The organism is Tissierella pigra (genome assembly GCF_018917845.1).
Classification (GTDB): Bacteria; Bacillota; Clostridia; order Tissierellales; family Tissierellaceae; genus Tissierella; species Tissierella pigra.
Map to the genome: position 1 here is coordinate 2,938,563 of NZ_JAHLPJ010000001.1, position 115,343 is coordinate 3,053,905.

Consider the following 115,343-nt stretch of genomic DNA (forward strand, 5'->3'; position numbering starts at 1 on the left):
TTTTTATATTATAAGATGCTATGGATTTAATAAAGTTGTCAATATCTCCTTTATAAATAAATTTATATTGGTTATCATCAATGGAAAGAGTTTTATGTGAAATCCTATCTATAAAATCTTTAGGAATATCTCCTTCCAATTCAATTATTCTTCCAAAATCAATTACTGTAGATTTTAGCTCCAGAGTATCTATTATTCTTCCTTCTTTAATAATGGCTACTCTATCACAGAGATTTTCAACTTCTATTAAATTATGTGAAGACAAAAAAACTGTTTTTCCTTCATTCTTCATTTTTATTAGAATATCAAAAAGTCTTTTTTGCATCAGTGGGTCAAGTCCATTGGTAGGTTCATCTAAAATTAACAACTGGGGATTGCCAATAAGAGATTGAAGTATGGCGACTTTCTTCTTATTTCCAAGACTTAGTTCATTCATACGTTTGTTTACATCTATTTCTAAATCATATATTAAAGAGTCTATTTCTTTAGAGCTATAATCTTTTCTAAATCCCTTAGTATAATTTATAATATCCTTTACATAAACTTTACTATAATATTTAACTTCACTGGGAACATATCCTACTAATTCCTTTATAGAACTACTTTCCCTTGAAATATCTTTATTAAAAATCTTGCCACTACCTGAGGTCGGATAAATAAAATTGAGAAGTGTTCTGATTAAAGTGGATTTTCCTGCTCCATTTGGCCCTATAAATCCAAATATTTCCCCTTCATTGACATTAATATTTATATCTATTATGCCTCTATTTTTTCCATAGTTTTTGGATAAATTATCTGTTTCAATAATATTCATATATTCACCTCTCATCTTGCCAAGGAAGCTCTTCTAAAATATTATTAGCCTTTTCAAATGATGATTTTTCTACTAATATATCTGTTCCATACAAAGGTAAACCGCCTATTATTCGCATATGTTGTCCAATTCCTGGCTCCCTTATTATATATGGAATATTATTTTCCTCCAGTAAACTTTTAATTAAATCCAATTCATAATTATTGTTTGTACTTCGCAAAAGAACTATTTCTAAATCATCTTTATTCTTAGTCATGGAATTCACCTATCCTTTCTATATTTATTATATATCCCTCTATATGTTGAAACTAACATAATTAATCCTACTGTGCAAAGTATTATTAGAAATATCCCACCTATATTTGTCCCAAATATTAAAGAAATTAGTCCTGATAAAGCCATTAAAATACCATAACTTATCCACATAATTCCATTTGCCCTATTATAGGCTTTTATATCTGAAATCTCTTCTACTTTCACTGTTGTTCCTGACCAAAAGTGCATCGGTGTCTTTCTCTTTATTGCATATATTCCAATTATCATAAATATCAATCCACAATATAACGTGATTATTAAAAAAGGTATAGATTCATCCATTGTTACACCTCCCAGTATCTCCATTATGTGGTAGTGCAACTATTTAAATATTCAAGATTATATATATGTTTCTTTAGCACATCTTCTTCTTTGAAATTCATATTCTCATTTGCTTTTAATTTTACAATATAATCTATATTGCTTCTTATTATTTTATTGTCCATAATATCTCCATGGCTTTGTACAATTATATCTGCCCCTATAGAATTATATTTGTCCAATGTATCTTTATATTTATCTAAATTGTTCCAGCACATATATGAAGGAATGGGATTATCCACATTGTCTCCGACAAAAAGTACATTATCAATTAAATCATAACAGGAAGCTGAATCCTCTGAGTGACCAGGACTATAGAAAAATTCAACTCCTTCATCATTGAATGTAATCTTACTTTCAAATGTAATATTAGGTAAAACTATATCTATATCTTCTTTTGCAAATTCAGTAGCATGTGATGCCAATTCCTCTATTCCATAATCAGCAATAAAATCTCTACATATCTTATGAGATACTATTATAGAATTTCTAAATTCACTATTGCCCCAAATATGATCCCAATGACTATGTGAATTAAATATTATATAATCCTTTTTACCATAATTAGTCTCAAGATATTCTTTTACTTCTCTCATATAATAAGGTCCTAAGTATGTATCACAAACGATAAAATTCTTTCTGCCATTAATTACATATACATTAGTTACACAATCAAAAGATTTTTCTAGCTCCATAAAAGTAAATAAAATTCCCCTATTTCCTACTCTGCTAATTTTCATACTAACCTCCATTTTTTTGAAATCGCTTAATTCTTCCCCTACTCTATATACTACACATCTACATATACCAATCTATAATCCAATTGCAGATTTTTCTCCCATGTAATTACCTGCATTAGGAAATCCCCTTTTAATAATATCTTGAAATAGTTCAGAAAAACCATAGTTAGTCAAATCATCTATATCAATAAACCTTACATCATGAATAGGGTTTTTATCATACTCATTTGTAGGAAGTTTGATTTCTCCATAAACTCTTTCAAGCATAAAAGTAATATGTAGTAATGGAGGTGTTGAGTCAGCTTTTTCACAAATATATAACAATTTAATTATTTTTACATTTAATCCTGTTTCTTCATATAATTCTCTAACTATACCTTCTTCAATTGTTTCTCCTTGCTCAAGTCTTCCTCCTGGCAAAGACCATGACCTAGTAGATGATACTTTTTGATTAACCAATAATATCTTTCCATCTTCTATTAACACGCCTGTAACTCTTATCTGAAATAAATTATTATCCATTACATAAACCTCCATGAAAACTTAGATATAATACATATTTAATAATCACATACTCCTTTACTCATTATATATCTGCTATCAGCAATATTTTTTACAACTTTATATCCATTTCCGCGATATAAGTTAATAGCGCCTTGGTTATTTATAAATACATATAAAAATATATCTTTATTTTTTCCCTTTGCAATCAAATCAATATGTTTCAAAACCTTTGTTCCAATGCCGTTTCCTTGAAATTCATCAAAGATAAAAAAATCGTCAAGTTCGAGCTTCCCTTCTTCATCATGTAAATAATAATAACCTACTTTAATATCTTCAAAGTAAATACATTGATAATTTTCTATATTCTTTTCTATCTTGTTTCTAACCCAAGTATAGATTTTTTCAAAATCAAGGTTCAAATTAGTTTCATGTTTTTTAATAAGATTTTTATTTAACTCAAATACTTTATCAATATCAACAGCTGTCGCATTTTTAAATCTTATGTTCATATCTTACCTCCATATCTAATACAAATATATATTATTTCTTCACCTTTGCTACCCAATATTTATATTTTTATGCTGAGCTTATTTTACAACCTCGTTCATCATCTCTTAACTCTCTTAAAAAAAGTGAATAGGATAAGAATAGAATCCTTACTATTAGTCATTTTGTACTAGGGGTTTAGTCATACACACCATTCCTGGATTATATCCAAGTTTTTGATTTAATGCTAACATGTTGCTATTGTTATAATGCACCGTTGTTTGTATTGCTTTAATGCCTTCAACTCTACACCATTTTTCTAACAGCGTTTTTAGATTTGTGGCTACTCCATGTCCTCTATAATTTTCTGTAACATACAAGGATAAAATCATAACAGTATCTTTAGGCTCTTCTTGTTTATATGCCCATATAAATCCCTGTACTTTATCATTATGGTCTTCTGCAATGGCAAGGAATAAATCTTCTTTTTTTGTATCTAAAATTCTTTGTATAGTTTCTTCTATATCTGTCGCCGACGCTTTATGATCTGGTCTCCATAACTTTGGTGTTAGGTTATGCCATTTTGCAACTTGTATTAAAAGTGACTCTAATTTTTTATCAGTATAATCTCCATCAATTTCAATTTTTCTATAGTTCATCATCGAATCCTCCTATCAATATTATTTATATGATTTATAAGTCAATCCAATATCTCTGAATAACCTCAGAAAAAGTTTCACTAAACATTTCATTCTCTAACATTCCATTATTATTTTGAATAACTTTAGCTGATGCAATATTAATTTTATCACATGTAATTAATACTCTATCTAGATTTAACTCTCTACATTTCTGTAAAGCTAATTTTAACATTATAGTTCCATATCCCTTTTTTCTTTCTGTAGGTCTAATAGAATAACCTATATGACCTCCTTCATTTAAAAGAAACTCATTTAATTTATGTCGTATATTAATCATTCCAATAATTTTATTGTCTGATTCTCTAATAAGAAAATAAGTACTTGCAGGTACTTTTTCTTCTGGGATATTTGGTAAATCCAAATCTTCTTCAAGTTTTAGCAACCATTCACCATAATTATCATATCTATATAATCCACCTGTTCCATAGGTTTTCGAATTATATTCTGAGAATTCTTTCATAAATTCAAATGCTTCTTTTTCATGTTCCTGTGAGGGAATTATCAGTTTTATATCGATCATTTTATCACCTCTCCAATTTATATATAGTCTATTGCTTAATAATTTGTTGTTTTCTCTTAAATAGTTAATCTAAATAGAGTTAATCCTTATTTATTAATCTATTGTAGGCATCTAACACTTCAATCATTTTCTCGCTACTGCCCCCATGGTCTGGATGATGTTTTTTAGCTAACTCTCTGAACTTCTTCTTTATATCATCAACAGAAGCTCCTGGAGATAATCCAAAATAATCTAAGACGCTGGGATCTTGAATTTCATCAAAGTCTAGTCCCATATCTTTGTACTTTCGAAAATATACGCTGTAAAAGTATTCTTCAAAAACTTCCTTCAATTCTTGCTTATCAAAATTAAGTAGTTTAGAAATAGGATACTTAACCGTCACATCATCAACTGATTTTGTTGAAAAATATTCATCCCATACATATTTTTTAGAAAACTCCTTCCCAACGTACTCAAAACGAATTTTATCTTCAATCTTTTTCAATTGTCTTAGCTTACGTTTCAACTTCCCCACATCCATATAAACCACTTCCCTATTTAGCTTTTAAATAATACTACTAAAACCTCATCTCCCTTCATAAAAAACATTAATCTTCACTTATAATCTAATTCTAAAATTAGAGTTAAAATTATATATAATACTATTCTCCATAACATCTAGTATCAAATTTATATATATTTCTTTATCTGAATCCAATAGCATTATAGCAACTCGACATAGGTTACTTCAATTCTATTGCCATCTCTATTATTGAATCCTGATTCTCATCCATAATCTCTATGGTAACTTTATCTACAATAGTCTCAAAAGTATGATTTATATCCTTTACCTTAAGAATCGCTACTTCATAATCGTCCCCACTGTTGATTTTTCCTACTGTCATATGAGGATGATATCCCCCACTTCTCAACCACTGTGGTAAATAAGGCTCCAATATACCTGTATAAAGTTTTTTTATGATAGTAAAAATATAATACATAATTCTTTACCAATTTATCTGCCCTCATATATCAAATCAATATATCCTACTTAAATGCAACAATATCAAACACCCTTGAACAATATTCTTTACCATTTAACATATCAATGATATACTCATTTTTATAAGTGTTCATTTCATTAAATCTTCTAAACAGCTTTTCTAACTCTTTTAAATCAGTATAATGGTGAAGAACCCCTTCTTCTCCCTCTCTAGATCCAATAAAAGTATTTTCTTCTATAAATTCTCCTAAACCATATGATAAATCATCCTTTGATAACATATCACAGATTAAACAACCATCTGGTTTTAACACTCTATATATTTCCGATACTCCCCTTTCAATATCCTTAAACTTCCCATGATGTAATACTGATGTACAAATAACTACATCAAACAAATTATCTTCAAATAAAATATCTTTAAAACTAAAATTATAAATATGTACATTGGATATATTCTTACTATGCAGCTTGTTTTTTAATATGTATGTTGACTCAGTGGCAATATCTGAGGAAAATATTTCAAATCCATACTGAGCAAAAAATAGAGAGTTCCTTCCAGTTCCACAACCTAAATCAAGTATTTTCTTATATTTCTTTTTATTAAATATACTTATAGAATCCTTAATTATATTTGATAAAGATATTTGATACTCTCCAGCTATATTTTCTATAGCAAGTCTTTCACTATTCCATTTATCTTTTATAATATTCAAAATAATCACCTCATATCAAATTTCTTAAAATTAATTATAACTCCAATTTAACTTTTAAAATTAAATTTTCTTAGCCATTAATTATTCTATAAATATTTCAATATTCCTTCTTTTTATAAATCATGACCACCCGTAAAACGGGTGGTTTGCTCTAGCCCTATAAGGGCATGGTACTTGCTGTGTCTCAAGACACATTGAAAGGTCTGCCAACCGCTTTGTTTTCTCAAGCAACCCCTAAAGGGGTTTTTCTTGTATCTAGTTTTTTATTTTTTCCCCAGTGAATGGGTCTACAAACTCTTTCATGCTTAATTGGTCATATGCTATATCCTCTTGTAATTGTTTCTTTATATACTCTTCTATTACCTTTTTATTTCTACCTACTGTACTCACATAATATCCTTTACACCAGAAATGTCTATTTCCATATTTATATTTTAAATTGGCATGTCTATCAAATATCATTAAACTACTTTTTCCTTTCAAATATCCCATAAAACTTGATACACTAAGTTTTGGTGGAATAGTTACTAGCATGTGTATATGGTCTTTACATGCCTCTGCTTCTATTATTTCTACTCCTTTATATTCACATAACTGTCTTAATATCTTTCCGATATCTGTTTTTATTTTCCCATAGATTATTTGTCTTCTATACTTTGGTGCAAAAACTATGTGATATTTACAATCCCATTTGGTATGTGATAAACTATTATTATCCATTATGGATGCCTCCTTTGATTAAGTTTGGTTGGTCAGACCTAACTTTATTATATCAAAGGAGGTTTATTATTTTCTGTTCACCGCTAAAAGCTCTTTGGAACCACCCGCTTAGCGGGTGGTATTCAGAAACAAATAAAGCATCTGATTTTTTCAATCTAATGCTTTATTTCATATATTAGATATGATTCTATTCGCCAATTCCTTGTATTCCAATGTATATATCCTAATGATTTCATCAATATTCCGTTGTTCATAACTCTAATCATATTCAATCCTCCTTATTTCATTACAAGTAGCTTTCTAGCAAATGCTCTAGCTCCATTTATTGCATCTCTAGTCTGAAATGATACTATATCATCCTCATCCCTTACTGAATACATACCTATGTAATTTAAATTGGAATGTTCACATAATCTTTTAATTCCAGTTTCAAAAGGACCTGCACCATATTCTACATCATATCCATGTGTTGTAATTATGGCTAACTTTTTACCTTCCCATAAAGAACCCTTGGCACTTCTATAAAATTTATTAAGTCCAAAATGACGATCTAGTAAAGCTTTCATTGGTGCTGTGCAATACCATGAATATATTGGTGTGGCCAATACAATGCAATCAGAAGAAATTATTTCCTCCATGATTTCTAATACATCATCATTCTGCACACATCCATAGCTACCATTGACCTCTTGACAAGCATAACACCCTATACATGGCAAAATGTTTTTTTCTGCCAAAGGTATATACGAAACATCAACTGTATATTCTTTTAACTCTTCTAAAAATGGTTTTAATAATTCAACTGTATTTCCATTTTGTCTAGGACTTCCCATTAACACACAAAATTTCATCTTCATTATCTCCTTTTATCTAACCATTGTCTTTAAGGTAATTGTTACTTAAGATATTATTTGATTTTATATGATGTTCTAAAATTGTTACAATAACTCTATCAAGTCTTCTAACTTAAGTATTTCATTATCGGGTTTAATATAAGTATTATTTATAGTCAAATCCCTATTGAACCATATTCCAGTTAAACCTACTTTCTGTGCTGGTTCAATATCATTTTTAAGATTATCTCCTATCATTATGGCTTCTTCTGGACTAACTTTCATCCTATCCATGGCAATTTCAAATATTTGTTCTTTAGGTTTGCATATTTTCAAATAATAACTAAAGGTAAATATATCTATATATTTTGCTAATTGAACCTTCTCAAAGCAATTAATCATAACTTCATCATAAAGGCTTGAATTTGAAATAACTCCAATTCTATATCCCTTTTCTTTAATGCTTTCTAATGTTCTATGAATATTTTCTTCAATCCATATATTATTTCGATATTCTGTATAAAATGTATCCATTGCTTTTATACATATATCTAAATCCAAATATACATTATACTTTTTTAAAAAACTATTTAAATAGTATTCTACTTCATATTCTGTATGATTAATTTTTCTTAAGGGCATAACTTTCTTCCATACATCAAAGAAATTCTTTTTTACATCATCAAACTCAATTTTACAATTATATTGCTTAAGGAATTCTGTAAGATACTTTATTCCAATAGTATCCTTTTCATCATCAGTTTTTCCAAAATGAAAATGTAATAATGTATTACCCATATCAAAGAAAACTACCTTTGAATTCTTTATCATAATTAATTCCCTCCAAAATGGTACTATTCAATCTGATTTCCCTTGATTTACATACTTAATTTGTTGAAAAATTCATTGACTTCTTTAATTTTTATATCTTTTATCTAGCATGATACTAATACTTCTTAAAATTAAATCCTAGTATTTCTATATCTTCATCTTTGTCCAAATTTTTATCATAATTCTTTCTCAGCTGGATTAAATTTAAATGATCGAAGCCAAAATCACTATATAGCTTTATTGCTCCTGTATTTCTTGGTATAACATCTACAAATAAAGCTACTACTTTCTTTTCAACCATTAATTCGTCTAATTTTTGCATGGCATATTTTCCAATTCCTTTATTTCTATATTGTTCTATTATAAATAAATCCTGTAACCATGCCACATCTTGTCCACCAAATTTAATATAAAAGAAACCTACAGGCTCATTGTCTAAAAATATATTGTACACTATACCCTCTTCTATCCAATATCTAAGAGTTTCTTGTGACTGTTCATCAGTTTGCCAATATTCCCTTGGTGCATTATTCAGTTCTCTATGGTAATTCATTAGGTCCGTAATCATCTTTGAAGTAATTAAAAATAAATCATTGGATATTTCTTTAATATAAATATTCATACTTTCTATCTCCTATCCTCTTACTATTCTTTATCATTATTGTCCTTTAGTTCCATAAGAAATTAATAAGCAAAGTGTCCTTAATGCTAAAGCATTCTCAAGATTATCCATAAAATAGTTTCTGATTCCCAGCTCTGATTGAATGTATATTTCTGCTTCTGATCTTGTTAGCCCCCTATTCATAAATAATTTAATGATATTCTCTTTCCTATCATCAGATAATTCTATATCCCAATTATTTGCTTTGATTAAAGAATCAATTAATTTGTTATATCTATCTTTATTTCCATATGGATTAATAAAATTGACCTTATCATTTAATCGAACATCTATATTTTTCAAACCATATTCCTGCATATAGAAGGGTATTTTCATGCCTATTGAATAATCCCTTCCTTCTAATTCAAGTTCAGTTTTCCATAACTTTTGCATGGTGGAGGTTTTATTGCCTAAGCTATAATCCATTCCATGAATATACAACCCTGTATTTTCAAATTCCCTATTCACTTCAATACATACTACTAGTCCACCACATGAAACAGAATCGATCATTTTCTTTAAAATATCTTTTGGATTAGGTAAATGTCTTAGTAATGCTTGGCAAATTGCCATATCATACTTTTCTTTAACATCAAATGTATTTATATCGCTTTTAATAAACTCCACTGAATAATCACTATCTTTAAAAAATAGCTTTGCTTCATCTATAAGTTCATCACTTATATCAATACCTGTATATACACTTCCAGTTGGCAAGATTGGAAGCAACATCATTCCCAAATATCCATAACCACATCCAAAATCTATAATCTTTATAGGTTTAGTTATATTCCATACATTTTTTACTAGAAACTCCAGATAATCATAATTCCAAAACTCTACTCTAGAATTTTTTAAATAATTAAGTTGCTTATTCCAATGTTCTTTACTATCAGTTCTTCTTGACTTGTATTCTCTATTTTTTAGTGGCTTTAATCCGAGAATTTCATCAATCGATACCTTAAAATACTCTGAAATCTTTGGTAACAATAATATATCAGGCATAGTTATACCATTCTCCCATTTACTTATTGATTGAAATGATACCCCTAGAAAATCTGCTAACTCAGATTGAGTTACTCCTTTATTTTTTCTTAGTTCAGCTATTGTTAACTTAACAGTATTCATATAAAATCCCTCAATTCATATTTTATAGTCAAGCTTCTATTTATATTTTATAAGCTTAGCTAATTAAGAACAATAACTTCATTGTGGAATAAATTCTCCTCCAGGTTGAAATATCATCTTGAAATTATCTGGTATTGTCTCTAATTTTCTAACTTAATTTTCTTCTCCCCTACAATCCCGTCTTACCTATAACTATCTTTTCACTACTTAAATCCTTCTTTCCATAACTTTAATTTTCCAATTTCTTTCAGGATGGATTGTACTAGTAACCTCTTTTACAACCTTAAACCCCAAACTTATCCAAAACTCGAATGCTTTTCTATTTTCATTTAAAACACCTAATCTGATTCTATTAAATCCTTGGTTTTCTATATTTGTTATAAATTCTTCTATAAACTCTCTTCCATATCCATTTCTATGAAAATTTCCGTCAACCATAAATAATCCTATATATATTGTATCTTCGTCTGGATAATTGACTATATAGTCTATCACACCAATATCCACACCATTTAATTTTATTAGTTTATAGCTTTTATTCTCCAAACATGAGTCCGGAGGTGTCCCATTTTTATCCTCAATAACAGATTCCATTGAAGGTTTATTATTCATGGAAATCTGGAAGTATTCTTGATTTGTATTATAAATTTTAAGCACTTTTTCAAATAAGTCCTCCTTAACTGTTTCTAATATGAATTTATTCATCATGCTTACCATAATCCTTCCCTCTTTCTCCTTTGCTATATCTTAGATTCTTTTGTTCTAAATCTTTAATAATTATAGAACTGGTTTCCTCTATATAAATTCTAATATCATCATAATCAAATAATAATAAATCTAAGTCATCATATCTTGTATTAAAATCATACTCCAACTCGGATTTAAGCTCTGATATTTTTTTAGAATGGATTTCTAATATTTCAACGTCTTCAAATACAACATTCATTTTTAGGTTATACTTGTCTCTTATTATTTGATTTAATCTACTATAATCATGATAGTAATTATCTTGCTGATATATTCTTTTTTTCCTATTCTCATCACGCATATATTTGATGTATATATTCTGTATCCACAATTCATCTGCAATTAAGTGACAATAATATCCAAGATACAAATCATCATATATTTTATCTTTATACTTCTGTAAGAACTTATTATAATCATAATACTGATAATTAAAGTCCTCGGAATCCTCATAAGGTTCTCTTTCAATTCTAAAATGAGAGATATCCTTTGCCTCTTTAGTATTTTCATGTAAATCTGGCAATAGGTTACCTAAATTAAATCTCATAAAATCTAAACTAAAATGCTCTGATACTATTTCTGAGATAGCTAAGTGTATAATTCTTGATGCCATTTGTTTTATACCTCCTTATCACTAGGATAAAGAATTATTAGTTGTATCTACAATATTAAGGAACTAATTACTTTAATTTCCACTATATTAAATATTCGATAAATTATCCTATATTCCTCTATTTCTTATAAATCTTTTCTAAAAAATTGTAAATCAAATACAAATCTAATGAAAAAAGAGATTTCAATATCTATATTAAAATCTCTCTTGAAAGTTTATATAATTATAAATTTCAGTTAGTAAGACCAGTCAATTTATATTGTATACTTAAATATAAGTTCACCATTTATATCTTTTTCATTTATATATTCAAATCCAATACTTTTATATAATTCATATGCTATTCTATTTTCTTCAATTATACTTAAATATACAGTATTTACTCCGTATTTTTTTGAAACTATTTCTATAAGATTTAACATCGCTGTTTTTCCATACCCCTTACCTTGATACTTTCTATCTATCATTATCCTATCAATCCAAGTATCTCTATTAGGCCCAAAAGATCCATACATGGCAAATCCAATAACCTCATCATCATTGTAAATAGCCACTGGACACCATTCCTTATATTCATTAGCTTCTCTCAAACATTCTTCTACAGTTTCAATAAATCCCTCTTGATTAGGATTTAATTTTATATTTCTGACCATATCTTCATTAGTTTTGTTAATATCTTTGAAAAGTATATTCATTACTTTATTTCATCTCCATATTATCTACAAGTTCTATAGCTTCTAACTCAATATTGAATTTATCATTTCCCATTATTTCATCTGCTATTTCCTCTGCATCTAGTAAAGTTGTATCAAGATAGTATGTCCTAGTATAATTCATTTCCTTAAACTCATTTAATAATACAATAGAACGTTCTCCCATTTGGCAATCTAATTTCCGCATTTTATCACGTCTCATTAAAGTTTCTTCATTAGCCATTAAAACAGATAATTTTATCTTTGTGTTTTGAAATTTATCTTTTATATACTCTATATCTTTAGGAGTACATATATAGTTAAAAACTACATCATATTTTCTGTCTAAAAAATTCTCAATTAAGTCTATACAATTCTCCCAAAATATTTCTAAATGATTGCCTTCAAGCCATGGCTTCACATAGCCACCACATACTAAATGATAAATATCATCTCCTTCTATTAACGCTGATTTTTCTTTTCTTTTGGCTATGATTCTAGAAATTGTTGATTTTCCTACACCTGCTGGACCAGTTATAATATATAGATTATTCATTTTTCCTCCTTCGCCATTACATAATCTAGGTTAACTATAGACTAAGACCTAATTCTTTAAATAAAATATTCAACCTATCCTTCTCTGTTTCAATAATTGGAAGATTAGTATTATATAAATAATGCTGAAGTACATCAGCATCTTTAAGTAACTCACAATAATCATTATCTATATCTTGTTTATTACTATGTGTAAATATCGAACTACAAATAATATCAATTTCTTCTTCACTAAATATATTAATATCATTTAAAATTTTTCTTGCTTCAATAGAGCCTAATTTTCCATGGTCTATACTACATCCGGTTTTATAAGTCCAAATGTCATGAAGCATTCCTGCCACTGAACATAATTCAACATCCAAGCCTCTTTTTAATGCAAGTAAACTGCAAATATCAGCTACACCATATAAATGAACATAACCACAACGCCTTTCCTCTAAATCCAATTGTTCCATTAATATTTTATCTACAACTTTACGAACTTCTTCTAATCTATTCATAAGCTCCTCCTTCGATTATTGGCTTTATTTAATTTCAATAATAATCTATCTTAACTATATTCTACAAAACTTTCTTAGTACCTCTCTTTTAGTATATATTTTAAAAAATAAAATGAGAATGGTTAATATCTATATCCATTCTCATTTTAGATTTTAAGTTGGAATTCTAAACTCTCCTAAACTTAAAATACAGAACTTTTATATATTTTTAATAAAATCCATATTTATTTTATCTATATTAACTTTTGGAATACCTAAAACCCTATTATTAAATTCACCATGACAGTCTGAACCTGCTGAAATCATCAAATTATTTTCTTCACAAAACTTTATATAATAATTTGCATCTTCTATGTTTTTTAAATATGGAGAATAGCATTCAATACCTGAAATTCCATAGTCCTTCCATTCCTCCAAAACTTCTAAAGATAGCTTTTCTCCTCCTTGATATGCACTAGGATGAGCCAAGAATGAATGTCCTCCTGCCTCCTTAATTATTTTGATTATTTCTTTTGGGTTCTTAAAATATAATTTTTCATTACTTGATTTTATTATTTCAAAATAATCTTTAAAATTACTAACTATATTCTTATCTAATAGATAATTTAATGATTCCCACCCACCTCTATTCCTATTGTATTCATAGGAGTAGTAGTCTTTAATATCTTTTATTTTATTTGTCTTTTTTGCATATTGAATAACTTTAGTATTAAATTCTTTCCTTTGTATTTGATTAAACTCCAGTAACTCATTTAATTTTCTATCTTCATAGTCAAAATCGTATGCAGTTATATGATATTCTTCTCCATTATATGTACATGAAATTTCTACACCAATAACATAATAAATATCTTTTGGAATACTATATAATATCTCTACACTGTTCTGGATAGTGTCATGATCTGTAATGGAAAATAATTTTATATTGTTCTTTATAATAAGTTCTAATAATTCCTCAACAGTCCATGTTCCATCTGAGGCTGTAGTATGAATGTGCATATCAACCTGATAATCCCTTTCAATCATATATTCATCTCCTTTTCTATTTATATTTTACTGGCTGAATAACATTTACTATGAAAACTCAGATCTATAAATTTTCCTAAACAATAAATTCCTTCCTACTCAATATAAATATTTAAAAGTTTTACTTCATTCGTTTGGCAATTGGATGATCTTCGTTTAGCTCTAACAAATCCCATAAGTTACCGTATAGATCTTTAAAAACAGCAACGGTTCCATATGGAGCTTCTTTAGGTTCTCTTACAAATTCAATCCCTTTTGCCATCATTTCATTATAATCTCTCCAAAAATCATCTGTATTCAAAAACAAAAATACTCTTCCTCCTGTCTGATTTCCAACAAACAACTCTTGTTAAGGTTTTGATGCTTTTGCCAGTAATATTGTTGTCCCAACTGAACCTGGAGGAGACACAACTACCCATCTCTTATCTTGTTCTGGCTGATAAGTATCTTCAACCAATGTAAAGTTTAACTTCTTAGTATAAAACTCTATTGCCTCATCATAATCTCTAACAACTAAGGCTATATGCACTATTGATTGGATCATGTTATTAACGCCTCCTATTTATTTTAATTGCATTATATAAAAATACATTCATCCTGTAACGTTATCTCTCTGACCTAGTAGAGCAATGGATTCTCACAACTATACTAGTTATCCCTTAATATCTTGACCTCCTCTACTAAATTTCATCATTTAACCACTTTTCTAATTCAGGCATCATATCTGCATAATATCTAATAGCCTTAATTGTTCCCATTACTTGGTCAGTCCCTATCTGCTGTTCTTCCATATCTGTACATTCAATCCATAAGGACCGCCTTAAATTATATTCCAACCATCCAAGTTTTCCTAAAAATCCATTTATCAAAACCGTTTTCCAATTTGCTTTTAATATTCCATATCTCTTTTTATATCCGTCTATAAATACCATAAACTTTTCCTTGTGAATATTTCCTATTTCATCTTCAGCCCAATAGATGGCCGTTTCAACCAATTCCTGCATAGGGTTTATATATCCTGCTGCTTCCCAGTCAATAACAATAGGATTATCTTGACTCCACATAACATTCTTGGGGTCTAAATCCCTATGGCTAATAACCATATCTGCCGAAAGTAACATTGCTGATTTGTTTGCCAAGTCATTCCAGTCATAGAGATTATCAGAAATTTCTTGCAGTTGACTAGCCCATTCTGTGTTATTCTCTTGCCCCCCTTTCAAATAATAATTCTAATCTACTAACTCTCCATTACCTGACCAATCATTAGCTATTCCCAATTCAGAAAAATTCGTCATATGTATGTCAGCAAGAATAGTACCTATTTTTTTACAATGAACTATTCTGATTTCATTAGGTTTCAAACTTTTCCCTTCTATCCAATCGAAAACAAGATAGAATTGATTATCTATTTCCTGCATAGAAATACCATTAATTTTTTTGGCTGGAAGAGCGGGTATATTATTTGATGCCATAGTGGCTATTTGCTCTGAATTAATAAAGTTTTTCGTTGCCGTAGGTCTAAGCATTATTTGAGGATTTAGTGCTTTAACTACATATTTTCCTTGTGTGGTTTCAATAAAATACATTCTGTGTAGAAGTCCACCTGTTATTGCTTTAGGAGAACCAATTATATGGCCCAAACCTAATATATTGCATAACTTTTCAAATTGTATATTATACTGTGCATTCATTCCCTTGTCCTCCAGTTTATTCCTTGTATAGCTTTTTTAAGTACATAAACTCTATCTGAGACGCTATATTATGCTCATTTTACTTTCTTATATATATCTTTTTATTATCAGCAAATGGAATTAACATATTATCCCATTGTACTATATCTAATTCAGGCCATTTTTGAATCCATTTCTTAACTTTTTTATCATAAATCTCTTTTGTTATTTGTCTATTATTAGCAACAATCTTCATATGAAAAATATCCTTCAGTCCAAAAGGTGCATAAACTTCCCAGTCTTTTTCAGATAACTTTCTTACTCCCAAGGAGGTAGCTGTTGTTGGCCAAGTATCTATTGCATCCTCTATGGATTTATATGGTTCAATATTATATCCAAATTTATCCCTATACCATAAATGAACCCTAGCCTGATTCTTAACATCTAACCAAAAAGGAAATCCATCTAATTCTTGATTTAAGTATTCCATAACTTCTCTCTCATATTTTTCTTCTATATTTTTAGGATTATAATAAACTATATCAATATCATCTATACCATAATCAACTGGTCGATTAGTTAGTATATTCCACACAGTTTGAGTAATAGCTCCTGCACCAATATAAAAATCTTCAGCCTTAAGTTCAGATAAAACTGAAATTATTTTTTGCAAATATAAATTATTTTCAATTATATCTATTAATTTTTCAGCGTCCTTTAATAAAGTCATTAAAACAAACTCCTTCTTTATTTAATAATAGTAATTAATATCTTTTTCGTTCAATGGTATCTTTAAAGTAATTTTCTATAATAGTATTTGTTATCCTCATCCATATCCTCTGATTTCTCAAATCCAACACTGCTCCAAAATCTTTCATTTGCCTCATTTGTCGGTGTAAGTTCAATATATAAAGCACCTTCATCGTTAATATGGTTTTGGGCCTTTAAATAAGCTAACTTTCCATAACCTAAATTTCGGTAATTTGGCTGGATATAGCATTCCATTAAAAAACATTTTCCCTCTTCATCAAAATAGGTAACATACATTAAAAAACCAATGATAATTTCTTCTTTATTTATAAAAAGTATTCTCAATGGATTTTTATCTCTTATTCTAAGTTTCTCAATTGCATTTCTATATTCATCTGAATAAAAATAATCTAAATCCAAGTCATCTCCTAACGAAGCATTTACAGATAATTCATCAATATAACTATCAAATAATTTCCAAAATGTCGTTACATCAGCTTTATTTTTTACTATAGATAATTCTAAACTATTACTCATTATGAACCTCCTAGTATAATTTTAGATATTCTTATATTAAACATCCTTGATATTTCTATTTCTTATTTTCATTTCCTTTTGATAAAGCTTCTAACATAATTAAAAAGTTCAAGTCCAATTTCAATATTTGGTGATTCCCACGTAGCAAGAGTTTCAGTAAAGTTACCCTTCCATGGAAATATTTCTGTCGGCTCAAAATAGTATTCCTCTGTCAACTCCATAGAAAAATAGCAGGGTTCACTAATTGAAACTATATCTTTTTGATCTATAGATTTTATTGCTTCAATTACACCATTTTTTATGATTCCGTAAGTTTCCTGTGGTAGTGGTTCCCATCCTGTTGCCTTGTTCTTTACTGTGATACAAGTAACATTTTTAGAAATTTCCCTTGCTTCTTTATGTGACGCATTACATCCAATATTGGCAATGTATTTTGTTCCACAAAAACTCAGTGCAGCCTGTCCAATTTCAGCTATGTGTATTCCATTAACAAGTAATGCTTTTATCGGTGGAGTTTGAATTGTATGGGGAAAATATGCCTCTAATTCTCCAAAGCCCTGAACCATGACGTATTGCTTCAACATTATTTTCAAAAATCCCACTTGCACCTTCCATGTCTGCTATTAAAATAAGTTGTCTTTTCATTTCATACCTCCTATCATATATTTTCTTTCTTCATGTAAATTGGAATTAAGAAAATTCAAATTAACCCACTAATGATATTAGCCCTAATCTTCCATTCAGGTATTATTACTTCTACAATTTTTTATAGGTGTTAAAAAACTCCCTTAACTCTTCCTTAGAAACTTCTGAAAGATCATGCCATCGAATTCCTTGTATTGCACCTTCTAAAGCATATAACCTATTTATACAGGCAGAGTCATCGATTTCCTTTATTCTCAGCCAAGCTTGCCTACTACCAGTTTCAATCAATTGATTAATGGTTCCTATGCCAACTTCATTTAATTGTTGCTCAACTTTGTTTCCAATGTTTATTAATGTTGATAGCTCTCCCATGGATAATTCCTCCTATTCAAATTTAATAAGTTTCTATAAAGTATCAGTTCAATTGCATTATCCAATCTTGTCAATGTAGTCATTAAGCCATTATTATTACTACTTACCATCCTCACCATAAAGCCATCTTATTCCTCCTGGCCAGCCTTTATCACTCATTTCTAGGATACCTTTATAGTACTGATTAATGCCACTTACTGAGTAATCATAGTTTATGTGGTCATTTATATAATAATTTGAAATTGCGATCCCACTAAATTGATTAAAATCAATATCTGAAGTATGTCCGCTACTATCTTTTGCTAAAATATCTCCATTTTTATTCATAACATCCCATGCTGAAGCAGGAGTACCATCTATATGACTATAGGCAATATCATTTGTTGGATCTACAACTCCCCATGTATTATTTCTAAAGACTTCAACTACTACATGTCCACTATATGCGTAATGAATATTAAATAGTTGTATTATACGTGATGGTAATCCAATTAATTGATATAGAATACAAGCTACTCTTGAAATATCTGTACACCAATTAGAACCACGTTTTATAATATGTTCTTCTGTTCCTCCAAATATCATATCATCTAAATCATCACTTTCAATTATTTCATATAATCTTGAACAAAATGATACAATCTTTATAATCTTATCTTCCACTGAGGTAACTTCAGAAATAAGTTTATATACAAGACTTTCCAAATCAGCTCTTGAACCTAGAATATATTCAATTTCTTTTTTAGTATAATCTTCATATAAATATTCTTTAGTATCGTCACATAATCTAATCATATTTTCAAAAATAACTATATCTACAGAATTTTTTCCATGAATATCATTTTCCAACATAATTTCATAGGCTCTACCAAACTGATTTATACCTTTATAAGCTGATAAATTGTCCATGTCTATTCCTCCTAAGCTATAAAACATTTTATAATTTCACTTGTATTTAAAAATTATAACAATATTTAAAATGTTGCTATCATTACCATTTTGAGTTCAATATTTCAGCTTTCTTGATTTCATATTCTTCCTTTGAAATAATCCCATCTTGATATAATTTATCAAGCTTTCGGAGTTTAGCATCAAAATCCTCTTGCTGCTCATGTATATCAATTTCATATACTCCAGCTCCTTTTGAACTAAATAGATTATATAAATGATACCCCGTAACTCCAGTAGCACCTAATGTCCAAACTACTCCAAATATCCCCATGACTGAAATTTGAGTAATACCAAATATTACAAAAATAATTCCTATTACTCCTGCTATGGCAGAACTAAATTTTGAAGGTTTAACTCTAACTTTCTTCAAGTAATTCACATCCTATCTAAAATTTTATTCTAATACATATATACTAATAAATACTATTCATTAAAAAAACTTTAGTCATCACTATTTTTATATAGGTGATTCGCTAACACCTTGATATTCTTAACAAGAATTCCCTAAACTCTGTCCCATGATTCTATTTTATTTTGATTTTTCAAATAGCCATTTATATAATTCGTCTCTTTCAAATACTGTAGTACATAATTCATGTCCAGCATCTTCTACATAAGTTCAAATAATGGATTTATTTTCCACTTGACATACTATCCTAATTCAAATTTAACCTTAATTTATATAAAAACTACAACTCTAAACAAATGGTCATGGATAAGTCCACTAGATTAATTCTAAGATCTTCTCTCCTTACCCAATTTCTGGAATCCCATTGAATTCCACTTAAATCATCACCACCATGAAGTATCTGTCCTAAGACAACATTTCTAAATTTAGATACTGCAAAAAATGCAGCTGCTTCCATTTCAACAGTTACGCATCCCTCTGAAACACGCAATGCTATTTTCTCTTCTGTTTCTCGATAAAATGAATCTGTAGTCCATGTTTTAGCTTTGATAAATGGTATCTGATTATTTTCAAGATAATCTGTAATACATTTTAAAGCCTGTTCGTTGCATTCTACTTCTCTAGATGGTTCTAAATAGTGATATGATAATCCTTCATCTCTAACTGCTGAATAGGGAACAACCAAATGTCCTACTTGGATATTCTTCTTCAATACGCCTGCTGCTCCACATACAATGAACTTCTTAAATCCCATTGCTATTAGTTCTTCCAGTTGTGCACCAGAACCCGCTGATCCCAAGTAACCTTGAACTATTCCTATTGGTTTGCCATTAAATTCTGTTTCATATATAGGCAATACAACTGTTGCTGTATAAAATTTAGCAATTTCCTTTAATTTTCCTTCATCTAACATTTTCTTAATAACATCACCAAAAAATGTAATCACACAATACTCAGGAACATCTTGTCTTTTTATAACTTCAGACGGCTCAATTTTAGCCCTTGGACTAGAATCAAACTCCAGTATAGGAAAATCTCTTTTTAGCATGATTTTTCCTCCCTTTTACTATTATTTCTTTTCTCAAATACTCCATTATATTCATTTACCTCAGTTCTCATTACTATTTTGATTATTCATGGACTTGCTATAATCCTAAACATATCTAGGTGATTTGCTCCACATACCTATATATATAACATTAAAAATCATAATACAGGATCAATATCAAATGGAAACTGTTTTGCTTCTTTTGTTTTAAAGTTTACTTTATATCCTACTCCATCCTTATAGAAAAATCCTTCATTAAGTTCAATTCTTACATAACACATATCTTCATCATTCTCATTATTATGTGCGAAATACCAAGGCTCAAATACCTTTATCAATTTTTCTCTAATCTCTTTATTTTCCGTTAGCAATGGATATCCAATATTATAGCCATTTCCACTAAATCGGTAGAACTCATTACATAGTGCAACTGGGCTATTATTCTTTAATTCCTGAACCTTTTGGGTTTTTGAATATGTGACTACATAAAATGAGTTATCTTCATAGAAAGTATCCACAACTCGAACTGATGGCACATTATCTTTTACTGTTGCCATTGAAAACTGACAATCCTTTGCAAATAATTCCTTCATGACCTCTATAGCTTTTTCATGAGTATTCATTTTCAAGTTCCCCTAAAATTTTTATTCATACAGCAAATTCTTATAACATATTTAATTCTGCATAAATTCCCAAATTCCTTCTTTTTTCAACTAATATTTTCATCTAAATTAAAACAAGGCAGATGATGAGGTATCATATCATCATCTGCCTTGTTCTTTATCCTAAAGACTGACATTATTCCTGTTGTCCATAAATACCTTTACAGCTCTATTAAGTATTCCAGTCAAATATGCCAATAATATTCCATAATTGGTAATAGGTACTCCTTTGTCACTACATATCTTTATCCTATTCTCCATGGTCCTCTTATTTAACATACAAGATCCACAGTGTATTACCAAATCATAGGTTTCTAAATCCTTTGGAAAATCCTCTCCCATTCTAAAATTAAAGTCTATTTTTTTACCTAGATGTTTAGTTAGCAGTGTGGGAATCTTTACCTTTCCTATATCCTCATGAGAGGTATTATGGGAACAACTTTCCATAATTAGAATTTTAGGGATTTCTTTTTCTCTTAACCCTTCAACAGTTCTTATTCCATTTAAGAAAGTATTTAAATCTCCTTTTTGCCTAGCCATTATAATAGAAAAGCTAGTGAGATTTATACTTTTCGGTACTATTTTATCTACCTCTTTAAATATTTTAGAATCTGTGATCACAAGGTCTATATCCTTTAAATCCTCTATTGCTGAAGCCAATTCTGTATCTCTTACTACATAGGATTTTATTCCATGGTCTAAACAATCTCTTATTAGTTGAACTTGAGGTAAAATTAGTCTTCCCTTTGGTGCTTCTCCATCTATTGGGACTACCATTATTACCTTTCCACCATAGGAAATAATATCTCCTATTAAAGTTTCCTCTTCCTTTTCTACATCAAGTCTTTTTATTAATTCATCCTTTAAAATAGATATTGTGGCATTGTCCTTTATAGATATAAATACAGCACTATTCCACTTTCTCTTAATTTCTTCCAATCTTTCCTCTAAAACTATATCTATTTTATTGATAACTATAATATAGGGAATATCTCTCTTTTTGAATTCCTCTATAAATTTTTCATGATACTTATTATCTATATCATCTATCTCTATTACATATATAGCAAAATCTATTTTTTCTAGGGTTTTTATGGTTTTTTCTACTCTCAGTTCTCCAAGACAACCTTCATCATCTATTCCCCCTGTATCTATAAAAACCACAGGTCCAAATGGAATTAACTCCACTGCCTTAGATACTGGATCTGTTGTAGTACCTTTAATTTCCGATACTAAGGATATTTCCTGCCCTATAATAGCATTCATAATAGATGATTTTCCTGCATTTCTTTTTCCATAGAATCCTATATGTTTTCTATTAGCCTTTGGTGTTTTCATAATCTTTCACCTATTTATAAATATAAATCCCTTTCTCCTTTTTTTATCCTATCTATCTTATTTAAAAGAAGATTTCTTATATCTTCCCTTTCTATATTCTCTATTTCTCTATTGATCATATTATCTACGGTGTTTTGAAGTTCTTCGTCACCATAGTCTAAGGAATATTCTAAAAGAGTCATCATAGCATTCGGTCCACATATATTTTGTATTTGTCCAGATTTTGCAAGACTCATGAATCTGTCTCCAGTTCTTCCCATTCTATAGCAAGCTGTACAATAAGAGGGAACATGTCCCTCTTCTATTAGCTCTCTTATTACTTCAAAGGGTTTTCTATTATCTGATACTTCAAACTGCAATTTATTTCCTTCTTCACTTTCCTTATATCCTCCTACACCTGTACAAGAACCTGCACTTATTTGAGAAACCCCATATTCTATTACTTCTTTTCTTATCTTATGGGTTTCTCTTGTAGATAAAATAATTCCTGTAAAGGGAACTGCCAGTCTTATAATAGCGACAATTTTTTTAAATTCCTCATCAGTTAATAAATAAGGAAATTCTTCTAAGTTCATTCCCTGTGCTTTTTTAAGTCTTGGTACAGAAATAGTATGAAATCCTACTCCATATTCTTTTTCTAAATATTCATTGTGAAGCATTAAAGCCAATATCTCAAACTTATAATCGTAAAGTCCAAATAATACTCCTGCTCCCACATCATCTATGCCAGCTTCCATAGCTCTGTTAAAGGCAGTTAAATGATAATCATAGTTTGCCTTAGGTCCATTTAGATGTGCCTTTTCATAGGTTGGTTTATGATAAGTTTCCTGGAATAATATGTAAGTTCCTATTCCAGCTTCTTTAAGTTTTTTATAGTTTTCTACTGTAGTAGATGCTATGTTTACATTAATCCTTCTAATAACTCCATTATCATTTTGAGTCTCATATATGGATTTTATTGCATCTAGTATATAATCTATATCACAATTTACTGGATCTTCTCCTGCTTCTAAGGCTAATCTTTTGTGTCCCATTTTTTCCAATAATTTTACTTCTTCTTGTATTTCCTCTTTCGTTAATTTTCTTCTGTTAAATTCATTGTTGTACTTATATCCACAATAACTACAATTATTCACACAATAATCACTTACATAAAGGGGAGCAAAAATCACAATTCTATTACCATAAATACTTCTTTTAACTTCTCCTGCAATTTTATAGATTTCCTTTAATTCATTTTCATCTTCTACTTGAAGTAAAATGGCTATATCTTTAAAAGAAAGATTTTCTTTATTTCTAGCTTTATTTAGCACTCTTTTAATATCTTCTTTTGCCACATTTTTAGTTTCTTCCAATAATTTATATATAAATTCATGGTTAATCATTATTCTGCCTCCATTTTATATTGTCTCCTCTAGACATGTCTATGGAAAATCCTGATGATACTATTCTTTTTTCTATACAATTTCTACACTCTGCTGCTTCATCTCCAGTACAAATCTTTCCATCATATAGAGAATATTTTTCTCTTACAGTAGTAGGTGATAGATTTGGCATAACTACATTTGCTCCTGCCTTTATTCCTTTTTCCCTTCCAAGGGGATCAATGGTTCCTAGTGCTGTTGTTGCTGGTAATAATCCATGGGGTAAAAATAATCTAGTTAAAGCAATCATAGTAATAGTGTCTTCCAAAGTACCACCCTGTTGATTTTTATAAATAGTATCTTTATGTGGAATAAATGGTCCTATACCTACCATTTCTGGGTCTAATTCTTTTAAAAATAATAAATCCTTGGCTAAATCTTCCTTAGTCTGTGTTGGTATACCAACCATAAATCCTGCTCCTACTTGGTATCCTATTTTCTTTAGATTCCACAAGGATTCTATTCTGTTATTATAATCTGTATTTATATGTATCTTTTCAAATAATTCTTTACTGGCTGTTTCATGTCTTAAAAGGTATCTATCTGCTCCAGCATTATAATATTTCTCATAGGATTCATAAGGCTTTTCTCCTAGGGAAAGGGTAACTGCCACATCTTTATATTTATTTTTTATTTCCTTTATTATTTCCACTATCATATCATCTGAATAGTAATTATCTTCTCCACCTTGAAGTACGAAAGTTCTATATCCTAGACTATAGCCTAATTCTGAACACTCCTGAATTTCCTCTAAATTTAATCTATATCTTTCCACATTCTTGTTGAAAGAGTTTATACCACAATATTTACATCCCTTTGTACAATAATTACTAAATTCAATTAAACCTCTCATATAAACCTTATTTCCATAGGTTTTCATTCGGGTTTCATGAGCTTTTTCTATAAGGTAGTCTTTTCCTTGATTTTCAATATGATTAAGTATATATACTATTTCATCAAAATCTAAATAATTATTTTTATATAATTTATCTATTAAATTCTTTGTCTTCATTGGTTTCCCTCTCTTTAAGTTTCTTAGAGATACTATAATTGGCAATATGGATATTATCCATACTGCCAATTATTAATTCACAATTAAGCGTCAGCCTCTGACTTCTTGTGTACATGTAATAATTCATGATTATCCTTTAATAAATCTTCAAACAAGGACATCACCAAAGGATTTTTTTCTGAACTCTTAATATGGGATGTTCTGTCAAGTTTATAAAGCCCTTTAGCTCTTTCCTTTCTCATAGCTGTATCCATAGGAACTGGCTGTCCTCCACCTGCTATACAGCCGCCTGGACAGGCCATTACTTCAACAAAATCGTAATACCTTTCTCCTGCTTTTATTTGATTTATTAAATCATTTGCAACTTTCAGGCCATGAACTATGGCAACTTTAACCTCTTTTCCATCTACATCAAAACTTGCTTCCTTTAAATTCTCCATTCCTCTAACATCGCTAAATAACAAATCCTTTGCAAAGTGGTCAGGTTTATCTTTCAATAGTCTAGTAACTACAGCTTCAGTTACTCCACCAGTAGCACCAAATATTATACCAGACCCACTGGCTAAACCAAAAGGCATATCAAAGGATTCTTCCTCTAATTGTTCAAATATAATTCCTGCTTCTTTAATAAGAAGTGCCAATTCTTGAGTAGTGATTACTATGTCTACATCTTTAACACCGTTATATTCAAATTCTTCCCTAGCTGCCTCCGCTTTTTTTGCAGTACAAGGCATTACTGAAATTAATATAGTTTCTTTATCTTCTTCTTTATCTATTTTCTTATAATATTCCTTTATAACTGCCCCAAACATTTGCTGAGGAGATTTACACGTGGAAATATTATCTACCATATCTGGGAATTTGTTTTCTGCAAATTTAACCCATCCTGGACAACAGGAAGTAAATAGTGGTAGGTTTTCTCCTTTAGTTAGTCTTTCTACAAATTCTTTGCTTTCTTCTATTACTGTCATATCTGCAGCAAATGCCGTATCATAAACTTCATGGATTCCAAGGGTTTTAAGAGCTGCAACTATTTTACCTATAGTAATTTCTCCAGGCTCCAATCCAAATTCTTCACCTAAGGCTACTCTTACTGCTGGTGCTACTTGAGCTATTACTCTCTTTCTCTTGTTATGAATTGCTTCCCACACTTTATGATTTTCCTTCTTAATTATAATGGCTCCTGTAGGACAAACTGCTCTACATTGTCCACAATTTATACAGTTTACTTCAGCAATATCCCTATCAAAAGCAGCAGATACTGTCATACTTGAACCTCTATGAGCAAAACTTAGAGCACCTACTCCTTGAACTTCTTCACATACTCTTACACAGTCTCCACATAATATACATTTATTTGGATTTCTTACTATACTTAAACTAGACTTATCTATTGGCAGACTTTTCTCTATTTCATCAAATCTAATATCCTTTATACCAAATCTAACAGCTAATTCTTGAAGTTGACATTTACCAGTTCTATCACAGGCAGTACAATCTCTATCATGGTTTGCCAGTATCATTTCAAGTATATTTTTTCTATATTTTTGTACCTTTGGAGTATTTGTAAATACTTCCATACCATCCTTTGGTAATTGAGAACATGATGCAAAAGTATTTCCCCATTTATCTTCCACCATACACATTCTACAAGCACCATAAATACTTAATTCTGAATGGTAACAAAATGTAGGTAAACTTATACCAGCTTTTCTAACTACTTCTAATATATTTTTCTCTCCATCAAAATCTATTTTTCTACCATCTATAATCATTGTACCTTTCATGCCTAAGCCTCCCTTATAGCTGCGAATGCACAGGATTCTATACAAGCACCGCATTTAATACATTTATTTTGATCAATTTCAAATGGTTCCTTTATTTTTCCACTAATTGCACCTACAGGACAAATTCTGCTACACTTACTACATCCTTTGCAAAGCTCAGAGCTAATTTCTATTACCTTTAATCCTTGGCAAGTCTTTGTAGAACATCTCTTATTTTCTACATGGTCTAAATATTCGTCTTTAAAATATTTTAAGGAACTGACTACAGGATTTGCCGCAGTTTTACCTAATCCACAAAGAGCAGTATTGGTTATGGTATCTGCCATCTCCTCAAGTAAGTCTAAATCTTCTACTGTTCCTTGTCCAGATACTATTTTTTCTAAAATATTTAACATAATCTTAGTTCCTTCTCTACAAGGAACACATTTTCCACAGGATTCATTTTGGGTAAAGTTCATAAAGAATCTGGCTACTTCTACCATACAAGTATCTTCATCCATTATTACCATTCCACCAGAGCCAATCATAGCACCAGCATCTGTTAAGGAGTCAAAATCCAGGGACATATCTAAATGTTCTTCCGTTAAACATCCACCTGATGGTCCTCCTATTTGAACTGCCTTAAATCCTTTATTATCTTTAATTCCTCCACCTATATTGAATATAATCTCCCTAAGAGTTGTTCCCATAGGCACTTCTATTAATCCAGTATTATTCACATTTCCAGTCAGTGCAAACGCCTTTGTTCCTGGACTTCCCTTTGTTCCATAGGATTTATACCATTCTGCGCCATTCATAATTATATGTCTAACATTGGCAAAAGTCTCCACATTATTAAGGACAGTAGGTTTTCTCCAAAGTCCCTCTTCTACAGTTCTCTTTGCCTTTACTCTAGGCATTCCTCTTTCCCCTTCAATAGATGCAATAAGGGCACTACCTTCACCACATACAAAGGCTCCAGCTCCTTGATTTACATGAAGTTCAAAGTTTAAACTTGTACCTAAAATGTTTTTTCCTAGTAATCCGATTTTTCTTGCTTGTTCTATAGCTTTGTTCAGCCTAGCAACTGCCAAAGGATATTCTGCTCTAACATAAATATATCCTTCTGATGCTCCAGTAGCATAGGCAGCAATAGCCATACCTTCAATAATATTGTGAGGATCCCCTTCCATTAAAGACCTATCCATAAACGCACCTGGATCTCCTTCATCACCGTTACATACTACATACTTCATATCACTATCATAGGATAAAACTTGCAGCCACTTCTTTCCAGCAGGATAGCCTCCGCCCCCTCTTCCACGTAAGTTTGCATCAGATATTTCTTTACAAACTTCCTCTGGCGTCATAGTATCTAAAGCTTTAGCTAATGCTTGGTATCCACCATAAGCAATATATTCTTCAATAGACTCTGCATCTATATGTCCGCAATGTTCCAATACAACTCTAGTTTGGGATTTATAGAAAGGTATTTCTTCCTGTTGGTGATAGACTTTATTATCTTTACTGTACATAAGTCTTTCAATCGGTTTTCCCTCTACTAAAGTAGTATTTACAATTTCCTCACAATCCTCTAATCCAACCTTTAAATATAGAAATTTATCTGGTTCAATTCTAACTAATGGACCTGCCTCACAAAACCCATGACATCCAGACTTTTTTATTCCTACGCCCTCATTTTCTTCATATAATTCCACATCTGCCAATATACCTTTTTCTTCTATTAGTCTTTTTATCTCAGCATAAATCTCTAATGAACCACCTGCTACACAGCCTGTCCCTCCACAAACTAGGACTTGCTTATATTGTTTATCTAAAGAATTCTTAAATGCCTTAGATACATCCATAAGTTCTTGAATACTAGCTATTGTCATCTATATTTCCTCCCTTAATTTATTTAAGAGTTCCACTGTAGATTCAGGAGTCATTTTGCCATAAACCTTTTCATTGATATTTAGTACTGGTGCTAAACCACAAGCTCCAAGACATGATACTGTTTCAACAGTGAACATCAAATCATCTGTAGTTTGTTTATCTTTACTAAGACCTAGCTCCTTGTGCAACGCATTAAGTATAGGTATAGACTTTCTAACATGACATGCTGTACCATCACAAATCTTAATAACATATTTTCCTTTTGGTTCCAATGAAAAGTTCTCATAAAATGTGGCAATACCATAAATTTTAGAGGGAGTAATATCCATCTTATTTGCTATGTACTCCAACACTTCTTCAGGCAAGTACCTATAATTTCCTTGAATTTCTTGTAAAATAGTAATTATTGAAGATTGGTTACTTCCATGTTTCATTACAACTTCATCAATGGTATCTTTCATCTCCAAAGTAAGCATAATTTAACCTCCTAATTATTTTTATATATTTTGTTAATTATTTAACCTTGATTTTTAGAAATCCCTTATAAAAGTGTTCTTATTTACATTGGATATTTACTCCGATCATCAATTATAATCTTGATTAGAATGCTAGAATTTTCAAAAAGAATAGAATTATCAAACCTGCTTGTTTCAATATATTGAAGAATTTATTAAATCTTAATAATGTAATTTTATCAAAATTATTATTTTAGTCAATACATATTATTATAATTTTTTCGACTATTTTAACTCTTTTAATAAAATACTTTTTATATATAATTAATTAATATTAAATATTTTTATACTAATATTGTTTATTTCTTAACATTGCTTTTACTTTGATTTTACTAAAGTTAAAGGGTAAAAGTTTTTATCAATCTTTTACCCTTTTTAAGTTAAACTTTATTTATTCTATAAATGGATTTTCAAAAACATTATCATATGGTGATTTCTTAGCAAAATCTTTTGCTTCTTTTTCAGCTTTCTCTATTGGCAACATTGTTCCTGGTCCTCCTACACAACCTCCTGGGCATGCCATTCCCTCCAATAGGTAGCCATTGAATTTTCCTGCCTTTGCCATGGCTAACATCTTACGGCATTCTGATAGTCCGTTGGCATTATGAGTTAGGGCATTTACATCTGGATGTGCTTTTTCTATACTTGCCTTCACTGATGCTGCAACTCCTGATGCAAAAGCAAAGTTTCTTCCTTTTGTTGATGCATCTGCAACAATTTCATCTTCTTCAATTTCAGCAACGTCAATATTGGCTGCTACAAATATTGCTGCAAGTTCTTCATAGGTAAGTACAAAATCAACATATGGTCGAACCTCATCCTCCATTGCTTCAATTTTCTTTGAGATACATGGGCCTATAAATACTATCTTGCCACTTGGACTTCTTCTCTTAATCGCCTTAGCAGTCTCTACCATAGGTGTATTAGATGAAGATATATATTGGTATAAATCAGGGAAAAATTTCTTAGCCGTCATAGTCCAAGACGGACAGCAAGATGTCCCTAAAAATGGTTGTTTTTCTGGTACAAGTTGTGGAAACATTTCAGCCTCATGTTTAGCAGCAACGTCTGCTCCTAATGCCACCTCTATAATTTCTGTAAACCCTAAGTTCTTTGCTGCTTTTACTATTTTACCAGGCGTTGCAAAAGGTCCAAATTGACCTACAAAAGAAGGTGCTATTATTGCGTGAACTTCTTCTCCCCTTTTAATAGCAAGAACCAATTGAAATATATCTGTTTTATCTGTAATTGCCGCAAAAGGACAATTTACTATACACATACCACAACTTACACATTTATCATAATTTATCTTTGCTCTGCCCAATTCATCAGATTCTATGGCATCTACTCCACATGCAGCTTTACAAGGTCTTTCTAATTTCATAATAGCATGATATTGACAAGCCTTAGCACATTTTCCACAATCTATACATTTATCTTTATCTATTATAGCTCTATCCTTTCCCATGGAAATAGCATTCACAGGACATACTATTATACAAGGATGGGCAATACACTTTCTGCAATTATCAGTAACAAAATGTTTAGAGCTTTCGCATGCAGTACAAGCAAATGGAATCACATTAACTAATGGTTCTTTGATTATACTATGGGTCACTACTGCTTCATCTACTACCTTAGATAGACGACCATTATCCACATTTACTTTTCTATCTAAACCTAGTCCAAGCCTAGTTCTAGCTGCAACAATAGCTCTTTCATGAAAAATACTTCCCCTGTATAAAGGTACTTCACCACTAATTACCTTATATGGTATATCGTCTACTTCTAATGGATCTCTTCCTTCCCAAGCTATCTTTGCGATTTCTGTAAATACTTGTCTTCTTATATATGTAATGGGAGTAAAGATGCCTCTCATCATTTTACCACCTCAAGAATTTCTGACATAACTATTTCTGCACTGGCATTTGTAATTATCTTGCCATTTAGTTCAACTACAGGTGCTTTATTATTCTCACAATACTTTAAACATTTTACTGCTTCAATTTCAATTTGATCTGGATATTCTGATTGTAATCTTTCAAGATTTTCTTCTAAATTTAAATTCCCCATCATTGTACAATGAGTCCCCATACAAATCTTTACCTTGACTTCCATTTTACCACTTCCTTCCTATGTATTTGCTATGACTTTAGCATGTTCAAAATACAGAATAATATTAAATATCTTATATATTCTCAGCATCATTTTGAAAATATAACTTATTTATTATTATGATTAGATAATACCATTCTTTAAATCCTTCATCAATAGTTTTAATAATTATATATTATTTTTGTAACTTGTTTGTTACCTAAAGCCTATTGTTCAAGTGTATAATATAAATATTGAAAGGAGAATATTGTATGTGGAAAAAGTCTATAAAATTCATAATATCCATCCTATGTCTAACTATTTTTACTATAGCTTGTTCTAAAAATGAAAGTTTTCCAACTACATTAAATTTAGAGCAGTCAATTAAGGAAATTATCATATCCAAAGGCTCTAATTATGACTTTTTAAAGGATGCGTCCTATATAGAACATATGTATAAATTTAGTTCTGAACTTACTGAAAGTAAATCTCCCATTTATGCACTAGGCAATCTTAGTGAAGATAATATTCCTGAACTGGCTATATTTAATAAAAGAGATCCTAATAATGTAAATGATGAAGGAAGTTTAGAAATTTACAAATTTAATGGTGAAAAATATGTTTCCATAGATAAGGTTTCAATGAATTATGATAATGATAACTATCAAATTGTAATAGGAAAAATATCTGAAAATCAAAATGGATTACTTTTAAACAATCAAGTTGGTGCTCATTCAGGATTAACCTATGGGTTTGTATTAGAAGATGAAAAATTAAAAAACATACTTAATGATAAAAAATTATCTTTAATATCTATATATACTAATAACCAGATTAAAGACATAGATAACGATGGTATACTTGAATTTAGCATATATACTGTGGATCCGGAAACAGAAGATTCCTCCTCTGTTGACTCTGATAAAATGACTCTCTGGTATAAATGGGATGGTAGCGACAGTGCTGATTTAGTTAAAATAGAAAGAAAAGATTATTCTAAGGACGACTCCAATATAGAAGTATTTAATGAAGCCAAAACTTTAATAGAAAATGATTTTTCTGAAAGCTTAAAATATATGGATGAGCATAAAAGTCAACTATCTAAATTTCACAATACTGAGCTTTTAATAAATTATATTGAACATCTAGAAGAAATGTCCTACGATGCAGGAATTGAAATAGAAAATCTATTTATCAAATATCAAAATAATGAAAACTTTGATTATTTATTTAAAAAATATGGTTTATCCATGGAAAAACTAAATAGTCTAGAATACTTGAATCGTGAAAAAGTACTAAAAGACGAAGAAGAATTAAAAAAGCATCTAGTGGAGCATATTAATTTAGGATATAAATTAGTGACTTCTGAAGGGATATATTATTATCAAGTTGATAACCAAAAACTTGTAACTATATTTGAAGAAAATATAACTAATGAATATAGTGATTATCTAAAGATATTAGCATTAGAAACTAATGAACCTTTTATGAATGATGGAAGTCTAGTAATAACCATGGATAAATTAGCAGAAAGAATACTTTTAGTTGAAAGTTTTAAAATGATCTATCCTTATTCAAATTTTTTACCAAAGATAAATGAAATCTATAATTGGTATATGCAAACTTATTTTTTTGGAGATAATCATGATCCAAACTTCGATATAGGAACATTTGTAATGAAAGAAAAAGTCATAAATGAATTTGAAAAGACCATAGAAAAATACGAATATACTAATTTTGCAAATATAATACAAGGTTTTGTAAATGATTTGAAAGCAAATAATAATATAATTAATGATGAAATCAGAAACAAATTAAATGACAGGTTAAATTAGTAACAAAACTCCTCTCTCATAATAGTATGTATTAATTCATATAATTATTGAGGGGGGATTTTTTTGCTGGCAAGAAAAGAATTTATTCAAGCTTCATTAGAAACAAATTTGTTTTTCCAAAGAATCATGAAGGAACATTTAGCTTTAATAGAAGTAAATCTTCCATCTGTCAATGCTTCTTATATTACTGAATCCAACTTACTTAAATCTTCTTTTGAAGACCTTTTATGAGAAACAATTATATTTGGAAACTGTGCCATAAGAGAAAGCGTATTAAAATCAAATGAATTAGTCACCAACTATACACTTAGAGCAGAAGAAATAACGTCTACACTAACTGGATTAAAAATAAATACTAATATTACTGAAGCTGAATTAGATTTAAGGTCAGATCCCGATTTTGACTATACAGAATGGTTAGAAGAAAAGGTGCAAAATATTAATTGCAGATCCTTAAATCTTCTAGAAGAAGTAATAAAATTTAAAGAAAAACTCTTAGATTTATTTTTAAATTGCAAAATATTTATGACAATGTATCCCCATATGTTACATCATCTTATTGATGAAGCAAAGCTCTATAAAGACCTACTATTATGCCTAATAGAAAAAACATTGCCTAATAAACCCATATGCGATGAACTTAGATTTTGGAATCATATAATGGAAGACCACGGAGAATTCATAGATGGAATGTTGGACCCTACTGAAAAAGATTTAAAACGTAGAGCTGAAGAATTTGTTAAAAAGTTTGAAGAATTAGTAAAGGAATCTATTAAATGTCATGAAAAACAATTAGCTGAAAAGAGTTTAATTACTACTAAAGAATTTAGAGATTTTAAAGTATCTGCTGTAGAAGGATTGTTGAATTGTAAGATAAAATCAATTATTCCACCATTATTAGGTGACCATATTTTAAGAGAAGCAAATCACTATATTAGAATATTGAAGGAAATGAAAATCTGATGTAATCCATCAGATTTTCTTATGATTATTCTATCTTTCTATAAAGAGTAGCCATACTTATACCTAGCTGTTTAGCCACCTCTGTCTTTCCCTCTAAACTATTTCCATAGCGATTTAGATAATTTTCTATAATAGTTTTTTCATAAATCTTAGTCATTTCAGCCAATGTTTTACTATCCTGTTTGTCTTTAGAATCTATTTTCTTTCTTATATTTTTTACACCTACAATACTATCTTCTTCAAAAATAGTAGCATATTCTATAAGATTTTTTAGCTCCCTAATATTCCCTGGATAGGAGTATCCTAATAGATACTTTTCACATTCTGCCGAAAACCCAAGTAAATCCTTTTTATATATTTTAGAAAAATGATTTAGAAAGTATCTGGAGAGCATTATAATATCATATCCTCGTTCCCTCAAGGGTGGTATATAAATAGGAACTACATTTAATCTATATAATAAATCCTCTCTAAAACACCCTTCTCTTACCATCTTATGCAAATCTCTATGAGTGGCAGAAATAACTCTAGGGTTAACTTTAATAGACTTATGTCCTCCTACTTTGGTTATTTCCTTTTCTTCAAGAGCACGTAGGATTTTTACCTGCATAGAATATGGTAAATCTCCTATTTCATCTAAAAATAATGTTCCTTCTTTTGCTATTTCAAACTTACCTATTTTCCCAGTAGTATTTGCACCAGTAAAAGATCCTTTCTCATATCCAAACAATTCAGATTCTATTAGATTTTCTGGAATTGCTCCGCAATTAATAGCCATAAAAACATCTTCCCTACGATGACTAGCTGTATGTATTGCCCTTGCAAATATTTCTTTACCAGTACCTGTTTCTCCTATTAATAACACAGATACATCCTTTTCAGCAACCTGAATAGCTTGTCGCTTGGCATTTATAAGAAGTTCACTTTCTCCGATTATATTATCAAAGGTAGTTATATGTTTGTTTAAATCAGACTTTAAAACAGATTCCTTCATCTTATTAAAATCAGAAAACACTAAAATTATCCCTTGCTTACTTCCCCCAATTTTTATTATATTTGAGTTAATAATAAATTCATATTCCCCGATTTTAACAGGTCCAACTTCTCCATAGAAATGTTTTTTATCTAATTCTTCTAAACTCTTTTTTGGTATTATCTCCTCAATATCTAAAATAAGATTTATATCTAAATCAAGTCTTTCATTGATATAGTTATTTTTTGTCATTATTTTCATATTATTATCCAATATAATTATCCCCTCATTTAAGGAATTAATCAATGTAACCAACTCAGTTGAACGATACTCTAATAATTCTCCAAATCGCTTCTCACTTAAAATAGTACAAATAATATTACTTAGTTGATTTTCAAATTTTATATAACTATCCTTATTGTTTATAATATTATCTCTTGCCTTTTCATTGAAAGCACACATCCCAAGTACCCCTATGATTTTTCCATTAAAATGTATAGGAATACATAGTTCTGCCAATTCATTACAGCTGTCTTTGTTAAAGCAGTTTAAACAGAGAGGATCATTTATAGTATCAGTAATCAGGTATTGTTTTCCCGTCATTAAACTTTTGTGAAAAACTGAATTCACAGGGGCTTTATTTCTAAAAACCTTATTTATATTATTTGTAGCCACAATTCGATTTAGATTTTCATCTACTATTGTAATATCTATATTGGTTACAGAATACATAGCATCAATAATATGCTTGAGCTCAGGAGCTATACTTTTTAAAAGATTCATTTTATCATCCTTTATTTAAAACTTTGATTACAAATAAGTTTATCATATAAATATATCATAATCAATAAATATACCCACTTTTATTATCATTTTTGAGAATAATTATTCAAAATTGATAAATTCATATATACCATGAAATATCAATGAAAAATTAATTGTTACTTCAATAGGTTTATCATATTTGAGAAAGATTTATTTATTTATATGGACTTAATATATATCTAATATTTGAATTTAACCATTTTGTTTAATATTTAACTATTTTTCCTTTATTGGCATAGTACTTGCTTAATTAATAGTCGAAAGGAGAAGGATGTTATGATAAATAATAATCTTTTAATTGAAATATTAAAGGATCAAGTAAAACCAGCTCTTGGGTGTACAGAGCCTGGAGCTGTGGCATATGCCGTTGCTCGTGCTAAAGAAATACTTGATTCCAATGTTGAAAATCTAATTATTGGCGTTAATAGTAATATATTAAAAAATGGATTAGGTGTGGGCATACCCGGCACTAATGAGCGTGGAATTATATTTGCTGCTGCCCTTTCCTTAGTTATAGGGAAATCTGAATATGGCTTGGAAGTTCTTAAAGATGTAAAAAAAGAAAGTATAAAAGAAGCCTTAGACATTGTAAACTCTAAGATTATTACTTTAGAATTAAACAAAGAGGCAGAAGGACTTTATATTTCTGTAGAAGCTTTTAGTAAAAATAATACATCAAAAGTTATAATTAAAAATTCCCATACAAATATAGTATTTGAAAGTAAAAATGATGAAGTTTTACTTAACAAGGATAATTTAAATAAAGAACAGAGTATTTCTAGTACAAGCTCAAATTATGAAATAAAATATGAAATTCAGAACTTTAATATCAAAAAGCTTATAGACTTTTCAATAAATGGAAATATTGAAGATTTATCCTTTATTCAAGATGGAATAGATATGAACCTATGCCTTGCAAAAATAGGTATTTCTGAAGATTTAGGAATGGGACTAGGTAAATACCTATATGATAATGTAATGGACGTATATACTAAAGCCAAGGCATATACCTCTGGTGCTTCAGAAGCAAGAATGTCTGGATACCCACTTCCTGTAATGAGTAGTGCTGGTTCTGGAAACCATGGACTTGTAGCAATTATTCCTTTGAGTATAATTGGAAAAGAGAAAAATATTTCAGAGGAAAAAATCATTCGTTCCATTACTCTTAGTCATTTAGTAACTATTTATGTTAAGTCCTATATAGGCTCTCTATCTCCTGTATGTGGATGTGGTGTTGCTGCTGGAGTTGGTTGTGCCGCTGGACTTACCTTCATGGGTGGTGGAAACCATGTACAAATTCAAGGTTCTATTAATAATATGATTGCTGGTATTACTGGAATGATATGTGATGGTGCAAAACTAGGCTGTTCTTATAAATTATCAATATCTGTAGATGCAGCTATTGATGCTTCTAATATGGCATTAAAGAATATCTTTATACCTATAGATAATGGAATATTAGGCGAGACAACAGAACAAACCATTAAAAATCTAGCTCATGTATCAAATACTGGTATGAATAATACTGATAATATTATATTAGATGTAATGTTAAATAAATGTTAATAAATATCCTCTAGGAAAATTCTAGAGGATATTTATTAACATACCATATAATAAAAAGTACACATTCCTGATGCTCATCTATATTATCAAGTAAAATCATATTTATATAGTTTCACTTAATTTGAATTTCTTCATTTCATTTTGCAATAACTCTGCTACATCATTTAAGCCCTTAGCCTTTTCAGAAACCATCTCTATGCTTCCTAATTGTTCATATGCCGAAGCTGAAACTTGTTCAGTACCAGCAGATGTTTCTTCGGCAGAAGCTGAAATATTTTCTATTGCAATGATTATTTGCTCTTTACGTCCATTCATCTCTCTAGAAAGGGTTTCTACATTTTTAGCAACTCCTATTATTTTATCCAAAGCTTCTTTAATAGTATTGAAAATTTCACTAGTATCTTCAGAAGATTTCACATTTTCTTTAACTATATCTAAGCTTGTTTCAATTTCGCTTACTGCATTTTTAGATATATCTTGAATAGCATCTATTTTATTCTTAATATCTCCTGTTGCCTTAGAAGTTTGTTCTGATAATTTCCTAATTTCCTCTGCCACAACTGCAAACCCTTTTCCAGCCTCCCCTGCCCTTGCAGATTCAATAGATGCGTTAAGAGCCAATAAATTTGTCTGAGTAGCAATCTCTGTAATAATGCTTACTATACTTGAAATATCGGAAGAAGTTTTATCTACTTCTTTAACAATTGTACTTACTTGCTGAGAAGACAATTTGTTTTTTTCAGACCATTCAGAAAGCTGACTAACAATAGAAACTCCTTCACTACTAAGTTTATCTATATCCTTTGTCATATTTGCAATGCTCAATGTACTATCAATTATATAGTCAATGTTCTTAGACAATTGACCTATTTGTTCAGCACCTTTTTCAGTATCGTGAGCTTGTTCTTCGGTAGCCTTTGCTATTTCACTAATTGCTGAATTAATCTCATCTGTAGTTCTAACTGTATCACCAGAAATAACTGTCAATACCCTTGCTGATTCTGTTAACTCCTCGCTGGTATCTAATATAGCATATATTACATTTTTCAAGGAGTCACGCATACTAATAATCTTCTGTGCCATTGATCCGATTTCATCACGTCTATTAGATAAAACCTCTAAATCAGGGTTTTCAGTAAAATCAAGTATAGCAGTTTGGTGAATAACTCCCTCTAATAATGTTATGGCTACAATAATACGATCAATTATAAACCACATTAAAACCCCTATTACAATAAAACTTCCACACCCTATTATAATTTGATAAAACAACACAGCAGTTGAAATAGACTTTATGCCACTTTCTGGAACACCAATATCTAAAACTCCATATAACTCTCCATTTTTATAAATAGGCTCCATTATATCATAAGTCCATATTCCTTGTGTTTCTGCATACCATCTAGTAAATTGATTTTTTCCATGTTTAGCTCCATCAATAGTGTACTCATCTTCATAAACCTTATTAAGTTTCTGTATATCACTATGAGCCACTGCTTGAACATCTTTGTCGATTACAATAGCATAGGTGACATTGTCTTGAGTTGACTTTAATTCAACAAATTTTTGTAATTCTGGAATTGGATTAGTTTCATTATTCAAAATTTCTTCTACTTGTTTTGCCATTTCAAAAACTTGTTCTTTAGCCTTTTCAATTAGTACATTTTTACTTTTTTCTTTTAGAACTAAGTTTGTAAAAACTGCACTTACGACAAAGGCTAAAAGTAGTAAACTCAGTATTACAGTAGTTAAAAGTCTTCTTATACTCTTACTCTTCATTTATTTCCCTCCTAAATATTGGTGTATAAAAATAACCTTAATGACTTTCAATTACATTATATATATCAATATATTAACAATTCACTTACTGAAATAATTAATATATTAATTTAAAATTTCAACTCATTTCAACTAAATAGTCATAGTGAGATATACTAATTTTAATTTATTAATACTAAATGGTTTCTCTTTAATATAAATTTATTGATTGTAAAAATATTTTTATAATTCAAACAACTTATTATTTTGTATATACCCAAATTTAATATATAACTTAAATTATACTAAAATATTTTTTTGTAATATTTCTAGAATATTGTATCTTAGCATATAGATTTAATTTAAAATTGAATTTTTTATGAGAGAAGCCTCTTGAAGAACTCCTTTTAATAAGTCCGATACAATAAACGCCTTAGGTCCTTCCAATTTTTCCCCTACCTTCAATAAAATACCCACCATTTTTATAAATGGTGGGTAGTCTTTTCTTCCCATTTACTTCCTCTATATCGATGAATAAAAAATGCTGCTCTCACATACCAGTCACAAATCATAGCAATCCAAACTCCAAACATTCCAAAACCTAAATATTTGGCAAATAATATACCAAGTCCAATCCTTGTAATCCACATAGAACCTACACTTATTATCATGGCATATTGTACATCATTTGCGGCTCTTAAAGTGTTTGGGAGAGTAAAGCCCAATGGCCACACTAAGGAAGCATGTATTCCATAGAATATTATTATCTTTCTTGCCAATGCAGTAGTTTCAGGTGATAAATTATACATCTTCAGTATAAACGGCGATGCCAGTATTATAATTCCGTTTACCAGAGCTAAAGCCATATAGGCATACTTATGAAGTACCTTTGTATAATATCTAGCCTGATCATAATCTCCAGCTCCAACACACTGGCTGACTACAGTAACAAGACCTAATCCTATGGCCGCACCAGGAAGAAACTGAAAAGCGGTAACCGTATTCGCAACTGCATTTGCTGTAATAGCTGCAGTCCCAAATCCAGATACGACACTTAATAGTAATATCTTACCTAGCTGAAACATACTGTTTTCTATTCCATTTGGTATTCCTATTTGAAGAATATTTTTAACCATTTTACCATCAAATTTATATTTAAATGGCTTACTTATATGGATAGCAAGACTTTCATCCCTAAGCAACAAAACTATAATCACAGCAGCTACTGCCCTAGATATTAAGGTTGGAATAGCAGCTCCCTCAACCCCCATTCCAAATCCATATATCAATATTGCATTTCCCACAATGTTGATGGTATTCATTATCAAGGAGGTCTTCATAGTAATTTTAGAATTTCCCATAGCTCTGAATAAGGCTGCCCCACTGTTATATACTGCTATAAACGGAATACTGGCAAATACTATATTCATATAGGTATTGGCGTGTGTTGCAACAGTAGCCTCAATGGAACCGAATACCACATTTAATATAAACCCTCTGCCAACATATACTACTACCATTATGACCAGTGAAATAAGTGTTGCAAATACCATAAGCTGCTCCCCTGCTTTTGAAGCCTTTTCCTTCTGATTTCTTCCTATGTACTGTCCTGCAACTACAGCTCCACCTGTTGCCAATGCCGCAAATAAATTTATAAGTAAAATATTTACTGAATCCACTAGAGATACGGCTGATACTCCACTTTCCCCAACGCTGGCAACCATTACTGTGTCTGCCATACCCACAGCCACAGCCAGTAACTGCTCAAATATAAGAGGCATAATGAGATAAATAAGATTTTTTCTGGAAAAAATATAGTTTTCTTTTATATGGTTTTTCAATATTTCAGATCCCTTCAAAATAAAAAAATCCATCTAAGCATTAAAAGATAGATTTTTTTATTTTATTTATATAATTCGAGATAATTATATTAAAAAAGATTCAATAAGTCAAACACTTGTATTGCCGAAATATGCCCCTCAGAATGTTTATACATTATATTCATAAAAAATTCAAAACTTTTATTGAGATTTATATTGTCTAGTAGCTTATTTATTCTATATATAATATATCTCCAGTATTATTATCAATAAAACTTCCTTCCAATCCTTGACTAAGCATAGTTTCTCCTTGTTTTCCTGTACAATGACAGGCACCTATTAATTCAATATTCTTTTCCTTTAGATATTCTATTATTTTATTTATCTTTTCATCATTTTCTTCAACTAAGTGAGTTCCACCTATTACACCATATATATTCATATCTATTCTCTCTTTTATAGTATCTAATATATTTACAATTCCTGCATGAGAACATCCTACTATTACTACTAGCCCTCTATTAGTCTTAATTCCTAAGGACACTTCTTCTAGGAACATATCTTTTTTATATTCTTCATCTTCTTTTAAATACATATTTTGATTTGTATTTTCAAATTCTTGGTTTCTATTGAAGTTTGTAAAGACAATTAGATTTTCTGTAATATTTAATATATCTTCATTTATGTATTTTACCTGTATATTATTTTCACTTAAAAACTGTTCCTCAAAGGGATTTCCTACATATTCATATTCTCCACTTTCCATTAAATTATATTTCTTATTAAAGAATCCATTTCCTAAATATAAATTAATACTAGGATTTATTTCTTTTATAAGTCTTTCGAACCCACCACTATGATCATAATGCCCATGACTAATTATCACATAGTCTAAATCCTTCAAATCAATACCTAGATCCTTTGCATTGTCTATAAAGTCTCCACTTTGCCCTGTATCAAATAATATCTTCTTTCCATCCGCCTCTATATATATTGATAATCCATATTCTGTATATAACTCTTCTCTATCTCCAGGTTTATTTTCAATTAATGTAGCTATTTTCATCATATTCACCTCTTATATGATTATTACCCTTAGATATAAATTTAATCTTCAATTTAATTACACCCTTATAAACTATCTATCATAAAGACAAAATAGGGCATTTCATAACTGATTAATCAGTTATGAAATGCTCTTATATTAGTTTTCTATGGTCTTGGATAATTTACTTCAGCCTGCGCTGCTGCTAATTTTGCTATTGGTATTCTAAAAGGCGAACAGCTTACATAGTGAAGTCCTATTTGGTGACAGAATTCAACTGAATTTGGTTCTCCACCGTGTTCCCCACAGATTCCTAGTTTTAAATTTGGATTAGTTTTTCTACCATATTCTATGGCAATCTCCATTAACTTTCCTACACCAGCTCTATCAATTTCTTGAAATGGATCTTTTTCAAAGATTCCCTTTTCTACATATTCATTTAAGAATTTACCAGCATCATCCCTTGAGAATCCAAAGCCCATTTGAGTAAGGTCATTTGTTCCAAAACTAAAGAATTCAGCCTCAGTAGCTATTTCATCAGCAGTTATGGCTGCCCTTGGAACTTCAAGCATTGTACCTATCATATATTTTACTGTATTGTTTCTTTCTTCAAATACAAGATTTATTTCCTTTAATACTTCATCCTTTACATATTTCAATTCATTTATATGTCCGATTAAAGGAATCATAATCTCTGGATAAATATCTTCATACCCTTTTTCTTTAATATCTATTGCCGCCTCTATTATTGCTCTTATTTGCATTCTATATATTTCAGGATATGTTACTGCCAATCTACAACCTCTATGACCTAACATTGGGTTAAACTCTGCTAATCCTTCTACCCTATCCTTTAAATCATCAAAACTTACATTCATAGCTTCAGCTAATTCTTTTATGTCTTCATCCTTTACAGGTAAAAATTCATGTAGTGGAGGATCTAAAAGTCTTACTGTAACAGGTTTTCCTTCCATTGCTTCATAAAGTTCATAGAAATCTTGTCTTTGTACTGGAAGAAGTTCATCTAATGCAGATTTTCTTTCCTCTAAGGTAGTTGCAAGTATCATCTTTCTCACAGACATAACTCTAGTTTCCTCGAAAAACATATGCTCAGTTCTACAAAGTCCAATACCTTCTGCTCCAAATTCTAGGGCCTGTGCTGCATCCTTTGGATTATCTGCATTGGCTCTAACTCCCATTGCCCTTACTTCATCTACCCAGCCCATAAATTCTCCAAAACTTCCACCTAATGTTGGTTGTACCTTCTCTATATCTCCCTTATATACAGTTCCTGTACTACCATCTAAGGAAATAAAGTCTCCTTCATTAAAAGTTTGATCTTTGGTTCTCATTACCTTTGTTTCTTCACTGACTCTTATATCACTACATCCTGCAACACAACATTTACCCATACCTCTTGCAACTACTGCAGCATGAGATGTCATACCTCCACGAGCTGTAAGAATACCTTCTGCTGCTACCATACCTTCTATATCCTCTGGAGAAGTTTCCTGTCTAACAAGTATTGCTCTTTCTCCCCTTTCCTTAGCTTCTACTACATCATCTGCATGGAAATAAATCTTACCTGATGCGGCTCCTGGAGATGCAGCTAATCCCTTAGCTATTATTATAGCTTCCTTTAGAGTTGATTCTGCAAAGGTAGGATGTAATAGCTGATTTAATTGATTTGGTTCAATTCTCATAATTGCTTCTTCTTTATTTATTAAACCTTCATGTACTAAATCAACAGCTACTCTAATTCCTGCTTGGGCAGTTCTCTTTCCGTTTCTAGTTTGAAGGATATAAAGTTTTCCGTTTTCTATTGTGAACTCAATATCCTGCATATCTTTATAATGTTTTTCTAATATATGAGTAATCTTTACAAACTCATCATATACCGCTGGCATAATATCTTTTAAATGAGATATTTCATCTGGAGTCCTAATTCCTGCAACTACGTCCTCGCCTTGAGCATTTATTAAGTATTCTCCAAATAAGTGATTTTCTCCAGTTGCAGGGTTTCTCGTAAATGCTACTCCTGTACCTGATGTATCTCCCATATTACCAAATACCATGGACTGAACATTAACAGCTGTTCCTAGATTATCTGATATATTGTGAAGTCTTCTATATACCTTAGCCCTTGGATTATTCCATGAATCAAATACAGCTTTAATGGAAAGTTCTAACTGCTTAATAGGATCTTGAGGGAATTCTTCATTTAATTCATTTAAATAAACTTCCTTATACTTTTCAACTAAAATTTTTAAATCTTCAGCATTTAAATCTGTATCCTCTATAATTCCCTTATTTTCTTTCATCTCCTCAAGTAAAGATTCAAATCTTACTTTTGGAATACCCATAGCTACATCTGAAAACATTTGAATAAATCTTCTATAACTATCATAGGCAAATCTTTCATTACCTGTTGAGTTTGCAAGTCCCTTTACAGATATATCATTTAGTCCTAGATTAAGTATAGTATCCATCATTCCTGGCATGGAAAAAACAGATCCAGACCTTACAGATACTAGTAATGGGTTGTTTTCGTCGGAAAAGCTTTTGCCAATTCTTTTTTCTAGCCCCATTAACTGATCATGTATTTCATCTAATAATTCATTCCACAATATTTTATTCTCATCATAGTAGCGAATACATGCAGCTGTAGTAATAGTAAATCCTGAAGGTACAGGAAGACCAATATTAGTCATCTCAGCTAAATTAGCACCTTTACCTCCAAGTAAACTTTTCATTTCTTTTTTACCTTCATGAAAGCTATAAACATACTTATTTTCCATTTCTTAATCCCCTTTCAATTTTTATTCACTAAAATTTATACCATTTTTTCTAAGTAATGATAGTACTATTTCTGATGTTTCTTCTATTGCTTTATTTGATACATCTATAACTGGACATCCAATTTTTTTCATGATTTTATCAGCATATTCCAATTCATCTAATATCCTACCTAGACTTGCATAACTAGAGCTACTAGATAAACCTAAAGATTTCAACCTTTCTTCTCTTACTTCATTTAATTTTTCAGGAGAATTTGTAAGCCCTATGATTTTTTTTGCAGGTATATTAAATAATTCTTTAGGTGGATCTACTTCTACTACTAGAGGAATATTTGCCACCTTTAAATTTCTATTGGCTAAGTACATACTAAGAGGCGTCTTTGATGTTCTAGATACCCCCACTAATACTATATCTGCCTCTACTACTCCCCTAGGATCTTTTCCATCATCATACTTTACAGCAAATTCAATGGCTGCTACCCTCTTAAAATACGTTTCATCTAATCTTCTTATAACTCCAGGTTCCCTTGTAGGTTCAATATTTAATGTTTGGCTAATGACATTTATTAGAGGACTAATTAAATCTACAGTTAATAGACCTGTGTTCTTTGAATATTCCTTTATGAATTCAATTAGGCTTTCATCAACTAAGGTATAGATTAAAATTGAATTTTTTATGAGAGAGGCCTCTTGAAGAACTCCCCTTAACACATCTAAGTCTTGGACATAGGAAAATCTTTTGATTTCGTAGTTATCTGTTTTAAACTGAGATATGGCAGCCCTGGTTACTAGTGCAGCAGTTTCCCCCAATGAGTCTGACACAATAAATACCTTAAGTCCTTCCAATTCTTCCTCCCCCTTCAATAACGTTATACTATATATCTTATAGTATGACACATTGCTTAACATGTCAATAAAAATTTAAAAATTTTTTTAATTTATTTATTTTTATATATAAAATAAACCTTACGACAACTATTCCCAATTGTCGCAAGGTTTATGAATAGAATTATTAATTTATATTCTATTACAATCTAAATTTCATCTCCACTATCTTCCTTAGAAATTCTCTTTTCATCAAATATATTTGTACCTATAACTCCTACTATAATGAGGATTGAACCTATTATATGATAATAAAATATTTCTTCCTTTAAAAAAACAACACCTGCTACTATGGATATAACTGTTGCCAAGTTAGCAAATACACTCATTTTAGAGGACTCAATTTTAGATAGAACATAGTTTGTTAAAAATGAAGTTCCAGATGATGACAGTACTCCAAGATATAATACAGATATAATAAATCTAAATTCTTTCAATGGAGTAAGGAAACTTCCTATACTTCCATTTATTAAATGCTGTGATAAGGCTAAAATATTAAAGGATATAAAGCTAATTCCAATCATTATATAGCCAAGTTGTATACCAGAAAAGTCCTGTGTAAGTTTTCTAGCCATTACGCTATATATTGCAAAGGATATTACTGATATCAATAAAAATGCTATACCTTTCATACTATTAAATTCAAAAGAAGATCCTTTTTTAAATGTTATATAAATCACCCCAAATACAGATAGTAAAATAGATACCTTTTGAAGAATTGTAGCCTTCTCTTTTAAAAAATATGAAGCCAAGATCATTGTGAATACTGGACCTACGGCTAGTAATATACCTGCTTCAGCAGATGGAGTATATTTAAGTCCAAATACTTGAAATCCAAAAAAGGATAAAGGATAGAAAAGAGTCATAGGAATTACCTTTTTTATCATTTCCTTATTAATATCTACTTTAACTTTTTTAAATAAGACAGGTAATAAAATAGCTATAAAAGCTGCCGTAAATCTATAGGCTAATAAATCAATAGGATTACTATATTCCAAACCTATTTTACCAAATAAAAAGGATAATCCTGTAATAATAGAATACATAATAGCTGCAAAATACACTTTATTAATTTTATTCTGTTCCAAAATATCACTCCTTAATCTACGCTATTAATAGTATATGACTATATTTTACCTTTTTATAATCACGATCCTCATAATTTAAACAATCGTTCTTCCATATATATCCACACTTTCCATGACATATATAATTGTAGTTTACCTATACTAATTATGAAATATAAATTTAGGAGGAAATATTATGAAAGTCCATAAAGCACAAGAAATATTAAAGGGAAATGTAAACCATGAAGTGACATATAAAGATAAATTAGTATGGCTAGAACATATAGATGTAGAAAACCAAAAAGCATTAGTTTCAGTAATAGCTACTGGTGAAAAAATGCAAGTTCCTGTAAATGAATTAAATAGCCAAGGACTTGAATTAAAATAAAGATATAATTCTCTTTTCTGGTTGAACCAGAAAAGAGAATTTGATTCATTAGATTATTCTAAGCCTTTCATTACATCATGGAACTTATAATATGGTTCATATTATCAACTAATCCTTCCCAAGAAAAAGATTTTATCTTTTCTTCCATTTTCTTATGAAAAACTTCCTTCTCTCTTATCTTGTTAATTTGAGCTAATATAGCTCTCTTTAGGTTTTCTTTAAACTCCGGTAAATCTTCTTTAACTGGTTTATCTATATCATATATTCTAGGAAGAGGAACATATTTGATTATACCTGAATCTTTTATTTCTTCCCCTAAAAGCGTCATTAATGCCTCTATTTCTGTAGTGACTACATATAACCCACAGGCTAAACTTTCTATAGCCATAAGTCCTAAACCCTCATAATAAGAAGGCATTAGGAATATATCTTTTTCCCTTAGTTCATTTCCTAAAGCTATTTGGTCACGCACATTATATACCTTTATACTGCTATCATCTTTAATATACTCTTCTATTTTCTTTTTGTTTTCCTCATCTGGACTTCCTATAATATCTAAAGTTAAATCATCTAACCCTAAGGATTTATAAACCTCTATAAGTTCATAAATTCCCTTAGATGGGTCTATTTTTGCACAGAATACAAGTCTGATTTTATCAGTATAAGTTTTTTGTTTTGGAGGATAAAAAATATTTTGATTAAATCCTCCTCCTACATCAACTATCTTGTATCTATCTACACCATATATTTTTACTATTTCATCTTTTTGCTGTTCAGAAGCTGAAAATATACAGTCTAACTCATGTATTTTATCTACATACTTATGTTTAATACGAGGGTTCATCTTAGCTTGTCTCAAATCTGTATTGTGACACAGCCCAATTATTTTCGTATTTGGGAATATTTCTCTAACTAAAGATGTCAAAATCCAAAGATGATGTGAGAATATAATATCTGGATTAAATTCTTTTTTTACCTTTTCCAATCTCTTCCTAAAAGCATTTTTCCAAATATCCATCATATCCTTAGTCATAGATGAATATAAGGTGTTTTCATAAGGCATGACATCACTCATTCCAGCTATTGGAAAAGGTATTTCTTTGCTTTTAAAAACCACAGGATATTGATCTTCATGTTCTAAAATCTTCCATATATATTCATCTTGACACCCAAAGACAACTTTTTGTTCATAGTTATATTTTTTAAATTCTTCTATCATATTGGAGTAATATACTCCCGAACCTGTCCTTGATGGCAACTGTGCTATAACATGTAATATCTTCATATCTATCATTTCCATTTCTATATATATTTATATTATTTCAGAATATTGCTCCAAAGAAAGCTAAAAATTCTTTTGAAATATTCTATACATATCCACTCCAAAATCTATATTAAAGTATAACCTTCTTTAGAATAAATTCTCTGACTCAAGCCTTAGATTGTAAAAGAACTGTAACCACTCAGGTTGTTTATCAACTTCTGATTTCAACTTCGTAAGAGTTCGTTTTCCTATTCTTCTATCCATAACTGCAAGCATCCTTACTAAAGGATTTGCAGAATTAATACTTTCTTTTATATCTAAATTTTTATATTCCCTAATGGAAGATGTAATATCATCAATATCAAATACTCCGTCATTAACAGCCATTTCATTTACCATATCTTCAACCTGTTTGTTTTCTTTATCATTCAAAGTTTCATTTCCTACCCACTTTCTTGGCTGAACCCCCATCTCCTTTTTTAATATATGTTGCTTATAAACATAACCCTTTACATAATAATCATAGGGATTCCCCATTAAAACTTCTTTGCCATCCACTCTAACTGCAATTCTTCCATAGTTATCAGGTGCTTTATGATAATGAGTTACAAAATATTGTACTCTTCCCTGTAATGATTCACATAAATAATCATTCTCTAATTCTCTCCTCAATCCACTCCACGAATTTCCCATTCAATAAATCCTCCTTAAACTTCCATAAACTTCTTAGTTTCAAATGAATCTATAATACTCAACTTTTATAATTCTCCGTAGTATTCAGCAAAATATATAAAACCTTTTTTAGTCACTTTATAATTTCTTAATTGCCCTTTTGTTTCTTTATCAAACACTGGCTTTGTAAGAGTATAGCATCTAGCATTTTGACTTTCAAGAATTTGTTTATCTGTCTTATTGTGAAATTCATCATCTACTATTTCTGTTGTAAATGCAATAATAGGATGTCCGCTCATAAATAAATGAGTTCTTAATGCTAAGGTTGGTATAATATGGAATACAATATACAAAGCTATAATGCCACAAATTATAGTTATAGTAAGTACCTTTTTCTTTTTCAAAACTCCACTCCTTAATTTTAATAATATTTTTATGATACAAATCCTTATTTCCTTAATTTATAGCCCATCCCCATTACTTACTATGGTAACTCCACTACAAACCTTGATTCATCTGATACTAGAAATAATATTATATTTGCAATATCCTCTCCTTGATAAATTATTAACTTACCATTAAATATACCCATATAATTCTACATAACGCAATTTAAACTAAGGAATTTTGGGTATTATTAAAGTTTACAATGATTTATTTTTTATGGTATCATAATTATACTAAATATAGTGAGGGATAAAATGAGAAATATAAAGATGAGTTTACAATTTGATGGAAGCAGATACCAAGGATGGCAAAGACTAGGAGACAATGACAACACTATTCAAGGAAAATTAGAAACTTTACTAAATAAAATGACTGGAGAAAACATAAATGTAATAGGATGTTCAAGAACTGATAAAGGAGTTCACGCTAAGGCTTTAGTTTGCAATTTCTTTACTGATTCTAGTATGACAATAGATGAAATAGAAGAATATATTAACCGTTATTTACCAGACGATATTGTAGCACATGATTTTTGTGAAATGAATGAAAGGTTTCATTCACGATACAATGCAGTGTCTAAATTATACACTTACACCATAGATAATAACAAGTATCAAGATGTCTTTAGAAGAAAATTTACTTCTCATATACCAGAAGCCTTAGATATATCCTTAATGGAGGAGGCAGCAAAGGTTTTAATAGGTACTTTTGATTTTGCAGCTTTTACTACAATGAAATCGAAAAAGAAAAGTACCATAAGAACCATAACTGATATAGATATAATTAAAGAAAATAATTATATCTATATCAACTTTAAAGGTGATGGCTTTCTTCATAATATGATTAGAATAATTACTGGAACTTTAATCAGAGTAGGAAAAGGAGAAATCACTGCAAAAGATGTACAATTTATCCTTGAGTCCAAGAACCGTAGTATAGCTGGTCCTATGATTGAGTCTAAAGGTCTTTGCTTAATGGAAGTCAAATATTAGATTTTAAAAATTTAAATCACTCCTAGTATAATTTAATTATACTAGGAGTGATTTCTATTGCTTTTGAGATAATTTTCTTTTTTTATATAGTTTATATGGAATTATAAAGATTCCTAATGCTAAAATTAATATAGTAATACGATTATATACTAAAATCTTATTTCCATCTTTTACTCTATCAAAATATGGCTTAATCATTTTTGATGCTGTAGTAGAATTTATAAAAATCATACCATCGTAGGTATCTCTCATTACCTTCTTATTTATATCATTTTCGTTACCTCTTTTTCTCAAATAAAGCGCACCAATATTATTACTATAAATCTTTGATGATAAAAACTCCGACACCACTTTATTCTTTTCAGCTTTTTTAAAATCTAAAAAACTAATTGGAATACCTGTCTTGTTCATTTCATCCCCATAAGATCCATTTGGTGATGAACTTATATGAAAATTGGCTCCTTTACTACCAAGTAGTGTAAACGTACCAGCTATAAAATCTCCTTCATAAAAATCAAATCCTAAAGAATAATAATCATCATTGTACAAATCCTTCAATCTTTTACCAATATTAAGTTTTATAAATTCTTTAGATATATGTCCGTTATGAGCCCACAGCATGATTTTATCATTTCCATAATGTTTATTTTCATAATCTAAAATCCATTTTATATTCTCTGTCATATAATAATCTCTGGTTTCAAACCTTTCTTTAGTTCTTTGTAAATCAATCCATTGATCTATAACTACTGCATGCTGAAATATTAAATCATACTCTTCTACTGAACTATTTTTTATATACTCATCTTTATTTTCTTTAAGTTCAGCGTATATCTCCTCTAAAGTTTTTATACCTTTTCTATATCCATCAATATTATTAGAGCCTACCTTCTCTAAATAATCTAGAACATAACTTAGACTATTATCTGCTGACTGTATATCAAAACCATAAAATTTTATCTTTCTTTTATTGTTTGGATCATCATTATACTTCTTCATCCATTCAATCATATCAACTACTTCTTCTATACTCCAAATCCAAAAGTTCATAGCCTCTAAGCTTTGATTTATATCTCCCTTACCATAAAGAATATACTCATTTACAACTTGACTTCCACCAAATTCACCTTCTATGGCAAATACCCTATATCCCATTTCTTCCACTAAAAATTCAAACATTCTATGCTTCATCTTAAAAAATTCACTAGTTCCATGAGTTGCTTCTCCCATACCTATAATTCGTTTATCTTTAAGGATTTCCTTCAATGGCATAAGATCCTCAAATCCACTTTCTGCTTCTACAGTCTTTAACGGAATTAAATTTTCTTTCAACTCTGTAGTTAAATTACTTTCTGTATTGGCCCCTGTTCCCATAAAGGTTGTGAAAATAATCACAACTAATGTTAATATAGTTAATCTTTTATACATTTAGATTCCCCCTTATCTAAATCTATTCTCCAATCCATACTCCTCTACTTTCTATAAATATCTATTAAACTAGTTTAATAGATATTTATAGAACCAAGCTATACTTTGTTCCATCATATCAGTTGTTACAAAATGATTTAAATTTAAATATTTCATAATCTTTAATTTTTCTTTGTGATTATATAACGGCTTTAGGTTTTCATAAAATAATTCCTGACTTTCTATAGGAACTAAGGTATCACTATCTCCATGCAGCAAAATAATAGGTCTATCTATTAATAAATTCAGATTATTCATTGGATCCATTTTATTTACTTTTTCTTCTAATTCTCTTTCATAGGAATCTACTTCTAAAAACTCCTTAAATCTATTATTAGAATCTTGCCACCCACAGGAACCATTGAGGACAGCCAAAGTTTTTAGATTAGGATTATGAGTAAATACTCCTGCTGCTGTAATACCACCCATAGAATGACCCATAACCCCTATTCTTTTTGGGTCTCCATTATAATTTAATATTATTTCATTTATTATACTATCTGATTCCTCTATATTACTAAATATTATATCCCAAAAATACTTTGCAGCATTTTCTCCTCCATAGTTATCTAAAGCCTTTCTTTCTCCATGATATATGGCATCTGGAATTATTACTTGATAACCTACGGAAGCCAGTATAAACCCTCTAATTCTTTGTATTTCCTTATTTGAACTCCAACCATGATAAAAAATTATCGTTGGAATTAGCTCTCTTTCGTCTTTAGGTCTGAACAAAATAGCTGGAATTTCTCCTATTTTGATTTTATCCTCAATTATATTATTAGATTTTAAGTAATTAGTCATGCTAAACTCCTTTCTCTCTACTGTTCTTATATTTCTATCTTAAATATTTCCATCTTAATTTTATTGATACCATATTTTACAATATTATATCATATCTAAAATTTATAATATTAAATCTTAGAATATTATTTATGAGAATGGATATGATATAACTGTTTTATTATAGTTCTTATTTATAGTAAAATGGGTATTTATAGATAAAGTTAATATTAGGAGGATGATTGAATGAAAAATATACTAACTATTGAATATTGTACTGGTTGAGGCTATCTTGGAAGAGCAGTTGCTCTAACTCAATCTATTTTAAGTGAGCAAAAACAAAAAATATCTGAAGTTATCTTATACCCTTCTTCTGGAGGAGTATTTGAAGTAACATTTAACGATGAATTAATTTTTTCAAAGAAAGAATTAGACCGTTATCCTGAAGAAAACGAAATAGAAGAAATAGTTAGAACTGAATTAGCTTAAATATTAAACTAAAGATTATTTAAGGAGGAATATTATGCAGCTATCAGCTAGAAACCAGCTCAAAGGAAAAATAATTGATATTAAAAAAGGTCCAGTTTCAACAGAGGTCGTTATTGATATAAATGGATTAAATATTGTTTCTAGTATTACAACAGGATCAGCAGAAAGCCTTGACCTTAATATAGGTGATGAAGCTACCGCTGTTATTAAAGCTAGTTCTGTAATGATTGGAAAATAAAGTTAATACAAACTAGAAAACCATTTACTCAAAAAAATTACTTTCTATTATTAAAATCTGCTTTTAACCTCTCTTTATAAACCTCATTATTATAATTATAAAAAATTACTTGACAAATTCTCTAAATCTATTTATGATAGTATACATTATAAAAAAATAATTTAAAATATTGGTGAAGCAAAGAGTAGTTATGATAAGTACATTTTACAGAGAACTGGGTAAGGTGAGAGCCAGATAATGGAAAGCTTAATGAAAAGAGTTGCTGAAATGAATAGGACAAAGCCAAAGGTTAGTATCTTATTCCGCATTTAAAGCGTTATTTGTTACAAGTTATATTTTTTCTATTTAAGTTAAAATATAATTAGAGTGGCACCACGGGTATATTACTCGTCTCTTATAGTAAGAGACGAGTTTTTTTATTTTAAAATATTATTTACTAAGGAGGAAATTAAGATGAAAAAGAAAATTGGTTTAGTATTGGCAGGAATCATGTTGTTTAGTATTATTTTAACGGCTTGCGGAGGGAATTCATCCAATAGACAGATAAACAATGAAGAAAACAATATAGAATCAGAGGTACAAGGATTAGATTCAATTATTCAAAAGAAAAAAATTGTACTAGGAACTAGTGCAGATTATCCACCCTTTGAATTCCACGCTATGATAGATGGCAAAGATACAATAGTTGGTCTGGATATTGAAATTGCAAAATATATAGCAGATGAACTTGGAGTAGAATTGGAAATAAAAGATATGGAATTTGATAAACTTTTAGGTGGATTGGCAACTGGAATGTTGGATATTGTAATAGCTGGTATGACTCCAGAGGATGGCAGAGAGGCTAATTTTACAGATATTTATTATGAAGCAGATCTTTCCGTTTTAGTTTCTAAAAATAATCCATCTGGTATTGCCACCATTGATGATTTAATCGGAAAAAGTATAGGTGTACAAATTGGTACAACTCAAGAAAATATAGTCCAAACAACTATAAAAGATGCTGAAGTAAAAAGTTTAAGTACAAACCCAGATATAGTAATGAATCTAAAAACCCAAAAAATAGATTGTGCAGTCATGGAAACAATAGTTGCTGAATCCTTTGCAAAGGCAAATGATGATTTAATGGTAGTGGAGAATTTAACTATTGATAGTGGTGCAGGAGGAGTTGCAATTGCTATCCAAAAAGGAAATGATGAACTAACGAAAAAATTAAATGAAATAATAGCAAAACTAAAATCTGAAGGTTTAATAGATAAATGGCTAATTGAAGCAGATAAACTTAGTAGTGAAGGTTTATAATTAAATATAAAAGTTTATGATACAGAGAGTAATTATATTAGTAAATCCTACAGAGAACTGGAAAAGCTGAGAACCAGGTGATTGAATTTATAAGGAAAAGAGCTGTAGAAACAAATAAGACAAAGCCTATTAGGTCAGTATCTTATTTCGCATTTAAAGCGTTATTTAAATTGAGTTGGGTTTTAACAAAACCAATTAGAGTGGCAACGCGGGAAGTCTCGTCTCTATTATATATAGAGATGAGGCTTTTTTTATTAATTAATATTATGAGGTGAATGAGATGAAAAAGAAAATCAGTTTATTAATAGGATTTATTATATGTTTTAACCTACTTATTGCTTGTAATAATGGAAAACAAATAAATTCAGACTCAAACAGTGTAGAGTTTAAAAGCTATTCTTTAAAAGGAATAAAGAGTAAAGGCAAATTAATAATGGGAACAAGTGCAGATTTCCCACCAAATGAATTCCATGTCTTATTAGATGGAAAGGATACAATAGTTGGATACGACATATCCATTGGAAAATATATTGCTGATAAATTAGGTGTTGAGTTAGAAATAAAAGATATGGAGTTTAATAACTTACTAGGTGGCCTATCTACTGGTATGTTAGATATTGTAATAGCTGGCATGGTAAATGAACCTGATAGAGATGCCAATTTTACAAAATCCTATGATATAGATGAAATTCATAAAATTTTAATAAGAAAGTCAGATAAAGATAAGTTTCAGTCTGAATCAGATTTTAATGGTGCAACTTTAGGTGTTCAAACAGGTTCCATACAAAAAAATATAGCTGAAAATATAGAAGGTTCCAAAGTTAAAGAACTTCCAGCTTTAAATACTCTTATTATGGAACTTAAAACTGAAAAAGTAGATGGAATTGTAATCTCAAAAGAAGTTGCTGAATCCTATGAACAAACTAATGATGATATAGTCATAGTGGAAAAAATAAATCTTACCCATGAAAATGGTGGTGCAAGTATAGCCTTAAAAACAGGTAATGATCAATTGACCGAGTATTTAAATGAAATAATAGATGAATTAATAGAACTAGATTTAGTTGAAAAGTGGAAAGCGGAAGCTAAAGAATTAAGTGATAAAGAAATAAAGAATGATTAGGAGTGAATGATTTGAACGTTATAGAATTACTTATAAAATATAAATACTATTATTTAACAGGAATTAAAATAACTTTATTAATATCTTTTTTATCTCTTATTATAGGAAGTACTGTAGGAGCATTGATCAGTCTCTTAAAGTTATCAAAATATAGGATTTTAAGATTTATTTCTACTGTATATATTGAGACTCTTCGTGGAACACCTATGATGGTGCAAATTGCCTTAGTATATTTTGGAAGCTATGTAATGTTGGGTGTAAATATAGATGGATTTTTAGCTGCCCTAATAGCGGTTTCTTTAAATAGTTCTGCCTATGTTGCAGAAATCATCCGTTCTGGGATTCAATCAATAGATAAGGGGCAAGCAGAAGCCAGTAGAAGCTTAGGAATTTCCCATAAACAAACTATGAAACATATAATATTGCCACAAGCAATAAAGAATATATTACCTGCTCTTGGAAATGAATTTGTTACTTTAATAAAAGAGACTTCTGTAGCTTCTACAATCGGAGTAGCAGATCTTATGTATGCCTCAAAAATAGTTCAAAGTAATAGTTTTCAACCCTTTAATCCATTAATAATAGTAGCAGTAATATACTTTATATTTACATTTACATTATCACAATTAATAGGTTTATTTGAAAGGAGATTGTCACATAATGATTAAAATACAAAACTTAAATAAATTTTTTGGAGATAAACATATATTGAAAAATATAAACTTAGAAATAAATGATGGCGAAGTTATTAGTCTTATCGGTCCTTCTGGCTCCGGTAAAAGCACACTTATAAGATGTATAAATTATTTAGAAGAACCTACTTCCGGGTCCATATATATTAATGGTAAAAATATAGCTACATCTGGGAAAGAGATCGATAAAATAAGACAGAATATAGGAATGGTATTTCAACATTTCCACCTATTTCCTCACAAAACAGTTCTCGAAAATATAACTTTAGCCCCAATCTTAACGGGACAACTAACAAAAATTGAAGCAGAACAAAAAGCCATTGACCTCTTAAAAACCATGGACTTGTTAGATAAAAAAGATGTCTATCCTTCCTCTCTATCTGGTGGACAAAAACAAAGAATAGCAATTGCCAGGTCTCTTGCCATGGACCCAACAGTAATACTTTTCGACGAAGTTACATCTGCTCTTGATCCAGAAATGGTTGGGGAAGTTTTAAATGTAATGAAGGAATTAGCAAAAACAGGTATGACAATGGTAGTAGTAACTCATGAAATGGCATTTGCAAAACAAGTAGCTGATAGGGCAATATTTATGGCTGATGGTGAAATTGTAGAAATAAATAGGGCTGTAGATTTATTTGAACATCCACAAAATCCTAGAACTAAAGAATTTTTATCAAAGGTATTAGAGTATTAAGACAATAAATAGAATAAATAAAAGCGTTTAAATTTAATTAGGTCTATGCCTAAGTAAAAGTAAGTTCTCTTATCTAATAGGATTCAAAATAAGATGAAAACTAGAAAGGAGCATATTTTATTTATAACTGATTCTTTTTATTTAAATTTATGATACAATTATTTATGTATAAAATCTTATGGAAAGGATGAAAAGGTAGATGGAATTAAGTAAAAAAAATAAATTTAAACGTATTATTATTGCTATTGTGATTGTTGCTATTATCTTACTTTTAATCTTTTTATCGGTAATTCCTCATTTTATTATGAGACCTATTTTAGGCAAACGAGTAGAACGTCCACAATATAAATCCTCAGACTATGGTATTGAAGCTGAGCATATTTCTCTTAAAACTGAAGATGGTCTTTCACTTGCAGCATGGCATACCAAGGCTAATAACACTAAGGGAACAGTCATAATATTATCTGGAATAGAAAATCCATCAGTAACAGCTTTCTTTGGATATGCGAAGATGTTTGCAGATAATGGCTGGGATTCTTTATTAATTGAGATGCGTGGAAGAAATCTTAGTGAGGGTAAAGAAATTGGTTTAGGTTATACAGAGTGGAATGATGTAGTTGCTGGAGTAAATTACTTATCAAGTAATCAGGAAGTATCTGACCTTCCTATTATTGCCATGGGAACTTCCATGGGAGGTGCTACTAGTATTATGGCAGCAGGTAAAGATTCTCGTATTGATGGGGTTATTGCTGTTTCAGCTTTTTCTAGTTGGGAAGATGTTTTTTCAGACAATATGAATTTAATGGATGCTCCTAAATTATTTTGTACATTAGAAAAGCCATTTGTAAGGCTATATTCAGGGATTCATTATGGATTTAATATTACTAATTATTCTCCACTAAAAGCACTTAAAAACTTTGATAACAGACCTTTGTTATTGATGCATTCCACCAAAGATTCTCAAGTACCTTATCCTAGTTTTCAGCGCTTGCAAAAACAGGCTGAAAAATATAATATAGATACTTCTACATTTGTTCGTGAAGGAGATGAACATTTTATTTGTTATGAAGAATACTTTAACAATCCATTACAAGATACTGAATTTAGTAATTCTATTTTAGACTTCTTAAATAACAATTACTAATGAAGATAAATCTAAATCCAAAAGAAATATTTCTACTATTTGAAGTAGAAATATTTCTTTATATAATATTATTTTTATTTCTTTTAAATTTGCGATTTCATCTTTATCCATAGATATTCACGTCAATACATTTTTGCCATGAAAAATCCATAAGCCCACAGAACTGTTTGTTATTTTCCTTTTGCATCTTGTTCTTTGTAGTAATCCATCAAAGCATTGTGTTCTTCCTCTAAACGTTTTTCAAGGTCTTCTTCATAAATATCGCCATATAAAAAATTAGCCGTATTAATGGTGGTTCTATCTTGATTAGGAGTTTCGTCTTCATTGCGAGGTTTTTCCAAAATAAAGTCAATAGCATAGAAAGGAACATCTGCTTTATCTAAAAATTCTTTTAGGGTTAAAAGAATTTCACTTGCCCTTTTAAATGATATTTCATCATCTTGCGCATAGAAAACAATGTGACCTGCCGTTTTTGCCAGTTCTTTTATATTATATTCCTTATCAAGTTCAAGCTCACTCATCTTTATTCCATAATTTGCTTTATCAAATCCACCAGTTGTATCTTTTTCCATTATCTCAATTGTACCGTAATCTATATTACTTACCAGTGGAAATTCTGGTAAAGAGAACACACTGTTAACCATTTGACGATATTCGTCTTCAATTCTTTGATAGGTGTTCCAGCCATTTAATACATTTTCATAAGAATCACGTTTAATCTTGCCAAGCATTGAAATATATACTGAAAAATAAGTATCTACACTTGATGGAGATTTTACATGAGCATAATAACCCATATCTTTAAAATTATAATTAAGTTCTTCAATAATGAAATCTCTATCAGCATAAGTTTCAGCGATATAATTTTTAGCTGCATTTTTTGCAAGTATTTTTGAAACAGGATTTCCCAAAAAACCATTAGCAAACCACAATATACCAACAATAATAGCAAATGCTACAATTGCAGCTAAAATCTTCATAAGCTTTTTCATAATATCAATCCTCCTTTTTAAAAGCAAAGTACAATAAGAATACAATCAGTGTCCCAAGAGCACATAAACCAGAATAAATCAGAGCCCAATATAACGAAGCTATTAAATTACTTAAAAAACCTCCATAACTGATTTCTGAGTAAAACATAACAAAATGCCAGATATATGATACTACAAAAACAAATACAGTAACTACATATGCTCTGTTTTTTAAAATTATAAAACTGACAACTCCGATAACAGGCATAATAACTATATTATAAAACATGTTTTCACTCATTGATAATCCGATACCAAATAAAATACTCAGTACAGTTATAATTAAAATTGATAAATTAACCTGCTTTTTGATTTTTCCAAAAGCTTTTTTATCGTTTATTATTGGCTTTTGATCAAGGTCCTTAAAAAAGCTGTTGCAATCAGCACATTCTTTTAAATGTTCAAACACAGCCTTCTCACTATCAGTACAGGCAACCCCGTCTTTTACAAGAGGAATCAAATCCATGCAAATATTGCAGGTTATTTTACTCATAAGTTTCCCTCCTCCTATAATATATTTAGAAACATTTTTATAAGTGGTCTAAGCATATTATTATTTTTTATATTAAATATTTAAATACAATTTTGATTGAAATATCCTAATGCTAAAATATAGTCAAGAATAGTTAACAAAGGACACTTCTTTGATTCTTTTTAGAAATTATCTCCTGACATATCACCATATCTCTTTTCAAGAATCTGCCTTATTCTTTTCTTTGTTCTAAAATTAATTACTCTTGCTGAGCTTTCACTGATTCCATATCTTTTAGCTATTTCATAATACGAAAACCCTTCAATACGCATCTTAACTATATTTCTTGCTTGCTCAGGTTCCTTATCTAAAACAGTTAAACACATTTTTGCAATTTCACTTCGATAAAGTCGATTTTCTATATCTTCGTTTTGCTGAATATAAATTTCTGCTAAATCATCGAATGAAACTTCATTTTTTCTTTTTCTCAAATGTTCATACCACTTATATCTTGCAATAGAAAATAGCCATGTTTTAATATCTGCATTACCTTTATATCTAGAAATGGATTTTATTGCAGCTAAAAATGTTTCTGATGTCAAGTCCTCAGAAAGGTCAGAATCATGTGTTATACTTACAAGGTAATAAAATACATCTGATTTATAGTCTTCATAAAGTTTTTTTATAAACAGCATAAATTCCCCCTTTCAATATATTAGTGTTGTTTTCAAAAGATTTGTTACAAACTATTTTAAAAAGCTGTTTGCTTAAGCAAACAGCTTGGTATTAATTATATAAATCCTGCCTAGATTCCATATGTTATACAAAGTATCTTCACCATTCTTTCTACTTTTGCTGGTAGAAGGCAGAGTTTAATGTTGGTGGGACTGAATGGGGATATTGAACTGCAATACGATTTTCAGGCTTTGCATCAAACATATATAGAAAGAAAAGGAATATCCACTCCAGTGGTTTCATTATAAAATATATAGCATCAGCAATATATGGAGACTGTATATGCTTTGCTATTGGATAGCCAGTTTTATCATATAAAGTCCTCACAAAACGATGAAAATTTGGTGTCCGTTCTTCAAGAAGCTGTTCAAAAGCATTGGCGATACATAACTGTCGATTTACAATCACTCTATGGCCATGTCGTTTCCCAGTACGCATGGGTTTTACAATTGTTGGATGTCCGCCTGCAGCAACTGTACATAAATAATGTTCATCTCTATAAATGTTTTGAGGTGCAACTTTCTGTGACAAATTCCAATCGGCAGTTTCTGTCCACGCTTTTATAAAGCTGTCTGGCTCCTGACCAAAAAGAATCAATACAGCAACTAAAATACCAAGCAGAGGAATTGCAGCAAGAAAAGCAATCCATGGCCAGTTAGAGGTATTATTTAGTAATATCACAAGATGCTTATATTTATGAGAGACATTTTCTTTTTTGAAAGTTTGTTGATGCACAACATCTTTTATTGTTCTTATAGCGATCAAAACCCAGTTTAAGGGGAATAAGCAGAGTAAAATCATATCTTTATCTAGTGCATTAAATATTTGAACACACCATAGAATACATTCTGCAATACCAAGGTATAGTGCAGAAATACATAGCACTGCAAAAAGCGGAGGCATTTTTTCAATGGGGGAAAATCTAAGAATCATATATCCAAGAACAGCTACTAAAGCAATAATACCCATAGTCAAAAATGATTTTGTCGCAATTGGAGTATGTATTTCATGGTTATACAATTGCACATTCTAATCGTCAAAAACAATGTTAACCAATGACACATAAAAAAGTGTAAATGTCACCCCAATACTCATTGCTACAACTTCCCATATTTTTATTGCCTTTTCTTTTTCCTCTGTTTTAGGTTTGATAAAAAGTAAAATAATATTTTCAATTGTTAAAACAATAGGTAAAGTTAATAATGAATATATCAATAGTCCAGGCAATATATCTTGAAAAAGAAAATTTGATGAATTTTGGATTATACTAATAATCAATAATGTTGCTACAATGAAAAATGAGCCTATAAAGCTAAGTATTAGTGTGGTTAAAATAGGAGCTATATAAAAATACTTTCCTATCTTCCTGAAAATAACTTTCATTTAAAACACCTCTATTTATTCTAAATAAACAACTTCTACATTTTTATCATATACCTTACTTACATGTAATTATTATAACATCTTGTCATATACAAATGGATAGAATTTAGAGATTACTTTTCTGATTTGTTCTCTCTAATATTGTCTTTTTCAATATTTTATTATATTTTAAATTGTATATTTAAATTTTTCAGTAATACTAATTATCTTTCCATCTTTTACTTCAATGAAAAATGGTAAGTTTTGTTCAGATAGTGGAAATTCATTTAACTTTCCTAAATGTTTTATGAATTCATCCTTTTTCGTTGTAGTATATAGTCTATCACCTTCTGAATCTTTTACAAAATTAAGGTTAACATCAGTAAAAGTAAATATAACTTCATCTGCTAATTCAAAGACTCTCTCACCTTTATTCTTGTCAATAATCATATATCCACTTGGCATATCATATTCATTTAAACCCAGTTCTTTTACTCTTTCTTGATCTTCCCACTCTACGATTTCCACTTCGTTAAAATACAATGTATTATCCTTTATTACTATATTCCCTACTAATGCCTCTGGTTGGTTTGTTTTTGTATTATATTCACCCCATATTTTATAAAATTCTTTGAACCATTTTTTATTTTTAGCCACTTCAGAAGTTTTATGTCCTAATGTTGACATAGTTAGGCTATCGCCAACCTCCCTATTTATATAGGACACAATAATATTCATATCCTCACCGTCTATAGCATATTTAATATAGTCTAAATTATCAATAAGTGAGAATAAAATTAAAGATTGAGATCTCCAAATATGGTCAGAACTCGTAGCTATATACTTTGATCTAGTTTCAACACTAGACTTAAAATTAATCTGTAATCCATAAGGCTCTTCCTTAGTAAATAATTCTATTCCAACTGGTATTAATTCTTCTGGGAAATCTAAAAAATTAATTATATTACTAACTTTTGAATTATCTCCTATATAGGTTCCTTTAAGCTTATATAAATCATCTATTTTACTAATATCTTTATTTTTTTCTTCCATATAATCTGTATTCTTATTTATAAAAATATCTATTCCTTTTTCCGTATCTAAATGCCCATAAAATCCAAACCCTGATTCTTCAAGTTCATAATCAATAACAATGTTATCTGCTAATACTTCCTCTTTTCCATTAACTAGTTTTATTAGACTATGGTACCCTTCACCTTTATATCTGCAAAACAGTATATTATCCTTTGATATACTTATAGGCATGAAATCAAAATTATTTCCTTCAGTTATATTTTTTACTGAAGATGTATTTAAATCATATTCATAAATATGATGAGGTTGAACCTCCCAGTCCTCAAAAGCCTTATTATAATCAAAATCCCAAGACTCATCTTGCCCATTAGTTGCTGAATATAATAATTTTTCTCCATCTAATGTAAAACTTGGAGTCATGGCTACTAAGTCTTTATCCATGAATTCAATATTTTTAAATGTTTTATCTTTATTTATATCTAATAAAATCACCTCTTTAGATAAAATCATTTCTCTGCCTGAACCCTCTACTATTGCAATTAAATCATTATTCTTAGGATTTATAGAAAGATTATCCTTATATGGTAATAATGTTATATCTGTAAATTCTGTATGTTCCTTTTTTTCTACATCATATACTCCAATACCTATTCCATCAGTACTTAGTGAACCAGAAGCAGGTTTTTCCATTATATAAACATATTTCCCATCCTTTGTTACATCCCATATAATAGGATTATACCCTATCACCTCATCTGTAGTTTCTCTGGACTCTATTATGGTGTTTATTGGGAACATTTTTATCTTGGAATCATAATCTTTTAGACTTATTTCTACTACACCATTATTAGCAGCATAATCTGTTCCTTCTGATGTCCATTTGCTGATTTTTATACCATAAATGGTATCTTTATTAGCTGACCTAAGGTTATCATAATAATATTCGTCTAAATGCTCTTTTTTATCTTTGGTTGATACATTATATATTGTAAAACCAGGATTATCTGTAGAATATACTATGGTTTTATCATCTATCCAGTCATAGGAAATATAATAATGATTAATATTATCTGCTGTCTTTTCATAGGTTTTATTTTTTATATCATAAATATAAAGACTATTTTTATTAGTATAAGCTATATAACTTCCAGATTTGGAAATAAGAGGATAAATAAATTCTTTTCCTTCATGGACTTTTATCTCTTCTTCACTATTTAAATAAGAATAATAAAGTCCATCTTCTTTGATATATACTACAAAAGAATCATTTTCTTTTATTACTTTATTAGGCAAAATACTACAAGCTAAGGTGATTCCTGATATTAATATCAGAATTCCTGTAAATAATGAAATAATATGTTTTTTTCTAGTTGTTTTAAATGAAAATATCATATTTTCCAATCTAGACTTTAATAGATTTCCTTCGCTTCCCATGGCTGTTGTAAGAGAACTTTTCTTTATCATGGAATTACCTATTAAATTTAAAATAGTTTCTCCATAATACTTTCTATCACTAATATCCATTTTTTCTACTACCTTTTCATCTATGGAGTATTCACAGTATTTATCCATTTCTTTTAGCAATATATATATTAGTGGATTGAACCAATGTATAGCATTTACAATAAGACTAAAAGTCTTTATTATAATGTCTTTTCTTTTATAATGACCTAGTTCATGTAAGAATATCATTTTCAATCTTTTATAGTCTTCATCAATCTTTGGAATTAGTACTATAGGATAAAATATTCCTATTAACATTGGAGAGCTAATAACATCATAAACCTTTAAAGGTATTCTGCTATTTATATTTAACTCATCTTTACATAGATTGAACACTGTTAAAACAGAACTTTCCTCTATCTCTATGCTGTTTTTTAAAACAGAAAATTTAAACCTTATATATGGTATGATTTTTAATAACAATAAAATAACCATACCAATTATCCAAATATATTTAATTATGTCCATATAAAAACTCATATTAAATTTTATATCTTGAAGATTATGATTTTCTGCTTCTGTTATATTGGTATAATTATTTTTTACTTTACCTTTCATTTCATATTCTGGATTCTGTTTTTCTGTATTTGGACTATTGCCTATATCCCTTATTGTCTCATTTTTAATTATATCCTTTTCTCCATCTGAATCTTGAATTTCTAAATTAGAAATATTAGGAATTGATTTTATAGGAATTTTTATAAAATTTCCTACTGGTATAATAAAGAAAACTAATGTTAAGATAATCATTTTATAATGCCAAGATGAATTGAAATGTTTCTTAGTTATAGGCTTTATGAATAAAAATATAAAAAATATAATACTCCCTGTAATAGACATATTAAATACTGTATTTAGAGTTTCCATATCATAACCTCCTAATCCAGTCTTTTAACTCTTTTAAGTCATTTTCATCTATCTTCTTATTATCATATAATGACGCTACTAAAGACTTTATGCTGCCACCATACATATTTTCTATAAATCCGTCAGCTTGGTAGGATTTATATTCATCTTTACTAATATTTGGAGAATAATAATTAACTCTCTTTTCTTTTCTTACATTTAATACATTTTTATCTACTAATCGCTTAGCTAATGTAAGTATAGTAGTATGTTTCCAAAAATTATCTTCTCCCAGTTTTTCAATTATATCAACTGTAGTAACTTCCCTACCCTCATTCCAAATAATTTCCATTATTTCATATTCTGCATCTGAAATTTTAATTATATCCAATCCTATCACTCCTCTTATTCTACATTATGTAGTATTGCAGTTATTTTACATCATGTAGAATACAAAGTCAAGTTTAAAGATTACCTATAAATCATTTTCTAAGGTCATCAAACTATATTTTTTTCTCAAAATAAAAAAGGTTGAAACCCCTACTTAAAAGGACTTCAAAACCTTTATTAATTACTTCCAACTAATATTAAACAACTTAAAGTATATTGGTGATTTCAAAAAATCTGACTCTAAATTAAAAGAATCCATTAAAAGTGTTAGTTACTGAATTACTCAAATATTTTTTTACTCCTTCTAAATCCAATTTATTATTAATCACATATTTAACTTTTAAATTATCTGGTAATAGTGCTCTATATTTGTTAAAAGATAAATATAATTCCACTATTTCTGGATGAGTTATTAAATATAAAAAAATATCATTTTCATTAAAATTTCTTTCCATTACCTTATTTATAGCTTCTCTTATGTTCAATCCATATATAAAGGTTTCTTTATCTTCAAGCTTATAGTTTATACTATTATTTAGCATATTTAATAAGAGCTGTAAAGTTCTATTTATTCTTGTCCCTTGAAATGTTCTAAGCCCAACTTTATCATCTTTCTCTACCCAGTGAAAACCGTCATACTTTAAATTCTCTTCTGAAAGCTTTAATAAGACCTCTTTAATGTCATCATTATAGCACTCCCAATGCCCCTCATTCTTCAATATAGTTTTCATTCGATTTCTTATTTCATTGGTTATGTTACCACCATCTCCAAAAAACATAGGTGGATTTCCGTCTATGGCTTTATCTACATATATTTTTTTACCCTTCAATTCTATATCTGTTATTTTCCATATCTGTGCAGATAAAAATATATTTATTCCAATTTGTACACTAGGAGATAGTGGAATCTCTCCTATCTTTTTTTGGCTATTATAAACAGAGAAATTATTTTCTGTTTCAAAATGGGCAAAAAACTCTCTACCCCTCAATAATTTTTCTGATTCAATACCTGTTATTGCCTCATCTTCTAATATCTCTATATATTCTTTTTGTATTAAGTATTCTAATAATTCTAGGTACTCATTATCCTCTATATCTTGCCATGAATTAAATTTTTTATTTAAAGCTTTTAAATTCTCAAATGGAATTCCAGTATTCTCCAATAAAATAGATATTATTTGATGTGCCAAAACATCATAAGGTTTTATTATTGGATCAATTCTATCTATTATTCCTTCTTCATAAAGTGATAATGCAGCTAGACCTTGTAGTAATGACCATTCATCAGTTGCAATAAAATGTAATACGTTTTTTCTTTCTCTTCTACCACTTCTTCCTAATCTTTGACCTAAGCTTGCTACGGAGTGTGGAGCGTTATATTGAACTATACTATCTACCGAACCTATGTCTATTCCTAATTCCAAAGTAGATGTACAACATATGGAGAATAATTCCTCTTTACTATTCTTAGCAAAATTTTCTGCAGTAAGTCGCGTATCCTTACTTACTGCAGAATGATGAGCAAAATATCTAGTGTTTGAACCCATCTTTTGTGCTAATCTACTGAGACTCACTGATAATCTTTCTACTTCGCTTCTTGCATTTGGAAAAATCAACATGGATTCTCTTTGCGAGTAATCGTATATCTCATTTAATGCTTCAATTGATTCTTTTTTTATATTTGATTTATAATAGCTCTTGGTAACTTCTAAAGGATTTTTACTACTATCTAATAATACATCTGTATCTCTATTGCTGATAAAAAAATTCTTAACTATCTTATAATCTTCTCTATTTAAAGTAGCTGACATACCTATAAATCTAGGTTCTTTTGTCATATATAGTTTTGTTCTTTCCATCAGGGACTTTAACTGTATACCCCTATTATTTTCTAGAAAGCTATGTATTTCATCAACTATTATCCATTCCGTACCATTAAAAAGACTCTTTGCTTCTCCTGATTTCAAAGATAACATAGCCTCCATAGATTCTGGAGTTATTAAAAGTATTCCTTGTGGCCTTTTCAACAACTTATTTTTCTTAGACTTAGATGCTTCTCCATGCCAAGATGTTACAGGTATATTCATATAATCACATAAATCATGTATTCTTTTAAATTGATCATTTATAAGTGCTATTAAGGGAGATATATACATAATTTTAAGACCAGAATCCCAGTTTTCTATTGCGTTTATAGCTGGTAAAAACGCTGCTTCTGTTTTTCCTGAAGCAGTAGGTGCAGCTAATATTAAATTATTTTCCGTATCATTGACACGTTTTATTGATGCCTCTTGTATTTTTCTTAATGCCTCCCAACCTTCATCATATATATATTCTCTAATTTCTCTTCGCAACAAGTTATAGCTGCTCATCATAGAACCTCAATATCATCATCTTTATTAGCTTCATCCTTGGTTACTGGCATAGGTTCTTTACCAAACTTTCCATAAACTATACTTTCAATCTCTTCATCTGGATTTTGCCTAATTAAATCCAGTACTTCTAGATAATCCTTAATAACTGCACGTGGAGTTAAAAATTCAGCTGCACCTGGTCTGTTTAATTGTTCTTCCATATATATTTGTATATTTTCAGTTGTCATGGATATATTTTTTCTATAGTGTATATTATAAATACTATTTAGATTATCAAGTAATGTATATATCTCTTCTACAGTCAAAGGTTTGAGTAGCAAAGCAGTTTTATTTGTATTTATTAATCTTGAATTTAAGTTACCATCACTTCCTAATCTTCCTTTTAAAGCACCATAACTAGACATACCACGATGTTCATCAAATATAGTCTTTCTTGTAGCTCCAAAATTTATAAATAATCCTCTTGCAGTATTGGATTTACATTCATTAAATATATTTAGTATCTTTTCATAATTCCTTTCTCTTGTCTGAGCCATAGGCAATTTATATAAATTAACAGCCTCATCAAAATTTACTACAAATCCTGAATATCCTATATCAGAAAATAATTCTGCTAAATTTTTAATAGCATCATACCAATTGTCATCATTTATTATTCTTTCTATTCCTAATTCTCTTTTAGATTCAGTTCTAGTGTCTATATCTCCACGTATCCATCTTAGAGCCTTTAACTTCAACACTTTATTATCTTCTGCTATACCTTCATAATATTTAGAAATAGCCTGTCCTAATTCATAAGATAGTCCTACTGATTTAAAACAACTAGTAATATTTAGTATTTCATTTTCTACAATTTTTTTATTTTCTATCATTAACAATTGATTAATAGGTATATTGTCTCTCTCAGATATGTTTGTGATAATCCTATTTATCCATTCTTCTATTATAGTATTTATAGCATTGCCGTCTTGCGAGGTCTGTATAACTATATTATTTATTATCTCATTATATAGAGACTTTGCTTTACCATCAGATGAATAGAATCTTCTTGTAGGTGTTAAATCCACTGTAGATACAACAAAGTTCTTTTGTACAGCAATAGATTCTATGGTTCTTAGCATAAAACTTTTTCCACTACCAAAATCTCCTATCCAAAATCTTATGTCACTGCCGCCTTGAGTTATAGATTCTAAAATTGAAATAATCTCCTGAACCTCTTCATTTCGTCCGACTAAAAGATGTTGAATTCCTCTTCGTGGTACTACTCCTCCCTCTAGTGCCTTTATAATATTATCAGCTTCCTTAGGATTTACCCTATTCTTCATTTTTTATCAACTCCCTTACCATATCTACATAAAATTCATCTATCTTAATGTAATCATCGTCAATTATTATAGTTTGATCCTGTATATATTCATATAATTCACGATTAACTTCACTTATAAAAGCATTTAATAAAGTGCCATTATCCATAGCTATTCTTTTTCCATCTTCAATCTTCATAGCACCTATATTTAATATCAAATTTAAAAATTCACCATACTTAAAATCTAATTTATCGTCAATTTCTTCTACTATTTTTTCTATTGGATTCTTATTTTCAGTTTCAATTATTTTATCTTCATTTTCCCCTATGTATTCTTGTACAATATTTACAGTTTCAGTAAGCTCCTTCTTCGATAATTCAACTTTGTTCATATCCAATTCTATCTTCTTTCTAATGGGCATCGTAAGTTCTACTAATCTATTTAATAACTCCATAGATAATGCTATTTTGTCCTCTACAAGTTCTTTATATATGGATAAGTTACTGGAATATATAATACTTTCCAACAACTTAATATTTTTTTGACTTAAATTTTCCTGCTTTCCTATTCCATATAAAGACAACAATAGTAACTCCTTATAATCCGATTTTTTAATTATCTCTTTTGCTATCTTTAAAAAATTTTCATCTTGTTCATAACTTATTAAATCCTTTAACCCCATATCAATATCAGCCATCAATATCTTTTCTGCTTTTAGTTTCCAATCACTAGGCCTTTTTTCAATCATTTCATTTAATATATTTTCTATCTCTTTTCTACTTATACCTTTTTTATACTCTATAATTTTATTATTTATGTCCTTTACAACTTCTTTTGGTAAGTACTTATCGATATTCTCTTGATCATTAGTAATATTTAAAATCTGAGTATTGGGAATAACTTCTCTTAATGTATTCTCTGAAATCTTTATTAGTGATGCTAAAATATTTTCATTTTCATAATCTATATAGTACCTATATTCTCCATCAATTATCTTTTTAAGAACATCTTTTTTCTTTTTTATCCATTTTACATCTGCTTCTAATCCATTAGATATGGATTCCCATAATACCAAATATAAACTTATAATTTTTTTCTTTGCACTATAAATATCCCATACTATTGTATTTCTTGATGGAGTAGCTGTTAAAACATTTAGGTCTTTAGTATTAAATTCCATGTTTTTCCTAAGCTTCCCATCATTATCCCACCATTTTTTTGGCAATCCATTTTCTGTTAGATTGAAATAGATTAATACCTCGTCCATTGGAGGTGCTACATTCTTTTCAAGCCCTTGTGCTTTAGCAAATACTTTATCTCTAATATCTTTTCCTAAATGTTCTTCTAGTATTCCATATGAATATCCAGGATCATAATAATCATATCCTCCACTATATGCTTTGGTTACATGACCTTCTGATATACAATAAATGGTATATAAAATATTGTTATAACGTCCTCCCTCTTCTAATATCCTCTTTATTTCCTTGTTGAGAGATATTTGTTTTTTTCTTAATTCTTCATCAAGGTAATTACATAGTTTCTCATAAAATTTTATAGTTTCATCTTTAACTTGAGATATTTCCATTATGTACCTTTCATAAGGTATATCTAGCTTCTTTGTCCAATTATTTTGATATTTATTACTTGATTTTGTTTCTGTATGTATCTTTTTAGGTTCAATATGAGATACTTCAATTATCTCTATTTCATTTATTTTTTCCTTTTCATTTAGTCCATCTCTCGTCTCTTTTCCATCCATATTAATTTTTTCTTCATCAGTTACTCTCTGTAGTTTGTCCATATATTCATTATTACTAATACTATTATTTATAAGTTTATCTTTCAACCATCCTATTCCCTTAATTATATATATCACTCCTTCTATAAAAGATAATAACAGTAATATAGCAACAATATTTGCATCTCCAAATTGTAAAGAAGTAATGACTATTATACAAAATATAAAACCAGTTAGCTTTCTTTTAAGATAAAATCTATGTACTCCAAAGATTCCTAAAAATATTGATAATAGTCCTGCTATGAAAGGATTTTTATTGATTTCTTTAAATTCAATCACACTAACAAAATAGTTTGTTTTTTTACTAATCTGCATAACCTATATCCCCCTTTCTTTAAACCTCATTAACTTGAAACCTTCCCATTAAACTATATTATAATTTATAGATAATTTTTTGTCCATTATAGGAATAATAAGTATATAAAGTGATATGAGCTAAATTTGATTATTAATTACTCTAAACTTAAACTTATACAACATAAAACAAACCCTATAACAGCTATTTTTAGCAATTATAAGGTTTATCTCTTATTTAAAGTTTATTGATTAAATAAATAAATTCCTTAAAATCTTCTAAGTTATTTTCTATAACTTTTTAAAGTATATTAAAATTAATACTTTGATAATTATGATGGATAGGTTACACTAAATAAGACAAATAAGTTAATTGACACTATCCCTTAACAGTTAGACTTTTCCAATTACTGGTGATATAATATTAACAATAAGGTGATAATAAAATACGTTAAAACTATTTAAGGGGGATTATTATGAAATTAGTTGTATTAGGTGGAGCAGGTTCTCAAGCACTTTATGGAATTAGGGATTTAATCAATCATGGTAGTATCTTTGACGAGGTAATAATTTCATCTCGTAATCTTGAAAAGAACAAGAAAATCGTAGAAAGTCTTAACTCACCAATAGTAAAAGCTGCAGAAGTTGACGTTTCTGATGAGGAAGCCTTATACGAACTTATAAAGGATTGTGATGTAGTTGCTAACTGTACAGGTCCTTATCATGTTCTTGCATATAAGATTATAGAAACTACAATAAAGGCTGGAAAACACTATATTGATTTCTGCGATGATATTGAAGCATTTCATAAAATATTTGAATCAGACTTACCAAAGAAAGCTGAAGAAAAAAATCTTAGTATGATAATGGGTCTTGGTGCAAGTCCAGGTTTTCTATCAGTACTAGCATGTAGTGCAGAGCAACGTTACTTTGACTCACTAAATGAAGCTATATTTTACTTTGCATGTGACGAGAAAGAACCAGGTGGCCCTGCAGTACTTGGACATATGTTGGAATGTGTACACAATGCTCCATATATTAAAAACGGAGAAAAATTAAATGAACCTTCATTCCGTGAAGAATGGGATTTTGATTTTGGTGAACCATATGGTGTTCGTAAAGTCACTAGAATAGGCCATCCTGAAGTATTTACATTCCCAAAATACTCACCAGGAATTCAAAACATATCTGTAAGATTCAGCCTTGAACCAGTATCAGCATACGAAGGCTTTAAAGACCTTAGCTTAGCAGGCCTTACGTCTAATTATCCACTTGATATCAATGGTAATCCTGTATCACCTCGTGATTTTGCACTAGCCGTATTATTAGCACAAAAAGCAAGCAAACCAGCAATGACAGAAGAAGAACTTAAGGAATTTTTAAAAGGAGTTACTGCATGTGCAGCCACAGAGCTACATGGTAAAAAAGATGGTAAAAGTGCGTCTTATATAGGAAGGGTAGCAGGAAACATGGCTCCACTTACAGCAATACCACTGATTATCGGTGCTGAAATGTTAGCCAAAGGTGAAATAACTAAAAAAGGTATTATGGTAGCTGAAGAAGCTATAGAAAATGCAGATAAATTTGTAAAAGAAACAGTAAAGAGAATCCGTGAAGATGGATTTGGATTTACTATTAACGAAGAACTTACTGTTAGAGAAGTATATTAATAGTAAACAAATTTCTTAAATTTTTTCACAAAAATTAAATCAAGTTTTTTCATAATCAATGGTCATTAGTTCGCCAATTATATTGTTTGTAAAATATTATTAGACTCTAGTATATATTAACCTATCATTAATTTCATGAGTGTTATTAATGATAGGTTAACATAATTGCTGGAGTTTTTATATTTGTAAATTTTAACTAGTACAACAAGTTAATTTATCTATACTCATACTCATATTATTATAATATGCCTCCTACATTCTGGGTCTAAAATGAACTTTCATTTATTTTTATTCAGCTTTAGGCAAAGAAACAGATATGGAAAATTTCCCATCATTATAAAAGGCTGCTATTCTTCCATTAAACTGCATCGTAATTTCTTTAGCTATTGTCAAACCTAAACCAGTATTGTTTTTATTTCTAGCTTGATCCTTTGTATAAAAACGATTAAATATTATATCTAAATCCTCCCTAGTCATTGGGTCACTAATATTAGAAAAGGTAAAAATATAACTTTCTTCTTCAATTATCTGAAAAGAATATTCTCCTTTACCATGTATAATTGAATTAAATAATATATTAGAAAAGATTCTTTTTAATCCTTGTTCATCTCCTAATATTATACATTGTTTTTCTAATAATTTAACAATGGGCTCCTCTCCTTTTTTATTAAAATCATCATAATACATTGTAAGAGTGTCTATAAAAACTTTTTTTGCATCTATAGGTACATTTTCATAAGTAGTTTCCCCTGATTCAATACGTACATATTCAAATAATTGTTCCAGAAGTATTTGAACCATATTTTGTCTTTCTAATACTATCTTTAAATATTCTTGTTTTTCTTCTTCTGTAACATTTGTCTGAAGCAATTGAACATATCCACGGGCAGTGGTAAGTGGCGTCCGTAAATCATGTGCAATATTTGTTATTCCTTTTCTGAATTTCATATTCAATCTTTTGATTTGTATACGAGATGATCTTATGTCCTTAATTAATCTGTTCAGTATATTTACTAACTGTAAAATATCTTTCTGTCTTGCTTTTACTGTTAGAAGTCCATTAGTGTCAGTAATATTCATAATTTCTACTAATTGTTTAGTTATATGTTTAATATTCATACGATAATATAAATGATAAATAATTAGTATAATTAATAAAAATATAAGAAAAAAAGTTGTAACTACCCAAATATCTCCCATATTATGCTCCTTTACCTTAGTCAACTCATATCTATAATTCTATAATACTTCATCTCTCATTGATTCTATAATATTACTTCTTTTTACTGACCTAGAAGAAATCCAATATGAAAAAGATATAGCCATAAATATTAGTATAGCATATATTAAGATTGATTTACTTGGAAAAACACTTATATATTCACCCCATGTTATCGGTGTTAAATTTAACATGTACCAACAGATAATAAACACTATAGGTATACTAATAAGAATCGGCATTAATGCAAATAGCAAACCTTCTAATGTAAGCATTTTATTTAATCCTTTTGGAGTTAGTCCTATTGACCTTAACATAGCAAATTCTTTTTTACGTAATCTCATATTATTTGTAACAATAGAAAACGCATTAAAAATACCAATTATACCAATCATCAATGCAATAGCAGAAATACTAATCTTAATTGCCTGCTGAACTAATTCCTTATGATTTTTTTCTTCTAATAAAGTCCATATACTAAAATCTTCTGCGCCTAAATAAGAACTTGCAATTTGTATTAGTTCTTTCTTTACTCTTGGACTAGCATCGTCTCCTACTAACAAACTAATTGACATTCTGTTAGATTCTAAAATACGTTCTGAGGAAAAATCATCAACTATTTTTATATACTTTTCCATGGGTACTATTAAAGCTAAATTGTATCTATTACTATTTATTTCAGTAGGATATTTATCTGTAATATCACTTATTTTTATATCAAAATTATTATTCGTACGCATAGAATCATCTATTTTTTCGTATAGCCACATTTGACTACCTTCTTTTATATTTAATAAGGGCACTTCCTCTGTTATTTTGGAATCATCAAAAGTATGATATGTTGCATTTATCAATATACCTGATACTGTACTTTCTGTATTATATTTTTCATAGTCAGCTCCAATGTCTTTACAATATTTCTTAAATGATTCATCACTTAATCCTACTAGATTAACTATGATCCTATATTTATCATCTTCTTTTAATACATTATACTTATTACTATTTATCCCTGACAATCCCCCTAAAGATGAAAAAATATGGGACTCATTTTCTGAACCTACATATATTGCAGTACGCACCTGCCTTCTAATAACACTATCTTTGACTTCTGCCATTAAAGTAATCTTATTAATCATTTCAATATCTGGTTCATCAGCAATATTTAAATCAAGAGTAATATCATGACTAAGCTCTTTATCATTTTTAGAATCAGCTAAATTATATATTGAAATAATATTAATATAACTAGCTATCAAAACAAAGGACATTGTGAGAGAAAGTATTACAACACGTAAACTCTTCTTATTGGCATAAAATCGTGAACTTGCCAATTCACCTTCTATTCCAAAAAAATTCTTATTTACTAAATATGGTTTTGGCTTTTTAATTTTTATTACTTGACTATTTTGAAGTATTCCAGAAACAGCTGGTACTTTTGCTACTTTTCTTGCTGGAATATATGCTGAAACTATTACTGTAATTAATGAGAGAGCTAACGAAAAAACAATGGCGATCCAAGAAAAACTAATCTGCATACTCTTATAATCTTCCATAAGACTTAGAATTCCATTAACTTTAGAAAATACAAGATTACTAAATATATATCCTATTATTAAACTAAGCGGTAGCTGTATAACCCACAACAATAATCCCTCATAAAGAACTGAAAGCTTAATTTGTTTTGGTGTGGCTCCTAAACTTTTTAAAATACTTAATTCCTTAATTCGACTGTTAGCTGATAATGCAAACGCATTATAAATAATAAGAATAAATGCCCCCATAATTAATAAAATCATAATTACAACTATAGCTAAAATTAAAATTAATTGAATATTTGTAGTATTTTTATCGCTTATTCCATATAAATTCAGTAACATGGTGTTATATCTAACTTCATATTGTCCATATTCATTTTTATCTAATCCAACGGACTCAGCAATGTCTGGTAATTCCTTATATATTTTACGAGGATTTTTAAAATTCATATAAACTGTAAGTCCATCAGTTGGAAGAATATCTAGGGTATCCAAATATCCCATAGCAATATATCCTGGAAATAAAGAAATTCCTGATATATCTAACTTTCCAACTATTGTATAAGTCTTAGTTTCTAATGCTTCAAAGGTTTCCCCTTCTTGTTTATAGGCATTAGTTGAAAGTATTTCATTATTTAACATACGATTGCCTACTGGCAATATTAACTTATCACCAACTTTATATTGTGGATTATCTGTAAAAAATAGTTTTGATATAACAATTTCTCCAGATTCTTCTGGAAGCCTTCCTTCTAAAACAGAATTCTTAAAGTTCATATTATTCCAGAAATCTTTATTTGCATCTCTCGACAACAAATATGGGCGTTTTGCATCATGAAGTTCTGCTGTGTACCAATTTCCTTTAATCATTGTAGATTCCACGTCTGGATTTTCTGTAATATGTTTTAGTTTTTCCCCAAAAACAGGTGCCATTATTTCTCCTTGCCAATATCCATACTCATCAATTGTTACATTTAATTTTGACTCCCACATTGAGTATAGAAAAATACATAGTGAAAATAATAATACTGAAGCAATTGTAATAGCTACTAATATGGAAATTGTATGTCTTTTATTATTTTTCAAATGCTCATATGTGTATTCATTAATAATTTTCATGACTTATCACCTTGTCTGATACTACTTTTCCATCAATTATTGTAAGCATTCTGTCTGCCGATAATGCAACTTCCTCATCATGTGTTATCATTATTATTGTTTGATTGTATTCCTTGTTTGAACGTTTTAATAATTCAAGAATTATTTTGCTATTCTTACTATCTAGATTTCCAGTAGGTTCATCTGCTAAGATAATTGATGGCTTATATATTAATGCCCTTCCTATGGCAACTCTTTGCTGTTGTCCTCCTGATAACTGGTTGGGAAAGTGATTAAGTCTTTCATTTAAGCCAAGCATTTCTATAATCTTATGAAATTCTTCCTTATCAGGTTTAACTCCATCTAAAAGCATTGGTAAGGATATATTCTTTTCAACATTTAATGTAGGAATTAAATTATAAGCTTGGTAAATTATACCTATGTTTTTTCGTCTAAATAAAGCCGACTCCGTTTCATTCATAGATGATATGTCCGTGCCTTCTATGTATATCTTTCCTTCAGTTGGTCGGTCTACACTACCTAGCATATGAAGAAGTGTAGATTTTCCTGAGCCGCTAGGTCCAATTATTGAAACAAATTCACCTTTCATAATTTCTAAACTCAAATTGTCTAATGCATTAACCTTTTTATCCCCTACCCCATAAATTTTTGATAAATTTTCTGTTCTCAATATATCCAAAATTATCGTCTCCTTACTTTTTCAATATATACTATTAATTAATCTATATCTCTTTTTAAAAACAATAAATAAGATCCCAAAATAGTTGCCAGAACAATTAATAGAAGAACCATAGAAATCTTTACAACTACTTCTGGGCTTGAATTAAAATCAATTATAATCTTACGCATATTTCCAAGACCATATATTGTCAAAATATCTTTTTTTGTTAATAAGGCAAATAATTTTGCTATATAATCACTTCCTATAAATAATATTATAGATAGTATAACTGCAATGCCCGAACTTTTAGATAAATGAGATACAAAGGTACCAAGCCCTACTGTTGCCAAAATTATGCAAATCATTCCTAAATTCATGCGTATAAATACAATAATATTAACTTCACCTAATTCAAATAAGACTGTAAATAATAATAAATTTATAAAACCAAATCCCAACACAACTACAATAGTAATCAAAGATATTGCTATATACTGACCTAATACTAATTTCCATCTTTCTATTCCACGACAACTCATTTGGCGTATAGTCTCATTTGCATATTCAGAAGTAATTAAAAAAACCACAAATATAAGAATAATATATATGATGCCATCTGCATGATAAGATTCTTGATATGCAGAAATTCCTGTTCCTAATATTGTAGAAGATCTGATTGCACTAAGCCCTGAAATAAGTAACATAGCATTCATCATTAAAAGTACTATTAAAACTCCATAAAATACTTTGCTTTTAAATATTTTATAAATTTCACTTGAAATTACATTCATCATCATTAATCTTCTCCCATCATCTTTATAAAATAGGATTCTATATCATTGTTTTTCAAAGTTAGATTTGATACTAATACACTATTTTCAACTAAAGCTTTGTTAATTTCTTCAGGTATATCTAAAAAATCATAAATGTTGATTACCCCATTTTCTAATACTTCATAATCATTACTTTTTATAATATTTTTTATAATAGAAACTGCCTTCTCTGAGTCATTTACAACTAATGAAATACATTTTTCACAAGATTTTTCTAATTCATAGGCTGAAAGTTCATCAATAAGTTCACCATTCTTAATGACGCCATACCTTGTTGCAATTTTATCAAGTTCTCCTAAAATATGAGAAGAAATCAATATAGTAATTTCATTTTCATAATTTAGCTTTAAAAGTAATTCTCTAATTTGTTTAATTCCTAAAGGGTCTAATCCGTTAGTAGGCTCATCTAAAATAAGGAAATCAGGATTCCCAATTAATGAAATTGCAATAGATAATCGTTGTTTCATTCCCATAGAAAAAGATTTAGTTTTCTTTTTACCTGTATCTTCTAAGCCAACTAAACTTAGGATTTCTTGCGCATTACTATAATCTGTAATACCAAGAAGCTTATTATAATAAATCAAATTCTCTTTTGCTGTCATATTAGGATAAAGTGCTGGTTGTTCAATAGTAGCTCCTATCCTTTTTCTACCTTTTTTTAAATCACTGCTTCCAAAAAGCTTAATATCTCCTTGACTCTGACTAGCTAAACCACATATCATTTTCATAATTGTGGTCTTCCCTGCACCGTTTTTACCTATTAAACCATAAATATCGCCTTTCTCAATATTGAGACTAACTTTATTTACAGCTTTTTCTTTTCCATATTTTTTTGTTAAACTACAGGTTTGTAATACTGATTTCATATACTTTCCTCCTTACTTTTTTTGCAAGTCAAAGTATTATTTTACTCTATATTTGAATTATAAAGGAAAGGTATTAAAATAAGATTAAGAATTTATCAAGAAAGTATCAAGTTTTATAAATTAATTATCCTCCATCTTATAGCCTATACCCCAAACTGTTTTTATATATGATTCACCATTTTTTAATTTATTACGAAGATTGCTGACATGTACTGTTACAACTCTATCTTCAAAAAGATACTCTTCAGACCAAACCGATTCAAATATATTTTGTTTAGTAAATACTTTCTTAGGATTACTAATTAAAAGTTCTAATATTTTATACTCTTTTATAGTAAGCTCAATAGGCTCACTATTAATAGTTACTATATGATTTTCACTATCTAAGACTAAATCTTTAAATTTATATATATATGCTTTATCTGGCAAAGAGACTTTATCCATTCTTCTTAAAACTGCTGATATTCTTACAATTAGTTCCTCATTATTAAATGGCTTTGTTATATAATCATCAGCTCCATTTCTCATTAATTCAAGCTTAGTATCTAAGTCATCTTTTGCTGATACACATATAACAGGAATCTTCAGTTTATTAATTTTAGTCAAAACCTCTTCTCCGCTTAATCCTGGCAGCATTAAGTCTAATAACACTAAAGAAAAAGATTCTTTTTCTAATAGCAAAAGTGCTTCTGTACCAGAAAATGCAGGTACTACTTCGTATTTATTCTTTTTTAGTAAAGTTTGGATCATCTTATTGATTTGAGAATCATCCTCTATTATTAATATTTTATTCATTCATATTTCACCCTTTCATAAATAACTCAATTAACTGAATTTTTAGTTCATTTTGTGTGTATTTTACTATCACTCAATAACTTCCATAGTCTTTTATGGTTTATATTCATTTATCTTTGCTTCTTTTTAGATTCTTAATTTATATTATATATTAATCTACATCAAATTCCAGCAAACTGCATTAATTATATGCACATCCTCAAGTTTCATTATGTGTCTACAAATCCTCTCATACTTAATTGGTCATATGATATACTTATATAAAATAAACCTTATAACTTCTAGGAATTATAAGGTTTATCTTTTATTTAAAGTTTATTGATTAAATAAACTCTAAGTTATTTTCTATAACTTTTTTAGCTGTATTTAAATATTAAAATATCTTTTTAGATTCTATAATTTATTAAAATCAATACCTTTTTTCTGCATTTTTTTAATAAGCTCTTGCTCCTCTTCAGTTAAATTTATAGTCCCCTTTTTATTATCATCTTGGGATAAAAAATTTTCTTCATTTAGTCCCCATGACTTCAATAATAAAATAAATTCATCTGCAATTCTAATATTTCTATCTCTAATCTCTTCTAAACCCCAATCATTATGATTTTGTGAAAGTTTAAGTAATATTTTCACTTTGGATTTGTTATAGCTTTCTTTCTTCTTTTGAAAATATCCATTACTTGCAATAATATTCAATTTCTTTTCAAAAGGTATTTTATTTCCTATATTTTCTATAGTTTTTATAACTTCTTCATCAGTATTATTTGGGAAATAACTGTTTTGCCATTTTGTAGGAAATATATGTTCTATTTCCCATCTTTCAGGAAGTAATTCATCTTGTTCTTCATAAGTTATGGCTTTTAAAATCATACGTACCGTATTTCTATGTGGTGTTTTCATATTTTCCCTTAATTCGTTCTCATTAATTCTTGAAAATTCAAACTTCGGCTTTGAAGATTTGATTATTTCTGAATTTAAATTTAAGATACTACCTTTTACTGCATTAATTGTAGGTGTAATGATATATTTAGCGGATAGTTCTGCAAATAATTTTCTTAAAAATTTTAAAAATATATATTCAAAATCTTCTTCTTCACTATATTTCAAATAATAAATTATAACTGGATACTTCCAAAATTCATTAGGATAAGACAATAATAAGTCAAGAGCCTGTTTTATTTCAATATTAGAAGACCAACTACATCCCTCAACTTCTATTCGATTATTAACTACTACCCATAATGTCATCATTTTTTCTATATTATCTAAAACCTCGTCTTTAAATAGCTGCTCAAAATTATTCCTGGAATAATACTTTCTCATACCTGGAGTAGTGGTTTTCCTATCATTTTCAAGGGCCCTCAAATAAAACATATAATAATAAAATAAGTTTTGAATATTTTCATTTGTATTAGCTGCTTCTTCATCTAGTGATTTCCATTTTTCAATAAATTCTGATTTATATTCTGGCTTCAAATTGTTATACATTTTTGCTTTAAAAATATCAGAATCAGATAATGCTAGTCCCCTATCATTTAATGTTGAAAAAATAGTAAGTGCAGTATCCTGTGAATCAGCAGTAATTGGTAGTAAAATTGCTTTATTTAAAATATTTCTGATAAACCAATAAAAAAGTTCTGGTTCACTGGTTGCATATTTTTCAATTAATTCTTTAAACAATTTATAATTTAGTGTATAATTATCATTGGTTTCTCCAGTTTTACCACTAGTTAGAATCTCCATAAATATTTTATTTCCCTCATCCTTCATTACTTTTGATTCTATCAATATTTTTTCAAAATCAACCTCTGCTGTTAATTCATCTTGTTGCCATAGTGCTGATTCAATTTGATTTTTAAAGTTCCTAACTTCTGGTGTTTCAGTCATTGAATTCAATTTTGCATATATAGCTCTAAGTAATAAAAATAGAGAAGTTATTCTTTGTTGTCCATCTATAATTTCTTGTTCACCATTTTCATTTTCATATGATACTATGGTTCCTAGAAAATAATTAGTTTCATTATCATTTTCAGTATATTCTATAAGATCATCAAATAACGTTTTAATTTCATCATCAGTCCACGCATAAGGCCGTTGGTATTCTGGAATAATGAATTTTTTCTTTTTTCCTGTCTCAAGTAATTCTTTAACACTCTTTTTATTAACTTCTATTGCAGTTGCCATCTTATACCTCATTCCTTATTAATATTATATTAAATTGAAACATTCTACCCCAACATAAATCAATTATTTGCTATAACAAATTCACTTTCTATACAGCTCATTTCCATAACCGTCATCTTCTCAATGTCTATAATTAAATTCTATCCTAGATACTTAATCTTTGCAACGATTAAGGCAATATTTTATTGTCAGATACTAATATAAGTAATACGAAAGATAATTCGTGACATGGATATAAATATTCAAAATGAGAACTATACCAACAATATTAGTAATTCCAATTCATAAAAAGATGCAAATTTTGTTTACTTATTAAACTAAATTTATAATAATGTCTGCAATAAATTTGACCTTGAAAAGGTAAATAATGCAATTAAAAAACTGACCCAATTGTTAAATAATAATTTATTAGGAAGAAGTTTAATATTTTTTTGAACCAAAATAGAGAAATAAGAATAAAAAAAACCTACTTATTGATTTTTATATAGTCAATTTTTTAGGTTTTTTTCTTTTTATATTACTTATCTTCTTTTAATTTAATATATGCTACCATTAATTGCCATATCCTTAAATGTCTTGCGCATTTATTTCGCTTCTTTCTTAGCAAAGTCAACTTTATAATGCCATTCACCGTATTTTTTGTCATTATCAGTTATGGTTCCTCCCGTAAGGGTGATACGCAGAACGATTGAGTCAGGATTGTCTTCGTCACCATGGGCATCGAACCATGTGAAGATTTTTTTCATCTTTGCTCTTATTTCCGTGTTTCTTTCGTCCTTTACCCAACCAAGATTTTCAGCAGTTCCTTGAGCAACAAACAAGTCTAATCCACAAATGGAAATCTCGTTATTTTTCTCAATTTCCAGCATTTTATTTTTATTAGCGTCTGTAGAAACATAAAACACGCCGTTTTCATAATAAGCGTCAACCATACGGACAGCAGGGCGAGGATTGCCGACGGTATTCGAGGACAATGCAATAGTTGCAAGAGCAATAATGTTATCCTTACCGTTTCCGCAGTATTCTTCCATAAGTTTCATTGCATTTTCATACTTGTTCATGATAATTCCTCCATCTTTTTTTATTTCCCTACGGCTTCTATCATACTTTGCATTTCTAAATTACTTAAATAATGCATTGAAAATTCCCTGTATTTTTATATTCCTTCTCTTAGCTTAATGGGAAAATATCTTTGCATTTGTTTATAGCCAAGTCCTTTTTCTATGTCTCTATAGGCAATATCTCTTCCATCTTCATACAAATAAGGCATATTGAACATAACATTGCGATCTTTGTCAAGTTCAAAATTTGTGCTTTCAACCCATCGCCGAACTTTATCTTCCACTTTGTGTATACTCTCGTTATCTTCGTCAATACTGACTGCCATGGCATATAAACCTCCTGGAAAATCGAACAATTTAAAAGGGCTTACATCTGCATTGGTAACACCATCTTTAACGGCACATATCCATTGGGCTTTATCATTTTCAGACAGCAAAAAATCAAAACAATCAAAAATCACACTTTTATACAAATGACAATACTGCCACAATTGGTACATATATCCCCCTTCTTTGAACATCTCCCCCCAAGGTTGACTTCCGCACGTTACCGCTTTAAATTCTGGTATCCTAACAACCATTATATCAGGAATTTTCTTATCTAATTTTTCCGTTATTTCAATCAAACGGTTTATATTGGAGGGTTTGCCGATATAGTTAACGCTTATCAACTGCATTTCAATGCCTTTAGCCTTGTTATATAGCAGTTTTATGTCGGAATTGTCTGCAAAGTTCACTCGTTCGATTTCCCGTATAAAATCCAGCACGATTTCTTTCAACTCATGCAAAAGCGCAACCTCGTCGTCTATGCTATGTACTTTTTTCCCCAACACTTCTAAAACTACATCGGAACTGGAAGTATTAAAAACACGTTGAATGTCTTTTATGCTGATATTCAGTTTACGTAATATAAGTATTTGTTCAAGTCGTCTAACAGCGTTTTCATCATATGGTGTTAGTATAATATTGTAGACACGATTTTCCGAATACTATAAAATATAGAAAAGGAAGGAAGTGTCTAGAATGTCAAAAAGATATACAGATGAATATAAAAATACCATTGTAGAACTTTATAATTCCGGTAAAACACTTGCTGAGCTTAATAGTGAATATGGCCTACCAAGATCTACAATACTAACATGGGTAAATAAGGCAAAACCAATAGCAGTAGATGATAATAAAATAATTACTCAAGCTGATTATCAAGCCATGCTTAAGAAGATGGCTAGAATAGAAGAGGAAAATGAAATACTAAAAAAAGCCATGGCCATATTTGCAAAGAAGTAAGCTCAATATATAAGTTTATTACTGATAATAAAGATACTCATGATATAAAGCTAATGTGTAAAGTTTTAAATGTATCTAGAAGCTCATATTATAAGCATATTAATAAAAAAGAGAGCAAAAGAAACATTGAAAATAGATTTCTAGAAAAAGAAATTCTAAATATATATAAAGCTAGTAAATGTCGATATGGAGCTCCTAAAATATATGAAAAATTAAAGTCTAATAATATACCTATAAGCCTTAAAAGAACTCAAAGGCTTATGAATAAGCTAGGCATAAAATCAATAGTATGCAAGAAATTCAGACCATTTTCATCAAGAAGTAAAGTCGAGAGTAGAGAGAATATAATTAACAGGGACTTCACTACAACTGGCATTAATCAGAAATGGGTAACTGATATTACTTATATTCATACAATTAAAGATGGCTGGTGCTATCTTGCTTCTGTTATGGATCTTAACAGCAGGAAGATAGTTGGATACTCTATGTCTAAAAATATAGATACTACATTGGCTATAAAGGCTTTAGATAATGCCTATATACTTCAGAAACCCGCTGAAGGTCTAATTCTACATAGTGACTTAGGAAGTCAATATACAAGTTATGAATTTGGAGAATATGTTAAAAAGCATAAAATAACTCATTCCTTTAGTGGTAAAGGGAATCCCTATGACAATGCTTGCATAGAATCCTTTCATTCAGTATTGAAAAAAGAAGAAGTTAACTTAGTTAAATACTTTGACTTTGATGCCGCTAGACTTGCAATATTTGAATATATAGAGTCATGGTATAACAGTGAGAGAATACATAGCTCTTTGGGCTATATCACTCCTCAAGAGTGGGAAGATAAATCTAAAAATATTGCATAAAAATTGTTCGAGAAAATGTGTCTACTATATTGACATAGGTCCAATACATCCTATATGCGTAGTCATCACTTCGGGTGCTGGACAGCAATCCCATGTCCTCATAATAACGCAGTGTACGGGCTGTAATGTCATATTTGCTTGATACATCTTTAATTTTGATTAAATTGTTCATTTGTTTCCACCTCTTTCTAAACTATCAGGGATAAACTTAGTATAAAGGATTCCCCAAAGGAAGAGTCAAGAGGGCAATCCTATTTTTATATAGAAAATATAAATTTTCTCTCTTTTTTGAGAAATGCCATAGTACCGTAGATAATATTTTCTATCTGCTACAAGGAGAATTTATCAACATTCTATGAAAATTATACTCAAAAAAAATCAAATAAACAATATCAATTTACCCCACAAATAAAAGCAACCCCTAGAAAACTATTATTTATCAGTTTTCTAGGGGTTTTGGATACTACTTCCACTCAATTTTCGAGATGGATGGTATAGCGCAATATCATTGATAATAAGGCATTTCAATGATCTATAAATTACTTAAAAAATAACAAAACAAGAAGTAAAGTGCACAAAAAGTGCAATTAGATATTCTTCTCATCTTAAAACTTCTATACTATCTCTATCCTAAGTATTTCTGATATTTATTTATTATTGTAAGAAAAAGCCTTTGAATTTTTTGCCATTGAATTGTCTATAATCCCAGTCTAACACCTACTTCTGCTCTCTCAATATCTTCTCTCTCTGGATCCCAGCTTTCACCGGTTTGTCCGTCCCATATTTCTCCTGTTTCTACAAACCCAACTGATGCATATAGGCCTCTAGCTGCTTCGTTAGTCTTCCAATAAGATAAATAAATAGCATCAGCTTTTCCTTGGGGAAATGAACGTAAAAATTCGATAACTTTTTGCATAGCCTGTTTGCCAAACCCTTTACCTTGATATTTATGATCTATCATAAAATGGTTTATTCCATAGGTAGCTTTGTCGCCAAATTCCTCAAATAAAAAGGTAGTTTCCGATAACTCAAAAAATCCCATATCCACTAACCCTACAACTTTATCATGATGATATATGGCAAAGGCCAGAGGAGGTTTCTCATTGTTGATTACTTTAACATAGGCCCAAGCTAGTCTATAAATATTAGAATCCACATAACCGTCTTGCCCACTTGCTACTTTAAGCTCCAATACTTCCCTTAAATTATCCTGAGTAATTTTGCGAAGTTCAATCATAATTGTTCCCTCATCTCTTTATTTTTTCTACTACATGACACGAGTATACCATATATTTCCACGATTAAGTATATTAACGAGCTCAAAAGTTAAAAAATCAGGGTTATTGAGAAGAAAATGACATGTGGGTGATGGCGTGGGTGGTGCTGGCAGTCAATAGCCCACGCCACCACCATAAAGTGCTTATTTTCTTCTTACTAGACTTGATATATAAAGCAACATCTCGAGAAAATTAAGTTAACAAAAATCGCTTCAAAGCTTGATATTACAATAATTTAAATACGGTGTTTAAAGAGAAAGCAAAAGCATTATGAAGAAATGCACTGGGATGTCACTAATAAATTAAATAACAACATCAAATTTAATCCACCAACCGAAAATTTAGACTTCTCACCAAAAGGTAGTGTAAAATAATCTGTGCTTTTACGAAATAAAATTCTCTTTTCTGGCAAGAATCAAAATATGATTTGAACCAGAAAGGAGAATTTTTTATGTCAACATTACCAAAAGAAGTTTTAAGAAATATGATTAGTGATGGAAATTTAACAACACCAGGAGATCTTCATTCATATCTAAAGGATATGTTTAAAGATGTACTTCAAGAAATGTTAGAGGCAGAACTTGAGGCAGAATTAGGGTACTCTAAAGGAGATAAAAAGAATAAACAAACAGATAATAGGCGAAATGGCTATACCCAAAAGACTGTAAAAACTCAATTTGGTGAAATTCCACTAGAAGTACCAAGGGATAGAAATGGTGAGTTTGAGCCAATTGTAATACCTAAAAATAAAAGAGATATTTCTGGTATTGAAGAAAAGGTAATAGCTCTTTATGGAAGGGGTATGTCAACTAGAGATATACACGAACAGATAAAAGATATATATGGAATAGAAATATCAGCCGAAATGGTAAGCAAAATGACTGATGGAATAATTCCACATATAAAAGAATGGCAGAATAGACCCCTAAATCCAATATATCCATTTGTATTTATGGATGCAATACATTATAAAGTAAGAGAAGATGGACAGATAAAAAGCAAAGCAGCTTATGTAGTTTTATGTGTTAATTTAGACGGATTTAAAGATGTTTTAGGGATTTGGATAGGTGAAAATGAATCAGCTAAGTTCTGGCTTGGAGTTTTGAATGATTTGAAAAATAGAGGTCTACAAGATGTATTAATATTTAGCGTAGATGGATTAACAGGGCTTAAAGAGGCAATAAATGCAGCATATCCTAATGCAGAAATACAAAGATGTGTAATTCATCAGCTTAGAAATTCTTTTAAATATGTTAGTTACAAGCATTCAAAGGAGTTTGCTAATGATTTTAAATCAGTATATAAGGCGATAAATGAAGAAGAAGCTCTTGAAAACCTTGGGGAACTTGAAAAGAAATGGGGAGATAAATACCCACATGCAGTTAAGAGTTGGGAGTCAAATTGGGATGTACTATCTCCATTTTTCAAGTATCCTCAGGAGATTCGAACCATAATGTACACTACAAATATAATAGAAGGTTTTCATAGACAGCTAAGAAAAGTAACCAAGACTAAAACTATGTTCCCATCTGATCAAGCTCTAGAAAAGATACTTTACTTAGCTAGTCAAAATACCATAAAGAAATGGACCAAAAGATATAAAAGCTGGGATTTAATTATAAATCAACTATCCATCTTCTTTGAAGAACGAGTAAATGTCCATCTTTAATGTAATTATACTGAGTGGCATATAAAAACCTTCTAAATCTGGAATTATGGGCGTTTAAATAGCTTGTAATACTGATTTAAAGCCTATAACTCCTTAAAAAACAAAAGAGTTTTTTATAAAAGTAAAGCTAAAATCCATTTGTAAAAAGTCATAGCATCACTTATATAAAATTATTGCCAAAACTATTCATTTTAATGCATAAAATAAAACAGTCTTGGCAAAGATAAAATCAAGATATTTAGTTGTAAGTTTTATCCAGTTTAATATTTCTTGTCAGATTAGAGATGAACGATTCTCTCTAAAGCACAAAGTTATTTACATTCTCCACCAAAAAACAATATTCGCTGCTAACTTTTAGTTTTGAGGTGCAAAAAATTAACTTAGTGCAATGAAAGTGCAATCCAAAAATAAAAAAAGCTCAAAACCCTTGGTATTAAAGTGTTTAAAGCTCTCATCCGATTACTCCCACTCAATTGTGGCAGGAGGTTTATTTGTTATATCGTATACCACTCTATTTACCTGTAGTACTTCATCTGTAATTCTTGTAGAAATCTTGTCTAATAAGTCTAGTGGAATTGGATACCATTTAGCTTCCATTGCATCTTTAGTGGTTATAGCTCTAAGTCCAATTAAATGCTTATAGATTCTTTCACCATTTATAACTCCTACAGATTGGATATTTGGTAATACTGAAAAGTATTGCCAGATTTCCTTATCTAGGTCTGCTTTTTTAATCTCATCTCTATAGATATAGTCTGCCTCCCTAATGATGTCTAGTTTTCAGTGGTTATATCTACTTATTAAATTGTTTGTAGGTTCCCTTGTACAAGGAGTGACTATTCGAGTTTTGACCACCTAGGTGGCTCCCTTATGGGATGTGACCATCATAGCATTCAAACTCAGTAAACTCAAGGGTCTTCTTGCATCTTTTTATGAATATTTTTAGAATTATTTAGGTAGTTTTATATGATTTTGTAAAGCCTTTTCTACTATTTGAGGTTGTACTGATAAATAATGCTGTGTTACTGCCACTGTACTATGTTGTAAAAGTTGCCTTACCAACTCTATATTATAATCATTTTCATTATATATAGATACTGCAAAAAAATTTCTAAAACTATGTGTACCAATGCTTTCTAATCCTAGATGCTCTATAACAATTTTTAAATGCTTTTGAATTTGTCTTACAGTGATGCTGAATAGTTTTTGATTAGGTTTTATATTATTATCTAATGCATAACTCTGTAAATATGTAAGCACTTGGTTTACTACTGTAAACTCTCTAATTTTACCCGTTTTCTGTTCTTTAATATTTAATCTATATCTATTCCCATCCTTAACTATATCCGATAGTTGCAAATTAACTATATCTCCTATTCTTAAACCCAGATTGGCTTGTACTACTAAGGCTGTAGCTATTCTAATATTAAGTTTAATCTGCCTACCATCTGCTGTTATTAATCCCTCTTGAATAGTTTGTATTATTAAAGAATATTCCCCTTCTTTCAATGCTCTTGTTTTTATATTTGCCATAATGTAATTTCACCCCTTAGTCAATAAATTTTCTATTCAACTTCTTTTTTATAATTATCTATAGTTCCTATCTTTGATATCTTAATTTTATAATCCTTATTTAAGGCTAAATTTCTTTTTGTGTATATTAAACGAGCAGGTGTTTTTCTATCTTTTTACACCTGCCAATTTATCAATCGCTGCTGTTGTAAAGACTTTTATTTTATCAAGCTTATAGCTTTTTCTATTTCTGCTGTCGTCTTTGGTCTCCAACAGTTTCATTATCTTTTGCCTCTTGATATTTTCCCTTTTCGAAATGTAAATTTAATCATTGTTATGAATAATGAAGTTATAGTTGAACAAGGTACTCACGATGAATTAATGATGAAGAAAGTTTTTTATGAGAACTTACATATGAGTCAATTTCAAAAACTAATATAAAATAAATCTGGACTTAGTATAAATATAACTAAAAGGGCCAAAATAGTGTTTTCCACTGATTTTTGACCCTTTTAGTAAGTAATTCAATATAATTATGAATTCAGCTTAAATTTTCCGACCTCTTCATTTAATGTAACAGCTTGTGCTGACATTTCTTCACTAGTGGCTGAGTTTTCTTCTGCTGTAGCTGCATTATTTTGTATAACAGCAGATATTTCTGAAATACCTTCTTTTATCTGCTCAATTGTATTAGTTTGTTCAAAAGATGATTTCTTTATATTATCAAAACTTTCTACTACTTGAGAAGTTTTTTCTTGAACATCTTGTAGAACTTTTACTGTATCATCAGTTATTTCTATACCCTTTTCTACAGCATCCACTGACATTTGAATTAACTTACTTGTTTGGTTGACTGCATCTGAAGATTTTGCTGCTAGTTTTCTTACTTCATCTGCCACAACTGCAAATCCCCTTCCTGCCTCTCCTGCCCGTGCTGCTTCAATTGCCGCATTTAATGCAAGGAGATTTGTCTGAAATGAAATATCTTCAATAACCTTAGTTATACTAGCAATTTCACTAGAAGCTGAGTGAATATTTTTCATTGCATTAGTTAATTGCTTCATATGTTCATTTCCAGTATCTACTTTTTCTCCTACTTCTTCAATATATTTTGCTGCTGCGGCTACATTTGATGTGTTCTCAACTGCTTCCTCTGCAACTTGTTCTATCGATGCACTTAGTTCTTCAATAGATGCTGCTTGTTCAGTAGCACCTGATGCAAGAGCCTGAGCACCATCAGAAACTTGAATTGAGCCAGCACTTACTTGTTCTGCTGCTATATCAATAGTACGAAGCGTATGATTTAAAGAAGTTGATAAATTCATAAAAGCAAGTTTAATAGACTCAAAGTCTCCAATATAATCTTCCTCAAGATGAATACGCATATCTCCTTGAGACATATTTTCAAGAGTAAACGTAATTTCTTTTATATATGCAATATATCTACGTAATTGAACGACTGTTTTGTTAATTGCCTCTCCCATTTGCCCAATTTCATCTTTAGAACTCACATCTGCTGAAACATCAAGATTTCCTTCGGCAATTAAGTTTGCTGTATTTGTCAATTCTTTAATTGGAGCTACAATCTGTATCGATAAAGCCCAGATAATCATACCAATTATTGCAATAGCGGCTACAAATATAACAACCATTAAAATAAATATTATATAAGAATCCTTATTAAATTCTCCACTAGGTAAACCAGCTGCAATTGTCCAGCCTGTATCACCTACTAATGATACATATCCATAGCTCTTAGTATTATGAGATGTATATTTTAAACTACCTTCTGATTGAGACAGTATTGCTTCTTTAATATTTTGGGACATAGATACATCTGAAATTGGCTGATTTATATTTTCTTCAACTGGATGATAAATTATTTGACCAGATTTAGTTGTCAAAATATAAAATCCAGTTTTTCCCAGAGTATATGAGCCTACTGTTTCTCCAAGTTCTTCTAGGGAGAAATCCAAACCCACTGCTCCAATGATTTCTTGAGTCCCTGCTTTAAATATAGGTGTAACTACAGTAACAACCTGTAGCTTAGTAGCCGTATCCTCATAAGGCTCTGTCAAAATAGTTGTCTTTTTATTACTCATTTCTATAAACCAAGATCTATTTTGTATATCCCAACTTCCATCGCTATGATAGTCATCTGCATTTATCAATTGACTTGAGTTTACATCTGCTATCCATACAGCTAAAACAGAATCACTATATTCATCTTGAATATTTCTAAGAGTCTTTCTAATGGAATCAAATTCCTCATAATCATCAATTCTAGTACCTGCGTCTATTTCAATAAATAATCTTTCAAGATAGGCATTTGATGCAGCCGTTTTAATTATTTCAAAATGTTTTGTAAAATAGTTGTTAATTTCATGAGAAGCAGCTTGAGACCTAGCTACCAACTCATTAGTCGTAAGTTTATTCACACTTGTACTAACAAGAACCAACATAATAACACCAACTACTACAAATGCCAGTATAACAGGTATACCAACAAAGGTAAAAATCTTAGAAAAAAGTGATTCGAATTGCTTTGTTAATATCTTTGAATTTTTGAGACTCAATTTCTTTTTAATCATATGTATCTCCCTTTCTCATAAGTTTATTTGTTTCTACTGCTTGAAGATTTATAAGTAAGCAAAAGGTCTTTATAACAGTACACAAGAATACATCTTTTTAACTTATCCCTTTTATTTTTTCCTCTCCCCAGTAACTTCTCTTTCAAGCCATTTAGCAATCCAATTTCTTCCAAGAAATTCACTTACTATTATGACAAAAATAGCTCCTATAGTTGCGTCAAACATTCTGCTAAAGACATATACAATATGATTTGTAGGAGTATGGAAGATACATAAGTGTAAGTATTGCCATTGCCAAAGCAGTTTTCAAACTCCTTTCCTTTATCCAAGACCTAATATACCTGAATGAATTGTTTTGTGACTTTTCATATAATAAACCCTACATCAATTTGAATTTTCTGTATATATACCCTCTTTTATTCCTAAATCAACAAGAAATTGAATTATGATATTTTTATAACATTATCTTATTCATCATAATATAATAAATCATATTTTTCAAAACATTATTTAATAACAAATATATAATTTCATGTTTCAAAATTTCACACCATTTATATAGTTTTCTCAATATAATCATTATCACTTTACCTTTATATATAATAAAGAACAGTCAGTATATTTCCTTATATTATTCTAATTATATTTATATTGTAAAGGACAATGATAAAATACAGATAAAAGGTAATCAAAAAGTACAGAGTTCTTAATCAAAGAGGGAACACTACCTAAAGAATAAAAAATAATAGGTGGTGTGAATATGAAAGGAGAACTTTGGATGGATATAAGAAATGATTATCTTAAGGGGCTATCCATTTCAGAAATATCAAGAAAATATAATATCAATTGGAGAACAGCTAAAAAGTATGCAGCAGCTATTGAGACGCCAAAATATACATTAACTAAAGATAAACCTTCTAAGTTAGATGACTTTAAACCTATGATAGATGAGTTACTAGAGGAAGCCCCATATAGTGCTGTAAGGATATTAGAAATAATAACTGATCAAGGGTTTGATGGTAAAATTGGTATAGTTAAAAACTATGTTAGAACTAAAAAGAAAGAGCTAAATACAAAAGCTACAGTCAGATTCGAAACTTTACCTGGGAAACAGGGTCAAGTTGATTGGGCTCATTTTGGAACATTCATGGATGAACTAGGAAGAGAACATAAACTGTATTGTTTTTTAATGATTTTAGGGTACTCGAGAATGCGATATATAGAATTTGTTACAGAGATGAGCACAGAAACTCTAATAAGATGTCATAATAATGCTTTTAGATATTTTAATGGATATCCAGAGCATATACTCTATGACAACATGAAGCAAGTTGTTGTAAAAAGAATGATAAAGCAAGAAGATTCTAAGTTAAATCCATTATTTGAGGACTTTGCAGGATTTTACGGAATAAAACCTATACTATGTAGGCCTTACCGAGGCCAGACTAAGGGTAAAATTGAAAGAACAGTCAGATATGTAAGGGATAACTTCTTTACTGGTATTAAATTTGTTAACCTAATAGATTTAAATAATGAAGCTCTCTCCTGGTGTGAAAAGATAAATAGAAAGGTCCACGGAACTACAAATAAAATTCCTTATGAAATGCTGCAAAAAGAAAAGTTAAATAAATTCGATCGAGAATATGTTTTAAGTATTGAAGAAAAAAGAAAAGTAGAGAAAGACTGCTTGATTTCCTTTAAGGGTAATAAATATTCTGTCCCACCAGAATATATAGGAAAAGAAGTTTCAGTATTCTCTACAGACAACTTAGTTAAAATTTATCATAATAGCTCATTAATATCAACTCATAGCACATGCTTTGATAGGAATAAACTAATAGTCTTAAAAGAGCATTATGAATCTATAGGTATAGTATCTCCAAAAAGATATGGTAAAAATACATTGATTAAAACAAATGTTAATCCCTCTTTTGATGTAGAAGATAGAGATTTATCAACATATGATGAAATTTATGAGGAGGGAAAAAGTGAGTAATGTAGCTTATGAGAGAATTAAAAATAACTTAGAAAAGCTAAAACTAACAAAAATAAATGAAATAATAGATAACTATTTGGAAATAGCCTTAAAAGAAGAAACCAATATAGTAGATATACTAGACTATCTTTTAGATCAAGAAACTAAATTTAAAGACACAAGAGCTTCAGAAATACAGGTAAATGTAGCAGGTTTTCCATATAGAAAAACCTTGGAAGACTTTGAATTTGAATTTCAACCTTCAGTTGATAAACGATTAGTTGAAGAATTATCTACATTAAGGTTTGTGCATAATGCTGAAAATGTGGTGTTCTTAGGACCACCTGGAGTTGGTAAGACCCATTTAGCTATAGGATTAGGTATCACAGCAGCTAAGAATAGGCATTTAACATATTATATTAGTTGTCAGGACTTAATATCAGAACTAAATAAGGCACACTTTGAAAACCAACTTCAAAAGAAACTCAAACATTACGCTAAGTACAAGCTATTGATAATAGATGAAATAGGGTATCTTCCTATGGATATTCAAGGGGCTAACCTATTCTTCCAACTAATAGCTAAAAGATATGAAAAGTGTTCAACTATATTTACTTCAAATAAGTCATTTTCACAGTGGGGTGAAGTATTTTCAGATAATACAATAGCGGCTGCTATTCTAGATAGAATACTTCATCACGCAACGGTAGTTAATATTAAAGGAGAATCATACAGATTAAAAGATAGAAAAGAGTATATGTCTTCTAGAAAAGAAATCACAAATACTCTTTTAAATAAATAAATTCTCTGCACTTTTTAAATGACTTTTTTATGTAGAATTAGATTGTCGTTGACAATAGAACCTATTTCACAAACATAAAAAACTCTGTATACTAACAGAGTATATAGTAAAATATATAGCTTTTCAATTTTTAAATATACTCTTCCTTCTTGCTATTACTGCTAATCTGCCATTTTCGAATGTTCACAGATGGACAATATAATTGACTCTATTTTTAGGTTTTCTGCCAGTCTTTTCAATCCTTTGATTTTTCTCTGTCTATAATAATCCTATAGTAGACCTTTTACATTATTTCTCAGGAAAAAACTAATAAAAAAATAGAATTATTCAACAGACAAATAATTGTGGTTCCCCTTTCACTTTTTCCACCTGAAATAACACCTCCAAAGAATAAAAATAGATGGCTCCCATCTGCCACATATAGTGTCAAAAATCGGAGCCACCTAATCTTATTTAGCCTACAATTTAATACCTATAATCATTGAAAATACTATATTCTACCTACTCCAAGCCGTAGGTTGCGGACTTTTAGGTCCTTACAGTCGCTACAAGTCTCGCCAACCCTGACAGTGGTAACTCCTTCAATTCATCTTCGCTGTTGCTCGGTTCATTGGGAGTTACTCCCACTTAATAAAGAGCATAAGCTTAAAAGTTACTCTTATTTGTTTTTTAGTTACATTTTAGTTTCTGTTTTGTTGTATTTTATACCTATTATTTCTCTTTCCTACATTTTTTAGCATCAATACAGCTTCATAAGTGATGTTGTATTATGGTATTATCTCTAATCCTTAGCTTATTTTTTTCTAATAATTTTTTTAAAATAAGTCACTATGTGTCCCTGTTCTAGTTAATGTTAAAGTCAAGATATCTTCTTCTATTTTGTATATCAATAGCCAGTCAGATAAAATATGGCACTCCCTATACCCTTTATAATTACCAATAAATTGATGTTCTCTATATCTCTAAGGAAGTTCTTTTCTGTTAATTAGAAATTCTATAACTTCTTCTAACTATGTTGCATTTGTCAATACATTGTGCTTACATTTCTGTTGTGTATGGGAAAATTATTAGGAAATAATGGAATCCCTAATCTTACGACCAAGGCTCGAAAACCTTTGGGAGCTACTCCTACTCTTTTTTATAATTACCCTTTAAGTGTAAGTAAGTATCAACTATATAGATAAAATATACTAATTAGGCCAGAACTAAATTACTCTCCTTTAAAAACAAGTTCCTTTTCTTTCAGCAAATTTGTAAACTCTTCAATGCTCTCACTTATCTGGTCCTGACTAATATTATAATGCTCTGATGACTTTTGAATTAATCTTTTCTTATCATCTATCCCATATTCAAAAATCAAGTCTATAACAAATTTAGCACTTAAGTCAAACTCAAATACTTCTTTAGCGGCACTATCATATAGCAATATTTGGGATTCTGTTTCAATAACGAAAACCCCTGATTTTAAACATTTACTATTTTTTTTATTTTCAACATCAGATAATATAAAATCCAAACTTTCCCAAAATATAACCCAATGTTCACGTATTATTATATGAAAAATTTTTTGTGCGTATGTCTCTAGCTCCTTCGTGACATAACTATATAATTTTTCGATTTTATCAAAATAATTCTTTTCAATATCTATTCTAGTGAACTTATATGATAATGATGCATTAAAATCCTCATATAAATTTGTAATTATAACATTGTATTTTTGCGGATTCTTCGCAATTGGAGAGTATTTTCCAAGCCCAAATCTTGAACATCCGTGGCTTGCAATTATATCTTTGTTTATTTCAATAAAATTAATTGTTTCTTGATATTCCATAATGGTCTCAGTTGGGAATCCACAAATAAAAAACATATGAGAAGCAATACCTGCTCTTTTAACATCTTCAATAATTCTCTGCGTTATATCTATCTTAGTTCCTTTGTCTATCAACCCAACAACTCTATCATTTACACTCTCTAAGCCAAAAAATATAACCGACAATCCTGACTTGCTTGCAAGTTCAAGAATATCATAAGTAAGCTTTTTATCTAACCTAGCATCAGTTGACCATTTGACTGATAAATTAGAATCAATTATTTTTCTAGATAATTCCTCCATTATGCTTGGGGTCATTGCCTCATCATGGAAATTTACATAGTGAGCTCCATATTTTTCAGCATAAATTTTAAGATCACCTATAATTTTATCAACAGGAGCTTGCCTAAATGTATCCTTATATATAAATGAGTGATCACAAAAAGTACATTTTCTCCAATAGCAGCCTCTACTTCCCAATAATGGCAACACCTTTTTGGGGGTTAAATATCTTTCTAAATCATTAATATTAAAAACTGGTGTTGGAATGTTACTCATTGGAACGCATTCAGCAGTTAAATCATTAAACATAATTTTATTATTTACGGCGTAAACTAGTTGAGGAACACTCTCTATCGTTCTTTCATTGTTTAAATATTGTATTAGTGATAATAATGGTTTCTCACCTTCATTTAAAATTACATAATCAATATAATCAAATAAATATGGGGCATATTCTTTTCTTGCAAACCATCTAGTAGGAATGCTGCCGCCAATTACAATTTTAATATCAGAATTTACCCGTTTTATAGCTCCAGCTAATATAAAGGTAGGTATAATTTGATCTAAACCTGTTAATGAAAAACCAATTAAGTCGGCGTTTTTAACAATATCATCGATAAAATAATTAAATAAAATGCTAATTAAAGTTTCGTTCATATTGTTAAAGGAATCATTTGCAGCCTGTATAATACTTCTGAAATCCTCTCTATTGTAAGATGACTCATAATAATAATTCTCTATATTTTCACCCTTAAAGGACTTATTAATTATTGCAAAGGCCAATGCTATTGTATTTTTGCTTTGTTCATATGTGGAGATGTTTAATGATCTTTCAGATCTAAATATATCTTTTTGCATTTCTATATTATTTATTCCGAAATTAATAATCTCTTTAAAATATGGCGTCACTTCGTTATTCTCATCTTGCAAATAAATCCTATTCTTACATAGTTTTAAAAATTCACTTGATAACATTTTATCGATAAATTCTAAATTTAAATCGATTTGTTCAACTTCAACATTGTTATGTTCTAAAAATGCAACTAATGAAGGAACGCTCAAATAAGGTGCATTACATATCCAAAATGGTGGGAAGATTAATTTGGTTTTCATTTTTTTCTCCTCTCCAACATCCTTAACATTGTTTACGAAATTGTAATCTGTAAAACATTACTTTCAAACCTTTATTCTCAGAATCTTATCTTTATCAAATTCAAGTACTTTATTAAAATAATCTGTGTCTCTAAAGTTATGGTCGATAACTAATACTGTTTTGTTTCTTACTTCTTTTTTTAAGTTATCCCAAATTTTATCAGTTGTAGATCTATCTAATCCAACAAAAGGCTCATCAAGAATTATAATTGGTGCATTTGAGGCAAAAACCATGGCCATGCTAATACGTCTTTTTTGTCCTCCTGAAAAGTTATCACCATTTCGAGTCAATATTGTTTCAAGGCCTTCTTTATCGGAGTTAAAAATATCATCATAAATATGAGCTTTATTTAAAGCATCTATAATTTCACTTTCAGTAATGTTGGGATTTACTTTTTTAAAATTATCTCGTAGACTTACTGGTGAAAAAAAACTATCTTGAGTCACATACATAATATTCTTTCTTAATTCTCTCAAATTATAGGATTCGATATTAAGATCTCCAATTTTGATACTACCGCTCTCATATTGATAAAACCTTTTCAATAAAGAAATAATTGTAGTTTTCCCAATCCCACTTTTTCCAACTAACAAGACTTTTTCTGCATGATCAATTGAAAAGCTTAAATTTCTCAAAATTTCCTTCTTTCCATAACTAAAGCTAACCTCTTTAAACTCTATAGACATATCTTGGGGTTCAAATGATAGACCATCTAAAAAATTCTCTTCCTGATTTTCATTGTAATACTCTAAATATCTCTCCATTCCAACAATTGAACTGTTTAATTCTGTTAATGTTTGTATAATACTCACAACTGGTGTGTACAAGAGTTCTAGATAAGAGTAAAAAGCTACTAGTGTTCCAATAGACATCTTCTCATTATTCACCAATATACTTCCATATATCAAAACACCCAATTGATTTAATTTAGTTAAAATTTGAACACTATTATTAACAATTGCTCCAGTTAATGAATATTTTATTCCTAACTTCTTTAGTACTCTATTACTTTTATCACTTATCTCTTTCTCATATTCTTCATAAACCATATTCTTAACATGCTTAATATTTCTAATTGTACTCAAATAAAAATTAGTAAGACTTGCACTCTCTTGCCTTGCCTCTCTCACTTGTTCGTAAAATAATTTGCGTGATCTAATATATAAAACAAGGAATAAGGGTGTAACAATAATTGAGAAGAGTGCCATTTTACTGTGGATTTTAATGATAATAATAAAAACAACAATAATAGTTGCAATTGATGATAATAAACGTTCTGCATATAAAGAAGGTATAGTATGAAGTTGTTCTGGAGACCTCATTAAACGATCAACCAAATCTCCCTCGTCTACTTCGTTAAAAAATTGCATATTCTTTTTTAGAATAGAACTAAGCAAATCATTTCTTGCCTTTTCTTCAATGTTAACTGCAAACCGATTGTATATTATATTTGTTGCTAAACTTAAAACACGTGAAATCACTAATGCAAGACTCATCATCAGTATGAATTTAGGAAATAAGTCCCAGTTTTTCATTGTGAGTATATTATCAATGAGATATCGTAGTATTAAAGGAGTGATTAATGTAAGTCCAACAATCAGCTGAGTTAGAAAAATGAATAAAATGTTTTGATAAATAAATGGTTTTATTAGGTGTGAACATTGAAAAATAAGATTTAAGATTCTTTTAAATTTCATATTTACCTTATATGATTATTTTATAAGAATAATCATACCCTCCTTACATTTTTTCTATTGCTTTGTGATCATAATAGACTCAGACCTATGGACTTTTGATTTTGACCTGTAGCTATACTACTTGTAATAATATATAGATATTACCACTGTTTTATCTGGATCACTTATAGTTGGATGTGCCTAAAGCCTTCATATCAATCAAGTCTATGATAATAATGGATTATCACAAAATCAATCCGTTTAAAAGAAGATGTCCCGTGATTTACCTTGTCATTGATATCACTAAAAAATTGCATGTTATTGCTCTCATTTCTTCTGATGGTGAAATTATCTTCGAGCCCTTTGAATTTTCTCATGATACAACCGTTTTTTTGGATTGACACCCTTTCTTTAGACAAATTTATTCCGGACAAGATATATTTTCTAAATACAGCCTAAGCTTCTGATTTTATTGTACCATGTTAAGTAAAAGTCTGTCCTATCTAGTATAACCCACCCAATACAAGTATTTAAAAGAAATGAGAGGACATATGTTTTAAAACATAATAATTAATTCTGCTTGAATCTGCTCTGCATATAATTTATTAATTAATGTCTAATTTCTATTATAGTTATTGTTATTGTCACCCATCGCAGTTTCAAAACTAGTTGTAGATACTTTTAATGCTACTTGCTCCTGATTTTTTAGTTTTAAGTCCATTTGCTATCCCCTCCTTCGTATTGATTATTTTATTAAGTTACAAGCAAATATATTTTGCCCTCTCATTTCTGTACATAATATAAATATTTAAATTTTTCATATATAAATTACTCAAACTTCGCAGTTGATTTTCCTAGTCAAACCTTGTAGTTCCAATAGTTGACTAAAATTAACTTCAAGTTTGTAGATACACAAGTGTGTTTTAACCTACACAAGATTTATACATCTTAAACAATGAAATTTGGAAATACTCAATAAATCTATGAGGTTATCTTATATATAAATTAACATACAAGAATGGTAAGGTCCACTTATTTTGTTCGCCTATTTTCGACAAATATAGCACGAAACATAGGTTTTGTCGGACTGATATTATTTTTTGCTATACTTAAATCTAATTGTAAGGTGTCATACAAATCAAAATGAAGTGTTTTTAGGGTTTATGTTCTTAAAAGCACTATAAGGTATATATAGTTCTGGTCGAATATTGAATTTTCAAGGTTTACAAGGGAATATTTATGTGCGAAGCTTGAGTAAATTATATAAAAATTACTTGCAAACATACCCTTAACTGTACAATAATAAAAAGTTTCAAAATAAGGCGTTCTCTAAGCAGTAAAGGCAATCTCTATGATAATGCGGTTAATGAAGCCACTAATAAAATATTGAAAACTGAATTTCTTTATCAGAAAAAAATTGAGACCTTAGAACAATTGCAATTAGAGTTATCAGAGTATATTTACTAGTACAATAACCTGAGGATTCATCGTTCCATAGTGGATAGTCTATCTTTCACTCGTTGAATATAGAGCACTAGATGTTAGTAAAATTATCAAATCATCCTAGCAGAAAAATAAAATCTATATTAATCTGAGTTACTTATGACATTCATAACACAATAAAAAAGTAATGTTTTGCAAAAAGCCAGTTTCATAATTTTAAAAGGGAAATATAGATTTTTTGCCCTCTTTTTAAACCCTAACGCTACTTATATATTAATCAAATTAATCCTTAAATATCAGCTTCATGTCTAAATAAATTTGATTGGCAACCTCTTTTTGTTTTTTATTTACCAACTTACTAAATATGATATACTATAATCAAATAAAAATAAACCCGAATCGATTTGGTGTTAGGAGGTATACTGATATGTTCTATGACCTAGCATCCTTTGGTAATTATATTTGTAAAAAAAGAAAGGATATGTCCTATACTCAAAAAGACATAGCCAATTTAGCTTTTATTTCTACAGATGCCTTGAGAAGAATTGAAAATGGAAATGTCCTACCTAATCAAATTACCTTAGAAGCCCTTTCCCTTGTATTTAAAGAAGATTTAAACCTTGCCCTACTAAGTTTTAGATTTGATAATCAAGATAAGTTTTTTGAAGTAAAAAAGAGATTGAATATAAGATAGCTAATGGTAAATACACTGACCTAGCTGAGGATTGTGAAAGATTAAAAGGTATTTTAGATAATTTAAACCCCAATTCTTATACATATAAGCTTATAAAACAATTAAGCTTACTAGTTTAGTCAGTAGTAATTAAAACAGTCCATTCCCAATATATCCAATCCCTAGACAAACTTATCTATGCCATTCAGTTGACTACCCCTTCTTTTTCTCTTGAAAAATATCGGGAGTTTGTTTATAGCGATATTGAGGTCAGAATCTTAATGAATATTGCCCTATTAGAAAATAAACTTGGAAGAATTGATTCCTGCCAAGACATCCTCCTCTTTTCTCTAGACCACCTGGATGAAAAAGATATTGATCTAAGACTTAGAATTATTTACAATTTATCCTACACCTTTCATAGAAAAGGCCTTGATAAAAAAGCCTTAGACTATGCAAATCAGGGCATCCAACTAAGTATAAAAGATAACAATCTTGTAATTCTTGGACTACTTTATTGTCGCAAAGGAACTGCCGAATTTAATTTAAGAGATGATAATCATATTAAATCCTTAAATAGGCCCCTAAGCTTACATGAATTAGCAGGTCAAGATAATTTAAAGCAGACCCTTTTAGAGGTTTGTGCAAAAAATAAGATAGATTTAAACAAAGCATAGGTATCAAACAAAACTCCTGTGGTAAAATGGATTTGTCTAGAGTACATTCCAACAGGATGAGATGAGAAAGAAACACTATAATGGTGAGATTTCTGATGAAGACTTCGATGATTGGAAGCTATCTTATCCAAAAAAATCAAAGCACTTAAAAAAATAAGCAATTGGAGATTATACTCTAATTGCTTATTTTTACAGTATCAAAATAGCATCACAAAATAACAAAAGCCCTAGTCCTAAAGACCAGGGCTTGAGCTTATTCTAAGCCATTTGAAACTATTCTTTTATTTATTCTTTTAAAGATTTTTACCCAATTTTGTCCCGTTTTAGCTTTTCAAACCTCTGTAAGCATTGATTTAAACCCATTCCTTCTTGGGCTGGTCTTACTCCCATTCAATAGTAGCCGGTGGTTTATTTGTTATATCGTATACCACTCTATTTACCTGTGGTACTTCATCTGTAATTCTTGTAGAAATCTTCTCTAGTAGCTCTAATGGCATTGGATACCATTTAGCTTCCATTGCATCTTTAGTGGTTATAGCTCTAAGTCCAATTAAATGCTTATAGGTTCTTTCACCATTTATAACTCCTACAGATTGGATATTTGGTAATACTGCAAAGTATTGCCAGATTTCTTTATCTAAACCTGCTTTTTTGATTTCATCTCTGTAGATATAATCAGCGTCTCTTAGGATATCTAGCTTCTCCTTAGTCAACTCTCCCAAACATCTTACCCCCAGTCCCGGTCCTGGGAATGGCTGTCTGCTTACTAATTCTTCATCGATACCCAATGCCCTTCCTACTTCCCTAACTTGGTCTTTATATAACTCTTTAAGAGGCTCTATAAGCTCAAAATTTACATCCTCTGGTAATCCACCAACATTATGATGAGATTTAACTGCAAGTTTGCCATCTTTATTTATACTCTCAACTATATCTGGATAAATTGTTCCTTGTACTAAGAATTCTATATCTTGAAGTTTAGATTGCTCCTCTTCAAATACTCTAATAAATTCTTCTCCAATTACTTTTCTCTTTTGTTCTGGATCAGTAACACCCTCTAATTTACCTAAAAATCTTTCTTCTGCATCTACTACAATTAGATTCATATGAAACTTATCTCTAAATATGGTTTCCACTTCATGTCTTTCATTTTTCCTCAATAATCCATGGTCTACAAATACACAAACTAGATTATCACCTATGGCTTTATGGACTAATACTGCTGCCACAGAAGAATCTACACCACCTGATAATGCACATAATGCCTTTTTATTTCCAACTTTATTTTTAATTTCTTCTACTTGTTTATTTATAAAATCTTGCACTATATCACTCCTTAGCGTCTACTATAGTTTGGTGATTCTTTTGTAATATGAATATCATGTGGATGGTTTTCTATTAAAGATGCTGATGTAATTTTTATGAACTTTGCTTTACTCTTCAATTCTTCAATATCTTTAGCACCAACATAGCCCATTCCTGACTTTAATCCCCCAATAAGCTGATAAACCACATCTCCCAGTGGACCTCTATAGTGAATTCTACCTTCTACACCCTCTGGAACATATTTTTTAGTATCTTCTTGGAAATATCTATCCTTGCTACCAGAATCCATAGCTCCCATAGAACCCATTCCTCTATATTCCTTATATCTTCTTCCTTCATATAACACTTCTTCTCCTGGACTTTCGTCAGTTCCTGCAAATAAAGAACCTGCCATTATTACACTTGCTCCAGCTGCTATAGCTTTTGTTATATCTCCTGAATACTTAATTCCTCCATCTGCAATAACAGGAACTCCATATTCCTTTGCTGCTTCAGCACAATTTACTACTGCTGTTATCTGCGGTACACCAATACCAGTTACAACTCTAGTAGTACAAATAGAACCAGGTCCTATTCCTACTTTTACAGCATCTGCTCCTGCCTTTATTAAGTCTATAGTAGCCTCACCAGTCGCCACATTTCCTGCAATTACCTGTAAGCTAGGATATTCTCTCTTTATCTTAGCTACTGCCTCTAATACTCCCTTAGAATGTCCATGTGCTGTATCAACTACTATAACGTCTACCTTAGATTTAACCAATGCTGCTACTCTTTCCAGCATATCCCCAGTTACTCCAACTGCTGCTCCTGCCAATAGTCTACCTGTATGATCTTTAGCTGAATTTGGATATTGAATAGATTTTTCTATATCTTTAATAGTTATCAATCCTGATAACATAAAATCATCATCTACTAATGGAAGTTTTTCTATTTTATGTTGTTTCATAATATCTAAGGCTTCATCCATAGGAATATCTATTCTTGCTGTAACTAGATTTTCCTTAGTCATTACTTCATCAATTTTCTTTGAAGTTTCTTTTTCAAATCTAATATCTCTATTGGTTATAATTCCCACTAATCTTCCAGTTTCGTCTGTTATAGGAACTCCTGATATATGGTATCTTTCCATTAATTCTAAAGCATCTGATACGCTATGTTCTGGAGATAAAAAAAATGGATCAGTGATTACTCCATGTTCTGACCTTTTTACCTTATCTACCTCTAATGCTTGTTCTTCTATGGACATATTCTTATGAATAATACCAATTCCACCTTCTCTAGCCATTGCTATTGCCATTTTAGATTCAGTTACAGTATCCATTCCAGCACTCATTAAAGGTATGTTTAATTTTATGTTTTTAGTTAAATAAGTACTAATATTTGTTTCCTTTGGTAATACTTCAGATTTTCCAGGAACTAATAAAACGTCATCAAAAGTTAAACCTTCACCTATAAATTCCAATTACAACTCCTCCTTATTATCTAGTATCTTTAGTATGTGAAATATATAAATTAATAATACTTTTCTATCTTAATACTATATTTTAATTTATAAATCTCCAAAACACAAGTTAAAAATAAATTTAAAATTTTAAAACAATAACTTCGATTTTTAATGACTCAAAATCGAAGTTATTGTTTTATTCTATATAGTTTTCATATCTATAACTTGTTTCTTCTGAAACTCTCGCTTTAATATAATCCATAATTCCTGTTTCCACAAGACCATATATACATATATTTACAAATAACACTATCATTACTATAAACATAGAAAATATATCATATCGTACTAAAAAGTTTTCATTTTCCTTTTTTTCTTTAAAGCTAACCCAAAGAATTTCACCGCCTAATAATATTAATATCATTGGCCAAAATTTTACAGCTAATCCTACAGCAGATAAGCTATTTATTTGTGCTATAAATATTAGGATTCCGAAAGCAATGAGGACTATAGCCATGGATATGGTTCCTACTCTTTTAGTTTTCAAGTTCTTCATCCTCCTCTACTACTTCTACATCCTTTTTCCTTTGTAACATCTTCACACCAGCAAAAATAAAGATTAAAGATACTATAGATGTTTGAATATAGTTTACTATATAATAATCTAAATATTGATTTATTATTGGATGAATTATTCTTTGGAATGCAACAATAAGTCCTATTCCAATCAATCCAAAACCTATATATTCACGTTTAATAACTGGTAGTAATTTTTCTATATCTATTTCTACTTCCTTCACATTATTACCATTTAATGTATGGAAGGCATCAAAGAATGAATAGAACCAAATTAAAGGTAGTAAAAATAACAAGAAACTTAGGTTTAGCCATCCCATAAAAAATATTGCAAAGAAAAACACACCCATTAATACTAAACCTTTTTTTTGGTAACCCAGATACATATGTCCTGCTCCTGGTATTATAGATAATGCTAAAGTAATGATTTTTTTATTTGAAATCCTAGTTTCTTCTGAACTCCAGTTACTTTGTGCCTCTACACCATTATATCTTAAGCTGTTAGCAACAGAGAAAGCATCTACTAAAGCTACTAGCCAAAGAACACAAGCACCTGTAAATCCTATGATTGCAGGTCCTTCATTACCTAACATAATAGACAATCCTATAGAGCCTGCTCCTAACATCCCAAGAATTATTAAATAAATAAATCCCCTATCGGCATATCCTAAATAAAAATGAGATAATCCAGGTAAAAATGATAATATAAATGTAATAAACTTACTTTTCTGTCTCATATTATTCCTCCTTATTTTTTATTAAACTTAAAGTCATTTATAAAATTTGACGTGCTGTTTGTGATTTTTTCTGAAAAATTATAGATACCATTTGCCTTAAATCGATTTTCTTCCATATTTATATTGGAAGTTATTTGAGGCACAACCTCTACCATTTTTCCAAAGAATCCATTTGCTGTTAAAATAATAGCAACAGATGCTACAGCTACATAGTACATAAAGAAATCATTAGTTGGCTTTACCTTTTTCTTAATGGTTCTTTTCATAGGTCTAATTCCTTTAATGTCCTTCATTACCTTATTTGTAAAGTCTTCTGGTACTATATTCCCAGCAAACTTAATTTCTTCTTCATCTATAAGAGAAAGAAAGATTTCCATACACTCATCACATATATAAAGATGTTCTTCCATTTCTTTATGGATTCTATGATCAAGAAGATTCTTTTTATATAAAACCCATTCTACATAATCATAATGTTTCATAGTCTTTCCTCCATTTCTCTTTTAACATATTCCTTCCCCTATATAATCTTGAGGCTATGGTCTTAACTGTAACCCCTTCTTCCTCTGCAATTTCCTCATAGGACTTTCCTTCTAAGTAAAACTTTTCAATTACATCTGTATATATAGCTGGAACGGATCTGCATAAATTAGAAACTTCCTGTTTTCTTTCTTTTTCTATTAAAATTTCCTCTGGAGTATGGTTATGACTAAATCTAGGAGTATCCATTAGTTCATCTTCATCTTCCATTATTTCTTCTTTAAATTTAGCCTTTTTTTTCCTAATAAAATCTATAGACTTATTAGATGCTATTCTGCTAATCCAACCTTTAAAATTATTAGATTCATAGTTAGGCAGGGAGAGGTAAATTTGTAAAAAGACTTCTTGTGCTACATTTTCTACTTCATTATAATCTTTAATAAAATTAAGAATAATAGCAAATACATAATTTTTATATAAATCTATTATTTCAGCAAAGGAATTTTCATCTCCTTTTAATGCTTTTTCTATCAATATTGACTCCTTATTCATTTCTCCCCTCCTCTCTCATTAATTATAACGAAAACAAAAATAAAAATACTGCAAAATTTATAAAGTTTTATTTTTCCTTAGGTATTTATTTTATTTATATTATTTTCTCTTTATTGTGATATATTTAGAAAAATTTTCATTTCTTGGTCTTTTACGATCTGGATCCTTAAAAAAGTCCTTTGTTAATCTTCTAACTACACCACTTAAAGCAATAAGAGCTATTAAATTAGGAATAGCCATCATTCCATTTAACAAATCCGCTAACTGCCATACAAGCTCAAGTTCAGATACACAACCAACAAAGGCTACTCCAGTAAATGATATTCTAAAGGGAATAATCCCCTTTCTACCAAATAAAAATTCAACACATTTCTCAGCATAATAGTACCAAGCAATTATTGTAGCAAATGCAAATAAAACAAGACCTATTGATACAATATAGCTTCCACCTTTAAAGGCATTTTCAAAAGCTAATGATGAAATAGTATTGCCATCTAAACTTGAATCAGTCCACAAACCAGATGATAATATTACTAGAGCAGTAACAGTACACATTACCAATGTATCGAAAAATACTTCAAAAGCTCCCCATAATCCTTGTCTAGCTGGATGATCTGTATGTGCTGCTGCATGGGCAATTGGAGCACTACCTAATCCTGCTTCATTTGTGAAAATTCCACGTGATATGCCTATTCTAGTGGCATACATTGAAGTTGCTCCTGCAAATCCACCTACTGCTGCTGTTCCTGTAAATGCGTCCCTAATAATAGACATAAAAGCAGCTGGAATATTAGATGCATTGGCTATTAGTGCCATAGCAGCACCTAACATATATAATACAGCCATTAGTGGAACCAATATTTCTGCTACACTAGCAATTCTACCAATTCCTCCAATTATAACAAGCCCTACTAATATTGCTAAAACAATGCCAGTTATCCATGTGGGAATACTAAATACAGATTCAAGACCACCAGCCAATGAATTAGCCTGCACCATATTGCCTATACCATAAGATGCAAGAAATCCAAAGATACAGAATAAACAAGCAAGAGTTTTACTCCCCATACCTCTAGTTATATAATACATAGGACCTCCTACTATCTCATTCCTATCATTCCTACCTCTATAAGCAACTGCTAATGTAACTTCAGCATACTTTGTAACCATCCCAATAAGGGCAGATATCCACATCCAAAATATTGCACCTGGTCCCCCTGCCTGAATGGCTACAGCAACACCAACAATATTTCCTGTGCCTACAGTTGCAGCAAGTGCCGTAGATACTGCTTGAAATGGAGTTATAGTACCTTTTTCTTGATAATCATACCTTTTAAAAATTGTTCTTAATGTATGCTTCATTACTGTACCAAACTTTTTAAAAATTACTCCGTTTGTTATAAAAGTTAGATAAACTCCTGTACCAATCATTAATATAAGCATAGGCATATCCCATATAATATTATCATTTAGCCATGTGATAATTGACATAAATATTACCCCCCCATCGAAATCTTGGACACTAATCATCCTAAATAACTTTGAAATTTAAAAATTTTAAGCTATTTTATCTGCTTAAATCATTTTTTTCCTCCTCTCATAATACTTTATTAATCTTCCCATCAAAAAATAGCTTAATTTTATAAGTTAAAATTTATGTACAAAATAACACATGATAGAATAATTCAAATTATAAGATAAAAAAACTCTAAAAATATTTAAAATATTTTTAGAGTTTCTAAATAATTATTAATATAGGTATGATTGCTTTAAACCATAATTCTGTAATTTACCTTCATATACAAGATTTAATTCTCTGCATTCTCTAAAATCCCTAGGAGATGTTAGTGCAGTTTCTTTATTAATTAATTCTATACCGCTGCTTTTAAGTAATGAAGATACAAATTGAGAACAAAAATAATTATATTTTCTTTCAATAGGATAATTCACCATAACACCTAGTAGCCCTATTAAATTATAACCATATTTTTCCCCATCTCTCTTAAACTTGTCTAGTTCTCTCATCAATTTTTTATACTGTAAACTATTTATTTCCAAAGAATATAAAGCACACATTGTATTAGGAAATCTTGCATAGGTTCCATTTACTATATCTTCTTTTACAAACCCAGCAAATATTGGATTTTTAGGTCTTAGTCTTCCAAAACTATATAGTTCTTTTAATTCTTCATCAAAGGCTATGGACACATGAGTATATGGCTCTTTTGTATAAACGTTGATACATTTTGAAAGCAGTGAGCCACTATGGGTTAGTAAAATATAAATTTTATATCTTTTTATTATAATGCACCTCCATTCTAGTACATTTCAATATCCTTTTACTCATATTACACCCTTTTTGTAATTTTTTCAATAGGAATATATTGTACTTGATTCTATTAAATAGAACGAAAAAAAAATCAATATTACTGCAAAAAAAGAACTATCTTTTTAAATTTTTGATAGTTCTTTTTATCTACTTTCTAATTTTCTGCTAAAGCTTCTTCCATTTCTTCATTTTCACATTTACTATCTTTTTGTTCTTCTATATCTTCCTTATTTGTAAAATTAGTTATTATATCAGGTATATCCAATCCTGTTAGATCCTTTACTGTTTGGAATCCATTTGTAGTTATATCAGCCACTAATTGTGCTAATTTAGATGCTCCTGCCTTTCCTCCATTATCTATTATTGTAATCTTATCTACCTGCTCCATTGGCTTAGCCACTGATGCCATTATTTCTGGAAGTTTACCAACTACTAACTCTACTATGGCAGCATCTCCATATTTAGCCATTGCCTCTGCCAATCTATCTTTTGATTCAGCTTCTGCTATACCCCTTGCTTTAATGGAATCAGCCTCTGCTATTCCTCTTGCTCTAATAGCATCTGCATCTGCCATGGCAGCAATTTTTAAAGCGTCAGCCTCTGCTATGGCTTTGATTCTTATTGCCTCTGCCTGTGCCTCTGCTTCCTTTATGGACCTAATCTTTTCTGCTTCTGCATTTACTTCAGTTTCATATTTCTTTGCATCTGCTGGTTTCTTAATTTCTGCCACAAGTCTTTCTTCTACTACAAAAGCATTTTTCTTAGCTAAAGCAGCTTGTTGTTCCGCTACTAAAGATTCATTTTCTATTTCTTTTAGTTTATATGCTACATCGGCGTCTGCTTTCGCTCTATCCTGTTCTGCCCTATAGCTTTCAACCTTAATTAATTTATCCCTTTGACTTTGAGCGATTTCTGTTTCAGCTAATAATTTAGCCTTTTCTCCTTCCCTTACGGCATCTGCAGTACGAATCTCAGTATCTCTTTTTCTTTCTGCTGTTGCTATATCTGCATCTGCTTTTGCAGAAGCTATTTGAGGTATAGCTCTATTTTCCAAGTAGCCACCTTGAGTAGATATTCTAAGGATAGAATATGATATTAATAATAATCCCATAGAATGTAGTTCTTCTCTAATATCATCTTCTATTCGCTGTTCAAAGGCAGCTCTATCTTCATTTATTTGCTCTACAGTAAGAGTCGATATTATCCCTCTTAATTTACCTTCAAGAATCTGCTCTACCATACTACTAATAACTGATACAGTATTTTTTGCTCCACCGCTGCAAAATTGCTCCACTGCCTTAAGTATACTTTCAGTTTCATTATTCACTTTCACAATTGCTGTACCTACAATGTTTACAAATATACCTTGTTTTGATGGTGCTTCATTTACATCTGTTGTCATACTAATGTTTTCTAGAGAAATAGTACAAGAAGTCTCTAAAAAAGGAATCATAAATCCACCTTTACCAGACAATACCCTTTTCTTTAATCCTGTAATTACCATTGCCTTATCTGCTGGTACTTTTCTCCAAAACAAAAGTAAAATTACCACAAATCCCAATAATCCACCTAGCACAAATATGTATGCCATTACTAAACCCCCTTTTTTAAATTATATTAAAACTTATACTTATTATATACCTATATATATCCATATTAAATAAAATAATAACAATTGTAATTAACTTGTAATATACAGAAAAAGAGGACTGTAAATGACAGCCCTCTTTAATCTATTATTTATCTTTCCACTCCATCGTAACAAAGACCAAATGCTTTTCCTGGAACGAATTCCCCTTGTCCTTGTTGTCCTATATATTTTCCTTCATCTACTATTAGTTGACCTCTTAAAAATACCTTTTCTGGTCTTCCTATTTGCTCCATTCCTTCATAAGAGTTATAATCAACTCCTTGTAAACTTGTTTCATTTGATATTACTGATTTATGGTTTGGATTATATAGTACTATATCAGCATCATATCCTACGCCAATATGACCTTTTCTATCTCCAAGACCATTAATTTTAGCTGGTTTAGTTGCAAATAAATTTACTAATTGCGATCTCGTTATTTTTCCAGTTTCAACTCCAGTAGTCCAAAGTACTCCTAATCTATTTTCAAGTCCTGGTGCTCCGTTTGGAATATTTCTAAAATCATCTTTACCCATATGTTTTTGTTCTGCCCAGTTAAATCCACAGTGGTCTGAACTTATTGCATTTAACCATCCGTTTTTAATTGATTCCCATAGGTAATCCATGTCATCTTGTTCTCTTAGTGCTGGTGAACATACATATTTTGCTCCTTGGAAATTAGGTTTTGCAAGATTTTCTTTATCAAGTGTCAAGTAGTGAGTACAAGTTTCACCATAAATTGGTAAACCTTCGTCTTGTGCACGTTTAATAGCATCTACTGCACCTTTAGTAGATACATGAACTACATATAAAGGAGCATCCATAAGTCTTGCAATATTAATTGCTCTTTCTGTGGCTTCTACCTCTACCATTGGAGGTCTAGATACTGCATGATAGTATGGCTCAACTTGCCCTTTTTCTACACATTCTCTTTGTAATACATCTATTAAATCAGCATTTTCAGCATGAACCATTATAGTAACTCCAGCTTCTCTTGCTTTCTGCATTGATTTTGCAATTACATCATCATCACAGTGGAAGAACATTCCTTTATATGCCATAAATAACTTTACTGTGGGATATCCTGCTTCTGGAAGCTTTGCAATTTCATCATATACTCCAGTTGAAGGATCTGTTATTATACCATGGAATGAATAATCTACCATTGCTATACCTTCTGCATTTTCTTTTCTATAATCATCTATTGTATCTATTAGTCCTTTTCCTTTTATTTGGTTAACAAACTCAATTACTGTAGTTGTTCCACCTACTGCTGCTGCATTGGAAGTCTCAAATCCTCTTACTTTTGATCCATTGAATTCAAATGAGAAGTGAACGTGTTGGTCAACTCCACCTGGTAACACATACATTCCTTTAGCATCTATTATCTCCTCAGCCTTAGCTTCTAAATCTTTTCCAATTGCTACTATTTTCCCTTCTTCTACTAAAATATCTCCTTTATACTCTTCCATTGCAGTAACTATAACACCATTCTTAATTAATAAACTCATTTCATTTCCTCCTTATTGTTTTTATAATATTAATTTTACATCCACACTTTATACTGCTTCTTTCTTTAAAATAATTGAATCAAGAAAAGCTCCAAACTTCACAGATACTAATCCTATTATTAAACCTACAAGTGTAACTACTATTGCGTGAAACAAATTATTTCCTGCTGCAAAATAAACATTAGCACCTATAAAGGTAGCAGATGCTACTTGAAAAATTGGAAAGCTTTGGGCAATGGTCATAGCAAATCCAAGACCTACTACTACAATGGCAGATGTGATTCCTGAAGTTCCTAATGTAGTTTGAGTAAGTACAGTTAAATATGCTAAAACTGGCCCTAATACTAAACATGGAAAGCTTAATTTACAAGCTTTTAAGTCTCCTCCTGTAAAGAAGAAAATAGACCAACCAATAAATCCAGGCCATGCAGGTACTCCAAGTTTTTCAGCAATTAAAACCCATAAACCAGATAATAATCCTACTGACATAGAGATTCCTAAATTTTTCTTAATTTAAAACACCTCCCTACTATTGTATATTTAGTTTTAATTTCTTACTTTCATATTTCCTAGCTTAATTACTGTGCCTAATAATAGATCACAACCTAATTTTATATCTTCAAATTTAGTTTCTTCCTGGGGACAATGGCTTAATCCGTCTATACTTGGCACAAATATCATGCCAACATTAGTTATTCCTGTTAACATAGCTGAATCATGTACTGCACCACTATTCATTTCCTTATATACGTATTTATTTTCTATGGCAGTTTCTTCAATAGCATTTATAACTTTAGATGATAATTTTACACAATCTGATTCACCAACTAAATCTATGGAATATTTAAGGCCACGTTTATTGGCTATTTCCTTGGTTTTATTGATTAATTCTTTTGCTACTATTTCTATTCCTTCTGTTTCTACATCCCTAATATCTACATTAAATTCTACTTGTCCTGGTATAACATTTGATCCATTAGGTTGACAATGAATTTTCCCTACAGTTGCAACCGTATCTTTTAACGCCTTTTCTTTTGCTACCTTTTCCATATAAGTAATTATTTCAGCAGCTCCAACCATTGGGTCTTTTCTTAAATACATTGGTGTAGAGCCTGCATGATTGGAAACGCCTTCTAAACTTACCCTATAGGTTTTCATTCCAACTATGGCTTGCACTATGCCTATGGATATATTTTCTGAGTGTAAAATTCCACCTTGTTCTATATGAAGTTCAACCATGG

At 29.9% G+C, this 115,343-nt stretch carries 108 protein-coding genes, 6 pseudogenes and 2 other annotated features (2 of these 116 cut by a window edge); of the genes and pseudogenes, 21 read left to right on the top strand and 93 right to left on the bottom strand.

The annotated features are described in order from the left end of the window. The 41 genes and pseudogenes from KQI41_RS14520 to KQI41_RS14725 all read right to left on the bottom strand — a co-directional run. Positions 1–814, bottom strand: partial view of an ABC transporter ATP-binding protein gene (locus KQI41_RS14520; RefSeq protein ID WP_154438780.1) — the 5' portion only. It extends 71 nt beyond the left edge of the window; the window shows 814 of its 885 coding nt (coding positions 1–814); the start codon lies at positions 812–814; its stop codon lies beyond the left edge, outside the window. Positions 815–818: 4 nt separating this feature from the next. Continuing rightward, positions 819–1,070 (bottom strand): putative signal transducing protein, encoded by a 252-nt coding sequence (locus KQI41_RS14525; protein ID WP_154438781.1) that lies wholly within the window; start codon positions 1,068–1,070, stop codon positions 819–821. Between the two features lie 5 nt (positions 1,071–1,075). Next, the gene (locus tag KQI41_RS14530; protein WP_216585542.1) at positions 1,076–1,411 is read right to left on the bottom strand and encodes a hypothetical protein; all 336 of its coding nucleotides are present in this window, start codon (positions 1,409–1,411) and stop codon (positions 1,076–1,078) included. A 23-nt stretch (positions 1,412–1,434) separates the two neighbouring features. Then, positions 1,435–2,190 carry an MBL fold metallo-hydrolase gene (locus KQI41_RS14535; protein ID WP_216585543.1) on the bottom strand — a complete coding sequence of 252 codons (756 nt, stop codon included), beginning with the start codon at positions 2,188–2,190 and terminating at the stop codon, positions 1,435–1,437. Positions 2,191–2,262: 72 nt separating this feature from the next. Next, positions 2,263–2,712 (bottom strand): NUDIX domain-containing protein, encoded by a 450-nt coding sequence (locus KQI41_RS14540; RefSeq protein WP_154438784.1) that lies wholly within the window; start codon positions 2,710–2,712, stop codon positions 2,263–2,265. A gap of 38 nt (positions 2,713–2,750) precedes the next feature. Then, positions 2,751–3,203, bottom strand: a complete 453-nt coding sequence (locus tag KQI41_RS14545; protein ID WP_216585544.1) for a GNAT family N-acetyltransferase — start codon at positions 3,201–3,203, stop codon at positions 2,751–2,753. 153 nt (positions 3,204–3,356) lie between these two features. Then, positions 3,357–3,839: a GNAT family N-acetyltransferase gene (locus tag KQI41_RS14550; RefSeq protein WP_216585545.1), complete on the bottom strand. Its 483-nt coding sequence runs from the start codon at positions 3,837–3,839 to the stop codon at positions 3,357–3,359. A 34-nt stretch (positions 3,840–3,873) separates the two neighbouring features. Next, positions 3,874–4,401, bottom strand: a complete 528-nt coding sequence (locus tag KQI41_RS14555) for a GNAT family N-acetyltransferase (RefSeq protein ID WP_216585546.1) — start codon at positions 4,399–4,401, stop codon at positions 3,874–3,876. Between the two features lie 79 nt (positions 4,402–4,480). Beyond that, on the bottom strand, positions 4,481–4,921 hold the full coding sequence (locus KQI41_RS19185; protein ID WP_280634059.1) for a J domain-containing protein: 441 nt from the start codon (positions 4,919–4,921) through the stop codon (positions 4,481–4,483). A gap of 202 nt (positions 4,922–5,123) precedes the next feature. Next, the gene (locus KQI41_RS14565; RefSeq protein WP_216585547.1) at positions 5,124–5,285 is read right to left on the bottom strand and encodes a hypothetical protein; all 162 of its coding nucleotides are present in this window, start codon (positions 5,283–5,285) and stop codon (positions 5,124–5,126) included. 142 nt (positions 5,286–5,427) lie between these two features. Continuing rightward, positions 5,428–6,099 (bottom strand): class I SAM-dependent methyltransferase, encoded by a 672-nt coding sequence (locus KQI41_RS14570; protein ID WP_216585548.1) that lies wholly within the window; start codon positions 6,097–6,099, stop codon positions 5,428–5,430. Between the two features lie 255 nt (positions 6,100–6,354). After that, on the bottom strand, positions 6,355–6,819 hold the full coding sequence (gene tnpA / locus KQI41_RS14575; protein WP_154438790.1) for an IS200/IS605 family transposase: 465 nt from the start codon (positions 6,817–6,819) through the stop codon (positions 6,355–6,357). Between the two features lie 278 nt (positions 6,820–7,097). Continuing rightward, entirely contained in the window at positions 7,098–7,670 is a 573-nt protein-coding gene (locus KQI41_RS14580) for a flavodoxin family protein (RefSeq protein ID WP_154438791.1), read from the bottom strand. An 87-nt stretch (positions 7,671–7,757) separates the two neighbouring features. Beyond that, complete coding sequence (locus KQI41_RS14585; protein ID WP_154438792.1) at positions 7,758–8,483, bottom strand: HAD family hydrolase; 726 nt, start codon at positions 8,481–8,483, stop codon at positions 7,758–7,760. Positions 8,484–8,598: 115 nt separating this feature from the next. Next, complete coding sequence (locus KQI41_RS14590) at positions 8,599–9,105, bottom strand: GNAT family N-acetyltransferase (protein WP_154438793.1); 507 nt, start codon at positions 9,103–9,105, stop codon at positions 8,599–8,601. A gap of 36 nt (positions 9,106–9,141) precedes the next feature. Beyond that, entirely contained in the window at positions 9,142–10,272 is a 1,131-nt protein-coding gene (locus KQI41_RS14595) for a class I SAM-dependent methyltransferase (protein WP_216585549.1), read from the bottom strand. Positions 10,273–10,479: 207 nt separating this feature from the next. Beyond that, on the bottom strand, positions 10,480–10,989 hold the full coding sequence (locus KQI41_RS14600) for a GNAT family N-acetyltransferase (protein ID WP_154438795.1): 510 nt from the start codon (positions 10,987–10,989) through the stop codon (positions 10,480–10,482). Continuing rightward, positions 10,970–11,632, bottom strand: a complete 663-nt coding sequence (locus KQI41_RS14605) for a hypothetical protein (RefSeq protein WP_154438796.1) — start codon at positions 11,630–11,632, stop codon at positions 10,970–10,972. Before KQI41_RS14605 ends, KQI41_RS14600 begins: the two co-directional genes overlap by 20 nt. Before the next feature lie 254 nt (positions 11,633–11,886). Continuing rightward, on the bottom strand, positions 11,887–12,327 hold the full coding sequence (locus KQI41_RS14610; RefSeq protein WP_154438797.1) for a GNAT family N-acetyltransferase: 441 nt from the start codon (positions 12,325–12,327) through the stop codon (positions 11,887–11,889). Between the two features lie 4 nt (positions 12,328–12,331). Continuing rightward, positions 12,332–12,880, bottom strand: a complete 549-nt coding sequence (locus KQI41_RS14615; protein WP_154438798.1) for an AAA family ATPase — start codon at positions 12,878–12,880, stop codon at positions 12,332–12,334. Between the two features lie 34 nt (positions 12,881–12,914). Continuing rightward, on the bottom strand, positions 12,915–13,382 hold the full coding sequence (locus KQI41_RS14620) for an HD domain-containing protein (protein WP_216585550.1): 468 nt from the start codon (positions 13,380–13,382) through the stop codon (positions 12,915–12,917). 198 nt (positions 13,383–13,580) lie between these two features. Further along, positions 13,581–14,408 (bottom strand): PHP domain-containing protein, encoded by an 828-nt coding sequence (locus KQI41_RS14625; protein WP_216585551.1) that lies wholly within the window; start codon positions 14,406–14,408, stop codon positions 13,581–13,583. 121 nt (positions 14,409–14,529) lie between these two features. Continuing rightward, a pseudogene (locus KQI41_RS19315) lies at positions 14,530–14,952 on the bottom strand (VOC family protein). 136 nt (positions 14,953–15,088) lie between these two features. Continuing rightward, positions 15,089–15,628, bottom strand: coding sequence for a phosphotransferase (locus KQI41_RS19415; RefSeq protein ID WP_216585554.1), 540 nt, complete (start codon positions 15,626–15,628; stop codon positions 15,089–15,091). Positions 15,629–15,637: 9 nt separating this feature from the next. Beyond that, on the bottom strand, positions 15,638–16,099 hold the full coding sequence (locus KQI41_RS19420) for a phosphotransferase (RefSeq protein WP_216585555.1): 462 nt from the start codon (positions 16,097–16,099) through the stop codon (positions 15,638–15,640). Positions 16,100–16,178: 79 nt separating this feature from the next. Then, positions 16,179–16,808, bottom strand: a complete 630-nt coding sequence (locus KQI41_RS14650) for a nucleotidyltransferase family protein (protein WP_154438803.1) — start codon at positions 16,806–16,808, stop codon at positions 16,179–16,181. Between the two features lie 62 nt (positions 16,809–16,870). Next, positions 16,871–17,365, bottom strand: a complete 495-nt coding sequence (locus tag KQI41_RS14655) for a GNAT family N-acetyltransferase (RefSeq protein WP_216585556.1) — start codon at positions 17,363–17,365, stop codon at positions 16,871–16,873. Positions 17,366–17,433: 68 nt separating this feature from the next. Further along, the gene (locus tag KQI41_RS14660; RefSeq protein ID WP_216585557.1) at positions 17,434–17,967 is read right to left on the bottom strand and encodes a M55 family metallopeptidase; all 534 of its coding nucleotides are present in this window, start codon (positions 17,965–17,967) and stop codon (positions 17,434–17,436) included. A gap of 154 nt (positions 17,968–18,121) precedes the next feature. After that, positions 18,122–18,382 (bottom strand): TfoX/Sxy family protein, encoded by a 261-nt coding sequence (locus KQI41_RS14665; RefSeq protein WP_216585558.1) that lies wholly within the window; start codon positions 18,380–18,382, stop codon positions 18,122–18,124. Positions 18,383–18,481: 99 nt separating this feature from the next. Beyond that, on the bottom strand, positions 18,482–19,291 hold the full coding sequence (locus tag KQI41_RS14670; protein WP_216585559.1) for a transglutaminase-like domain-containing protein: 810 nt from the start codon (positions 19,289–19,291) through the stop codon (positions 18,482–18,484). Between the two features lie 82 nt (positions 19,292–19,373). Continuing rightward, on the bottom strand, positions 19,374–19,703 hold the full coding sequence (locus tag KQI41_RS14675) for an SHOCT domain-containing protein (protein ID WP_216585560.1): 330 nt from the start codon (positions 19,701–19,703) through the stop codon (positions 19,374–19,376). Positions 19,704–20,022: 319 nt separating this feature from the next. After that, positions 20,023–20,790 carry a nucleoside phosphorylase gene (locus tag KQI41_RS14680; protein WP_216585561.1) on the bottom strand — a complete coding sequence of 256 codons (768 nt, stop codon included), beginning with the start codon at positions 20,788–20,790 and terminating at the stop codon, positions 20,023–20,025. A 158-nt stretch (positions 20,791–20,948) separates the two neighbouring features. Continuing rightward, a complete protein-coding gene (locus KQI41_RS14685) occupies positions 20,949–21,413 on the bottom strand; it encodes a pyridoxamine 5'-phosphate oxidase family protein (RefSeq protein ID WP_216585562.1) in 465 nt (154 codons plus the stop codon). A gap of 162 nt (positions 21,414–21,575) precedes the next feature. After that, the gene (gene hydF, locus KQI41_RS14690) at positions 21,576–22,790 is read right to left on the bottom strand and encodes a [FeFe] hydrogenase H-cluster maturation GTPase HydF (protein WP_216585563.1); all 1,215 of its coding nucleotides are present in this window, start codon (positions 22,788–22,790) and stop codon (positions 21,576–21,578) included. 14 nt (positions 22,791–22,804) lie between these two features. Then, positions 22,805–24,175, bottom strand: coding sequence for a [FeFe] hydrogenase H-cluster radical SAM maturase HydG (hydG, locus tag KQI41_RS14695; protein WP_216585564.1), 1,371 nt, complete (start codon positions 24,173–24,175; stop codon positions 22,805–22,807). After that, on the bottom strand, positions 24,168–25,226 hold the full coding sequence (gene hydE, locus KQI41_RS14700) for a [FeFe] hydrogenase H-cluster radical SAM maturase HydE (protein ID WP_216585565.1): 1,059 nt from the start codon (positions 25,224–25,226) through the stop codon (positions 24,168–24,170). Before hydE ends, hydG begins: the two co-directional genes overlap by 8 nt. Before the next feature lie 83 nt (positions 25,227–25,309). Next, complete coding sequence (locus KQI41_RS14705) at positions 25,310–27,013, bottom strand: [FeFe] hydrogenase, group A (RefSeq protein WP_216585566.1); 1,704 nt, start codon at positions 27,011–27,013, stop codon at positions 25,310–25,312. Between the two features lie 2 nt (positions 27,014–27,015). After that, positions 27,016–28,887, bottom strand: coding sequence for an NADH-quinone oxidoreductase subunit NuoF (locus KQI41_RS14710; protein WP_216585567.1), 1,872 nt, complete (start codon positions 28,885–28,887; stop codon positions 27,016–27,018). Continuing rightward, positions 28,888–29,364 (bottom strand): NADH-quinone oxidoreductase subunit NuoE family protein, encoded by a 477-nt coding sequence (locus KQI41_RS14715; protein ID WP_216585568.1) that lies wholly within the window; start codon positions 29,362–29,364, stop codon positions 28,888–28,890. Positions 29,365–29,794: 430 nt separating this feature from the next. Continuing rightward, positions 29,795–31,282 (bottom strand): 4Fe-4S dicluster domain-containing protein, encoded by a 1,488-nt coding sequence (locus tag KQI41_RS14720; protein WP_216585569.1) that lies wholly within the window; start codon positions 31,280–31,282, stop codon positions 29,795–29,797. Beyond that, positions 31,282–31,521, bottom strand: a complete 240-nt coding sequence (locus tag KQI41_RS14725; protein WP_154438819.1) for an NAD(P)H-dependent oxidoreductase subunit E — start codon at positions 31,519–31,521, stop codon at positions 31,282–31,284. The genes KQI41_RS14720 and KQI41_RS14725 overlap by 1 nt, the downstream gene beginning before the upstream one ends. A gap of 248 nt (positions 31,522–31,769) precedes the next feature. Here KQI41_RS14725 and KQI41_RS14730 point away from each other — a divergent pair, with 248 nt between their 5' ends. From KQI41_RS14730 to KQI41_RS18975, 3 genes and pseudogenes are all read left to right on the top strand, one after another. Next, positions 31,770–33,332, top strand: coding sequence for a hypothetical protein (locus KQI41_RS14730; protein ID WP_216585570.1), 1,563 nt, complete (start codon positions 31,770–31,772; stop codon positions 33,330–33,332). 63 nt (positions 33,333–33,395) lie between these two features. Continuing rightward, positions 33,396–33,911 (top strand): annotated as a pseudogene (locus KQI41_RS18970) (DUF2935 domain-containing protein); the annotation flags it as partial. A gap of 33 nt (positions 33,912–33,944) precedes the next feature. Beyond that, positions 33,945–34,295 carry a DUF2935 domain-containing protein gene (locus KQI41_RS18975; protein WP_280634077.1) on the top strand — a complete coding sequence of 117 codons (351 nt, stop codon included), beginning with the start codon at positions 33,945–33,947 and terminating at the stop codon, positions 34,293–34,295. A 25-nt stretch (positions 34,296–34,320) separates the two neighbouring features. On the opposite strand, the gene KQI41_RS14745 is transcribed toward KQI41_RS18975, so the two are convergent. Further along, complete coding sequence (locus tag KQI41_RS14745; RefSeq protein ID WP_216585572.1) at positions 34,321–36,051, bottom strand: sigma 54-interacting transcriptional regulator; 1,731 nt, start codon at positions 36,049–36,051, stop codon at positions 34,321–34,323. Positions 36,052–36,369: 318 nt separating this feature from the next. Between KQI41_RS14745 and KQI41_RS14750 the strand changes: the two genes are divergently transcribed. Beyond that, a complete protein-coding gene (locus tag KQI41_RS14750) occupies positions 36,370–37,659 on the top strand; it encodes an L-cysteine desulfidase family protein (RefSeq protein WP_216585573.1) in 1,290 nt (429 codons plus the stop codon). A 102-nt stretch (positions 37,660–37,761) separates the two neighbouring features. Here the strand turns inward: KQI41_RS14750 and KQI41_RS14755 are convergent, their stop codons facing one another. From KQI41_RS14755 to KQI41_RS14785, 7 genes are all read right to left on the bottom strand, one after another. Beyond that, positions 37,762–39,438, bottom strand: coding sequence for a methyl-accepting chemotaxis protein (locus KQI41_RS14755; RefSeq protein WP_216585574.1), 1,677 nt, complete (start codon positions 39,436–39,438; stop codon positions 37,762–37,764). A gap of 336 nt (positions 39,439–39,774) precedes the next feature. Next, on the bottom strand, positions 39,775–39,930 hold the full coding sequence (locus KQI41_RS14760) for a hypothetical protein (RefSeq protein ID WP_216585575.1): 156 nt from the start codon (positions 39,928–39,930) through the stop codon (positions 39,775–39,777). Beyond that, positions 39,900–41,258, bottom strand: coding sequence for an MATE family efflux transporter (locus KQI41_RS14765; RefSeq protein ID WP_216585576.1), 1,359 nt, complete (start codon positions 41,256–41,258; stop codon positions 39,900–39,902). Before KQI41_RS14765 ends, KQI41_RS14760 begins: the two co-directional genes overlap by 31 nt. Before the next feature lie 211 nt (positions 41,259–41,469). After that, positions 41,470–42,306, bottom strand: a complete 837-nt coding sequence (locus KQI41_RS14770) for an MBL fold metallo-hydrolase (RefSeq protein WP_216585577.1) — start codon at positions 42,304–42,306, stop codon at positions 41,470–41,472. Positions 42,307–42,449: 143 nt separating this feature from the next. Continuing rightward, on the bottom strand, positions 42,450–45,080 hold the full coding sequence (gene ppdK / locus KQI41_RS14775) for a pyruvate, phosphate dikinase (protein WP_216585578.1): 2,631 nt from the start codon (positions 45,078–45,080) through the stop codon (positions 42,450–42,452). Between the two features lie 21 nt (positions 45,081–45,101). Then, positions 45,102–45,926: a pyruvate, water dikinase regulatory protein gene (locus KQI41_RS14780; RefSeq protein ID WP_244971110.1), complete on the bottom strand. Its 825-nt coding sequence runs from the start codon at positions 45,924–45,926 to the stop codon at positions 45,102–45,104. A gap of 188 nt (positions 45,927–46,114) precedes the next feature. Further along, positions 46,115–47,053, bottom strand: a complete 939-nt coding sequence (locus KQI41_RS14785; protein ID WP_244971111.1) for a DMT family transporter — start codon at positions 47,051–47,053, stop codon at positions 46,115–46,117. A gap of 175 nt (positions 47,054–47,228) precedes the next feature. Here KQI41_RS14785 and KQI41_RS14790 point away from each other — a divergent pair, with 175 nt between their 5' ends. Further along, on the top strand, positions 47,229–47,420 hold the full coding sequence (locus tag KQI41_RS14790) for an H-type small acid-soluble spore protein (RefSeq protein WP_216585580.1): 192 nt from the start codon (positions 47,229–47,231) through the stop codon (positions 47,418–47,420). Positions 47,421–47,490: 70 nt separating this feature from the next. Here the strand turns inward: KQI41_RS14790 and KQI41_RS14795 are convergent, their stop codons facing one another. The 3 genes from KQI41_RS14795 to KQI41_RS14805 all read right to left on the bottom strand — a co-directional run bounded on the left by KQI41_RS14795 (position 47,491) and on the right by KQI41_RS14805 (position 49,760). Beyond that, a complete protein-coding gene (locus KQI41_RS14795) occupies positions 47,491–48,705 on the bottom strand; it encodes a glycosyltransferase family 4 protein (protein WP_216585581.1) in 1,215 nt (404 codons plus the stop codon). 126 nt (positions 48,706–48,831) lie between these two features. Next, positions 48,832–49,377, bottom strand: coding sequence for an SF0329 family protein (locus KQI41_RS14800; RefSeq protein WP_154438832.1), 546 nt, complete (start codon positions 49,375–49,377; stop codon positions 48,832–48,834). Positions 49,378–49,442: 65 nt separating this feature from the next. Continuing rightward, positions 49,443–49,760, bottom strand: a complete 318-nt coding sequence (locus KQI41_RS14805) for a hypothetical protein (RefSeq protein ID WP_154438833.1) — start codon at positions 49,758–49,760, stop codon at positions 49,443–49,445. 297 nt (positions 49,761–50,057) lie between these two features. On the opposite strand from KQI41_RS14805, the gene truA reads away from it, so the two are divergent. Then, positions 50,058–50,795 (top strand): tRNA pseudouridine(38-40) synthase TruA, encoded by a 738-nt coding sequence (gene truA, locus KQI41_RS14810; protein ID WP_216585582.1) that lies wholly within the window; start codon positions 50,058–50,060, stop codon positions 50,793–50,795. 54 nt (positions 50,796–50,849) lie between these two features. Here truA and KQI41_RS14815 read toward each other — a convergent pair whose 3' ends face one another. Together KQI41_RS14815 and KQI41_RS14820 are read right to left on the bottom strand one after the other, a co-directional pair. Next, positions 50,850–52,223: an erythromycin esterase family protein gene (locus KQI41_RS14815; RefSeq protein ID WP_216585583.1), complete on the bottom strand. Its 1,374-nt coding sequence runs from the start codon at positions 52,221–52,223 to the stop codon at positions 50,850–50,852. Positions 52,224–52,292: 69 nt separating this feature from the next. Continuing rightward, positions 52,293–53,066, bottom strand: a complete 774-nt coding sequence (locus tag KQI41_RS14820) for an alpha/beta fold hydrolase (RefSeq protein ID WP_216585584.1) — start codon at positions 53,064–53,066, stop codon at positions 52,293–52,295. A 276-nt stretch (positions 53,067–53,342) separates the two neighbouring features. On the opposite strand from KQI41_RS14820, the pseudogene KQI41_RS19190 reads away from it, so the two are divergent. The 7 genes and pseudogenes from KQI41_RS19190 to KQI41_RS14855 form a co-directional block, all read left to right on the top strand. After that, positions 53,343–53,534: pseudogene (locus KQI41_RS19190) on the top strand (SelT/SelW/SelH family protein); the annotation flags it as partial. A 34-nt stretch (positions 53,535–53,568) separates the two neighbouring features. Beyond that, complete coding sequence (locus KQI41_RS14830) at positions 53,569–53,772, top strand: TOBE domain-containing protein (RefSeq protein WP_216585585.1); 204 nt, start codon at positions 53,569–53,571, stop codon at positions 53,770–53,772. Between the two features lie 163 nt (positions 53,773–53,935). Beyond that, positions 53,936–54,170: a binding site (T-box leader), on the top strand. A 55-nt stretch (positions 54,171–54,225) separates the two neighbouring features. Next, the gene (locus KQI41_RS14835; RefSeq protein WP_216585586.1) at positions 54,226–55,071 is read left to right on the top strand and encodes a transporter substrate-binding domain-containing protein; all 846 of its coding nucleotides are present in this window, start codon (positions 54,226–54,228) and stop codon (positions 55,069–55,071) included. 7 nt (positions 55,072–55,078) lie between these two features. Further along, positions 55,079–55,300, top strand: a binding site (T-box leader). Between the two features lie 51 nt (positions 55,301–55,351). After that, positions 55,352–56,194, top strand: coding sequence for a transporter substrate-binding domain-containing protein (locus KQI41_RS14840; protein WP_154438840.1), 843 nt, complete (start codon positions 55,352–55,354; stop codon positions 56,192–56,194). A gap of 2 nt (positions 56,195–56,196) precedes the next feature. Further along, on the top strand, positions 56,197–56,862 hold the full coding sequence (locus KQI41_RS14845; RefSeq protein WP_216585587.1) for an amino acid ABC transporter permease: 666 nt from the start codon (positions 56,197–56,199) through the stop codon (positions 56,860–56,862). Next, positions 56,855–57,583 (top strand): amino acid ABC transporter ATP-binding protein, encoded by a 729-nt coding sequence (locus KQI41_RS14850; protein ID WP_154438842.1) that lies wholly within the window; start codon positions 56,855–56,857, stop codon positions 57,581–57,583. The genes KQI41_RS14845 and KQI41_RS14850 overlap by 8 nt, the downstream gene beginning before the upstream one ends. Before the next feature lie 199 nt (positions 57,584–57,782). Next, positions 57,783–58,727, top strand: a complete 945-nt coding sequence (locus tag KQI41_RS14855; protein WP_154438843.1) for an alpha/beta hydrolase — start codon at positions 57,783–57,785, stop codon at positions 58,725–58,727. A gap of 170 nt (positions 58,728–58,897) precedes the next feature. Here the strand turns inward: KQI41_RS14855 and KQI41_RS14860 are convergent, their stop codons facing one another. The 10 genes and pseudogenes from KQI41_RS14860 to KQI41_RS14905 all read right to left on the bottom strand — a co-directional run bounded on the left by KQI41_RS14860 (position 58,898) and on the right by KQI41_RS14905 (position 71,899). After that, positions 58,898–59,719, bottom strand: a complete 822-nt coding sequence (locus KQI41_RS14860) for a YfjL-like protein (RefSeq protein WP_154438844.1) — start codon at positions 59,717–59,719, stop codon at positions 58,898–58,900. 4 nt (positions 59,720–59,723) lie between these two features. Continuing rightward, on the bottom strand, positions 59,724–60,251 hold the full coding sequence (locus tag KQI41_RS14865; protein ID WP_154438845.1) for a zf-HC2 domain-containing protein: 528 nt from the start codon (positions 60,249–60,251) through the stop codon (positions 59,724–59,726). Between the two features lie 161 nt (positions 60,252–60,412). Beyond that, the gene (locus KQI41_RS14870) at positions 60,413–60,925 is read right to left on the bottom strand and encodes an RNA polymerase sigma factor (protein WP_154438846.1); all 513 of its coding nucleotides are present in this window, start codon (positions 60,923–60,925) and stop codon (positions 60,413–60,415) included. A gap of 151 nt (positions 60,926–61,076) precedes the next feature. Further along, positions 61,077–61,496, bottom strand: coding sequence for a DUF6688 family protein (locus KQI41_RS19425; protein ID WP_425335894.1), 420 nt, complete (start codon positions 61,494–61,496; stop codon positions 61,077–61,079). Continuing rightward, positions 61,479–62,348: pseudogene (locus KQI41_RS19430) on the bottom strand (DUF6688 domain-containing protein); the annotation flags it as partial. The pseudogene KQI41_RS19430 and the gene KQI41_RS19425, both read right to left, overlap by 18 nt. A gap of 168 nt (positions 62,349–62,516) precedes the next feature. Continuing rightward, entirely contained in the window at positions 62,517–65,732 is a 3,216-nt protein-coding gene (locus tag KQI41_RS14885; protein WP_154438849.1) for a M56 family metallopeptidase, read from the bottom strand. A 1-nt stretch (position 65,733) separates the two neighbouring features. Next, a complete protein-coding gene (locus tag KQI41_RS14890; RefSeq protein WP_154438850.1) occupies positions 65,734–66,102 on the bottom strand; it encodes a BlaI/MecI/CopY family transcriptional regulator in 369 nt (122 codons plus the stop codon). A gap of 244 nt (positions 66,103–66,346) precedes the next feature. Continuing rightward, complete coding sequence (locus tag KQI41_RS14895; RefSeq protein ID WP_229768469.1) at positions 66,347–68,473, bottom strand: DEAD/DEAH box helicase; 2,127 nt, start codon at positions 68,471–68,473, stop codon at positions 66,347–66,349. After that, a complete protein-coding gene (locus tag KQI41_RS14900) occupies positions 68,473–69,801 on the bottom strand; it encodes an ATP-binding protein (RefSeq protein WP_154438852.1) in 1,329 nt (442 codons plus the stop codon). The genes KQI41_RS14895 and KQI41_RS14900 overlap by 1 nt, the downstream gene beginning before the upstream one ends. Then, positions 69,791–71,899 carry an NINE protein gene (locus KQI41_RS14905; RefSeq protein ID WP_154438853.1) on the bottom strand — a complete coding sequence of 703 codons (2,109 nt, stop codon included), beginning with the start codon at positions 71,897–71,899 and terminating at the stop codon, positions 69,791–69,793. The genes KQI41_RS14900 and KQI41_RS14905 overlap by 11 nt, the downstream gene beginning before the upstream one ends. 455 nt (positions 71,900–72,354) lie before the next feature. Between KQI41_RS14905 and KQI41_RS14910 the strand changes: the two genes are divergently transcribed. Continuing rightward, entirely contained in the window at positions 72,355–73,548 is a 1,194-nt protein-coding gene (locus KQI41_RS14910; protein WP_154438854.1) for a saccharopine dehydrogenase family protein, read from the top strand. A 288-nt stretch (positions 73,549–73,836) separates the two neighbouring features. Here the strand turns inward: KQI41_RS14910 and KQI41_RS14915 are convergent, their stop codons facing one another. The 9 genes from KQI41_RS14915 to KQI41_RS14955 form a co-directional block, all read right to left on the bottom strand. Next, positions 73,837–74,748 (bottom strand): sensor histidine kinase, encoded by a 912-nt coding sequence (locus KQI41_RS14915; RefSeq protein ID WP_154438855.1) that lies wholly within the window; start codon positions 74,746–74,748, stop codon positions 73,837–73,839. A gap of 39 nt (positions 74,749–74,787) precedes the next feature. Further along, on the bottom strand, positions 74,788–77,424 hold the full coding sequence (locus tag KQI41_RS14920) for an ABC transporter permease (protein ID WP_216585588.1): 2,637 nt from the start codon (positions 77,422–77,424) through the stop codon (positions 74,788–74,790). Continuing rightward, positions 77,411–78,103 carry an ABC transporter ATP-binding protein gene (locus KQI41_RS14925; RefSeq protein ID WP_154438856.1) on the bottom strand — a complete coding sequence of 231 codons (693 nt, stop codon included), beginning with the start codon at positions 78,101–78,103 and terminating at the stop codon, positions 77,411–77,413. Before KQI41_RS14925 ends, KQI41_RS14920 begins: the two co-directional genes overlap by 14 nt. Before the next feature lie 38 nt (positions 78,104–78,141). Next, positions 78,142–78,882 (bottom strand): ABC transporter permease, encoded by a 741-nt coding sequence (locus tag KQI41_RS14930; protein WP_216585589.1) that lies wholly within the window; start codon positions 78,880–78,882, stop codon positions 78,142–78,144. Continuing rightward, positions 78,882–79,784: an ABC transporter ATP-binding protein gene (locus tag KQI41_RS14935; protein WP_154438857.1), complete on the bottom strand. Its 903-nt coding sequence runs from the start codon at positions 79,782–79,784 to the stop codon at positions 78,882–78,884. Before KQI41_RS14935 ends, KQI41_RS14930 begins: the two co-directional genes overlap by 1 nt. A 120-nt stretch (positions 79,785–79,904) precedes the next feature. Further along, positions 79,905–80,579, bottom strand: coding sequence for a response regulator transcription factor (locus KQI41_RS14940; RefSeq protein WP_154438858.1), 675 nt, complete (start codon positions 80,577–80,579; stop codon positions 79,905–79,907). Positions 80,580–80,972: 393 nt separating this feature from the next. Further along, complete coding sequence (locus KQI41_RS14945) at positions 80,973–82,760, bottom strand: DUF262 domain-containing protein (protein WP_154443087.1); 1,788 nt, start codon at positions 82,758–82,760, stop codon at positions 80,973–80,975. 584 nt (positions 82,761–83,344) lie between these two features. Continuing rightward, on the bottom strand, positions 83,345–83,821 hold the full coding sequence (locus tag KQI41_RS14950; RefSeq protein WP_154443088.1) for a pyridoxamine 5'-phosphate oxidase family protein: 477 nt from the start codon (positions 83,819–83,821) through the stop codon (positions 83,345–83,347). A gap of 95 nt (positions 83,822–83,916) precedes the next feature. Further along, positions 83,917–84,609 (bottom strand): hypothetical protein, encoded by a 693-nt coding sequence (locus KQI41_RS14955; protein WP_216585590.1) that lies wholly within the window; start codon positions 84,607–84,609, stop codon positions 83,917–83,919. A gap of 235 nt (positions 84,610–84,844) precedes the next feature. Between KQI41_RS14955 and KQI41_RS14960 the strand changes: the two genes are divergently transcribed. Continuing rightward, a protein-coding gene (locus KQI41_RS14960) for an IS3 family transposase (protein ID WP_216584700.1) occupies positions 84,845–85,977 on the top strand; the annotation gives its coding sequence in 2 pieces (ribosomal slippage) (positions 84,845–85,082 and positions 85,082–85,977; 1,134 coding nt in all). On the opposite strand, the gene KQI41_RS19435 is transcribed toward KQI41_RS14960, so the two are convergent. Further along, positions 85,961–86,149 (bottom strand): MerR family transcriptional regulator, encoded by a 189-nt coding sequence (locus KQI41_RS19435; RefSeq protein ID WP_216585591.1) that lies wholly within the window; start codon positions 86,147–86,149, stop codon positions 85,961–85,963. The genes KQI41_RS14960 and KQI41_RS19435 overlap by 17 nt on opposite strands. 525 nt (positions 86,150–86,674) lie before the next feature. Then, positions 86,675–87,214, bottom strand: a complete 540-nt coding sequence (locus KQI41_RS14970) for a GNAT family N-acetyltransferase (protein ID WP_154443090.1) — start codon at positions 87,212–87,214, stop codon at positions 86,675–86,677. Positions 87,215–87,705: 491 nt separating this feature from the next. Here KQI41_RS14970 and KQI41_RS14975 point away from each other — a divergent pair, with 491 nt between their 5' ends. After that, a complete protein-coding gene (locus tag KQI41_RS14975) occupies positions 87,706–88,923 on the top strand; it encodes an IS256 family transposase (RefSeq protein WP_216584807.1) in 1,218 nt (405 codons plus the stop codon). 459 nt (positions 88,924–89,382) lie between these two features. Here the strand turns inward: KQI41_RS14975 and KQI41_RS14980 are convergent, their stop codons facing one another. The 3 genes from KQI41_RS14980 to KQI41_RS14990 form a co-directional block, all read right to left on the bottom strand. Then, positions 89,383–89,694, bottom strand: coding sequence for a GMP synthase (glutamine-hydrolyzing) (locus KQI41_RS14980; protein WP_216585983.1), 312 nt, complete (start codon positions 89,692–89,694; stop codon positions 89,383–89,385). 177 nt (positions 89,695–89,871) lie between these two features. Then, entirely contained in the window at positions 89,872–90,456 is a 585-nt protein-coding gene (locus KQI41_RS14985) for a tyrosine-type recombinase/integrase (RefSeq protein WP_154443005.1), read from the bottom strand. A 512-nt stretch (positions 90,457–90,968) separates the two neighbouring features. Then, the gene (locus tag KQI41_RS14990) at positions 90,969–93,026 is read right to left on the bottom strand and encodes a methyl-accepting chemotaxis protein (protein ID WP_154443004.1); all 2,058 of its coding nucleotides are present in this window, start codon (positions 93,024–93,026) and stop codon (positions 90,969–90,971) included. 760 nt (positions 93,027–93,786) lie between these two features. On the opposite strand from KQI41_RS14990, the gene istA reads away from it, so the two are divergent. Together istA and istB are read left to right on the top strand one after the other, a co-directional pair. Then, complete coding sequence (gene istA, locus KQI41_RS14995) at positions 93,787–95,022, top strand: IS21 family transposase (protein WP_216584826.1); 1,236 nt, start codon at positions 93,787–93,789, stop codon at positions 95,020–95,022. Next, positions 95,015–95,803 carry an IS21-like element helper ATPase IstB gene (istB, locus tag KQI41_RS15000; RefSeq protein ID WP_216584825.1) on the top strand — a complete coding sequence of 263 codons (789 nt, stop codon included), beginning with the start codon at positions 95,015–95,017 and terminating at the stop codon, positions 95,801–95,803. Before istA ends, istB begins: the two co-directional genes overlap by 8 nt. Before the next feature lie 815 nt (positions 95,804–96,618). Here the strand turns inward: istB and KQI41_RS15005 are convergent. From KQI41_RS15005 to KQI41_RS15015, 3 genes and pseudogenes are all read right to left on the bottom strand, one after another. Further along, positions 96,619–96,753 (bottom strand): annotated as a pseudogene (locus tag KQI41_RS15005) (type II toxin-antitoxin system mRNA interferase toxin, RelE/StbE family); the annotation flags it as partial. Between the two features lie 260 nt (positions 96,754–97,013). Then, on the bottom strand, positions 97,014–99,008 hold the full coding sequence (locus KQI41_RS15010) for a B12-binding domain-containing radical SAM protein (protein WP_154442467.1): 1,995 nt from the start codon (positions 99,006–99,008) through the stop codon (positions 97,014–97,016). Between the two features lie 63 nt (positions 99,009–99,071). Continuing rightward, a complete protein-coding gene (locus KQI41_RS15015; RefSeq protein WP_154442465.1) occupies positions 99,072–100,745 on the bottom strand; it encodes an ABC transporter ATP-binding protein in 1,674 nt (557 codons plus the stop codon). Positions 100,746–102,035: 1,290 nt separating this feature from the next. Between KQI41_RS15015 and KQI41_RS19440 the strand changes: the two are divergent. From KQI41_RS19440 to KQI41_RS15030, 3 genes and pseudogenes are all read left to right on the top strand, one after another. Further along, positions 102,036–102,188: pseudogene (locus KQI41_RS19440) on the top strand (IS3 family transposase); the annotation flags it as partial. A 406-nt stretch (positions 102,189–102,594) separates the two neighbouring features. Then, entirely contained in the window at positions 102,595–102,861 is a 267-nt protein-coding gene (locus KQI41_RS15025) for a helix-turn-helix domain-containing protein (protein ID WP_195838039.1), read from the top strand. Positions 102,862–103,049: 188 nt separating this feature from the next. After that, entirely contained in the window at positions 103,050–103,517 is a 468-nt protein-coding gene (locus tag KQI41_RS15030) for a hypothetical protein (protein WP_195838038.1), read from the top strand. A gap of 380 nt (positions 103,518–103,897) precedes the next feature. On the opposite strand, the gene guaA is transcribed toward KQI41_RS15030, so the two are convergent. The 12 genes from guaA to KQI41_RS15090 form a co-directional block, all read right to left on the bottom strand. Further along, the gene (gene guaA / locus KQI41_RS15035; RefSeq protein ID WP_425335890.1) at positions 103,898–104,842 is read right to left on the bottom strand and encodes a glutamine-hydrolyzing GMP synthase; all 945 of its coding nucleotides are present in this window, start codon (positions 104,840–104,842) and stop codon (positions 103,898–103,900) included. Positions 104,843–104,853: 11 nt separating this feature from the next. Beyond that, positions 104,854–106,305, bottom strand: a complete 1,452-nt coding sequence (gene guaB, locus KQI41_RS15040) for an IMP dehydrogenase (RefSeq protein ID WP_216585592.1) — start codon at positions 106,303–106,305, stop codon at positions 104,854–104,856. A gap of 178 nt (positions 106,306–106,483) precedes the next feature. Continuing rightward, positions 106,484–106,834, bottom strand: coding sequence for a hypothetical protein (locus KQI41_RS15045; RefSeq protein ID WP_154442457.1), 351 nt, complete (start codon positions 106,832–106,834; stop codon positions 106,484–106,486). Beyond that, positions 106,824–107,600, bottom strand: coding sequence for a hypothetical protein (locus tag KQI41_RS15050; protein WP_216585593.1), 777 nt, complete (start codon positions 107,598–107,600; stop codon positions 106,824–106,826). The genes KQI41_RS15045 and KQI41_RS15050 overlap by 11 nt, the downstream gene beginning before the upstream one ends. An 11-nt stretch (positions 107,601–107,611) precedes the next feature. Beyond that, complete coding sequence (locus KQI41_RS15055) at positions 107,612–108,082, bottom strand: hypothetical protein (protein WP_216585594.1); 471 nt, start codon at positions 108,080–108,082, stop codon at positions 107,612–107,614. Next, positions 108,069–108,632: an RNA polymerase sigma factor gene (locus KQI41_RS15060; protein ID WP_154442451.1), complete on the bottom strand. Its 564-nt coding sequence runs from the start codon at positions 108,630–108,632 to the stop codon at positions 108,069–108,071. Before KQI41_RS15060 ends, KQI41_RS15055 begins: the two co-directional genes overlap by 14 nt. A gap of 99 nt (positions 108,633–108,731) precedes the next feature. Next, complete coding sequence (locus KQI41_RS15065; protein ID WP_154442449.1) at positions 108,732–110,123, bottom strand: alanine/glycine:cation symporter family protein; 1,392 nt, start codon at positions 110,121–110,123, stop codon at positions 108,732–108,734. A 258-nt stretch (positions 110,124–110,381) separates the two neighbouring features. Then, positions 110,382–110,840 carry a hypothetical protein gene (locus tag KQI41_RS15070; protein WP_326828364.1) on the bottom strand — a complete coding sequence of 153 codons (459 nt, stop codon included), beginning with the start codon at positions 110,838–110,840 and terminating at the stop codon, positions 110,382–110,384. Between the two features lie 275 nt (positions 110,841–111,115). Beyond that, positions 111,116–112,552 carry an SPFH domain-containing protein gene (locus KQI41_RS15075; protein ID WP_154442445.1) on the bottom strand — a complete coding sequence of 479 codons (1,437 nt, stop codon included), beginning with the start codon at positions 112,550–112,552 and terminating at the stop codon, positions 111,116–111,118. Positions 112,553–112,701: 149 nt separating this feature from the next. Further along, positions 112,702–114,102 (bottom strand): dihydropyrimidinase, encoded by a 1,401-nt coding sequence (gene hydA / locus KQI41_RS15080; protein ID WP_154442443.1) that lies wholly within the window; start codon positions 114,100–114,102, stop codon positions 112,702–112,704. A 48-nt stretch (positions 114,103–114,150) separates the two neighbouring features. After that, positions 114,151–114,591, bottom strand: coding sequence for a DUF1097 domain-containing protein (locus KQI41_RS15085; RefSeq protein ID WP_154442441.1), 441 nt, complete (start codon positions 114,589–114,591; stop codon positions 114,151–114,153). Positions 114,592–114,648: 57 nt separating this feature from the next. Continuing rightward, a protein-coding gene (locus tag KQI41_RS15090) for a M20 family metallo-hydrolase (protein WP_154442439.1) crosses the window boundary here: on the bottom strand, positions 114,649–115,343 show its 3' portion. Its footprint extends 556 nt past the window's final position; only the last 695 of its 1,251 coding nucleotides appear in the window; its start codon lies off the right edge, out of view; the stop codon is at positions 114,649–114,651.

Coding starts and splice junctions, on each gene's coding strand:
- KQI41_RS14795 (WP_216585581.1), bottom strand. CDS start 48,705: ATGAAGATATTACATGTTATAGCACAGTTGCCATCAAGGACAGGTTCG.
- KQI41_RS14525 (WP_154438781.1), bottom strand. CDS start 1,070: ATGACTAAGAATAAAGATGATTTAGAAATAGTTCTTTTGCGAAGTACA.
- hydG (WP_216585564.1), bottom strand. CDS start 24,175: ATGATTAACCATGAATTTATATATAAATTATTGGAAGAAACTAAAAAT.
- KQI41_RS14615 (WP_154438798.1), bottom strand. CDS start 12,880: ATGAATAATCTATATATTATAACTGGTCCAGCAGGTGTAGGAAAATCA.
- KQI41_RS14725 (WP_154438819.1), bottom strand. CDS start 31,521: ATGGAAGTCAAGGTAAAGATTTGTATGGGGACTCATTGTACAATGATG.
- KQI41_RS14535 (WP_216585543.1), bottom strand. CDS start 2,190: ATGAAAATTAGCAGAGTAGGAAATAGGGGAATTTTATTTACTTTTATG.
- KQI41_RS14840 (WP_154438840.1), top strand. CDS start 55,352: ATGAAAAAGAAAATCAGTTTATTAATAGGATTTATTATATGTTTTAAC.
- KQI41_RS15085 (WP_154442441.1), bottom strand. CDS start 114,591: ATGTCAGTAGGATTATTATCTGGTTTATGGGTTTTAATTGCTGAAAAA.
- KQI41_RS14705 (WP_216585566.1), bottom strand. CDS start 27,013: ATGAAAGGTACAATGATTATAGATGGTAGAAAAATAGATTTTGATGGA.
- KQI41_RS14605 (WP_154438796.1), bottom strand. CDS start 11,632: ATGGCATCAAGAATTATACACTTAGCTATCTCAGAAATAGTATCAGAG.
- KQI41_RS14885 (WP_154438849.1), bottom strand. CDS start 65,732: ATGGAAACTCTAAATACAGTATTTAATATGTCTATTACAGGGAGTATT.
- KQI41_RS15055 (WP_216585594.1), bottom strand. CDS start 108,082: ATGAAACATTATGATTATGTAGAATGGGTTTTATATAAAAAGAATCTT.
- KQI41_RS14800 (WP_154438832.1), bottom strand. CDS start 49,377: ATGGGAAATTCGTGGAGTGGATTGAGGAGAGAATTAGAGAATGATTAT.
- hydF (WP_216585563.1), bottom strand. CDS start 22,790: ATGAAAACACCAAAGGCTAATAGAAAACATATAGGATTCTATGGAAAA.
- KQI41_RS14580 (WP_154438791.1), bottom strand. CDS start 7,670: ATGAAATTTTGTGTGTTAATGGGAAGTCCTAGACAAAATGGAAATACA.
- KQI41_RS14945 (WP_154443087.1), bottom strand. CDS start 82,760: ATGGCAACTGCAATAGAAGTTAATAAAAAGAGTGTTAAAGAATTACTT.
- KQI41_RS14820 (WP_216585584.1), bottom strand. CDS start 53,066: ATGACTAATTACTTAAAATCTAATAATATAATTGAGGATAAAATCAAA.
- KQI41_RS14530 (WP_216585542.1), bottom strand. CDS start 1,411: ATGGATGAATCTATACCTTTTTTAATAATCACGTTATATTGTGGATTG.
- KQI41_RS14545 (WP_216585544.1), bottom strand. CDS start 3,203: ATGAACATAAGATTTAAAAATGCGACAGCTGTTGATATTGATAAAGTA.
- KQI41_RS14565 (WP_216585547.1), bottom strand. CDS start 5,285: ATGACAGTAGGAAAAATCAACAGTGGGGACGATTATGAAGTAGCGATT.
- KQI41_RS14790 (WP_216585580.1), top strand. CDS start 47,229: ATGAAAGTCCATAAAGCACAAGAAATATTAAAGGGAAATGTAAACCAT.
- KQI41_RS14555 (WP_216585546.1), bottom strand. CDS start 4,401: ATGATCGATATAAAACTGATAATTCCCTCACAGGAACATGAAAAAGAA.
- KQI41_RS14710 (WP_216585567.1), bottom strand. CDS start 28,887: ATGACAATAGCTAGTATTCAAGAACTTATGGATGTATCTAAGGCATTT.
- KQI41_RS14850 (WP_154438842.1), top strand. CDS start 56,855: ATGATTAAAATACAAAACTTAAATAAATTTTTTGGAGATAAACATATA.
- KQI41_RS14600 (WP_154438795.1), bottom strand. CDS start 10,989: ATGGTAAGCATGATGAATAAATTCATATTAGAAACAGTTAAGGAGGAC.
- KQI41_RS14595 (WP_216585549.1), bottom strand. CDS start 10,272: ATGAATACTGTTAAGTTAACAATAGCTGAACTAAGAAAAAATAAAGGA.
- KQI41_RS14585 (WP_154438792.1), bottom strand. CDS start 8,483: ATGATAAAGAATTCAAAGGTAGTTTTCTTTGATATGGGTAATACATTA.
- KQI41_RS19185 (WP_280634059.1), bottom strand. CDS start 4,921: ATGGATGTGGGGAAGTTGAAACGTAAGCTAAGACAATTGAAAAAGATT.
- KQI41_RS14760 (WP_216585575.1), bottom strand. CDS start 39,930: ATGGGAAGAAAAGACTACCCACCATTTATAAAAATGGTGGGTATTTTA.
- KQI41_RS14680 (WP_216585561.1), bottom strand. CDS start 20,790: ATGCTAAAAAGAGATTTTCCTATACTGGAGTTTGATTCTAGTCCAAGG.
- ppdK (WP_216585578.1), bottom strand. CDS start 45,080: ATGGAAAATAAGTATGTTTATAGCTTTCATGAAGGTAAAAAAGAAATG.
- KQI41_RS14920 (WP_216585588.1), bottom strand. CDS start 77,424: ATGAAAATTATTAATGAATACACATATGAGCATTTGAAAAATAATAAA.
- KQI41_RS14930 (WP_216585589.1), bottom strand. CDS start 78,882: ATGATGATGAATGTAATTTCAAGTGAAATTTATAAAATATTTAAAAGC.
- KQI41_RS14935 (WP_154438857.1), bottom strand. CDS start 79,784: ATGAAATCAGTATTACAAACCTGTAGTTTAACAAAAAAATATGGAAAA.
- KQI41_RS14745 (WP_216585572.1), bottom strand. CDS start 36,051: ATGAATCTTTTAAAAAGTATAGCTCCTGAGCTCAAGCATATTATTGAT.
- KQI41_RS14750 (WP_216585573.1), top strand. CDS start 36,370: ATGATAAATAATAATCTTTTAATTGAAATATTAAAGGATCAAGTAAAA.
- KQI41_RS14590 (WP_154438793.1), bottom strand. CDS start 9,105: ATGAATATTTATATTAAAGAAATATCCAATGATTTATTTTTAATTACT.
- KQI41_RS14610 (WP_154438797.1), bottom strand. CDS start 12,327: ATGAATATACTTTTCAAAGATATTAACAAAACTAATGAAGATATGGTC.
- KQI41_RS14830 (WP_216585585.1), top strand. CDS start 53,569: ATGCAGCTATCAGCTAGAAACCAGCTCAAAGGAAAAATAATTGATATT.
- tnpA (WP_154438790.1), bottom strand. CDS start 6,819: ATGGATAATAATAGTTTATCACATACCAAATGGGATTGTAAATATCAC.
- hydE (WP_216585565.1), bottom strand. CDS start 25,226: ATGAAGACAAAGAATTTAATAGATAAATTATATAAAAATAATTATTTA.
- KQI41_RS14625 (WP_216585551.1), bottom strand. CDS start 14,408: ATGATTGAAAGGGATTATCAGGTTGATATGCACATTCATACTACAGCC.
- KQI41_RS14860 (WP_154438844.1), bottom strand. CDS start 59,719: ATGAAAAAGCTTATGAAGATTTTAGCTGCAATTGTAGCATTTGCTATT.
- KQI41_RS15065 (WP_154442449.1), bottom strand. CDS start 110,123: ATGTCAATTATCACATGGCTAAATGATAATATTATATGGGATATGCCT.
- KQI41_RS14670 (WP_216585559.1), bottom strand. CDS start 19,291: ATGGACAATTTATCAGCTTATAAAGGTATAAATCAGTTTGGTAGAGCC.
- KQI41_RS14950 (WP_154443088.1), bottom strand. CDS start 83,821: ATGAACAAGTATGAAAATGCAATGAAACTTATGGAAGAATACTGCGGA.
- KQI41_RS14540 (WP_154438784.1), bottom strand. CDS start 2,712: ATGGATAATAATTTATTTCAGATAAGAGTTACAGGCGTGTTAATAGAA.
- KQI41_RS19435 (WP_216585591.1), bottom strand. CDS start 86,149: ATGAACAATTTAATCAAAATTAAAGATGTATCAAGCAAATATGACATT.
- KQI41_RS15025 (WP_195838039.1), top strand. CDS start 102,595: ATGTTCTATGACCTAGCATCCTTTGGTAATTATATTTGTAAAAAAAGA.
- hydA (WP_154442443.1), bottom strand. CDS start 114,102: ATGAGTTTATTAATTAAGAATGGTGTTATAGTTACTGCAATGGAAGAG.
- KQI41_RS14865 (WP_154438845.1), bottom strand. CDS start 60,251: ATGAGTAAAATAACCTGCAATATTTGCATGGATTTGATTCCTCTTGTA.
- KQI41_RS14715 (WP_216585568.1), bottom strand. CDS start 29,364: ATGCTTACTTTGGAGATGAAAGATACCATTGATGAAGTTGTAATGAAA.
- KQI41_RS14975 (WP_216584807.1), top strand. CDS start 87,706: ATGTCAACATTACCAAAAGAAGTTTTAAGAAATATGATTAGTGATGGA.
- truA (WP_216585582.1), top strand. CDS start 50,058: ATGAGAAATATAAAGATGAGTTTACAATTTGATGGAAGCAGATACCAA.
- KQI41_RS14900 (WP_154438852.1), bottom strand. CDS start 69,801: ATGAAGAATAGGGTAAATCCTAAGGAAGCTGATAATATTATAAAGGCA.
- KQI41_RS15010 (WP_154442467.1), bottom strand. CDS start 99,008: ATGAAAACCAAATTAATCTTCCCACCATTTTGGATATGTAATGCACCT.
- KQI41_RS14985 (WP_154443005.1), bottom strand. CDS start 90,456: ATGGCAAATATAAAAACAAGAGCATTGAAAGAAGGGGAATATTCTTTA.
- KQI41_RS15015 (WP_154442465.1), bottom strand. CDS start 100,745: ATGAAATTTAAAAGAATCTTAAATCTTATTTTTCAATGTTCACACCTA.
- KQI41_RS14655 (WP_216585556.1), bottom strand. CDS start 17,365: ATGAGTAATAGTTTAGAATTATCTATAGTAAAAAATAAAGCTGATGTA.
- KQI41_RS14665 (WP_216585558.1), bottom strand. CDS start 18,382: ATGGGAGAGCTATCAACATTAATAAACATTGGAAACAAAGTTGAGCAA.
- KQI41_RS15075 (WP_154442445.1), bottom strand. CDS start 112,552: ATGGCATACATATTTGTGCTAGGTGGATTATTGGGATTTGTGGTAATT.
- KQI41_RS14720 (WP_216585569.1), bottom strand. CDS start 31,282: ATGAGAGGCATCTTTACTCCCATTACATATATAAGAAGACAAGTATTT.
- istA (WP_216584826.1), top strand. CDS start 93,787: ATGAAAGGAGAACTTTGGATGGATATAAGAAATGATTATCTTAAGGGG.
- KQI41_RS14970 (WP_154443090.1), bottom strand. CDS start 87,214: ATGATTGAACTTCGCAAAATTACTCAGGATAATTTAAGGGAAGTATTG.
- KQI41_RS14915 (WP_154438855.1), bottom strand. CDS start 74,748: ATGGGAGATATTTGGGTAGTTACAACTTTTTTTCTTATATTTTTATTA.
- KQI41_RS14905 (WP_154438853.1), bottom strand. CDS start 71,899: ATGCAGATTAGTAAAAAAACAAACTATTTTGTTAGTGTGATTGAATTT.
- KQI41_RS14620 (WP_216585550.1), bottom strand. CDS start 13,382: ATGAATAGATTAGAAGAAGTTCGTAAAGTTGTAGATAAAATATTAATG.
- KQI41_RS14550 (WP_216585545.1), bottom strand. CDS start 3,839: ATGAACTATAGAAAAATTGAAATTGATGGAGATTATACTGATAAAAAA.
- KQI41_RS14910 (WP_154438854.1), top strand. CDS start 72,355: ATGAAATTAGTTGTATTAGGTGGAGCAGGTTCTCAAGCACTTTATGGA.
- KQI41_RS14940 (WP_154438858.1), bottom strand. CDS start 80,579: ATGAATAAAATATTAATAATAGAGGATGATTCTCAAATCAATAAGATG.
- KQI41_RS15060 (WP_154442451.1), bottom strand. CDS start 108,632: ATGAATAAGGAGTCAATATTGATAGAAAAAGCATTAAAAGGAGATGAA.
- KQI41_RS14650 (WP_154438803.1), bottom strand. CDS start 16,808: ATGACTTTATTAAAGGACGCTGAAAAATTAATAGATATAATTGAAAAT.
- KQI41_RS14855 (WP_154438843.1), top strand. CDS start 57,783: ATGGAATTAAGTAAAAAAAATAAATTTAAACGTATTATTATTGCTATT.
- KQI41_RS14685 (WP_216585562.1), bottom strand. CDS start 21,413: ATGAATACTCATGAAAAAGCTATAGAGGTCATGAAGGAATTATTTGCA.
- KQI41_RS14755 (WP_216585574.1), bottom strand. CDS start 39,438: ATGAAGAGTAAGAGTATAAGAAGACTTTTAACTACTGTAATACTGAGT.
- KQI41_RS14730 (WP_216585570.1), top strand. CDS start 31,770: ATGTGGAAAAAGTCTATAAAATTCATAATATCCATCCTATGTCTAACT.
- KQI41_RS14895 (WP_229768469.1), bottom strand. CDS start 68,473: ATGAGCAGCTATAACTTGTTGCGAAGAGAAATTAGAGAATATATATAT.
- KQI41_RS14815 (WP_216585583.1), bottom strand. CDS start 52,223: ATGTATAAAAGATTAACTATATTAACATTAGTTGTGATTATTTTCACA.
- KQI41_RS15050 (WP_216585593.1), bottom strand. CDS start 107,600: ATGAGACAGAAAAGTAAGTTTATTACATTTATATTATCATTTTTACCT.
- KQI41_RS14835 (WP_216585586.1), top strand. CDS start 54,226: ATGAAAAAGAAAATTGGTTTAGTATTGGCAGGAATCATGTTGTTTAGT.
- KQI41_RS14990 (WP_154443004.1), bottom strand. CDS start 93,026: ATGATTAAAAAGAAATTGAGTCTCAAAAATTCAAAGATATTAACAAAG.
- KQI41_RS14870 (WP_154438846.1), bottom strand. CDS start 60,925: ATGCTGTTTATAAAAAAACTTTATGAAGACTATAAATCAGATGTATTT.
- KQI41_RS19420 (WP_216585555.1), bottom strand. CDS start 16,099: ATGAATGCACAGTATAATATACAATTTGAAAAGTTATGCAATATATTA.
- KQI41_RS14770 (WP_216585577.1), bottom strand. CDS start 42,306: ATGATGAAAATAGCTACATTAATTGAAAATAAACCTGGAGATAGAGAA.